This window comes from Methylobacterium sp. Leaf117 (assembly GCF_001422985.1).
Taxonomy (GTDB): domain Bacteria; phylum Pseudomonadota; class Alphaproteobacteria; order Rhizobiales; family Beijerinckiaceae; genus Methylobacterium.
On sequence record NZ_LMNL01000034.1, the window covers coordinates 1 to 113,773 of the forward strand.

Here is a 113,773-nt window from a genome sequence, read left to right on the forward strand (position 1 = left end):
GGCGTTGCCGGCGACGGTCAGGGTGCCGATGGAATTGCCCGGCGCCACCACGGCGCCGGCCTGAACCGCGAGGCCGCCGATCGTGCCGGTGCCGCCGATAAGGCCGCCCGTGCCCACCGTGACGGTCCCCGCGATGGTGCCGTTGGCGTAGAGGGCCCCGGTCTGGCCGATGGTGACGTCGGTGGCGACGCGGTCGCTCGCGGCCATGGACAGCATGCCGACGACGTTCTGGAAGTAGCCGGCGGCGCTGTAGAGGTCGATGCGCGCCCAGTAGCTCAGTGGCATTCCGTAGAAGGCGCTGAGCGCGTTGGTCTCGGTATTGACGATGATCTGATTGATCGTGCTGTCCTGGAGCGAGCCATAGAGGCCGCCTTTGGGCGCGATCTGCGCAGCCGCGCTGCTGCTACCGCCATACAAAGGCGCAAGCAGAATGGCGGCATCCGGCCCGCCGGCAGGCGCGGCTTCGCGCGGCGCCTCGGCGAAGGTGAGTGTCGGCAAACCATAGGTCAGGCGCGACTGGTACAAGGCCTGATTGGCGGCGGACGGGAGATAGGGGTTGGCCCCCATGTTAGCCGCGCTCGTGGCGCAGGTCGCGACGGCGGCGCCGCAGCCGGCCGACAGGTAGCTCTGGAGTTCACCCTGGGCCTGGGTGAAGAGCGATGTCAGGTTGATTGCCGTGCCGGTGGTGGCGGCATTGTCGATATAGGCTGGATTGGTGAAGGCCTGCGCGAGATTGTAGGCCGAGAAGGCGCGGCTCCCGATGATGTCGAGCGGATAATGGACGCCGAGTACGATGCGGCTGTCACCGAATTCCGAGCCGCGCATGAGCATGCTCTGGTAGAGCGACGGCGTCAGCATGCCGAGCAAAATCGAATCGGTGATGCCGTAGTTGGTGTGGCCGCTCGGGAACGAAGGGTTGGTGGTCAGGCCGTTGATCGAGGTCGGATCGAACTGGTCGATACCTTTCGGACGGACCTGAACCGGGCGCGAACTTCCGTACACGTCCTGTCCGGCCTGCGTGTTGGTCACGCCGGCGGCGATATCGAGGACGCTCGTCGTCGTGTTGGGCAACCCGTTGAAGCGGGGCAGCGTGTAGCCGGCGGGCGCCACCGCCGGGATCGCAACATAGCCGGCTGGCGTCACGCTCGGGTTGGTGGCCGCACCGTTGGCAAAGTAGTTCTTCGCAACGCCAAGATCGGAGCTGGTGAACTTGTAGGCTCGGTTCAAGAAATCAAATGTCCGGGCCAGCGGTCCCGTCGTATCCGTGCTGGCGCGGATGCCCTGCTGATAGAGCGGACCCAGCACCGGGCCGTACCCGCCCACCGGCTGTATCGGGTGAATCGTGCCCGGCATTCCCGGATTACTCTGGATGGCTTGGAGCGGGAGGCCACCGGCCAGATTGTCGGCCGGTCCGAGCTTCACCACGGATCCGTCGACCAGGGTGATCGAGCCGAGGAAGGGGGCGGCGCCCGGCAGGGCCTTGCCGCTGATGGCCAGGGCGCGCTGGTCAGGCGTCGACCGGTTGTTGACGGCGATGGCTTGCGAGAGGTTGTCCTGCAATGTCGCCTGGCCGATCGCACTGGCATTCAGGGACAGGAACGGTGCGAGCAGGTTCACCACATTGGCATTGGACGGCGTGATATTGGCTGTCTGTGCCTGCGCCGAGGCTAGCCCCGTGGCCGCAAGCATGATGGCCGCACGCGAAACACTGTTTTGAAGTCGCATTATTCGCCCCCGCGAATCCGTTCATCGGATCGATGGCTTGAATAGCGAAAACTACATCTCCAACTTATTCATAATGATGTCATATTTTAAGCTGAGATCCGCCGTGCTGAATCAGCAACAACTTTGATATATCAACTACATGATGCGCGAGCAGATAATAAGCCGCCTCTTTGTCTTGAAAAAACCCGGGCCACGAGATTCAGGCGGCATCCTGTGCCCTGTCCCTGTCCGGAATGGCCAGATCGAGGGACCGACTGTCGCGGGAGACCTGCTCGACCGCGTCCCGGAGGGTCGCGAGCCCGGCTTCGGGCTGGAGGGCGAAGGTCGAGAGGTGCCGGCGATAGGCGCGCGCGCCCGGGCGGCCGTTGAACAGGCCGAGCATGTGCCGCGTCACCGCATGCAGGCGCGTGCCGTCCTGCAGGAATCCGGCGAGGATGGGCTCGAAGGCCGTGATCGCGGCGAACGGGTCGGCGGCCGGCGCGGCCTCGTCGAACAGGACCGGATCGACGTCGAGGAGGATCGCCGGATCGCTGTAGGCGGCCCGCCCGATCATCACGCCGTCCACCTCCGCGAGATGGGACCGCGCGTCGGCGATGGTGGCGATGCCGCCATTGATGGCGATGGGCAGGGTGGGGTGGGCCCGCTTCAGCCGCGCCACCCGCGGATAGTCGAGGGGCGGCACGTCGCGATTTTCCTTGGGTGACAGGCCCTGGAGCCAGGCCTTGCGGGCATGCACCACGAGGCCGTCGACGCCGGCCGCGATCACCGCTTCCGCCAGGGCATCGAGGGCCTGCTCGGTGTCCTGGTCGTCGACGCCGATGCGGCACTTCACCGTAACCGGCACCGACACCGCCGCCTTCATGGCGGCGACGCACGCGGCCACCACGGCGGGCTCGCGCATCAGGCAGGCGCCGAAGCGCCCGTCCTGAACCCGGTCGGACGGGCAGCCGACATTGAGGTTGACCTCGTCGTAGCCGAAGTCCTCGGCGATGCGAGCGGCATGCGCGAGGTCGGCCGGGTTCGATCCGCCGAGTTGCACCGCCACCGGATGCTCCATCGCGTCGAAACCGAGCAGCCGGTCGCGCGGGCCATGGATGACCGCCCCGGTGGTGACCATCTCGGTATAGAGGCGCGCCCGCCGCGACAGCGTGCGGTGAAAGGCCCGACAGTAACGGTCGGTCCAGTCCATCATAGGCGCAGTGCATAAGCGCCACGGTGAAAAGTCAGATTTCATGTTTTTTAACAACTACTTAGCAAAATTATTCCACCTGCTGACCGGCGCGAAAATGAATCATTCGATCGCGTTTTGTCACCTTACAGCAGGTGCTGTAGCTGTAGGCTCCATGCTGTAGTTCGAGCAAGCGGCGACTGGACCGACTGAGGTGGTCGTTTCCAAGCCTGAGCGAGCATCCTCCCATCCTCACTATAGGGCCGACCCAAAGCCTTCCTGCCTGTAAATAACTGAATAAACTGGGTGCAATTTCGTTTGATCGAATCCTGAAAAGCTTCTAAAACACTCTCCGTAAGACGTCGGTATTATATTGGAACCGCCAATAGTCTCTATGGAGGTGATGAGCGAACGCATCACTTTAAGCATTAGCATAGCAAATGCGAAACTCGAATCTTTTTCTTCAAAAAAACGATCTGTAGCAGCTAGAATAAAGGGATCATCATTAATCACATCAGGTATTGTTGGAGTAATGTAGTCTTCTTTGTATAGCCAAGCAATATTTTGGTATAAAACGTCATTTCGGGCGGACGAAAAACCTGCTCCCAGCTCTATTATAAGATCAATAGAAGGCTGTATTGCAGCATCGAAAGTAGTAACTCTAAGTATCCTGACCAGGATAACCCAAATATCTCGCTGTGCTATTGTATCCGACCGCTTGCGATATATAAGCCTTGCTGGATCTGTATAGTTGCGGTATTGACGCGAGAATTCGGTCTGAGCTCGCTGTGTTTCACCTTCTGGAAAAACATCAAGCGCCGCAAAGGTGTCATGTACATGAACTAGGTGCACGCCTAATAGACCTAATAGCGCTCGTGCAGCAACAAACGAGAAATGATAAGCATCAATTGCTGCCCAAGTTGGCTGTCCTCCTAAAAGGCAATTACCTGCGCCTCGTAGAACATACGCAGCTTTAACCGATGCAGAAACGGCATCACCGAAAGCCGCTATTCTTCCACCGGGAAAGCTAAAGACGGATACTTTTTCGCGATCATCAAAGTTCGGGCGTAAAATTGGGTCTAGAGCCAAAGAAAGATCTTGGATTTCGTCTAAGTCGAATCCTAGTGCGGCCGTACCCCAGGTCTGTCTTATTGAAGACCAGGAACGACCGCCGAGGTGGTTCTTAGCTAAGAGCTGCCAATTAGGGGGCGGTGGTGGCTTTCGTTCAGCAGGCATAACGGATGAAGGAGCCGGCAATTTTTTTGGCTTCGGCGGCATTAGCGGAGCCTAATTTGCTTCTTTGCGCCGTCTGCACGCCGCTTTTCAGTCTCGCGCAAAAAGTCTACCTGAAAATCTTTCGCGGATTCTATCTCAGCCTTATTCCCTGATCCTTTACTTGACCATTGAGCAAAATCAAAATTTCTTAATGGCTTCAAAACATCAACAATATCAGTCACACGAAAAGCGCCGACCTGCATCGTGCATACTTTGAAGATGTCTTCGAAGACATTCATCAGTGCGCCGAACCCGACGGTCTTAAAGAAAATAGAATCGGCTTTCTTCCACTCGTCCGGGAAAACCTGCCTTATTGCATCGAAATAGTTTTCTATGATTTCTTCTTGTTGCGCGAGAGTGAATATGTTGAGCAAGCCCTTATCCACATTTACGTAAGGAGTAAGCTTCCGTACGAAATTTACAATGGAAACCTGTCCAGGGCGCGGGGATGTCGTAACTACTATCCGACCAAAAAAAGTTGATTCTGGGTTTTTACGTAACGCATTGGCAATATCAGTTGCACGCTCAGCAGCAACCTCGCCTGTGGTCTTAAATTTCGGGAGATGCTTGAGAAGATCCAAATATAACGATGTTGGAACATTCTTACCTTCACGATTGATCGTGACAAATTGCTCAATTTGTGCCTCTGGAGATAATCCAATCATGGCAATGACATTCAATTCGATGTCAGTACCTTCCAAGGCGGCCATGTGGGCACCTGCTAGTCTATGCTGACCGTCGATGACCCAAGCTATATCTTTGCCCGCATCCATTGAGAGCTCAGACGTCGCAGGATCATAGCTACCTTTATCCAATGCGATGATAACACTCCCCGGTATAATGTTTCCGGATTTAATATAATCAGCTACCGCTCTAACCCTGCTATTGGCTAGAACTCGCTGGTATCCATCGTCCTTATCTTCTTCTCGACGATTAATAGATACATAAGACCATAAATCACTAGCTTTTTCTGAAAATGAGTAAAGACTTGTTGCGCCCTGATGAATTGGAACTACAGAAAAGGTTTTTTGAGCAAGCAAGTTGCCGACCTTTTTTCCGCTCTGAACTTTAGGCTTCGGTGCCATTTATTGCCCTCCAAAAATGTGCAGGAGCTTTCGCGACCGCCAGCCCTGGGGTCGGCACATAGATTGGCTCATCGATTGATCGGAATTTCAGTTCCTTACGCGACGCAGCCTCAAGACGCTCGGACCCAATTAAGACATACAAGGGATTGATATCACAACCGGAAAAGCGACGACCTTCAATCAATGCCGCTACGCCAGCGCTGGCAGAGCCAGCGAAGCAATCCACTACAAGGCCGTTTTGCGGAGTAAGCGCTCGAACAAGTCGCTGGATCAGCGCCACCGGGAATTGGCAGGGATGATCCGTCTTCTCAACATGATTTGATTTTACATTAGGAATTTCCCACACATCACCGGGGTTTTTGCCAAGCGGATTTCCGCTCAACTCACCCTTTTTCAAGCCCTTATAGTGACGCTTACCAGGATATTTTTGGGGAACTCTGACGGAGTTCAAATCAAAGAAGTAATCCTTACCTTTAGAGTACCAGAGGATCGTTTCATGGCGTCCGCTGAACTTTTTAACAGCATGCGTGCCATGCCCAAACGTCCATACAATACGATTACGAAGTTTTAGTTCGTTTTCTTTGCTAAAAGCGTCGTAGGTTAGATAATCTAGTGGAATAACTGTTCCATCTTTCTGATGATTTCCCACTTGCCAGCAGAGATTTCCTCCCGGCTTCAGTGCTTTCACGAGCAGCGGAGCCAATTTTCTATGTATAGACGTGAAATCTTCAGGCTTAAGGGATGTGTCGTACTCCTTACCCATAAAATATGGCGGAGAGGAAACGATTAAGTCTACAGATGATGGCTCAATATTACGCAAAAACGTTATCGCGTCTTCGACAACAATTTTTGCTCGTTCATCAGGCGACATATCGAGATCCAACACGCATGGGACTTTGAGATAGGTTAGCAGAAATGCAGGCGAGATCCATGACCTCAGCGTTACACTCACAAAGAAAGAATCCCTTTGCGATCTGCCTGTCTCGCCTAGGGTTTGAAAAGCTTGGCTCTTGAGCTCTGAAGCTGGAAAGACTCGGCCAACCGCGCTGGTCATTCAGACGGCGCATTCCTCACCTCGACAATCATAACGAGCGAGGGATCGTACTGTCCCTTCTCCGGCACCGGGCCCCTGATGGGCGATGGAAATGTAGAATGAGGAGGCTGAGACGCTGCTGTGAGTTCGCTCAGGTGTCCTGAGGTAGCTGTCAGGCACCCTGCGAATTCTACAGCATCATCTACAGCACGCACCTAGCCTATTCGCCTAAGTGCTTACATTAAAGAGGTTTTCGACACTGTCCGTCCCATCCATCATGGGCGCGATGGAAAAGCGGAGGTCGCGGGCGATCATGAGCCGGACATAACCGTCCGCGCCCGGAGCTTCAACGCGGGGCCGGCCCGCTCAGTGGTCGTGCTTGCAGTCCGGCCCGTGCACATGGCCGGGGGCGCCGTGGTCGTGCGCATGGTCATGCACCGCATGGGAGTGGTCGTGCGCATGGTCATGCCCTGCATGGGAATGGTCGTGCGCATGGTCATGCCCCGTATGGGAATGGCCGTGATCGTGATCGTGATGGGCATGATCGTGGTGTTCGTGCGCGTGGTGATCATGCGCATGATGATCATGGCCGCACTGGCTGTGGTCGTGGGCAGCGCGCTCGGGCTTGAAGGCGCGGGTCACCGGGGTGGCGGCGCAGCCTTGGCCGCGCACCAGTTCGGCAGCGCTGCGGGGCACGTAGAGCACGTCGGCCGCGATCTCGGCCGGGACATGGCTTCCGCCGAGCTGCCAGGCGAGGCGCAGGAGCCGGGCCGGGTTCTCGGCGCGGACTTCGAGGAGCGGCTCCCCCGCGGCCCGGATGGCGACGAGACGGCCGTCCTCCAGGCGCAGGGCATCGCCGTCCTCGAAGGCGGCCGCCTTGGCCAGCGCGAGGGTGAGGCTCAGGCCACCCTCCGCCGTCAGGCTCTCCGGCGGGGCCTGCCGGGCGGCGTGATCGAGCACGATCGTGTCGACGATCGCATCGGCGCGGACGGCGACCTTGCGGACGATGGCGGTGGCGCGCTGCATGATTTCCTCGCGTCGGAAGGGGTGGCCGGCACCACCCCGATGGGTCCTGAAGGCCGCATCACTAGAGGGTTTTTTCACCAAACGGAAAGGCGGGCCGGAACCTTAGCCGTACGGGGTGCATTTCCGAGGTGGAATGCTTAAGCTCGGGCGGCACGAACATCACGGCCGAAGGCCGGGTCACGACGCACAAGGGAGTCTCGGAACCATGAAGAAGCTCATCGCCGCCACCTTCGCGGGCGCCCTCGCCCTCTCGCTCGGCGCCTGCAACACGCCGCAGGATCGCGCCCTCGGCGGCGCCGGCCTCGGCGCCCTCGCGGGTGCCGCCATCGGCGGAGCCGCCACCGGCCGCGCCGGCGGTGCGCTCGCGGGTGCGGCCATCGGCGGCGCCGGCGGCGCCATCGTGGGCGCCTCCACGGCTCCCCGCTGCCCCTACGGCACCTACCGCGACGCCTACGGCGACGTGTACTGCCGCTGAGACCCCAAAACCCGTACGGCCCTCAGGCCTGCGCCGGACCGCGAGGCTCCCTCTCCCCCGAGAGGGAGCTTTTTTCATGCGTCTGTCTCATGCCTCTGTCCGGGCCGCCATCCAGGCCAGCATGCCCTCGGCCGCCGCGCGGCCGGAGGCGAAGGCACCCTGGAGCAGGTATCCGCCCGTGGGCGCCTCCCAATCCAGCATCTCGCCGGCCACGAAGGTGCCGGGCCGCCGCGCCAGCATGAAGCGTGCGTCGAGTTCTCGACCATCCACACCGCCTGCCGTCGAGATCGCCCGGTCGAGCCCGCGCGGAGCCAGGAGGCGGATCGGCACCGCCTTGATCAGCGCCGCCAGCGCCTCGGCGGTGACGGGTAGCGGATGGGCGGCCTCGCGCAGGAGGCCGATGCCCACCGGCGGCAGGGCCGCATCCTTCCGCAGGCGGTTGGCGAGCGACAGCCCGGGCTTCGGATCGCGCAGGGATTTCGCCAGGGGGGCCGCGGCGAGATCGGGGCGCAGATCCAGGTGCATTACGGCGTCGCCCCGTTCCGTCGCCGCCCGGAGGATGCGCGAGAGGGCATAGATCGCCCCGCCCTCGATCCCGTCGGCGCTGATCACGGCCTCGCCGCGAACCGAAGTGCCGTCGATCGCGAGGGCGATGCGCTTGAGAGGCGTCCCGGCGAAGCGCTCGGCGAAGACCGGCGTCCAGGGCACGGTGAAGCCGACATTGGCGGGCTTCAGCGGCGCCACCGCGACGCCCTCGCCTTCGAGGAGCGGCACCCAGGTCCCATCCGAGCCGAGGCGGGGCCAACTCGCGCCTCCGAGCGCCAGGAGCACCGGGCGGTGGGCGGTCTCGATCCGGCCCTCCGGCGTCTCGAAGACCGGGCCGCCCGAGGCTGCCCAGCCGGTGAACCGGTGGCGGGTTCGAATGCGGACACCCAGGCCCTCGAGGCGTTGCAGCCAGGCGCGCAGCAGGGGCGAAGCCTTGAAGCGCTCCGGAAAGACGCGGCCGCTCGATCCGACGAAGGTCGGCTGCCCGAGGTCGTCGCACCAGCCGCGCAGGGCGTCCGGCGGGAATGCCGTGATGGCCCCGGCCAGGGTGCCGCCCTCCGGGTGGTAGCGCGCCAGGAAGGCCGGCAGCGCTTCGGAATGGGTCAGGTTGAGCCCGCCGCGCCCGGCGATGAGGAACTTGCGGCCGACGCTCGGCATGCGGTCGTACAGGGTGACGGCATGCCCGGCCTGCGCCAGCACCTCCGCTGCCGCAAGACCGGCCGGGCCGCCGCCGATCACGGCAGGGCCACGGGCCTTCGGATCGCAGGGCTGCGGTTCACACGTGTTCGGGCCGCTCCGTTCAATCTCAGTCATGCGTTCTGGGAAGCCGTCGCGCGGCACGCCTGTCAAGCGTAGCCGGTCTTCTCAAACGTAGCCGGTCTTCGCCCTTGATTCGCCATCGGGCGAGTCCCAACTGCGCCTCATCGGCTGCGGGCCCCTCTGGCGGGATGCTGCATGATGCATTCCGTGATGTCGGAGCCGATGCTTTCTCTCCTCAAGAAGCATCGACGGTCCTGCGTCATGGTTGATTTTCTGTATTACGACTGGCTCGGCAAGCCCGTATGGATGTGGCTTGGGTTCCACGCCCTCGTGGCCGGGCTGCTGGCCTTTGATCTCGGGCTCCTGCACCGCGACAAGAACCACGAAATCGGCGTGAAGGAGAGCCTGCTCCTGACGCTGTTCTACTTCACCCTCGGGATGATCTTCGGCGGGTGGGTCTGGTGGTTTCTCGGTCCGCAGGCCGGGCAGGAATACGTGGCCGGCCTCGTGGTCGAGAAGTCGCTGTCGATGGACAACGTCTTCGTGATCGCCGTCATCCTGACCGCGCTCGGCATCCCGCGCGCCGCCCAGCACCGGGTCCTGGTCTGGGGCATCCTGGCGGCCGTGCTGCTGCGCGGGTTGATGATCGGCCTCGGCGCGGCCCTCGTGCACCAGGCTGCCTGGGTGCTGTCGATCTTCGCCGCCTTCCTGATCTTCGCCGGCCTCAAGATGCTGTTCTCGAAGGACGAGGAGCCGGGCGACATCCGCGAGAACCGGGCCGTCCGGTTCCTGCAGCGGGTCTTGCGGATCACGCCCGAGCTGCACGGGCAGCACTTCTTCGTGCGCAAACCCGACCCGAAGACCGGCAAGACAGCCCTCTGGCTGACCCCGCTGGCCCTGGCGCTGATCCTGGTGAACGGTGCCGACGTGATCTTCGCCGTCGATAGCGTACCGGCGATCTTCGCCATCACCACCGACACCTTCGTGGTCTACACCTCCAACATCTTCGCGATCCTGGGCCTGCGCGCGCTCTACTTCGCGCTTGCCGCGATGGTGGATCGCTTCGCCTATCTCAAGACGGCTTTGGCCTTCATCTTGATCTTCATCGGCGGAAAGATCGTGGTGGCCGATACCTTCGACCTCGTCCACGTGCCGCCGTGGGTCTCGCTCGCGGTGACCATCGTGTTCCTGGTGGCCGGCGTCAGCTACAGCCTCTGGCGCACCCGCGGCACCGTTGCGGAGGATATGCAGGCGCAGGGCGGCGAGGCGGCGCAGCACCGCGCGTGAGCGGCGACCTGTGCCTGGAGTTTCACGCCGGCTCTTCCCTCTCCCCGCAGAGGGGGAGGGTTGCGCATCCGGGTGCGCTACCGCCCCGGTAGGGCCGCGATCAGGTCCCGCAGCGTCGTGATCGTGGAGGCATCCGCCACGCCGTCGACGCGGGCCGGGCGGAAGTGGCGCTGGAACGCCGTCACCACCGCACCCATGCGCGCGTCGAAGGTGGCGCTCACCGGCAGGTCGTAGCCGTAGAGGGCGAACATCGCCTGCAGCGCCTCGATCGGCGGCCCCGCATCCCCCTGCGCGAAGAAGCGTCCGTCGCGGATCGGGGCCGGCGCCACCCAGTGGCCGATGCCGGCGCGGGCCAGGGTCTCCCACGGGAAATGCTCGCCCGGATCTTCCTTGCGCTCGGGCGCGACGTCGGAATGGGCGAGGATCCGGTGCGGGGCGAGGTTCCATCGCTGGATGAGATCGCGGCAGAGGGCGATCACCGCCTCGATCTGCGCCGGGGGATAAGCGGGCAGCCCGCCCGCATGGCCTCCGTTGACGATCTCGATGCCGAGCGAGCGCGAATTGATATCCGTGATTCCCGCCCAGGAGCCCTGGCCCGCATGCCAGGCCCGTCGCCCCTCGGGCACCATCTGCACCACGCGGCCGTCCTCCAGCACCACGTAATGGGCCGAGACCTCCGCCACCGGGTTGGCGAGGCGTTGCAGGGCGGCGGCCGCGCTGTCCATGCCGGTGTAGTGCAGGATCAGCAGGTCGACCGGGCCGACCCGGCGCTCACCGTGGTTCGGCGAAGGGTGGACGCTGGTGGCGATGGAGCTCTCGGGGGTGGGTTTCATGGCAGGCCCCGCTCGGCGGTGATCCGGTCATAGGCGGCATTGATGGCCGCGAGCCGGCGGGTGGCGATGGCCACCGCCTCCGGCGGCAGGCCGCGGGCGATGGCGCGGTCCGGGTGGTTCTCCACCACCAGGGCGCGGTGCGCCGCCTTCAGGGCGGCATCGTCGACGTCGTGATCGAGACCCAGCACCAGGTAGGGGTCGTCGGACAGGCGCACATGCCGGGCGGCGATGCGCCGGAACGCGGCCTCGTCGTAGCCGAAGGTCTCCGCCACCGCGCGCAGGTAGCGCTCCTCCGCCTCGTGGATGGCGCCGTCCGCCTTGGCGATGTGAAACAGGCCGTCGAGCACGTCCTCCAGCAGGGCCGGCTCGTCACGGAAGGTGGTGGCCAGCTGGCGGGCATAGGCCTCGAAGCCGTTCGAAGTCCCCTTGGCGAGATCGAACAGGCGCTGCACGCCGGGCCGGGCCCGCTCGTCCACCTGCACCACCTTGGCGAAGGCCTCGACCTCGGCCGGCGTCACCACGCCGTCGGACTTCGCCATCTTGGCGGCGAGCGCCACCAGGCCCGTGGTGAACACCACGTCGCGGGGCGTGGTGCCGAACAGCGCGCCCTCGCGGTCGACCAGGAAGTGCCCGGCGACCCCGCCGACGAGGCCGCCGAGGGGGCCGCCGATGGCGAGGCCGATTCCGGTGCCGCCGAGCTTGCCCCAGATCCCAAGGCTCATCGAATGGCCTCGCGGGGGCTGGGATGGATGCTGGAACGGGCAAGCGGCATGAGGGGGATCGACAAGGGCAGAATCGATATCGGCGCGAAACGAAGCGCGTCCTTACACCGGACGGCTTCGGTTCGGCGATAGGCGAGAGGCGCCTCAGCGTCGGGCGCAGAGGCCGACGAGACCCTGGCTCTCGCTGGGGCAGGCGGCACTCAAGGTTCCGTCAGCGCCCGCCGTCACGATGGCGCTGCCGCCCTTCAGGCAGAGCGCCGAAGCCAGGATCTCGGTGCCCTCGCAGGTGATCGCGCAGCCCGTCGCCGGGCAGGTGTCCTGGCGCACGACCCGGAACGGGGAAGCGGGTGCGGCGGCCGCGAGGGCGGCCTGACCGGCTTCGCCCTTCGGACCCGCCGGGCCGCGCTCGCCAGCCGATCCCTTCTGGCCCGGTTCGCCCTTCGCGCCCGGATCACCCTTCGCGCCCGCCTCTCCCTTAAGGCCGGCCTCGCCCTTGGGTCCCGTCTCGCCCTTGGGTCCCGCCTCACCCTTGGGTCCCGCCTCACCCTTGGGACCGGTCTCGCCCTTCGCACCGGTCTCGCCCTTGGCGCCCGGTTCGCCCTTCGGCCCCTGGGGACCGGGCAGGCCGGCGACGCCCTGCGGTCCGGCGGGGCCGGTCTCGCCCTTGTCGCCCGTGTCACCCTTCTGCCCCGTCTCGCCCTTCGGGCCGGGCTGGCCGGCCGGGCCGCAATTGGCGATCACCGCCTCGCGCTCGTCCTCGCCCGCCTTCAGGGTAGCGATGCAGTTGGTGGGCACGTAGGGCAGGCGGAACACGAACCGGCCCCGGCTGTCGGCGATGATCGAGATGTCTTCGTCGAGCACCACCACGGTGCCCGGCTTGCGCACGCTGCCGGAGATGCGCAGGTCCCCGTTCTCGAAACGGGCATCGTAGACCTGGATCGGCTGCGACACGGCCTGGGGCCGGCGCGTTCTGGCCGCCTCGCTCCTGGGCTGGGCCGCCGTCTGCGCGGCAGCGGGCAGGCCGCCCGCGACGGTGATCAGGCCCGACAGGATCACGAGGGCACGAGCGAGACGCATGGAGTTCTCCCGGCTGATCCGCGTCTTCTGCGCGGCAGGTGAGGAGTGCTGCCCTGCCCTCGCCACAGGGTCAAGCGTGGCGGATCGGCCGGCCCGGAGACCGCCATCCACAGGCATCCACAGCCGTCCACAGGCCAAGTCCCTGAGCACGAGCGAAATTCTGAATCCCCCCGGAAACCGATTGAGTGTGTTCCTGTTTTGTTCTTAGCGTAGCGGGATGGAACGGAGCCGATGAGACAGAGCCCTGAAGACACTCCCGACGCGGAGACCGAGACGTCATCGGCGAATGCGCCAGATTCGGACGCCTCGAGCCCGGATGCTTCGGGTCCGGATGCTTCGGGTCCGGATGTTTTGAGTTCGAGTGTACCCCTGGATCTGGCGCCCCTGGATCTGGCCGCCCTGCGCGCCCTCGTGGCCGATCGCGGGGGTACGTCCGTCCTCCGGGGGGCCTTGCCCCTCGGCATCCACGACGTCGATACACGCCTCGCCCAGGGCGGCCTCGCCCTTGGGCAGTTGCACGAGATCGCCCCGGCGCAGGCGGGCGACGAACCGGCGGCGCTGGGCTTCGCCCTCGCGCTGGTGGCGCGCCACCTCGCCCGGGTGCGCGGCGAGGCCCTGCTGGTGGTGGGCCGGGGGCACCCCCTTCCCTACGGGCATGGGCTGGCCGGGCTCGGCCTCGATCCCGGGCGCCTGCTGCTGTTCGACGTGGCGAGCGACGGCGACGCCTACCGGGCGCTCGAGGAATCCCTGCGCGCGCAGGGGTTGGCGGCGGTGGCGGGCCTCATCGATGCCGCCTTGCCTCTCGCCCAGAGCCGCCGGCTCCATCTCGCGGCGGCCCGCACCGACCTGCTGCTCCTCGTGCTGAGGCCACCGGAGGCGGACAGCCCCAACGTGGCGGCGACGCGCTGGCGGGTCGCCGCCGGCAAGGCCCTGCGCGACCGCTTCGGCTGCATCGAGCGGCCGTGCTGGCAGGTGACGCTCGACCGGAGCCGCAACGGACGGACCGGACATTGGCTTCTGGAGTGGGATCATGCCGCGCATCGTTTCGGTCTGGCTGGAGCATTGGCCGATCACGCGGCTGAGGCGGGCCCAGGCGGCATCCTCGGCGAACGACGCGCCCAGCGCTCGGGCTGATGGCGGCCCAAATGAAGGTGGCCCTGGCGAAGGCGGGACCGGCGAAGGCGGCCCGATGGTCGTGGCCGCCATGGAGGCCAACGGCTTGCGCTTGGTGGCGGTGGACGCGGCCGCCCGCGCGCTCGGCCTCGCGCCCGGCGAAACCCTGGCCCGGGCCCGCGCCCGGATCGGGACGCCGGTCGCCGTCCATCCGGCCGATCCGGAGGCCGATGCCGCCGCGCTGCACCGCCTGTGCCTCTGGGCCAAGCGCTACACGCCCGTCGTCGCCCCCTACGGCCCGGCGGAGGGCGGCGACGGGTTCTTCCTCGACATCGCGGGGGCGAGCCACCTGTTCGGCGGCGAAGCCGCGCTGATGGACGACCTCGCCCGGCGTTTGTCGACGCGCGACATCGCGGCCCGCATCGCGCTCGCCGATACGCCGGCCTGCGCCTTCGCCCTGGCGCGCCATGGCGGAGGCGGATTCGTGGCTCCGGGCTGCAACGCGGAGGCCCTGCACGCCCTGCCCGTCTCGGCCCTGCGCCTCGATGCGGCCATGGCGCAGGCGTTGGCCCGCCTCGGCCTGCGCCGGATCGGCGACCTCGCCACGGCGCCCCGGGCACCGCTGGCCCGACGCTTCGGCGAAACCCTGCTGCTGCGCCTCGATCAGGCCCTCGGACACCGGCCCGACCCCCTGGTCACCGCCGAGGACCCCCGGGAATTCCAGGCGGTGCGCGGCTTCCTCGAACCGATCGGGCAGCCGGAGACCATCGTGGCCACCGCCATGGGTCTGATGGAGCGCATCGGGGCCCGGCTGGAGGCGGCCGGCCTCGGTGCCCGGGCCGTGCGCCTGACCCTGACCCGCGTCGATGGAATCCTGCGCACCCTCGATCTCGGCCTGAGCCTGCCGACACGCTGCCCGAGCCAGATCGGACGCCTGCTCGCCCTGCGCCTCGACCGCCTCGGCCCGGCCCTCGATGCCGGGTTCGGCTTCGAGACCGTCAGTCTCGACGTCACCGCCACGGGCACGATCACGGCACGCCAGGCGACGCTGATGGAGGCCTCCGGCGGGTGTGAAGGCGCCGAGCATCTGGGCGATGCCCTGCGCCAGCGCCTCGGCCGGCGGATGATGCGGCTCGGGTTTCGCCAGACCCATCTGCCCGAGCAGGCCGAGGCCGCGGAGCCGTGGCGCGCCAGCCTCCCCGCGCAGGCGGACCGGCCCGATCCGGGAGCCCGCGCGCGCCTGCCGCCGCGCCCGCTGGTGCTGCTCAGCCGGGGCGAGGCGGCCGAGGACGTCATCGCGCTGGCTCCCGACGGGCCGCCGCACCGCTTCCGCTGGCGCCGCCGGGTCCATCGCATCGCCCATGCGGACGGCCCGGAGCGCATTGCCGACGAGTGGTGGCATGCCCCCGGCCCGACGCGCGATTACTACGTGGTGGAGGACGAGGCCGGCCGCCGCCTCTGGGTCTATCGCGAAGAAGTTCCGGCGATACCGGCGCCGGCGCGCTGGTTCGTGCACGGGCTGTTCGCCTGAGATGACAGATGGCGGAGAAGCCCCGTGATGCAATTACAGACTGCATGACGGGCGCGGGCGATGATTCTCCCGACGATCGGAATCGGGAGCCGCTGGAATGACCCTCACCACCTTGGGGCGAATCGGAACCCGCTGCATCGCTTACGCGATGCTGATGGCCGCCTCCGGTCCGCCCTCCGACGCGGCTCCAGCCGATCGCGACCGGGCAGCCTTCATCAAAGCCCGTCGCTGCGCCGTCATCGAGCGGGTGCGCAGTATCCACCGGCTTGGCCCGCGCTCAACCTCTCGGGATCGGTTCCTCGTCGTCAGCGATGCCCGAGTGGACCAGAGCTACGTGCAATGCATGTTCTTCAATGCATGTTCTTCGATGAGGACACGAAGATGTTCTGCGAAGCTTCGTCCGGTGCTTATGGCCCTCAATCAGCGACACTGCGCTTCGAGCTCTCGCACGCTTCGGACGCGGCTCTGCGGCAGTTGGGATTTACCCAAACCGATCAGACGAAAAACCACACCCGGGAGATCACGCTCGGGACACCACCGGACTATGACATCGCAGCCAAGCTCATGCTCGGTGCGCTTTACGATGCCTACGGCGTAGGGATGGAGACCCAGCTCGCGTTCAAGGCACCGATGGCGATCCTTCCTTTTCGTGCCTGCCCCGGACCCGTCAGACGCCCCTGACCGATCCGGGGAGGAAGGGACTACTCCGCCGCGTCGACGTAGAGCTTGCCGCCCTCGGCCTGGAACTCGGCCGACTTCGCCGCCATGCCCGCCTCGCGCTCGGCCTGGCTCATGGCCGTCGCCTCGCCCAGAACCTGGCCGGCCGCCTCCATCGCCAGCACCTCGGCGCGCAGGTCCTGCGTGATCTTCATCGAGCAGAACTTCGGACCGCACATCGAGCAGAAATGCGCGACCTTGTGGGCGTCCTTCGGCAGGGTCTCGTCGTGATAGGCGCGGGCGGTGTCGGGATCGAGGGAGAGGTTGAACTGGTCCTCCCAGCGGAAGTCGAACCGGGCGCGCGAGAGAGCGTCGTCGCGCAGCTGCGCCGCCGGGTGGCCCTTGGCGAGGTCTGCCGCATGGGCCGCGATCTTGTAGGTGATCACGCCTTCCTTGACGTCGTCGCGGTTGGGCAGGCCGAGATGCTCCTTCGGGGTGACGTAGCAGAGCATGGCGCAGCCGAACCAGCCGATCATGGCGGCGCCGATGCCCGACGTGATGTGGTCGTAGCCGGGGGCGATGTCGGTGGTCAGCGGGCCGAGGGTGTAGAACGGCGCCTCGCCGCACTCCACCAGCTGCTTTTCCATGTTCACCTTGATCTTGTGCATCGGCACGTGGCCGGGGCCCTCGATCATGGTCTGGCAGCCCTTGTCCCAGGCGATCTTGGTGAGTTCGCCCAGAGTCTCGAGTTCGGCGAACTGCGCCGCGTCGTTGGCATCCGCGATGGAGCCGGGGCGCAGGCCGTCGCCCAGCGAGAACGAGACGTCGTAGGCCCGCATGATGTCGCAGATCTCGTCGAAGCGCTCGTAGAGGAACGATTCGCGGTGCCCGGCAAGGCACCAGCGCGCCATGATCGAGCCGCCGCGGCTGACAATGCCGGTGACCCGGCGCGCGGTGAGGGGCACGTGCGCGAGGCGGACGCCCGCATGGATGGTGAAGTAGTCGATGCCCTGCTCGGCCTGCTCGATGAGGGTGTCCTTGAAGACTTCCCAGTCGAGCTTCAGCGGATCGCCGCCGACCTTCTCCAGGGCCTGGTAGATCGGCACCGTGCCGATCGGAACCGGCGAGTTGCGCACGATCCACGAACGGATGTTGTGGATGTTGCGCCCGGTGGAGAGGTCCATCACCGTGTCGGCGCCCCAGCGGGTCGCCCAGACCAGCTTCTCGACCTCCTCGGCCGCAGACGAGGTCACGGCCGAATTGCCGATGTTGGCGTTGATCTTGACCAGGAAGTTGCGGCCGATCGCCATCGGCTCCACCTCGGGGTGGTTGATGTTGGCCGGGATGATGGCGCGGCCGCGAGCCACCTCGTCGCGCACGAATTCGGGCGTGATGAAGGCCGGCAGGGCGGCGCCGAAGCTGTTGCCGTCGCTGAGCGCCGCCTGGGCGCCCTCCAGCATCGTCTCGCGCGCCAGGTTCTCGCGGTGCGCGACGTAGATCATCTCCTCGGTGATGATCCCGGCGCGGGCGAACTCGTACTGCGTCACCATCTGGCCCGGTGCGGCCTTGCGGATCTCGCGGGTGGCCGGACACGGGGCCACGAGCTTGTCCTCGGGCACGAAGCCGTTGTCCTCGGGCTTGACCGCGCGCGGGGTCACGGTGGCGTAGCCACGCCGAGCGATCCAGGGCTCGCGCACCAGTGGCAGGCCGGCGCTGAGGTCGATCCCCGCATCGGTCTCCGTGTAGGGGCCCGACGGGTCGTAGACCCGCACCGGCGCTTCCTTCGGATCGCTCAGGGTGATCTCGCGGAACGGCACCCGGATGTCGTCATGCCCGGCCACCGCCGCATAGACCTTGCGCGAGCCCATGATCGGGCCGGTGGTCACCGCGGGCGCCTGGCCCTGCGGCAGATCTTTCGGGAGAACGGGTGCATTCATCGGGGTCGCTCCTGGCGTGGGAGACGATCCGGACTCGCGAACGGCGGTTTGGATGGGACGACGCCTGAACCCACGCGCCGCTTCTGATAATTCCCGTCCCTCCGCCGGTACGAACCGGATCAGGTTCAAGGGTCAGGGCGACGCGCCCAATCTCAGCCCCCGCACTCGGGGCCCCCCTCGGAATGGTTCCAGATTCAAGGTCGGCGTCGCGTTTGTCAATCGTTGCCCTGACAAACCGACGCGGAATGTCGTCCAAGACGAACTTCGTCGCTCAGTCCCGCGTTTACTGATCAGACGTCCGGTCTCTACGATCGGCATGCCACCATAGGATTTCTCCCATGAAGCGCATTCTTCTGGCCTCGGCCGCCCTGGTCGGTGCCCTCTCGATGATTCCCGTGACCGCCGACGCGCGTCCGGGCGGCGGCGGGTTCCGGGGTGGCGGCGGCGGCTTCCACGGCGGCGGAATCGGTGGCGGCGGCTTCGGCGGTCGCGGCGGATTCGCGGGCGGCGGCTTCCGCGGTGGCAACTTCGGTGGCGGCGGCTTCCGCGGCGGCTTGGCCCAGGGTGGCTTCAACCGCGGCGGCTTCAACCGGGGTGGTGTGATCGGTGCGGGGGCGGGTCTCGGCGCCGGAGCGGGTTTCGCGGCCAATAACGGCTTCCGGGGCGGCTTCAATCGCGCGGGCTTCGCGGTACACCGGGGCGGCTTCGCTGGACACCGGGGCGGCTTCGCTGGACACCGGGGTGGATTCGATCGGGGCCACTTCGCCGGCCGCGGCTACGGCCACGGGTATCGTCGCGGCTACGGCGGAATCGGCCTCGGGCTCGGCCTGGGTCTTGCCGGCGCAGGCATCGGCTACGGCCTCGGCAGCGCCTATGGCGGCTATTACGGCGACGATTACTACGCGGGCGGCTACGCGCCGGCCTATTACGGCGGTGGCTATGCGCCCTACGGCGGCGCCTACGCCCCGGCCGGCTACGCGGAAACCACGGAAGTCGCGCCTGCCGGCAACGATGTCGCCTACTGCGTCCAGCGCTTCCGCTCCTACGATCGCCGGAGTGGGACCTATCTGGGCAATGACGGCCAGCGCCACGCCTGCCCGTAAGGTCCGAGCCAAGCGCGAATCCCCCGATACCCGCGAAGGCCCGGCCGAAAGGCGGGGCCTTCGTGCGTCGAGGAACCCGGGATCCGACTCTGGTCTGTCCTTAGCCGCCCTGCAGGCTCTCGGCGAAATCGTCTGGGATCTCGCCGAAGCTGCCCAGGATGGTGGCGCTTTCCAGTTCGCCCGTCTCGTCGTCGGCCACGACCTTGATCGCCGCCGTGCCGGGGAAGCGGCCGGCCATCGCCTCGGCCTTCTTCAGGGCGCCGCTCTCCGTCACGGCCACCTCCCGGTCGCCCGGCGAGAGCCGCTTGCGCTTGATCACGAAGGTCTGGACCAGGAACGTCGTCTTGAGGGCCATCATGGGTCTCCACCGGCTCCGCGGCGGAGCGAGCCGGGTCCGGGTGCGGAGCGCACCTAGCACGAAAGCCGCGCGATCCTCACGCGCCACGGACGCACGCCCCGACCGATCGCCGCCCGCGATCACCAGAGGCGTACGAGCCTGTAGCCGGTAATGACGTCGGCAAGATCGATGCCGAGGCCGGCGGTCAGCCGCAGGCTCGCGCGAAAAAGCGGGCGGGTGAAGGCGCCGGAGACCAGGAAGATGCCGAGCAGCACGAGGCTCGAATGCCGGGCCATCCGATCCGCCCAGGTCCATATGCCGGACGGGCGTGATGGGGCGGTCCCGGCCCGGGCCGTTGCAGGGCCTGAGATCCAGGGGCGGACGATGTCGTAACCGTCGAGGCCCGGCACGGGCATCAGGCCGAGGATCAGGGCAGTGCCCTGGAACAGCACCGAGACGGCCAGGGCCGCCCGCAGGGTTTCCGCCGCAGGACTGGCCAGGGCATACAGGACCACGAGCGCGACCAGGAAGGCGAGGCTCATCGCCGGGCCGGCCGCGGCGATCATCGACCGGCGCGCCGGACTCGAAACGCCCTCGGGGGGCACGCCGACCCCGCCCGGAAAGCCGAGCCCGCCCAGGATCGTGAACACGGTCGGCAACAGCATCGTCGCCAGCGGATTCGGCGCGCGCAGCGGATCGAGGCTGAGGCTCCCGGCCGCGGGCAGGCCGCAGAGGCGGGCGGCCTCGGCATGGCCGAATTCGTGCAGGCAGAGCCCCAGCACCCACCCGGCCATCAGGAAGACGAAGGCGGCGCCCGAGCCTTCCATCAGGTCGGCTCCGATCCCGAAGCCCAACCCGCTGAAGATCAGTCCGACCAGCAGCACGTTCGTGCTCAGGCCGATCCACCCCTGTTCCCGCACGCGCCCTGCCATGCCCATCAGTCCGCGCGGCACTCGACCCCGACCGCCGATGCGGATCGCGGGCGGGCCGCACCGCGATGAGCGCGCAGGACCATGCGGGAGGTGGGGGACGGATCGGGGGCTTTCACGCGACGCAACATCGCTGGTGACACGCCAAAGTCCAGTCCCTACCTGCCTGGAAGCTTCGGATTTCCCGGCCCCGCCGCCGGAACACTGCCGATCGTCGGCACCAGGACCTTGTCCGCACCAAGACCTTGTTCGCACCAACACCTCGTCGGCACCAACACCTCGTCGAGCCCAATCCCCCGGCGGGTCTGATCAGGAGGACACCGTGGGACGACGCGCCCGGCTCTGGCGAGAGGACGACCCGACCACGCACGGCTCTCAGGCGAAGCCGGCGGTCATCTGCCCGCTTTGCGAGCGCGCGATCCCGCCGCACGCCAAGTCGAGCCTGCACCATCTCACCCCGAAGCTGAAGGGCGGCGCGCGAGCCGGCACGGTGCGGCTGCACCAGATCTGCCACTCGGCGATCCATGCCCGCTTCAGCGAGGCCGAGATCGCCCGCCGCCTCGCCGACGTCGACGCCTTGCGGGCCGCCCCCGAGATGGCGGAGTTCCTGGCCTGGGTCCGCACCAAGCCCGACGATTTCCACGCCGCGACGCGGATGACCCGCGGGCGCCGGAGCGCCAAGCGCGACCCGCACTGACCGGGACAATCGCCACCGGCTCCTTAACCCCACATTCGGCATGATCCCGGCGCGTTCGGCCGCGTATCCGCCTCCTTAAGGGTCTGCGCCGAAACTGCCCCCCCGGTGGGCAGGGGCGGGATCATGACGGTGGTCGGAGCGGAGCGGCATGCGGGGGTGTCCGCGAAGGAGAGCCACCGGCTCGCCTGGGTGGATGTCGCCAAGGGCCTCTGCATCATCCTCGTGGTGATGATGCATTCGACCCTCGGCACCGGCATCGCGATGGAGGGCGAGGGTTTCCTCCACATTGTGGTGGCCTTCGCGCGCCCGTTCCGAATCCCGGATTTCTTCCTGCTGTCGGGCCTGTTTCTCGGTCGGGTCATCGACCGTGACTGGCGCCTCTTCCTCGACCGGCGCCTCGTGCACTTCGTCTATTTCTACCTCCTCTGGGTGCTGATCCAGTCGGCGGTGAAGTACGGCCAGATCGTCGACGGGGCCGGCCCGGGCGCCTTCGTCGCCCATCTCGCCCAAGCCCTGATCGAGCCCTATTCCACCCTGTGGTTCATCTACCTGCTGGCAGTGTTCTCGGTGCTGACCAAGGCTCTTCGGCGGGTGCCCCTGCCGTGGCTCCTCGGCGGCGCGGCCCTGCTGCAGGTGCTGCCGATCCACACCGGGGCGGAGCTCGTCGATGAATTCTGCGACCGCTACGTCTGGTTCCTGGTGGGCTACCTCTTCGCCGAGCGCATCTTCACCTTCGCCGGTCTGGTGCAGCGCCACGCCCGCACCGCCCTGATCGGGCTGGCCCTGTGGGCCGTGGTCAACGCCGCCCTGGTCTTCGTCCCGACCGGGTTCCGGGCGGTTCCGGTCCTGGCGGCCCTGCCGGGCCTCGCCCTGATCCTCAGCGGCGCGGGCGCCCTCGCGGTCGTCGCCATCGGCGCCCTGCTGTCCCGCACGGGCGGACCGGTGACGGCGGCCCTGCGGGCCTGCGGCCAGCGTTCGATCGTGATCTACCTGGCGTTCTTCCTGCCGATGGCGTTGACCCGAACGCTGATCGTGAAATCCGGGGCGATCACCGACATCGGGCTCGCGAGCCTCGTCGTCACCGTGGTGGCGATCCTGGTCCCGCTGGCCTTCGAGCGGCTCGTGCGCCACACGCGCCTGTCGTTCCTGTTCGTGCGGCCCCGGGCGTTCCACATCGTCGGCGAACGGACGCGGACGGAGGTGGCATCGCTCCGGGCAGTCTGATCCGTCGCGTCGGTAAGGCGCCTGCCACGCCCCTGGGCAAGCCCCCAGCAAGGCCCCGGCAAGCCCCCGGGCAAGCCGGTCGCGGAACGATCCGGACTCCGCCTCGTTCCCGTCACTGCAGCCGCGGCGGAGAACCGAGGCCGCACCGATCAAGGATAGACGACCGGAGGCCCGGATGGCGACGCGACGTCCTGCACCGCCGACGCCCGGCAAGCCGCCGAGACAGGCGTTCGCCGTCCTGTCGCGGCGACGGGCGCTGGCCGTCCTTTCCCTCGCGGGCCTGATCTCCAGGCTCGCACTCCCGGCACCTGCGGCGGCGCAGTACATGGCCCTGACGGCTCCCGCCCCGACACCATCTCAACTCCCGGTACCGCAACCTGCGAGACCAGTCCCGCCGGTGGCCCGCGCGGCCGAGCACGCCTTCAACGGAAGCCTGCCGAACCAGCGCACCGGCCCAAGCCGCCAGCGCGTGGTGCGCGACATCTGCATCGGTTGCGACCGCTGACCGGCCAAGCCGGCAGGCTACAGGCCAAGCTGTCAGGACGGGTCCGACATCTCACGCGCGCTCCGGGTGATGGCCTCGACCATCCCCTGCGACAGGCGCACGAACTGCCCGGTGCCGTGTCCGCGGGTGTCGAGCAGTTCGGCGAAGACCGGCTGAGCCGGCTCGTAGGCGAGGGCGGCGCGCGGGCGCGCCTTGCGGCGCTTCTCCCGCAGGCGGTCGGCAAGGGCGGCAGGTACGAACGGATCGCGCAAGCCCGGCAAACTCCTGATGCGACGGCCCGCGGGATCGGCTCGGGCGAGACGAGCGGGGCTTAGAACCGGGGCGGTTGCCGAGAGCTTAAGAGACCGGCATCGACGCGTCCCCGCGGAACCACCTTCGCGCGGCCGAAGTTTGGTCTGCCAAATAAGGAGAAAACTGAATGTCTGACAGCGTCTTGGCCTCCGTGACGGTTCCGTCCCTCCGGGCCGCCCGTGCAGCGCGGGACCGCCTGTCCCGGGCCGGATTCGCTCGCAACAGCGTCGAGATCGACCGCATCGACGACGAGGCCTTCGCCGTCTCGATCGCGATCCGCCCGGAGAACCAGGCCCGCGCCGAGCGCATCCTGAACGGCTCGCCCCTCGGCAACGACCTGCGCGACGCGGGCCAGGCGGCCATGGGCCGGCTCCAGGATAATCGCGGGCTGGCCCTCGGCTTGGCGGCCCTGGCGGGATTCGCCCTGTACGGCCTGATGCGGCGGGACTGACGCCCGGGCAACACTCGCCCGCCACCATTCCCTCGAAACACCTTGGCTCCGCCGGCGCATCGCCTGCGGGGCAACCCGGAGTCGGACGTGGCGAGCCGTTACGGACTGGAGATCCGGGCGGCGACCGGCGCCGACGCATCGGGCCTGTCCGAACTCCTGCGCGCCGCCGGTCAACGCCTCGACCCCGATCGCCTGTCGCAACGGATCGAAGCCTTCCGGCATGGAACAGGGTCGGCCCTCCTGGCCCTGGAATGGGGTCCCCCCAGCGGTCTCATCGTCTGGCACGCCTACCGATCACTCAACGCGGACCTGCCGACGGCCCTGATCACCACCCTGCTGGTCGGACCGGACGAGCGCCGGCGCGGCATCGGCCGCCTCCTGCTCAAGGCGGCCTCCCAGGCCGCTCGCGCCTCCGGATGCGGCACCATCCAGTTGCTGATCGGCCCGGAGCAGCCAGAACTGACGGCCTTCGGTGCGGCCACCGGCTTCTCCGACATCGGATCGCTCTGGGTCAGGCCGCTCCGCAAGAAAACCTGACGAGAAAGCCTGACGACGAAGCCTGCAGATTCCAAAATTTCCCTGATTTCTCAAAGCGTTGAAAATTCCCCCGGTTAACACCCCTTAAACCCGCCGCAATTACCGTGCGCAAGCAGGGTCGCTCGGATCACGAACGAACCTTGGGGCAGACGGGACGAATGGCGAAGGGACGCGCAGGCGGAGGCAGGGGGGAGCCGAATTTCGACGTGCCCGAGGGGCGCGCCGGAGATCCGGCCGATCTCGACCTGCGCCTCTCGCGGGCCGATCGCCCGGGAGGCGGCGTGGCGCGAGGCGAGTCAGGTTCACGGGGCGGACGGGTTGCGTCGGCCGGCAAGCCCGCGCCCTCCCGCGGGCGCAGCCCCCGCAAGGGGCCGCGCCGGGCGCACCGCTCGATCCTCGGACGGCTCACCTACGTCACGGTGGTCGTGGGACTCTGGGGCGTGATCGGCATCGCCGGCCTCGTGGCCTATCACGCCTCGCAACTGCCGCCGATCGATCAGCTCGCAGTGCCCAAGCGCCCACCCAACATCGCCATCCTGGCCAGCGACGGCTCGCTGCTGGCCAATCGCGGCGAGACCGGCGGCCGGGTCGTGAGCATCAAGGAATTGCCGCCCTACCTGCCGCGCGCCTTCGTGGCGATCGAGGACCGGCGCTTCTACAGCCATTTCGGGGTCGATCCCGTCGGCATCGCCCGCGCGGTCGCCCAGAACATCACCCGGCGCGGGGTGTCGCAGGGTGGCTCGACCCTGACGCAGCAGCTCGCCAAGAACCTGTTCCTCACCCCGGAACGCTCGGCCTCGCGCAAGATCCAGGAGGCGATCCTGGCCCTGTGGCTGGAGCACAAGTACAGCAAGGACGAGATCCTCGAACTCTACCTGAACCGGGTCTATTTCGGCGCCGGCGCTTACGGCGTCGAGGCGGCGGCCCAGCGCTATTTCGGCAAGCCGGCCAAGGCCGTGACGCTGGCGGAGGCGGCCATGCTCGGCGGCCTCGTGCAGGCACCGTCGCGCCTCGCGCCGAACCGCAACCTCCCCGCCGCGCAGGCCCGCGCCGCCCAGGTGCTCGCCGCCATGGAGGAGCTGGGCTTCGCCAAGCCCGCCGACGTCAAGCTGGCGCTCGCGACCCCGGCCCGACCGGCCGGCATCCGCGGCGGCGGCTCGGCCAATTACGTCGCCGACCTCGTGATGGACGTGCTCGACGACTTCGTGCCGAAGTTCGAGAGCGACATCGTGATTTCCACCACCGTCGAGACCGGCCTGCAGGCGGCCGGCGAGAAGGCGCTGGTGGACGAATTGAACCAGAAGGGGGGCCGCTACAACGTCGGCCAGGGCGCCCTCGTGTCGATGAAGCCGGACGGAGCCATCCGCGCCCTGGTGGGCGGGCGCGATTACGCCCAGAGCCAGTTCAACCGTGCCACCACGGCCAAGCGCCAGCCGGGTTCCTCGTTCAAGCCCTTCGTCTACCTGGCGGCGGTGGAGCGCGGCCTGACCCCCGACACGGTGCGGGAGGATGCGCCGATCAGCATCAAGGGCTGGAGCCCGGAGAATTACTCGCGCGACTATCGCGGGGCCGTGACCCTGCGCGACGCGCTGGCGCTCTCCCTCAACACGGTGGCGGTCCGCCTCGGCCAGGAGGTCGGCCCCAAGGCCGTGGTGCAGACCGCGCAGCGGCTCGGCATCTCCTCTCCGCTCCAGGCCAACGGCTCGATCGCGCTGGGCACCTCGGAGGTGACGCCGCTCGAGATGGTCGGCGCCTACGCGGCCTTCGCCAACGGGGGCACCGGCGTGATCCCCTACATCATCGCCAGCGTGAAGAGCGCCGACGGCAAGGTGCTCTACAAGCGCAAGGACGGCGGCCTCGGCCGGGTCATGGACGCCAACGCCGACGCGATGATGAACGCGATGATGCACGAGACCTTCGTCTCCGGCACCGCTCGGAAGGCCGAGATCCCGGGTTGGGATCTCGCGGGCAAGACCGGCACCAGTCAGGATTTTCGCGATGCCTGGTTCATCGGCTACTCGGCCACCCTGGTGACCGGCGTCTGGCTCGGCAACGACGATGGCGAGCCGACCAAGAAGGTCTCGGGCGGCAACCTGCCGGGCGAGATCTGGAAAGCCTACATGACGGTGGCGCTCAAGGGCCAGACCCCCGTGATGCTCCCCGGCGCCAGGAACTGGCGCAATCGGGCTCCCTCCGAGCCGGCCGTGACCAACAGCACGCCCGGCGGCCTGATCGGCGCCCTCCTGGGCGAGCCGCAGGCGGCCGCCCCTTCGCGCCCGACCGCACGCCACGCCGATGCCGGCCACGGCCCGAGCCGCGACGACCGCAACTTCCTGGAGAAGCTGTTCGGCGTCGGCGAGTAGCGCCCGGGCGCCGCTTGCCGCGCCCTGGCCCTGCGCTTCACCAGTAGAGCTGGAACCGGCCGATGAAGGTGTCCGCGTCGAGGGTGCGACCGCCCTGGACGGCGGAGGGGCTGGTATGGGAGCGGACGTAATCCGCCACGATCCGGATGTTGCGGTCGGGATACCAGTTCAGCCCTACCGTGACGTCCCGCTCGATGCCGCCGCGGATTCCGGCATCGTCGAGGTCGATGGCGCTGAAGCGGGTGCCGAGTTCGAACACCCCGATCCCGCCCCGCGAGACCCGGTCGGCTTCCGGCACCTGCACCCCTGAGAAGATCGCATAGGTGGTGCCGTAATCGGGGGCGAGCTTGTAGGCCCGGCCCTTGCCGTTGAGAACGACGCTGGCCTGGATGTAGCCGCCCTGGAAGCCGGCCGACGGCGCCCCGCCGAAGCGGTCGACATCCGTGCGGATGTACTCGGCCTGGACCAGGAACGGCCCGTCGCGATAGGCCGCCTCCAGCCCGATCCGGCGCACCCCCGACGCATCGCGGATGTCACCGGTATCGACGAAGGTGCGCTGGAACAGGAAGGCTTCGGAGCGGCTCGACAGGGCCAGCCCGGACCCGTCGCGGGGCAGGTCGCGCACGCTGCCGGCGAGGCCGAGATGCAGCACGCGGTTCTCCTCGTGGATGACCGCATAGGTGGCGCGTGCCGTGGCGGCGACGCCCTCGCGAGTGACGCCCGTGTTGGCGTTACCGCCGAAGACGCTGGCGACCACCGTCCAGTCCTCGCCGTGCCGGCCGACGGCGAAGCCGAAGTTGCGGGCGGGCGCGAAGGCATCGGCCAGCGAGCGCTCGGTGAAGAGGGTATTGTTGTCGCTGGTGAGCTGATCGAGGCTGAAGGGCTCCTTCATGTTGCCGACGGTCAGCAGGGTGTTCTCGAAGCCCGTATAGGCGGCGGCCGCATCATTGATCGGCCGCATCGGGTCGGCGAAATCGTACTGGAAGGCGAGTTCCAGGCTCTTGCCGAGGGTCAGGTAGCTCTCGATCCACGAGCGCCGCACGGCGAAGTTCTCGGGGAACGGCTCGGGAAACCCGGCTTGGCGGATTCCCGCGACGCCGAAATCGAGCTGCAGCTTGCCGCCGATGCGCAGCTTGGCGACATCGTCCGGGAAGGTCAGGGTGATGCCCTTCTCGTCGATCGTCAGGGTCTCGCCGTTGGGCTGGTACGCATTGCGCGTCTGCGCTCGGGCCTCCTCGGCCGCAGCGGGCGCACCGGCAAGGCAGCACAGCCCAAGACCGAACAATCCAAGATTGTACGGCCCAAGACCGGTCGGACCCAGCCAACGCGCCATCGCTCGCACTCCCTGCATCGACCGGCGGCGCCCTCGGCGCGGACGGTCCGCCCGTGTTAACCTTGGCCATAGGCCATGGGTTCATCCGATGGATTACAGCATCGGCAGGCTACGCGGACGCGGGCCACGCGGAAAAGCCGCGTCCAGCGCCGCGAGATCCTTCGGCGACAGGGTGATCGCCCCGGCCGCCGCGTTCTCCCGCGCCCGCTCCGGCCGCGCCGTCTTCGGAATGGTGAAACTGCCCTCGGCCCGTGTGAGGAACGCGACCGCGACCGCGCGCGAGGTGATCCCGTGCGCCTCGGCGATGCGGGCAAGCACGCGGCCGCCGGGACTGCGCGGGTCCGGAAAATCGCCGCTGCCGAAGGGCGAGTAGCCCACGAGCGCGACCCCGTTGCGCTGGCACCAGGGCAGGACCGCGTGCTCGATGGCGCGCTCCTGCAGGTGATAGAGCACCTGGTTGCAGGCGATCTGCCCCGGCCCGGCGATGGCCAGGGCGGCGTCGAGATCGGCGACATCGAAGTTGCTCACGCCCCAGGCCAGGATCTTGCCGGCTTGCCGCAGGGCGTCGAAGCCCGCGATGGTCTCCGCCAGCGGGTGCCGGCCCGGCCAGTGCAGCAGGTAGGCGTCGAGGCGGTCGGTGCCGAGGCGCTTCAGCGAGCGCTCGCAGGCGGCGACCACGCCCGCGCGGCTGGCATTGCCCGGCACCACCTTGGAGACGAGGAACACCGCGTCGCGCCGGCCAGCGATCGCCGCACCCACCAGGGGCTCGGCCTCGCCGTACATCTCGGCGGTGTCGATGTGGGTCATGCCGGCCTCAAGCCCGGCCCGCAGGGTGGCGATGGCGGCGGCGGGATCGGCCTGGTCGAGGTGCCACGTGCCCTGCCCGACCACCGGGACCGCGCGTGCCGTTCCGCCGAAGGTTCTGCTGCGCATGCCCGTCCACTCCCGTCCTGTTGGGTCCCCCCTACCAACGCGCGGAGGCCACACCGGTCCCCGTTCCGACGGGGGGCGCCACCTTGGCCTTACTCGCGCCATCATGCGACGGTGATCAGAACGCGGTTCGAAGCTCGGCGCGCCAAGGGGCTGCGCCGCCGGCGGACCCATCCCCGAAGGGGTACATCCGTTGCGCAGCGCTGCTCCCTCCCCCATTCCCGCCGGATCGCCGCCGCCGGACCGTGCCGGGGCGCCGCACGGGGGACGCCGCTGATGCTGCCGCAGCACCGCTGGTTCTGGCTCCTCATCCTCATCGCCTGCGGCGGGGCCGGCCTCCTCTACAACGTGCTCTTCGCCGGCGGCGCCACGCCGCTCGCCGGCATGATCTACGGTCTGGCGGTCGGCGGCACGACCCTGGCCTTCGACCGGGGCATGATTCTCGGCGGGCTCCAAGCGCGGATGCGCCGGATGCCGGCCAAGCTCTACGTTCCGGCGGCCGAACTTGCCTACGTGCTGATGATCGCCGCTGGCATGGCCCTGGGCGGACTTCTGGTCTGGGCTCTCGGGCTGACCGACGACGACCTCAGCCACGCGGTGCGGATCACCCCGCGGGTGCTGGCCTACTGCCTCGCGGTCTCGGCGATGCTGGTCTTCGTCATCCGCATGCGCGACCTCATCGGCGGCGAGGTGTTCGTGAACTTCCTCGTCGGGCGCTATCACCAGCCGGTGCGCGAGGAGCGGATCTTCCTGTTCCTCGACGTCGTCGGGTCGACGGCCTTCGCCGAGACCCATGGCGACCTGAAGGCCCAGGCCTATCTGGGCGCGGTCTTCGCCGCGCTCGCGGAACCGGTGCGGCGCAATTCGGGCTCCATCGACGATTATATCGGCGACATGGCGATGATCACCTGGCCCATGGCCCGTGGCCTGAAGGACGCGCGCTGCGTCGCCTGCGTGTTCGACGTGATGGATCGCCTCGAAGCCGAATCCGAGGCCTGGATGGCGCGGTTCGGCACCGTGCCGCGCCTGCGCGCGGCCCTGCACGGCGGATCGATCGTCACGGCGGAAGTCGGGGTCGACCGACACAAGATCGCGTATTTCGGCGACGCCGTGAACGTGACCGCGCGGATCGAATCCCTGTGTCGCCCCCTCGCCACCGAGATCCTCGTCTCCGACGACCTTCTGGCCCGGATCACCCGCCTGCCCGAGGGCATCCGCGCCCGGTCCCTCGGGGCCCATGCCCTGCGCGGGCGTGGACAACCGCTCAGCGTCTCAACCCTGGAGCGGGTGCCGGCAGCGGTCGCGATGTTGGACGAAACGCCCCTCGCCCAGAGCGTCGCCGCCCAATGACCGACGCCGCCCCGCCCAACCCGATCGTGGTCTACATCGATGCGGATGCCTGCCCGGTGAAGGACGAGACCTATCGGGTCGCCGGCCGCTACGGGCTCCACGTGTTCGTGGTGGCCAACAGCTTCATGGCCCTGCCGCGGGAACCCTGGATCGAGCGGGTGGTGGTCAGCGACGGCTTCGATGCCGCCGACGATTGGATCGCCGAGCGGGCGCGGCCGGGAGCTATCGTGATCACCGCGGACGTCCCGCTGGCCAGCCGCTGCGTGAAGGCGGGGGCGGAGGTGATCGGCCCCAACGGCAAGCCGTTCAGCGAGAGCGGAATCGGCATGGCGCTGGCCACCCGCAACCTGATGCAGGACCTGCGCGAGGCCGGGGCGATCACCGGCGGCCCGAAGCCGTTCTCGGCCCGTGACCGCTCCGCATTCCTCGGCGTCCTCGACCGCACGGTGATGCGGCTCAAGCGGGGCGGGTTCGGCTGAGCCGGCTTGGCGTCGGCTACAGGCCGGCGGCGCTCTTCAGGGCCGCGTTGATCCGATCCTGCCAGCCCGGGCCGTCCTTCTGGAAATGCTCCAGCACCGCCCGATCGAGGCGCAGGCTCACCATCTCGCGGGCACCCGGCACCGCAGCGCTCGCGACGCCGGCGACGGGCGCCACGGCGGCCGGCTTGGCGACCTCGGGTGGCTTGGTGGTCGCGGCCTTGAAGGCCGCCTCCGCGGCCTGTCGCGGGTCGCTCGGGCGACGAGAGCGATCGAATGCCATGGCTTCTTCTCCGCCGGATCGTGTCAGGAGCGCTTGCGCTTGGGGGCGGCCGGCGGAGCCGCGGCCTTCGCCTCGGCCTCGGCCGCTTCCTTGGCGAGACGCAGGGCACGCAGCTTCACCGTCCGCTCGTCCACGGCCTTCACCGAAGCGATGTGCTCGGCCATGGCCTGGGCGCCTTCCTTGGCCATCCGCTCGGCACGCTCGGCACGCTCCTCGGATCGGGTCCGGGCGTCGGTCTCGTCGCTCATTGCATTCCTATCCTTGAACCCTCCCGCACGCGCGCAGCGCAGCGTCCTGACTGTCGGACGGCGCGGCCGCGTGGGCGGCTCGACGCGCCGAGGTCCGGCGACCGATGGGGTCGTGACGCGCGCCGGATGACGCCGGAAACGGCGATCGGGCGGCACGAGAGGCAGTCCACACACCCTTGACGCGGATCGGCTCCGGGCGGGATCGTCGAAGCTTTAGCACGCCGGGGGCCGAAAAGGCCAACGTTACCCGGTGGGTGCAACCGTTTGTCCTCAAGCTTCGCGCTTGGGAATACGCAGGCGGGCCTCAGAACACAGAGATGAGGACGATGCCCGCAACCATGAGGGCGGCGCCGCCGAGGCGAGCCGGGCCAGCCTTGACTTGCTTCATGCCGACCCAGCCGAAATGGTCGAGGGCCACCGAGGTCAGCAGGTTGGCGGTGATCAGCAGCCCGTTGAAGGCGCCGGCCCCGACCTTGTCGACGAACAGCAGACCGCCGAACACCGCCACGGCACCGGTGATGCCGGCGAGCGGCATCCACCAGCGCACGCCCGCGACGTCCGTCTTCGTGGGCAGGGGCGTCGGGCGCAGGAGGAACACCAGCACGAACACGAACACGACCGGCAGGAACGAGACGGTGGCGGCCAGCCAGGGGTTCACGAGGGCGCCGCGCAGCTGCGCATTCCACACCACGCCGACGGCCTGCAGGATGCCCGCAACCACGATGAACGGGTAGAGCAGCTTCGGATTGAGGCCATGGCCTTCGCCCTTCGCGCCGCCCTTGTCGGCGGTGGTGCGGGCGATGAAGAACACCCCGATGGCCATCAGCAGCCCGCCGAGCCAGGGCATCGGCTTGAAGCCGCCGCCCTGGAGCCCGAACAGGCCGAACGCATCCATCGCCAGCGAGGCCAGGATGTTGGCGGTCAGCGTCAACCCGTTGAAGGGCCCGGCCCCGACCTTGTCGATGAAGGCGAGGCCGCCGAACACCGCCACCGCGCCGGCGACACCCCCGAGCGGCGCATACCAGGGCATCCTGCCCAAGCTCTCCAGGGTGGGGAGCGGCGTCGGCATTACCAGGAACAGGGTGGCGAACACGAAGACGATGGGCAGGAACGAGACCGAGGCGGCGAGCCAGGGGTTCACGAGCCGGCCGCGCAGCTGCGCGTTCATCGAATTGCCGAGCGCCTGCAGGATGCCGGCGACGAGAATGAAGGGATAGAGCAGGGCGGCGTTCACGGGGAGCCTTGGGCTGGATAGCGCGGGTCGGACGAGGGTGGATCGGACGGCAGGGAGTCAGACGAGGAGCAGCCCGGCGAGCGCCAGCAGCAGGGCCGGCGGCATCACCAGCAGGCCGAGCTTGAAAAAGCGCCAGAAGCCGACATCCTGGCCCTCGCGGCGGATCGCGGTCAGCCACAGGATGGTGGCGAGCGAGCCGGTCACCGACAGGTTCGGGCCGATATCGACGCCGATCAGCACCGCGCCCGCCACCGTGTCGGGCACGTGGGCGGTCTGCACCGCGGCACCGGCGATCAGGCCGGCGGGCAGGTTGTTGACGAGGTTGCACAGCACCGCGATCAGGGTGCCGGCGCCCCAGGCGGTCTCGGTGGGCGCGGCCGAGGCGGCCTGCTTCAGCGCATCGGCGATCATCCTCAGGACGCCGGTGGTCTCGAGCGCCTCGACCAGCACGAACAGGCCGGCCACCAGGGGCAGCACGCTCCAGGACACGTCCTTGGCGACCTCCACGAAGCCGCCGCGCTTCATCAGCAGCACCGCCGCGGTGGTCAGGCCGCCGGCCACGAAGGTCGGCAGGCCGAGGTCGAGCCCGAGGGCGGAGGCGCCGATGAGCACGCCGCCGGTCGCCACGATGCCGAGGCCGGCGACGAGGCCGGTCCGCGACAGGGGCACGGCCGCGACATCCGTCGCGACCTGCTGGGTGCGCAGGGCGGCGTTCTGGGTCAGCCGAAGGGTCACGTAGGTGGCGACGATGGCCAGCGCCGAGGGCAGCGCGAACATCGCCAGCCACTGCGTCAGCGGCGGCATGTGCTCGGCGAAGACCACCAGGTTGGCGGGGTTCGAGATGGGCAGAACGAAGCTCGCCGCATTGGCGATGAAGGCGCAGATCAGCAGGTAGGGCAGCGGGTTTTCGACCTTGGCGGCCTTGGTGGCGGCGTAGACCGCCGGGGTCAGCACCACCGCGCAGGCATCGTTCGAGAGGAACACCGTCACGACCGTGCCGACGATGTAGATCAGGGTGAACAGCCGGGTGGCCGAGCCCTTGGCCGCCCGCACCGCGATGCCGGCGAGCCAGTCGAACAGCCCCTCCTTCCGGGCCACCTCCGACATCAGCATCATGCCGACGAGGAAGAGGTAGACGTCGGTGCCCTTGAGGACGCCCTCCCAGGCGGTCCCGGCGGGCATCAGGCCGAACAGCACCAGGGCGGCCGCCCCGAGAACGGCCCAGACCGCCTCCGGCCAGGAGAACGGCCGGGTGATCACCCCGAGGGTGGCCAAGCCGGCGATGGCCCAGGTGGCAAGGTTCGGGGTCAGCGTCAGCGCACCCATCGGAATTCGACGTCCTTGAGAGAGAAGCGTTCAGGCGCGGCGGGTGCGCGTCACCAGTGGCGCCCATTGCGGTTCGGGCCGAGCTGGGTCCCGAGAATTCCCCGGTCGGGCCAGGCGCCGACGGAATCGGCGTCGCTGCCGAGCCCCTTCGAGCGGACCAGGGCGGCGGCATCGCCCGCCGGCTCGATGCGGTCCTCGCCGACGCCGCCCTCGGCATCCTGGGCGCGGACGGTCAGGCGGCTTCCGCCGGCGGGCCAATCGACGGTCGCGCGGAAGCGGCGCTCGCCGTCGCCGCGCTTCATCGGACGCCAGGGGCCACCGTCGAGGCTGAATTCGCAGACCGCGATCCGGTTGGCGCCGAGCACCAGGGCGCGGATCTCGGTCGGTCCCGCGACGATGTGGTCCTCGGCATGGGCGAGGCGCCGGTCGGCCGGCGCAGTGATCACCACGAAGGGCCAACCTGCGGCGAGTTCCTTAAAGCGCCAGCTCACCACGCCCCGGTCGATCGCCGAGATCGTATAGCCGACCGGTCCCTCTTCAATCTGTCCCGTCGAGCGGGTGGCCGCGTAGATGGTGCGGCCGTCATTGGCGAGCTCGTTGTAGTGGGTGTGGCCCATCTCCACGAGGCGGATGCGCGAGGCGTGAACCAATTCGGCCACCGCCTTGGCTTCCCCCTCATCGGTCAGGTCGGCCGGATAGCTGTGCATGAACAGGGCGCAATCCCGGCCCTCCGCCTCGGCGGCGGCGACGGCCCGCCGGAGCCAGGCCAGCTGATCCGGCCCGAGGCGAAAGTCGGGGCCGCCCGTCCCGGGTCCGCACATGTCGAGGAACAGGCAGCGGGTTCCCGAGACCGTGACGCCATAGGGCAGGCGCGGGGTGCCGAGCCCGGCATAGAAGGCCTCGAGGCTGCCGCCCTCGCGGTCGTGATCACCGGTGATCACGTGGACCGGCCTGCGCAGCCGATCGAGCTGGGTCCGCACCAGGGCGTATTGCTCGAGCGTGCCGTTGTCGGCGTTGTCGCCGGGCAGGTAGACGAAATCGAGCCCCTCGACGGCATTGAGCTGGTCGACGATGGCGGCGAAGTCCCGGGCATTGTCCGCCTCCGCGCCGGTGAGGTGCAGGTCGCCGATATGGGCGAAGGCGAGGATGTCGTCGGAGGCGGACACGGGTCAGGCCGCCGGGGACGGGATCGGCGACGGACCGCCGCCGCCGGTGCGCGCGGCGCCGGGTTCGTAGCCGTAGGTCTCCGGCATCGCGAAGAGGTAGAGGGCGAACCCCGCCGCCGCGATGGCCGCGAGGGCCAGGAAGGCGGTGGAATAGCCGGCCGAGACGATGATCAGGCCGGCGAGCGTGGCGCTCAGCGCCGCGCCGAGGCTCTGGGCGGTGGCGACCGCCCCTTGCGAGACGTTGAACCGGCCCGTACCGCGGGTCAGGTCGGCGACGATGACGGGGAAGAGCGCGCCGTAGATGCCCGCGCCGATGCCGTCGAGAAGCTGGACGCCGACGAGATAGAACGGATTGTCCGACAGGGTGTAGAGTACGCCCCGCACCGCCAGGACGCCGAAGGCCGCGAGGAAGATCGGCTTGCGCCCGATCGCGTCGGCCTTGGCCCCGACGAACACCGCCACGGGCACCATCACCAGCTGCGCGGCCACGATGCAGATGGCGATCAGCGAGGTGGCGTTGTCCTTGCCGGACAGCTTGGTCAGCAATTGCCCCACCGAGGTCAGCATGGCGGCGTTCGACAGGTGGAACAGGGCGGCGAGCACCGCGAAGAGCAGCAGATACCGGTTCTTCAGAAGGGCCGTGAGGCCCGAGGGCTCCTCCTGCCCGTCCGTGCGCGCCTGCGTCTCGGTCTGGTCGAGGCCCCGGGCGAGATCGTCGTCGATGGCCTTGGCCGGCACCATCAGCATGGCGCCGATGCTGCAGACGGCGAGCAGGGCCATCAGCCAGAACACCACGATCGGGCCGAAGAAATAGGCGGTGCCGCCCGCGATCGCCGCCGAGGCAGCGTTGCCCGCATGGTTGAAACCCTCGTTGCGGCCGATGCGCTTGGCAAACAGTTTCGGGCCGACGACCCCAAGGGTGATGGCGGCCAGCGCCGGCGGGAAGATCGCCCCGGCGATGCCGGCGACCGACTGCGTGGCGGCCACCACGTAGAAATTCGAGATGAAGGGCAGCACCAGACAGCTTAGCGTGACCGCGACGGCCGCCGCGATGACGATGGCGCGCTTGTGATTGGTGCGGTCGATGAGGGCGCCGGCCGGCGTCTGCGCGATCAGGCCGGCGATGCCCGCGATGGTCATCACGAGGCCGGTGGTGGCCTCGTTCCAGCCCTGGTCCGGCCCCCGCACGGCGATCAGGTAGATCGCGAGGTAGGGTCCGAGCCCGTCACGCACGTCGGCGAGGAAAAAATTGAGGGCATCGAGCCCACGCAGAACCCCGGTCGAGGGCGCCCGCAAGGAGCCCCCGGGCGTGGTCGAGATGTGCGAAGACGGCGTCTCGGCCATGGAGGGGCCCTTCCGGACGTTCGAGCAGGACGAAACACGGACGGGGGAACCCGGTCCGCGACGACGCTGCCCAAAGCGCAGCTTCGAACCATTGTTCCTGGCCGACGGATTAAACTCTCCGTGATGACGTGCCGCAGATCGGCGAAGCGATCCTTGCGGACCCTCAGGGGCTCGCCCGGACGCGTCGACGGACGCGGCCGGCGCCATCGATGAATTCGAAGGCCGGGCTGCGGTTGAGCGTATGCAGTCCGGTGCCTGGAAAGCGCGGGCCGGGGCGCAGGATCATCTCGACGCTCTGGGCGTAGCCGCCGTCATCGAGGCGCTGGATGCGCGCGAGGCCGAGGGCCTCCCCATAGCTCGACCGGCAATCCTGCACCGGCCGGAACAGGGTTCCGTTCCGTTCGACGATGCGCCCGGCCGACCGGGCCGCCGCGATGTCGATGAGCACGGGGTTCTTCGGATGCGGCGTCCAGGGCCCGCGAAAGTCCGGCGCCGACCACAGGTGCAGGCTGTCCGAATACGAACCCCAGGCGGCGAAGGGGCCATCCTGCTCGCCGTCGTCGCGCACGGTGGCGAACAGCCACCAGCGCCCGCCGTGGCACAGGAGCGTCGGGTCGCTGGCGTTGAGGCCCGCGATCAGGGTCGCCTCCCGGACCCAGCCGCCCGGAAACGCGGTGGCCCGATAGAGGTCGAGGGTGCCGGTGGCGCCGCTCTCCGGCACCATCCAGTGGGCGCCGGCCGCGGCGAACACGAAGGGGTAGGACAGGTGATGGCGCGCCTCCAGCACCGGCACCGGCGTTCCGAGCGGCCCCGCTGGGCCGAAACGCACCGCCGAGATCACGCCCTTCTGCAAGGCGTGGCTGTAATCCTCGACGAACAGCACCGTGCCCTCGGCATCGGCGATCGGAAACGGATCGGCGTAGAAGCGCAAGCCGTCATCCGGCAGGGTGTGCCAGCCGGTTTCGGGATGCGCCCGCAGGTCGATCAGGTCCGGCCCCGACAGGGCGCGCCAGCCGACGCGCCAATGCGGCGCCCGGGTCACCAGCGACTGGAGCCGGCGGCCCGCCATCCGGGTACAGGTGCGCACGGCGCGGGCGGCGAGATCGAGCGCCGTGAAGGATGCCGGCGGCGGGGCGCGGGCGGGGCCTCCCTCGGGGGACAGGCACGGACCCGATCCCGCGAGGGCGGCCAGGATGAGGCTCGTGGTGCGCACGAGGGCATCCTCGAAGGCGGTGAGCATGACGCCGCGCGCCTCGGTGCCGACCCGGCCGGAAGCCACCACGCGTACGCCATCGGTCAGGCTCACCACCGGCGCCGTGCCGGCCAGGAGGGCGGCGAGAAGGGCGGCCTCGCCGCAGACGCCGTCATAGGCGAGGCGCCAGACCGGCACCCCGGCGGGCGCCTCGACGTCGCCGCACAGGTCGAGGATCAGGTCGGGCGCCCCAGTGGCCGGGCCGGCGACGGCGTCGAGATCCGCCCGTGGGATGGGCTGGGACGGCCCGGTCCCCGGCAGGCGCCGCAGCAGGGATTCGAGGCGGAACAGCAGTACGGCGTTGGCCGGAAGGGCGCCCGGCCCCGGCGACGCATCGAGCAACACCGACAGGCCCGGACGGCGCAAGATGCGTTCGATCAGCCGGAGGTGCCAACGGCGGCACAGGCCCCCGTCGAGGCGAACGCTCAGGCGCATGGAGACCGGTGTCCTCGGACGAGGAAGGGACGCGTCGGCTCGGAATGGGGCCTCCCGCGAGGGCCGTCAATCCACGCGGGGGCCGAGCGAGGTCCGGAAGCGAGCGGCCGGACGGTCGAGGCGCCCTACGGCCGGGCCATGGCACCGTCCGGCTGCGGCGGCCGCCGGCGCGGCCAGCCGAGCAGGCGCTGCGGTGCGAAGGGCGCGACCGGGATAGCGGGTTCGCACCCGGTGGCGAGGTCGGCCACCAGCCGGCCGGTGATCGGCCCGGTGGAGAGGCCGATATGGCCATGGCCGAAGGCGAAGATCAGGCCGCGATGGCGGGGGGCGGGGCCGATCACCGGCAGGCCGTCGGGGGTCGAGGGGCGCGCGCCCATCCAGGGCCGGTTGTCGAGATTCGCGCCAAGGCGCAGCGTCCCGGCCGCCTCCCGCGCGGCGGCCTCGATCTGGACGTAGTCGGGCGGCGCCGCGCGGGCATTGAGTTCCACCCCGGAGAGCACCCGCACCCGCCCCTCCCCCATCGGGGCGATGATCGAGCCGGCGCCGGTGTCGAGCACCGGCCGGGTCAGCGCCGGGCTGTCCGGATGGAGTGCGTAATGGGTGTGGTAGCCGCGCTCCGCCGCGAAGGCGAAGCGATAGCCGAGGCCGCGGGCGATCTCGCCGGAGGCGGCTCCGGCCGCGAGCACCACCTGACGCGCCCGCACCGCGCCCTCGGCGTGCCGCACCTGCCACCCGTCTTCGGTCGGCTGCAGGCCGGTGGTCACCATCCGCAGGCTTCGTCCGCCGAGGTCGGCATAGAGCTGTTGATAGGCCTCCATCAGGGCGCCCGGATCGCTGACGGCGCCGGTCTCCGGCAGGAGCATCCCGTGCGCGTAGGCGCGGATCAGCGCCGGCTCCGCCTCCCGGACCGCCTCGGCATCGAGCAGGTCCACCGCGACCCCGTGCCGGGCCAGGATCGCACGCTCCAGGGCGGCGCCGGCGAAGGCCTCGGGGGTGCGATAGAGCTTGATCCAGCCGCAGCGGCGGATGAGGTGGCCGGCCCCGGCCCGCTCTGCCAGGCCGAGATGCTCGGGCAGGGCCGCGCTGGTCAGGGGGACCAGGGCTGCGGCGGCCCGCTCCCAGGCGGAGGTCCGGGCGGAGGCCAGGAAATGCGCCGTCCAGGGCAGCACGCGGGCGACATGAGTATGGCGCAGGCGCAGGCCCCGGTCGGCGTTGCGCAGGTAGGTCGGCAGCTTGGCCCAGAGCGCCGGGCTCGACATCGGGAAGATCGAGCCCCGGCTGACCACGCCGGCATTGCCGTAGGAGGTTCTGGCCCGCGCCTCGCCGGGGTCGCACAGCAGGACGTCGAGGCCCCGGTCGCGCAGGGCGATCGCCGAGGCGAGCCCGACCATGCCGCCTCCGATGACGATGATGTCCGCCTTCGTCGTCTGCTCGACCGCCATCGAAAGGTCCCGGAAATTCCTGCCTGTCCGGGCCGGCGGCCCGATCGCCGGACCGCGTTAGCAGGCGCCGGGCCGGTGATCGAGACGGCCTCGGCGCAGGACGCCCCGCCGCCCGGCGCATCCCGGGCCGATCAGCCGCGTCGGGACGAACCCGGATCGCCCGCCTGCTCCTGCTGGCGGTCGACCTCGTCCCGGATGCCGCGCCCGGCCATCAGGATCTCGACCAGGAAGGCACAGACCGCCGCCACGGTGCAGACCAGGGCGATGCCGAAACAGGCGAAGAGGATCGAGGCCGTCGCGGCGTCGCGCAGCGCCCCGACATACAGGGTCAGCACGGCGATGCCGGTCATCGCCGCACCGGTCGATGCCAGCACGACGGCCGCGTCCAGGACGAAGGAGCGCCGCCGCAGGTACGACATCTGGCGGGTCAACCGGACGGTCTCGCGCGCATCCGCGTCCCTCAGGCCGGCGGCGGCGGCATCGACCTTGTCGGCGACGCGCCCGAGTCGGGTCGAGAAGACGTTCAGCAGGGTGGCCAGCGCCGTCAGCAGGAAGGCCGGCGCGAGGGCGATCTGGATGACGTGGGCGATGTCGTCGGGAGCAACGGGAACGGCGGACATGGACGCCTGATAGGCCAAAGCGGCGGGCGCCGGAATACGGGCGCCCCGGCGGAGGTATTCACGCGCGCGGCCCCATGCTCCGCTGCTTACGCTGCTCCTCGGGCCGCACTTCGTGCAGCTCCGCGACCGGCCTCCCGGAAGACGGGCTGCCCGGAGCGGGACATCTTCGCCTGTCTCATACTTAACCAAGCCGCTCAACTCGCGGCCGGCTTATGACAACCTCTCGATGCACCGAGGTATTGGGAGGCTGACGTGTCGTCGGGCGGATGACGCGTTCAAGGTCCCGGAGGCGATCATGGGGCCAGCCGGAGAGGCTTAGTCCGGCACTCCGGTCGGCATCATCCAGGGCCTGGCGTCACGTACGTCACCGGCGTCCCATTCCGACGACGTCGCCGGGGCCGTCAACGATTCTCAACGAACCGGGATCGAGCCCTGGAGCCATCCCTGCATGATGGCGAACTGGACGATCTGGGCGCGGCTGTTGATGCCCAGCCGGCCGCATGCCCGGGCCTTTTGGGTTTCGACGGTCTTCGGCGTGGAACCGAGGTGGCTGGCGATCTCCTTGCTGGTGAAGCCGAATGCCACGAAGCGGAGGATTTCCCTCTCGCGGTCGGCCAGCGAAGCCTGCATGTCGTCGTGGCTCTGACACGCCATCGGCGCCTTGTGGCCGGCAGCGCGCGACGGCAATGCGGCATCCACGTAGATGCCGCCGGCAACCACCGCTCGGACGGCCTGGACGATGTTGAGGAAGGCCGAGCGCTTCAGGACGTATCCCCCCGCGCCGGCCTCGAACGCCTGGTCGACATAGACCCGGCTCTCGTAGGCGCTGAGGATGATCGACCGGGTCTGGCATTGCCGTTCGACCAGCTTGCGGATCACCGCGACCCCGTTCATGTCCGGCATCGCGAAGTCCAGGATGGCGATGTCCGGCGACAAGCTGGATATCGCCTGCACCGCGTCGAGGCCGGTATCCACGGACGCGACGATCTCGATCCCGCCGGTGTTCGCCAGAAGGTCGGCGACGCCGTGCCGGAACACGGGATGGTCGTCCGCGAGCGCGATCCGGATGGGGCGTTGGTCATTCATGGCCCGAGGCATCCTTTCCGAGCCGCACCCGTGCGACGACCGACGCCCCCTGGCCAGGGGAGGACTCGATCTCCAGGCCGCCCCCGATGAGGGCCATGCGTTCACGCATCCCGATCAATCCGAGCTTGCCCTGGGTCACCAGGACATTCACCGAGGCGGCATCGGCCTCGAATCCCAGGCCGTCATCGTCGACCGTGAGGGTCAGCCGCCCCGCGCCGAACAGGAGCACGATGGAAACGTAGCTCGGCAGGCCCGCATGCTTGGCGACGTTGTTGAGCGCCTCTTGCGTGATGCGATACAGCGTGATGGCGTGCTCGGCAGGCAGGGGGATCTCCGCCCCGCTGACCTGCAGCTCCGTCGGGACCGACGTGGTGCGGCTCCACTCCTCCACGAGGTAGCGCAGGGCGGTGACGAAACCGAACTCGTCGAGGGCCGCCGGTCGCAGTTCGAGGGTGACGCGACGCAGCGCCTGTCCCACCTCCTGGGCCTGATCGAGGAGGCGGTTGAGTTCGCAGCGTCCATCCTCACCCGAGAGGTAGGGCAGGAGGCGTCGAAGACCGAAGTTCAGGGCAACCAGATGCTGGCCGGCATGGTCATGGAGGTCGCGCGCAAGCCGGCGCCGCTCGTCCTGTCCGGCGCGGTACAGCCGGGTCAGCACCTCGTCGCGTTCCCGTTCGGCCGCCAGGCGTGCGGCGGCATCGGCCTCCAGGCGGACGAGCAGATCCTCGCGTTCCCGAAGGAGCGCCTGCATCTCGCGCGTGCGCCGCCGCCGCTCCAGCATGACGCGGCGGGCATCGTGGAGCTTCGAGGCGAGAATCCCGAACCGACGGCCGAGTCCCACTCCGTCGAGGTGCAGGATGACGAGCGGACGACCCGGGAAGCCGCCCAGCCGGGCACGCGCCCCGTGGCAGGCATGCCGCTCAAGGTTTCCATCGTCGTCCTGGAGGAACAGGGTGCCCGGCAACGTGGCAGCACAGGAAGCGCAGCGTTCGAGATAACGGCGCAACTCCGGCTCGGCGGCTTGCTGGACGGGCAGGACGTCACCGAGCCGGAGACCGTCCAACACATCGCGCGCGGAGGCGTTGGCGGCTTCGAGTTCCCCGCTCGGCCGCACGATGAGCATCGGCGCGGGGACGAACTCGAACAGGACTTCGAAATCCGACCTAGGCGGCATCCTGTCCGAAATAGTCCCGTCCGAAGTAGTCCTGTCCTCCCTCGTCGGGGGCATCGGGGTCGAGGTCGATGACGATCCTGCAGCCGGCGCCGCCGCGGGCGATGGTGTCACCAAGCGTAATTCGACCATAGCCTTGGCTCTCCGCAACCATGTGACCGAAGACGTTCGAGGTCACCATGCACATCGAGGGGGACTTCTTCACCAACTCGCCGAACGGGCAGCGCCTGTTGCCGAGCACGATGCGCCGGGGTGTCGCCTCGATGACATAGAAGTCTCCCCCCAAGCGCCGCTTGAGATCGATCATGGCGTCGACGGTGGCGGCGAGATCCAGCCGAGGCGTTCCCAACGCGCGAAGGTATCGCGCCTTGATTTCCTCCGACACGGCCATGCTCACCAGGGCGATGAAGCCGCTCGCCTCCGACCTTCCGACGGCATCGTCCAGGGCGTCCGTGAAGGCACCAAACACCATGCCGAGGAAATCCTCTCGGTCGATGGCGATCGATGCTCGCGCGACGTCCGCTACGCCAACGACTTCTGGGCCCATCGGCCGCGCTCCCTCCTTGACCTGATCGTCATGAGAGTAGCACAAAAAACCACTGAAATCACTAATTCGGAATAAGTAGAAATACCGATTCCTGAGATCATTCCCGCCACGCCAGTCATCGACTGCATATCGGGCGACAAGATGGAATGATTTACGTCATTTCCCGCAATCATCTCTCCCGAAAGCTGCGCGTGAATTGATCCTGAATCGGCTTCATCAGATAGGAAAGCGCCGTGCGTTCCTCGGTTGCGACGTGCACCTCCACCGGCATGCCGGGAACCAGGTGAGATCTCTCGCCGAGACGGTTCATCTCCCCCTCGTTGAGTTCGACGTACCCCACGTAGAACGCCTCATCCTTGCCTCCCTTGGTGGTCGACGGCGAGACGTATGTCAGCGTCCCCTTCAGTTCGGGGGTCGTGCGCTGGTTGAAGGCGGTGAACCGGAGCTTGGCCGGGCGTCCGATGCCGATCTGGTCGATGCTTGCCGGAGAGATGCGGACCTCGATCCGCAGCGCGGCGTCCGCGGGCACGACGGTCGCGAGCACGTCGGCCGGCGTGACGACGCCGCCGACCGTGAAGGTCTTCAGCTCGTGCAGGACGCCCGTGGCGGGGGCGCGGATCTCGGTCCGGGTGAGCCGATCCTCCAGGGCGACGCGTCGGTTGCCCAGCTCAGCGAGCTTGGCATCGACGACGCTGAGCTCCTTCTGGGCCTCGGTGCGCGCGGTCTCCGTGATGGCGAGAAGCTGGACCCGAATTTCGCTGGTGCGGACCTTGGCCCTGGCAATGGAGGCTTCCAGCGAGCCTTGCTCACCGGTCAGGCGGTGCCGGTCGCGGCTGATGGGCAGAAACTTCGAACTCTCGAACAGGTGCTTGTCGACGAGGCCCTGCAGCTTGCCGTGTTCGCTCGTGAGGATCGCGAGTTCGTCGCGCTTGGCCTCCTTCTGCTTGACCAGGCCGGCGATCTCCTCGGCCACCTGACCGATCTGCAGCTCCAGCTGCTGGCGTTGGCTGTCACGGCTGGCGAGATTGCCGCGGAACAGACGGCTCTCGCCATCGAGGATGGCCCGCATCTCCGCATCACCGTCCGACAGGCTCGCCGGGATGGCGATCTCGCGCAGCCCGTCGCGCTCCGCCAACAGGCGGGCCTTTTTGGCCGACAACTCCCCCAACTGTCCCCTGACGATCGCGAGTTCGGCGCGTGTCTGGGCATCGTCGATGCGGATGAGGACCTGACCGGCGGTCACGGCCTGCCCGTCCCGCACAAGGATCGCGCCGACGACGCCGCCGTCCCGGTGCTGGACCGCTTTGGCATTCTGATCGACGGTGACCGCTCCCGATGCCAGGATGGCGCCGTTGAGATCGGTCGTCGCCGCCCACCCGCCGACCCCGACCAGGAGGCTGACGCCCATCGCGAATCCGAGAGCGATGCGAGGGAAGACGGAGAAGGAAGTCTCCGTGCCAAGGTCGATCCCGTCCAAGGGCTTGGGACGATGGACACCGATGGTGCGCGTACGCATGGTCCGCTCCTTCGAAGGCTGCATCAATGGATAGGCGTCGTCGGCTGGGTCGCCGCGGCCGGCTTCTCGACGAACAGCAGGGTGTGGTGCCCGTCGAGGACGAGGGTCGTCTCGAAGGAATCATCGCCGTCGAGGTCGGCCGAGATGACGGTCGCGTCGCCCTCGTCGAAAAGCGCGGCCCGGTAGCGAATGCCCGAAACGGTGCCATCGTCGCGGTCCATCGCTTCGGACAGCGAGTGACCGGTGGCACTCGCCCCTTTTTCGAAGAGGGACCATTTCAGGAGATCGACGTAATCTCCGACCGAGAAGTCGGTGATCTGCACGGAGCGGGTGGTCTCCTGCATTCCGGTACGGGCAAGGAACACGTAGCCGTCCGTCCCGCCGCCGCCCGTGAGCACGACGTCGTCCTCCCCGACGACGAAGCGGTCGTCGCCCGATCCGGAAACGATCCGCTCGATGGACTCCACCTTGTCGTGCCCGAGTTCGGTGCCTGACACGACATGGTTGACGAGGTCGACGAGCAGATCTCCGGTCGCACTGCTCAGGTCGAGCGTATCCGAGCCCGCGCCACCGTCGACAAGATCGTCGTCGCCATCCAGCGCGAGGACGATACGGTCGTCGCCCGCACCAGCGTGCAGGGTATCGCGCCCGGCTCCGTCGAGGAGCGTATCGCACCCTGCACCGCCCTCCAGGACATCGTCGCCCCCTCGTCCGGCGATGAGGTCGTGCCCCTCCCCGCCGGTCAAGCGGTTGCTCCCGTCACTGCCGGACAGGGTATCGTCGCCGGATCCACCGATCAGCGCCTCAAGCCCGTTGAGGTGGCCCCGCCCGGTCTCGGCGCCCGTCGCGATGCCGATGAGCAGGTCGGCGGCGATGCCCGTCCGCGTCCCGGACAGGTCGAGCGTATCCGTGCCGGCGCCGCCGTCGAAGATGTCGGCTTCCCCATCGAGGGCGACCCTGACGAGGTCGTCGCCTGCACCTCCGAGGACCGTGTCCGATCCGGCACCGTCCGCGAGGGTATCGTCACCCGACCCGCCGTCGACGAGATCGTCGCCGGCGCCGCCCGACACCGTGTCCCGCCCCGCTCCTCCCATGAGGGTATCGCCCTGCGAGCTTCCGATGAGGACGTCGTTCCCGACACCGGCTTGCACAACTTCGATGGATGCGACCGTGTCACGTCCGATCTCCTGGCCGACAGCCGTGCCGGCGGCCAAGTCGACCACGACATCGGTTGCCACCCCCGCCAGGTCGAGCGTATCCGTTCCGGCGCCGCCCTCGAACAGGTCGGCCTCGCCGTCCGGGGCTGCCACGAGGACGTCGTTCCCGTCCTGCCCCGAGACCACGTCCCGACCCCGACCGTCCGAGAGAACGTCGGCGTCATCGCCGCCTTCCAAACGGTCGTCCCCGAGGCCGCCCAGAATCACGTCGCGCCCGGCGCCGCCGAACGCGACGTCGGCTCCCTCCGACCCGTCGAGGCGATCATCGCCCCTGTCGCCGAGGAGCAGGTCGTTTCCCATCCCCCCCACGAGGATGTCGCTGCCTTCCCCGCCGTCGAGCAGGTCGTCACCGGCGTCGCCGAAAAGGATGTCGTCGCCCTCCTCGCCGAAGATGCGGTCGTTGCCGTTGCCTCCCGAAACCCGATCCGCCCCCATCCCCGCAAACACGACGTCGTTCCCGTCGCCCCCCAGGATCACGTCGTCCCCGGCGCCACCGAGGATGTGGTCGTCTCCGGCGCCCCCGTCGATAATGTCGGCCGCGGCACGGGCGTCGATGATGTCGTTGCCCCCCCTGCCGTCGATCTCGTCCGCGCAAAGCGTTCCGAGCAAGAGGTCGTCGCCGTCCGTGCCCACCATCGGCTCGTGTTCGACGACGTTGAAGACCGCCGTCTGGGTGACGGAGAGCTCGCCGTCCGTGACCTCGTACGTGACGGTGACCGGACCGAGATCATCGGCGTCGTACACCCAGCCGTCGCCGTCTCGGGTCAGCGCTCCAGACGAGACCGTGACGTTGCGGACCGAAAGGCTGTCGCCGTCCGGATCTTCGGCGTTCCTGAGAAGGTCCGCCAGCGCGATGGGCAGCAGCGCACAGGCGGCCATATCGGCGAGCTGGACCGTGCCGCTGGTGGTCGGCGCGCGATTGCGCCGGCCCGTCGAGCCGTCCCCATCATCGTTTGACACGGGACGGGGCGCGACGGCGCCGGAGCCATCTCCGGTATCCTTAGCCCCCCCGGAAGGGTCGCCAGGCCCGACGCCCCTATCTCCGTCGATCCCGGTCGACTTGCCGGGGCCTGCGGAATCCTGTCCCGAGGGACGGTCCTCGGCCGGAGGCTTGTCTTTGCCGCCGGGAAGGTCTTCGCCGCCGCCGGGAAGGTCTTCGCCGCCGCCCAGCCCGCCGGGCGGTCGGGTCGCGGGATTGTCGGCGTTGTCGGAACCCGTTCCCTCGTCGCCGTGGCCCTTGTCCCGGCCTCCCCCGCCGCCGCCCCGGACGCCGGGTCTCTGGTCGGCATTGTCGTTGATGGGGCGTGGGATGATCGGTGACGACTTGAAGTCGCCGAGGTTCGGTTGGGGGTCGTGCCTGGCGAAGTGGAGCGTATGCGCGGGGAAGTGGGTGGCATCGTACTCTGGCGCTGGCGTCTCGGCCTGGGGGACGATCCCGGATGATCCCAGCAGCCGATGCTCGGCGGGGGGCTCGTCCGAATCCACGTCCGACGCGGCGATGACGATCAGCTTGGGCGCGGCCTTCGTCTCGTGTCCGGCGGCGCTAGGCTCGACCTCGGCCTGAACCGAGGTGTGGAACAGGGACTTCAGGTACCCGGCCACGGCCGCGACTGCGAGGGCCAGGTAGTAGGGCGTCGGCGACGACTTGGCGGCTACCTTCGGCGCGTATGTCTGCGCTCCGGTCGGGGCGGCGTCGCCGGTCTTGATTCCCTTCGTCTCGATGATCATGCCGGCACCCGCTCCAGAACGGAGCGCTCCCTTGCGATCTTTGCGGGATCGGTTCCCACCGATGCGTCGCGCACGGCCTTGCCGAGGATCGCATCCTTGGGTCCGAAGGCGGTCAGCTTGCCGTCCTGGATCACCGCGATGGTGTCGACGGCGGCCAGCACGCTCGGGCGGTGCGCGATCACGACCGCGATCCCTCCGCGGGCGCGGACGCCCTGGATGGCGGCGGCCAGCGCCGCCTCTCCCTCGCCGTCGAGGTTGGAATTCGGCTCGTCGAGCACCAGCAGGAAGGGGTTGCCGTACAGCGCCCGCGCGAGGGCGATGCGCTGGCGCTGGCCGCCGGAGAGCGCGGTCCCGAACGGGCCGAGCTCGGTACGGTAGCCGTCGGGCAGGCGCAGGATCATCTCGTGGACACCGGCGGCGCGGGCGGCGGCGACCACCAGGGCCGGGTCGGCATCCTGGGCGAGGCGGGAGATGTTCTCCTCGACCGTCGCGTCCATCAGGCAGACCTCCTGGGGCAGGTACCCGATGATGCGACCGAGGCTGTCCTCGTCCCACTGCGACAGGTCGGCCCCGTCGAGGCGGATACCGCCGCGCAGGATGGGCCAGATGCCCGTCAGCGCCCGGCTGAGCGTGGTCTTGCCTCCGCCGCTGGGGCCGATGACGCCGAGGGCTTGGCCCGCCGTCAACTCAAACGCGACGTCCGACAGCAGCACCCGACCGGAGCCGGGCGTCGCAACCGTGATCGACCCGACGCGGAGGGACGATTGCGGCATCGGCAGCGGCATCGGCCGCTCGACGCCCGAGAGCGCGACAAGGGTTTCCGTCAGCCGCCCGAAGGCCTTGCGGGCCACGGCGATGCCTTTCCAGTTGCCCACGGTCTGGTCGATGGGGGCCAGTGCTCGGGCCGAAGTGATGGAGGCCGCGATGATGGAGCCGGCCGAGAGCTCGCCGCCGATGACGAGGTAGGCCCCGAGCCCCAGCACCGCCGATTGCAGGATCATGCGCAGGACGCGGGAGATGGCCGCGAAGGTCCCGGTGATGTCCGTCGTCCGGGTCTGCAGTTCCAGGTGCTCGTTGTTGGCGAGGCGATACCGGTCGACGGCCCGCTCGGCGAACCCCATCGCCTTCAGGACGTCGGCGTTGCGGGCGTTCGAGTCCGCGATGGCGTTGCGGGCCACCACCGCCTGCTGGGTCGCCCCGGTCCAGCGCCGGGTCAGCAGTTCGGTGAGAATGGTGATCAGGGTGAGGAGGACGGCGCCCGCAACGGTCAGCGCGCCGAGCCAGGGATGGAGCATGTAGACGAAGACGAGGAAGACGGGCGTCCAGGGCAGGTCGAAGAGCGCCACGAGCCCGGGGCTCCCCAGGAAGCCGCGGACGGTGTCGACGTCCCGGCTGCGTTCCATCGCCTCTGCGGTGGAGAAGCCGAAGCGCGGCATATCGATGGAGACACGCTGCGCCAGAGGGGCGATCCGGCGGTCGAGCTGCGCCCCGATCCGAACGAGGATCTGCTGGCGCAGCACGTCGAACATGCCCTGAAAGACGTAGAGGCCGATGGCGAGCGTCGAGAGCCCAACCAGAGTGGGCAGGCTGCCGCTCGGCAGCGCCCGGTCGTAGACCTGGAGCATGTAGAACGATCCGGTCAGGGCCAGGATGTTGATGATGCCCGACATCGCGACGAGAAAGACGAACGGCATCCCGAAATGCCGGGTCAGCGCCTCGGTGCTTCTCTTCTTGGCGAGCTGTTTCTGATCCCTGGAGCGCATGTCTCTATCCCCCATGAGCGCGGCGGAACCGGAGGGGGCCTGGCGCGGCCCCCTCCGGCGTCAGAGGGCGAAGTCCGCGGCCGTCGCGGCCGGGGCTCCCTTGATGCTGAACTTGAACTCGGGGGCTGCGTCGCCGCCGGTGTTGCCCGTCACGACGGTGTAGTCCCCGTCCCCCCGGTGTTCCTGGGTGACCAGCAACTCGCCGACCCCGGTGAAGGCCGCCCCGGTCGCGAGCGTGAACGCCTGGTTGCCGGCCACGCCCTGGTTCGCGTCGATGCCGCTGAGGTCGACCTTGTCGCCGGGCTGGAAGCTCGCGATGGTGTCGCCGTTCGCCGCCGCCGCCGAGAGGAAGCGGTAGACGTCGGCACCGAGGCCGCCATCCATCACGTTCACGGCGTCGCTGGCCGTGATGGTGTCGTCGCCCGAGCCGGCCACGATGTTCTCGATGCCCCAGAGGGTATCGGAACCGGATTGGCTGCTCGTGACGCTGCCTCGTCCGGCAAGACCGGTGCCGAGGTCGGCCATGATGGTGGCCGTGATAGCCGACATGTCGAGCGTGTCGATGCCGATGCCGCCCCCGACCTCGTCGCCCCAGTAGCTGTCGCTGCCATCCCCGACCTCGGCCACGAACAGGTCGTTGCCGTCGCCGCCGATCACCGAGTCGTTGCCGGCCCCCGCCGTCACGAGGTCGTTGCCGGCTCCAGCCAGGATGCGATCCGCACCACCATCGCCGTAGACCATGTCGTCTTCGCCGCCGGCGAGGATGTCGTCGTCGCCGGCCCCGCCGAAGACCACGTCGCGGCCACCGCCGGCATCGACGAAGTCGTTCCCGTCGCCGCCACGGACCACGTCGGCCCCCTCGCCGGCAAGGATGTTGTCGTCGCCGGACAGGCCGAGGATCGTGTCGGCGCCCGCAGTCCCGGGCAGGACATCGTCGCCGGCGGTACCGGCCACCAGGCTTGCCGGAAGGTCGGCCGGAGGCGTGGTTGTCCCGCCGCCGGTGGTGCCTCCGGTCGAACCTCCGGTCGTCGCGCCCCCGCCCGTCCCGGGCGCGGTATCGCCGTCATCGTCGCAACCGCCACCACCCGGGGTGTCGCCGTCCCCGTCATCGGAGTCGCCGCCGCCCGCGGTATCATCGTCCCCGTCATCGGGGTTGCCACCGCCCGGGGTGTCGCCGTCCTCATCGTCGTCGTCGTCCGTGCCCCCGCCGACCGTTCCGCCCCCTCCGTCGATGGGTTCGTCCTCGTCGCTGACGGCGAAGATGTCTTCCTGGAGGCCGGTCAGGCCGGTGTTGCGCGCGACGATGTCGGAGAAGTTCTGGCCATCGACGATGTTTTGGTAAAAGTCGAAATTGTCGAACCGGTCGGTGTAGTAGAACCGGTCCCCTTCCTGCAGGCGGTCGAACTGCTCGTGTAGCACGACCCAGAAGGTCTGGCCCACGACGCCGCCGTTGATGTGCTGCTCGGCCAGGCCGCCGACCCAGAGGTCGACCCGGTCGATGCCGCTCACGTATGGGGTGCCGTCCGCCCGCTGGTGAATCGCGATGTCGGGATTGGCCGCCACGAAGGCCGCCTGCTGCTCGGCCGTCGTTAGGGTGAGGTCCGGGTAGGCGGCCTTGAACTGCGCGATAACGGTGTCGCTCAATCCGTTCCGGGCCTGGAAGTCTTCCCAGGAGGCATAGGGCGTCAGGTTGCCCGCATACTCCAATGCCTCCCGAATGTAGGGGTCCGCGGACGCCATGAGGTCGGAGCGGACCTGGTTCAAGGAGCCGAGGCCGACGTCGCGGCCGCGAGCGACATTGAAGGCGAACAGGTCGGCGTTGATCCGCACCAGATCGTTGCGCACCGCATCGACGATGTTGAAGTCGACCTCTTCGGCGGGCTGCGTCGCGACGCCGGCCAGGATGGCGTTGGCCCCGAGCTGGGCGTAACCCGGCTGCGGCACGTAGCCGGGCGGCAGGGGTGCCGTGAAGACGTCCGGGGCGTTCGAGGGGTTCAGGAAGGCATCGAAGAGGGCGACCTGCCGAGGCGCTCCGTCGGAACCGATGACCGTCAGCGTCTCGCCGATCAGCGAGTGCCCGACGCGGTACACCGCCGAGGCGAACTCGTGGGAGATCCGGGCATCGACGTCGGGGTTGTAGCCGCCGTGACCGTGCGTGCCATTGCCCTTCATGCCGCCGATGAGCTGATCCGCGAACTCGTCGAAGACCACGCGCTGGTACTCCGCCTCGTTGATCGTCTTGGCGGCCTGGAACACCTCTTCCGGCGTACCCTGGAAACCGGCCTCCACGAGGTTCTCCACGTGGAAGTTGTGGTTGCGCGCCCAGATCGTGTGCATGGCGGTGAGCGACACGTTCTCGTTCGCGCGCCCGTCACCGGCCACGTAATGGTCGAGCAGGCTGACGAAGGGGTTCGTGTCGAGGAGCAGCGCGTTGCCGCTTCCCATGAAGTTCGAGGCGAAGGCGCTTACCGCCTCCGGGTCGAACGCTCCGGCCGCATTGAACAAAGAGCCGGTCCTGGTCTCGGAGAGGGGGAAGTTCGAGACGTAGCTTCGGAAGCTGACCGCTCCACCCGGGAGCGAGGAATCGTGGAAGATCGTGTCCGCATCCCAATGATGTTGGATGAGCTCCCGCAGAGTGGGCAGCAGATTGAAGGCGGGATTGGACGGGTCCGGAACACCCGCGAGGAGGCGCGCACCGACGCCCTGGTTGCCGTCGCTCTCCCGCAGGAACTGGCCGACGAGTTCGTGCGAGCCGTAGGCCTGGTTCTGGTCGACGAAGGGGGAGGTCTTGTTGAGGTGCTGGAGCACGCCGTCGACGATGGACGAGACCTCGCCCCGGGTCAGATCGGCCGGATTGTTGGTTCCGGGCGCGCGCCCGGAGCCGGGCAGGTCGATCTGAACAATGCCGTTGGATGCACTCTTCGGCAGGAAGTCGAGGCCATGGTCGAAATACTGGCCGAACGCCATGAAGAAGATGTTCGAACCGTTGGCCTGGTGCGGCAGGTCGGCCTCCTGCGTGCCCAGCACGTTGCTGATGGCGCGGGGATCGAGGCCGGCGTAGAGCGGATTGAGGGCGTTGTTGTTCGTCGCCGGGTCGAAGGCGCCGTAATGGGCGTCGGTGAGCCGGATGAACGGCTGGTCGGCCGCTCCGAACTCGGGATGATCGAGGTTGTTGCCGGCACCCGAGAGGTGGCGCACGCCGGCGGCCCCGCTGGCGTCGTCGTCGCCTCCGGCGACGGGCTGCCCGGTGACGAGGGCCTTGATCCCGGCAAGGTCCGCTGCGGTGAGCGCGAAGCCGCCGCCTCCACCGTTCCCGACGCCGCCACCATTCCCGACACCCCCGTCCGGCGGATTTCCGCCGGTGGCCGGCACGGTCCCGAAGGTGGGGGTCCCCGAGCTTGCGAAAGTGATGCTGTGGGAGCCGTTCGTCAGGGTTGTGACCCCGTTCGCCTGCGTCTCCGTGTAGTTCGCGCGGGTCGTGCCCGGCGCCAGTTCGATGACGTCCTGGGGCCGCAGCGTTCCCACGATGGTGTCGGTACCGCCACTGGAGCGGAATACGATCCGGTGGGCCGAGGTCAGGCCCGAGATGTCGACGGTATCGTTCCCCTCGGTTCCGTCGATGGTGACGGTGTTGAGGTTCAGGCTGGTCGTCGAGAAGTTGCCGATCAGGAAGACGCTGTCGCCTGCCCCCGCGTTGGTCGGCGGGTTCGGCACCGAGACCGCGGCGGTCCCGATCCGGATCTCCTCGATCTCCTGCAATTCGGCGATGACGGTGGTGACGGCGCCGATGCCAGCCCCCGTGGTACGGGTGATGACGATCTCGGTGCCGGGGCTCAGGGTGGCGACATTGTTGCCGGCGACCTGCCCCCAGGCGGCGACCGTGTAGACCCGGAAGGTCTCGGCGAGACCGAGGGTGCCGTTGACCACGAGGGTGTCTCCCACGGGTCCCTCGGTGCCGCCCCTCACCACGTCGCGTCCATCGGTGGGGACGAGGGCGACCGGCCCAAGCGCAGCTCCACCGTTCCAGGTCACCCCATCGTCGCCGGCGCCGGCATCGATGGTGTCGTTGCCGGTGCCGCCCTGGATGGTGTCGTTGCCGGCCGCGCCGTTGATGGTGTCTGCGCCGGCCCCGCCGTCGACGACGTCGTCACCGGCCCCGGCGTTCACCGTGTCGTTGCCGCCGTTGGCGAGGATCCGATCGGCGCCTGCCGTGCCGTTGATACTGTTGCCCAGGCCGTTGTCGACGATGTTGTCGCCGACCACGTCGGTCGGCGCTGAGACGACGCGCTCGGCATAGCCTCCCTGGTCGGTGAAGCTCACCGCGACACGGACCTGGAGCCCGACCTGGGCCTGCTGCGGCGTGAAGGTCTGGCCGGTCGCCCCGACGATGTCCGTCCAGGCTCCGGTGGCTGACTGGGCTTGCCATTGGAAGGCGAAGGTCGTGGGCAGGCCGTTCAGATCGGCGATTCCGGCCACGTTGGCCCTGATCGTCGCCAGTTCGGTGGGGGTCGTGTCGTTGACGGTCGGCGCCCCCGTCGCGGGCACGTTGGTGAGGAACACGGCACCGTCCGAGAACTGCGCCCGCTCGATGTTGTGCAACGTATCGATGCCGTCCGAGAACCTCAGGGTCGGGCTCACGGCGAAACCGGTGTGGTCGACCCGGAAGCTGCCGTCGCCGAGGTTGGTGAGGGTGTAGTTGGCCCGCACGTCGGAGAAGACCGCCGTGTCGACGTCGGCTCCTTGTCCGGCGTCGAGGATCTCACGCACGATGTTGAGCTGGCCCGGATTCACCGCCCGCGACATCAGTGCGGCCTGCAGGGTCATTCCGCCGAGGTAGAGCGGTCCGGTGCCGCTCGCGAGCCCGGCCGGCGTCGTGAACATCTGGCCCGCGAGGCTGTCGGCGGTCGCCACCTCGGTGCCGCCAGCGTCACGGATGCTGATCCTGACGTTGAGCCAGCGGTCGCCATCGATGATGTCGTTGCCGGCCTTACCGGTGATGGTGTCGCTGCCGGCGCCGCCGAGCAGGATATCGCCACCGTTCTGGGGGTCGAATACGGTCGTGTCCGGAGCGAGGCTCGCAAAGGACGTGGCGTCGCTGCCGACGGTCTGACCGCGGATCGCCCCCGGGGTCAGCTTGAGCAATGCCTCAAAGCCGTCGATCAGGGCGACGTTCTGGGACAGCAGCATGCTGTCGGTCGCCGGTCCGCCGACGATGCCGCCGGCGGGGTCTCCGACCGCTCCGGTCGGCCGCTCGGTGCCAATCAGGGTATCGTTATGCTTCCAGCCCGAAGCGCCCTCCACGGAGTCGTTGCGGTCGCGAAGGGTCAGGGCCTGCTGGTTGACGAAGCGGGAGATGCCGAGGTCGATGGTCCCGTCGTTGGGGTCGCCCTTCTGGATCGACCAATCGAACCCGAGCATGCCGTTGTTGCGCTGGATGCCGGCGCCCTGGACCATGATGTCGTCGCCGGACTCGCCGTCGTAGTCGGTGTCGTTGCCCTGTCCGTTGAGGACGTCGTGGCCGATGATGATGCTGTTGAAGAACAGCTGGGAGTTCTCGCCCGAGAGGCTGTCGAAGCCCTCGCCGCCCTCGATCCAGTCGTCGCCCTCGTTGCCCATCAGGCCGTCGGCGGCGCTGCCGCCCAGGACGAAATCGTCGCCGCGCCCGGCAAAGACCTCGACCGTATCGGTCGAATGCGTGATGAAATCCTTGCCCCCGCCGCCGAACAGGATGTCGAGGCCTGGACCGCCCGAGATGGCGTCGTTGCCCTCGCCGCCCCGGATGAACTCGTCGCCGAAGGGGTCCTCGATGACGTCGTCGCCGTCGCCACCGTAGATCTGGTCGGATTCCATCCCGCCATTGAGGTAATCGTCACCGCCGTCGCCCCAGAGGGTGTCGATGCCCTTATCGCCGATGAGGGTGTCGTTGCCCTCGGTGCCGCCGAGGACGACGTGCTCGCCGCCGCTGAACTTCAGCATCCCGCCATCGGCGCGCCCGTCTCCGTCGATATCGGCGCCCGGGGCCACGCGAACCACCTTCGGGTCCAGGATCTGCAGCAGCAGGTCGTCCTGGGTCGGGTCGTCACCGACCTGGTTGACCGGATTGAGTTCGAGGATGTGGTCGGCCCGCCCGAACAGCGATCCGTTGAGATGCGAGGAGCCCTCGTCGCCGAGATCGGTGTTGCGCTGGACCAGGGCCGAGAAGGTGTTGGCCTCCAGCTCGTTGAGCAGGTTCATGCCCTGCGTGCGGCTGAGATAGTAGAAGCGGTCGCCGTTCTGCAGGTTCTCCATCTGCGTCTCGAAGACGAAGTTGAAGGTGTTGCCCAGCATCCCGCCGAATTCCATCTTCTCCTCGGCCAGGCCGCCGATCCAGAAGTCGACGTCGTTCAGACCGGAATTCGCGGCATTCCAAGCGCCGGTGCCGGTGAGGAAATCGAGCCGATCCGCGGGCGGCGCGATGGTGTGCGCGTCGTTCACCGGGGTCGACGGATCGTCCGGCACGTCGACCGAGATATCGAAGACCAGGGCGGTCGCCGCGGCGCGCTTGCCGGCGAGCGTGCTTTCCTGCGTGATGAGCGCGTGGTCGCCGTAGGCCGCGATGAAGTTGATCACCGAGGCCGGGTTCTTGATGTTCTGGGCGAAGTCGACCCAGCTCGTGTAAGGCTTGAGCTTGGCGTCGGCGGTCATCGCGTAGAACTCGGCGCGGGCCTCATTCAGGGTCGGGACGCCCTGTTCCCGTGAGCGCGCGATGTTGAGCGTCGCCAAGTCGAGCGGGAGCCCGAGCAGGTTGTTGCGCAGGGCATCGACCACGAATTCGTCGATCTCGTTGCCGATCTGGCGGGTCATGCCCCGGATGATGGCGCCGGCGGCCGCTTCCGTGTCGACGCCGCTCGCGGTGAAGGCCAGCGGGTTGAGGAACGCCTCGATGAGGCCGAGCTCCTGGGTGCCCGCGACGGTCACGTCGCCATCGATGGGCTGCATATCGAAGCCGATGCGGTCGATGGTGTCCGTCAGCATCGAATGCCCGAAGCGGTAGACGACGTGCGCGAACTCGGCCGTGATGGCCGGGTTGAGATCGGCGCTGTTCGTGAACACGAACGGGTCGACGTTGGGCTGGACCGTTCGCGCGAACTCCTCGAACACGAGGTGCTGGTACTGCATCTCGGTCACGAACTTGGCGCCCTGGAACAGGCGCTCGCCGTCCCATTGCAGCGCGGAGACCTGGTCCGATGTGGTCGGCAGGGAGGTCAGGTCGACCCTCAGCCATTCGTTGATGAAGGCGAGGTCGCCCGAGGCCAGGATGGTCTGCTTGTTGGCCTCGACGAGCCGGTTGTGCTCCGAGTGGAAGATGGTGTGGACCGCGGTGAGGCCGATGTTCTCGTTCCCGCGCCCATCGCCCGTGATGAAGTGACGGTCGAGAAGCTCGTTGTCGTAGGCGAGGTTCGCTCCGGTCTGGGGATTGATCCCGACCGCGTTGCCGGTGAGCGTATCCGTGTCGGCGGCCACGGCCTGCCCCTGGACGATGGGGTTGGCGGAATGGGCAATGTCGTCGAGGAAGGCGTGACCGGTCTTGACCGCACCGACCGTGCGGATGCCCTCCGCCGTTCCCTCCTGGAACCACGTGGTGGCGTGGGTCGCGTCGGGCTGCATGAGCATCTGCGCGTAGCCGTTGGGCCCCGGAATGAAGCGGCCGTAGGGGTCGGTCATCAGCACGGGCACGTTGTGGATGTCCGTGTCCACGAGTTCGATGCCCAGCATCATCTTGGCCTGGGCCTTGACCTCGGCCCAGTTCGCGATGGCCTTGCCGTCCGCGCCGCCGTTGAGAAGGTTTCCGGTCGCGAAGGTGACCGGATTGGCGACGCCGTCGCCCGGGGTCACGTCGACCCGGACGTACTCGCGCAGGAAGACCTGGTGCGAGGGATGGGAGGTGTAGGTCTGGTTCTGGTCGATCCAGGGCGTCGTGGTGTTGACCGCGGTGCGGATGTCGTCCGCCGTGCCGAGCACGCCGTCGGCGCCCGGCCCCGCGACGGGGGTCGCCCGGGTCAGGACCATGAAGCGTTGCGCCTCCGGCAGGTCGTCGACGGTGCCGAACACCCCGTCGCCGCCCGCGATCAACGGATCGTCGGGCATCAGCGGAACGATCACCGAGCCGTTGTTCCCCTTGGTGATGAGGTCGAGCCCGTGGTCGAAGAACTGCCCGAACAGGGTCATCCAGCCGTTGAAGGGCGGCGACAGGCCAATGTCGGGCGACTGGTTCGGGATGAAGGCGATCTCGGTCGCGGTGGGGACGTAGTCCGCGGGGGGCGTCTCGCCGTTGTGAGCCGCCGCATAGGCGGCCTGGGCGATGGGATTGGCGAACCAGGCCGCGACCGCGGACGGGTTGTGCGGGCTCATGTCCACGATGAGATTGCTGACCGTCCGAATGCTGGTGTCGATGACCGTGCCGGGAGCGCTGTAAGCGTTGTTGGTGACAACGCCGCCGGGGGCCGGCCCGTTGACGTCGAACTGGCCCGCGCCAGTCGTGTACTGGGTCGACAGGAGGCGTGGCATGGGCTGGTCCGCCGCCCCGAGAAGGCTCTGACCCGGCAGGAGGTTGTTGTTGCTCCCGTCGACGGCGCGCAGGCCGTAGGGAAGCAGGGCCGCGTCCGGTCCGATGATCTCCTGCAGGGTCCGCGTGTTGCCGGGAGCTGCGAACTCTTCGGCGATGCGGATCTGCGTCAGGATGTGGCGGAGGTCGTTGGTGTCGACGGTGAACGTGACGGACATGGCGGTATCCTCGGCTCATGGGTCAGCGATGGGACGCGCGTCGGACGCCGCCCCGGAGTTCGAATGGGAAGGAGGCACGGCGGCGCGCGCCGGCACGGATGCCGTCGAATCGGACGGGTCGAGTCAGTGTGCGTGGGGCTCGGCGACCTGGGTCGCGACCGTGGCCGTCAGGCGCGCGTGATGCACGTCCATGACGACGGGCGCATTCGATGATCCTGCCGAGCGGTCTTCGGCCCTGATTTGGCGCACATGAAACGTTCCCCGCGAAGTTGATGAGGGTAACGGTTGCCGTCGTTCGGGGCTGCGATTGCCCTTGCGCCGAACCTCGCACAGATTCGGAAAATAGCGATGGTAAAAAAACCCTTAACCCCAAAGGAAAAACCCAACGGTGAAGGTTTTTTCCTCGTCCCCTTTCGCGACTGCTGATATCGGCCAGGGTTATTCAATTGGCAGGCCGACCGAAAAGAAGACGTGGGAACTACGTACTTCCCGAAATGGACAATCCACGCTTTCGGGCGAAGCCTCGGTCTTTCGCGCCCGAACCGGATTTTACCGGGACAGCATCCACGAAACCGCTTTCCCATTGGTTCGGAGTCTGCCCACGCTCTTTGCCGCGAGCCGGTCCACGCGGACATCGACTTTGCGCATCTGCCGGCGCGCAAGGCGAACCTCGCCGACCGCGACAGCGTCAGCGCCAATGCACCGGGGCAGCACTCGGCAATCCCGCTTTCGCGATGCGCTGGCGGGGCGGTCAACGTGTCATCGGATGGGGCCGACCGACCTGTCCGGCGTCATCCCCCCTTGCGCGAGCCTGATCGCGGAAAGCCTGGGTCTCGGCCCCGCCGAATGCAGTCCGACGGGCTGGCGCCATGCGAAGAGCGGCCCCGGGGCCGCTGCACCGCCAATCCGAGCGTCTTTCGTTTGTCTGGGTGGGATCACCGGTTTCCACTTAATCCCTGACAAACGCCAGGGATGCGGGTCGCTGTCCCGGCCTAAGAGAAGGGGATCGATTCCGGATCGGCTTCGAAGCCGCCTTTCGCTTCCCTGAATGCCAACCGTCGCGGCGCCGACGCCGAATTCGGTCTCCATGGCACCCAGGACGGAACCAACCCGCGAAAAGCCGATTGACTGCTACATTGGATCTGTTCTAATTCGTAACTGCGAGCGGCGTCCGAGCCGCACAGGATGGAGATCTCCGACATGGCCCACGCCAAGTGTGAAAGCTGCAAGTTCTTCGACGAGCACAAGGTCAATGGCGCCGCCGCAGCGGCCGACGAGGGCCTGTGCCGCTTCAACCCGCCGGTGAGCCAGCCCGGCCCGCAGGATCACGGCCTGTGGCCGGTCGTCGGCGCCGCTGATTGGTGCGGCCACTTTGCGCCCGAGATGACCGCAGCCGAGTAGGCGCGTCACCACAGCGACGACCGACGATCCGAAGGCCAGCCGCGAGGCTGGCCTTCTGCGTTCCGGCGACCCTCGCTCAGTTCAGGACGCCGGATCGCGATCCGGCTCTGGAGGCTCGACCTCGGACACGTCGTCGGGGAAGGCGAGCACCTCCAGCGGGTCGCCGACCCCGCGTAGGGGAAAGGTGCCGAGGCGGGTCAGGCGGTGCCCGTCGGCCGAGCGCGCCGCGACGGCGCCGGAGAACAGCACCCGCCGGTCGAGCACCTTGGTCAGGCTCTCGAGGCGTGCCGCGACGTTGACGGCGGGGCCGATGATGGTGAAGTCCAGACGCGAGCGGGAGCCGATATTGCCGTACATGACGGCGCCCACGTTCACGCCGATGCCGTAGCCCAGGCGCTGGAATCCCCTGGCCGACCGGGCCGCGTTCAAGGCCCGCATGGCGACGTGCGCCTCCCAGGCGGCGGATTGCGCGGCGGTGCAGGCAACCGGTGTGTCGAGGTGGAAGATCGCCAGCAGGCCGTCCCCCATGAACTTCAGGATCTCGCCGCCGTGGCGCTCGATCGGCAGCGAGATCGCATCGAAATAGTCGTTCAGCAGCGCGATCACGTCGTCGCGCGGCCACAGCTCCGAGATCTCGGTGAAACCGCGCAGGTCGATGACCATGATGGCCGCCTCGACGGTGACGCCGCTGCCGCGCCGCGTCGCTCCGTTGAGGATCATCTCGCTGGCATGCGGCCCCACATAGGTGTCGAGCAGCAGGCGGGTCAGGCGGTTCTTGTGCCGGACCTCGGTCACCACCGACAGGGCCGGCAGCAGCGCGGACAGGAGATCGAGATCCTGGGGCGCGAAGCCGCCGGGCCGGTCGGCCGAGAAGGTCACCACGTGGCGCTTGCCCAGGGTGTAGTGCAGCGGCCAGGCGACGTAATCGGTCAGCCCCTCGGCGCGCAGGTCGCGATAGATCGAATAGTCGGTCTCGGGCCGCTCCGGCTCCTCCAGGCGTTTGTGCACCTGCTCGGCACCGTTGTGGATGTCCGCCGCGGGGCTGCGCTTGAAGCTGTCGGTATCGACGATGCCGTACTCGTAATTCGTCAGTTCGGCCGCCTCGGCCCCAGTGCGCCAGAGGATGCGGGTTCCAAGCCAGAGCGGGTGATGCGTCCGCAGGTGGATGGTGGCGCGCGCCACCGGCACGCCGGCCGCGCGCAGGCGGCCGCAGAAGGCGACGAAGATGTCGTCGAGGTAGCGTTCGCCGCGCGTTCCGGCGAGAAGCCAGTCGAGCATCTCCGCGCGCAGGGGCGCCTGCGCGAAACGGCGGATCTCCTCGGGATGCGAGGGACTGTTCATGTCGGCGCCTCGTGGCCTCTCATAGTTCGAGCCGAGTCTCGGCCRGGGAGTCTCGGCCRGSGAGTCTCGGCCAGGGAGTCTCGGCCAGGGAGTCTCGGCCAGGGAGTCTCGGCCAGGGAGTCTCGGCCGGCGTCAGTCGGCCGGGACCCGGCGCGAGCCGGTCGTCCCGCCACGATGCGCCCGGATGGACGCTCACGCCAGGGCACCGGCGCAGCGTTCGACACCGGCCTCGGGCTCGACCATCCGGCGCCAGCGCCCCGGGCTCATGCGCTCCTCGCGGGCGAACACCCGGGTGAAGTGGCTCTGGTCCGCGAAGCCGCAGGCCAGGGCGATCTCCGCCAGCGACGGGCCGCGCGTCCGCATCAGGGTCTTGGCGCGGGCGATGCGCTGGCGGACCAGCCAGGCATGCGGGGAGGCTCCGACCGACTGGCGGAAGGCGCGGGCGAAGTGGCTGACGGAGAGGCCGCACTCGGCCGCGATCTCCTGAAGGCGGGGGGCGTCGCCGAGTTCGGCGCGGATGCGCTCCTGCGCGCGCCGCAATTGCCAGGGCGCCAGGCCGCCGCGAACCGGGTCCACCACCGCCGATTCGACGGGCAGGCCGAGGAGATGCGCCGCGAGCGCCCGTGCGATCTGGTCCCGGAAGACGAGGGCGCCGCGATCCGGCCGGTCGAGGGTCGCGACCGCGCTCGCTACGAGATCGTGGATCGTGGCATCGACCAGGACGCGGCCGTGGATGGGCCGCAGGGGCTCGATCGGGTCGGCGAGGCCCATGCTCGCGCCGACCTCGTCGAGAAGTCTGCGCGACAGCCAGACCTGCACGGCGGCGCCGTGGTTCGAGGCCAGCGACCGGACCCGGTTGTCGAGAAGGATCACCGTGCTGGCGCAGAGGCCTTCGGGCGCCCCTCGCGGGCCTGCCCCCGGCAATCCGGCGCCGAGTTGGGCCTGGATCACCAGGCCGTCGCGATAAGCGCCGAGGCGGGGCGCACCGGAGGTGCCCGCCCCGGCCCGGAACTCCGAGGGGGCGATGCCGTCGCTCGGCATCGCCATCCGGTGCGCGGGCCGGGTCCCGCCCCCCTGCGGCGAACCCCTCTCCGCCGGTCGCATCTCGCAGCCTCCGAGCCGTTGCATCCCCGTCTCCTCACGCCGGCCTGTCTCGGCGGCGAGGATGGGCGCCGCCGACCCGCACGGTCTTTCGCCACATTGCTCGGCCGTTGCGCGATCCTGCTCTTTGCCGGGCCGGATCAGGGGGCGCGCTGGCGGTACTCCCCCGGCGTGCAGCCCGTCACCCGCTTGAAGGCGGTGCCGAACGCGGCCTGGCTCGAGAACCCGGACGACAGCGCCACGTCCACCAGCGGCAGCTTGCGCTCGGCCAGCAGCCGGCGCGCCCGTTCCAGGCGCTCGGCACTGACAAAGCCGTAGGGGGTCTGGCCGGTGACCCGCTTGAACAGGCGGGCGAAGTGGAACGGGCTGAGGCAGGCGGCGGCGGCGAGTTCGGTCACGGTCAGGTCGCGGTCGAGGTTGTCGCGGATGAAGGCGATCGCCCGCTGGATGCGCTCGGGGCAGTCGTGGTCGCCGCACAGGGGGTCGGCTCCGTCCGGCCGGTCGTGCCCGTAGGCCTGGGCCACCCGCGCCGTGAGGGCAAGGGCCGCAGCCTCGACCATCATGCGGCCGGCCGAGGTTTCCTGCATCAGTTCGCCGAGGATCGACAGCCCAATCTGCCGGATCAGCGGGTCGGGCACATCGGCGAGGTAGCGCACCGTGTCGGCCCGGATGCGGGCATCGCCGTAGAGGCTCGCCAGGGCGCTGAAGCGCTCCGCCGGCAGGTAGATGTGCAGGATCTCCGTCAGGGGCGCCGAGATGTTGATGTCGTCCTCGCCGACGCCGACCGGGCAGAGCCAGATCGTGCCGGCCTCCACGGCGGTGCGCTGCCGGAGGCCGGCCCCCTTGCGGGTGACGCGGGCACCCGGGTTGCGCCGCGTCGCCAGGGTGATCTCCATCTGGGTCGGGACGATCGCCGGCAGGTCGCCGGCCGGGTGGGAGCGCAGCTCCGCCGCAACGCCCTGCCAGTGCCGTCCGCGGGAGGAGGCGAGCAGCCCGGCCTTGGGAAACTTGTGGGCGCCATGCCGGTGGAGATCCATGCGCGCACCGTGCAATCCATGCGTCGAACGCGCCATTATACAGGTGTATCGGAGACCCGTGGGCAGGGCCCCGCTACCCTGGCGAGCCCAGGTGGATGATGCGGATGCGGCAGGTATTTTCGCGGTGGCCGAGCCGGGCCACGCCATCGGCCCGGGTGGAGCGCGCCGTCGGCCGCGATTCCGGCGCCCAGGGCATCGACGATGACCGCCTGCCCGCCTGGATGCTGGCCGAGCCGGACTCCCGGGCCGGGGCGTGGCTCCGGGCCTTCGGCCGCGCGGTCCCGCTGGTGCTGGTGCCCGCCGCCCTGGCCTATGTGGCGGGTGCGAACCGGGACGATGCCGACGCGCGCCTCACCGGCGCTGTCGCGGCGCTCGCGATCGTTGGAGCCACGATCCTGGCGGCGCGGCTGGCGCAGGCGCGGGCCGCCAGCGCAGCCAGCCTCGAGGCCATCTTCGAGCGGGCCGGCATCTCGATGTGGCGCGAGGATTGGAGCGCCGTCGGCGACGCCGTGGCGGCGTTGCGCCGGGCCGGCGTGGTCGATCTCGAATCCCATTTCGCCGCGCGGCCCGAGGCGCTGCGTGCCCTGCGGGCGCGGGTGATCATCCGGGACGTGAACCGGTTCACCGTGGAGGAGACCGGCGCCGCCGGCAAGGACGCCTATCTCGGCCCCCTCGACCGGCTCCTGCCCGACACCGACCAGACCTTCGTGCAGTGGTTGGTGGCGTTCGGCCGGGGCGACCGCTTCTTCCGGTCGGAGGCGCATGTGGTGCGGGCCGACGGCCGCGGGGCCGACATGCTGTTCACCGCCATGCTGCCGCGGGACCGGGCCGGTTTCGCCGACATCCTGGTCACGGCCCTCGACGTGACGGGCTTCAAGCAGGCGCAGCAGCGCTTCGCCGTCGCCGACACCGAACTGGCGCGGGCCTCGCGCATCACCACCGTCGGGGCGCTCAGCGCCTCGATTGCCCACGAGGTCAATTCCCCGCTGGCCGCCATCCTGGCCAACGCCCAGGCGGGCCTGCGCTGGCTCCGGCGCCCGCAGCCCGATCTGGCCGAGGCCACGGCGGCGCTCGACGACGTGGTCGCCGAGGCGAGCCGCGCCCGCGACGTGATCGCCCGGACCCGCTCGTATCTCGGCAATGCCCCCCGCGCCTCCGCGCCGGTCGACCTCCTGCGGGTGGCCCGCGAGGCCAACCTGCTGGTGGAGGGCGAATTGCGGCTGCACCGCGCCGCCGTCCACATCGCCGCCGAGGGCGAGATCCCGTCGATCGCGGCCGACGCGATCGGGCTGCAGCAGGTCTTCGTCAACCTGCTCCTCAACGCCGCGCAGGCGATGGCGGAGGCGGACGGCCCGCGCGACATCACGGTGACGATCCGGGCCGCCGGCAGCCAGGTGGCGGTCGACGTGATCGATACCGGCCCGGGCATCGCCCCCGAGCGGCGCGCCCGCATCTTCGAGCCGTTCCACTCGACCAAGGCGGGCGGCATGGGCATGGGCCTCGCCATCTGCCGCAACCTCGTCGACGCCCATGGCGGCGACCTGTGGGTCGATGCCGGGCCGGGCGGCGGGGCCGCCTTCCACTTCTGTCTGCCGGTCGCCGCGTGACCGAGATCGCCCGCGAATTCCCCGCCCAAACGCCCATCGTCGCCATCGTCGACGACGATCCGGCCATCCGCGCGGCCCTGGCCCGCCTGACGCGGGCACTCGGCTACGCGCCGGCCCCGTTCGCCGGGGCCGAACCGCTGCTCCGTGCCGGCCCCTTCTCGCCCGAGGCGGACGGATCGACCATCGCGGTGGTGATCACCGACGTGCAGATGCCGGGCCTCAGCGGCCTCGATCTCCTGCGCATCCTGCACACCCGCCATCCGGCGCTGCCGGTCATCGTCATGACGGCCTATCCCAGCGAGGCCAACCGGGCCCGCGCCCTCGCCTCCGGCGCCTTCGCCTATCTAGCCAAGCCGTTCGACGCCGAGCAGTTCGAGGGTTGTCTCCGCTCCGTCCTCGGTGGCGCCCCGATGTCCTGACGGTTCCGCTGCAAACGCCCAGGTTTCGCGCGACGGTGGTCCGTATCTTGTGTACGTGAGAGACTGTATTCGCGCTCTCATGCAAGATGACCGAAGCAACCGTTCATATCGTCGACGATGATCCAGCGTTGCGCGGCGCGCTCATCCGGTTGTGCCGCTCGGCCGGTCTCGCCGCGGTGGGCTACGGCGATGCGGCCGCCCTCGTGGCGGCTCCGGCCCGGAGCGGCCCCGCCTGCATCCTTCTCGATGTGCGCCTCGCCGACGAGAACGGCCTGAGCGTGCAGGAAGCTTTGCGCGCGGCGGGCAGCACCGTGCCGGTCATCTTCCTGACCGGCTACGGCACCATCCCGATGACGGTGCGGGCCATGCGCGGCGGTGCCGTCGAGTTCCTGACCAAGCCCGTGATGGCCGACGTGCTGCTCGACGCGGTCCAGCGGGCGCTGGCGGCCGACGCGGCCGCCCTCGACGCGCGCCGGACCCGGGACGCGCTGTCGGAGCGCTTCTCATCCCTCACGCCGCGCGAGCAGGCGGTGATGGGTTGCGCCATCGGCGGCCTGATGAACAAGCAGATCGCCGCCGAACTGGGGATCACCGAGATCACCGCGAAGGTCCACAAGCGGCGGGTAATGGAGAAGATGCAGGCCCGCTCGCTGGCGGACCTCGTGCGCATGGCCGATCAGATCGGCTTCGCGGCGACGCGCCAGCGCTGAGGCGGCCGTGCTGAGGCGACTGTCCGGCTTGCGGCGCAGAAGCAAACCACGCCGGTATTCTTCAATCGTGGCCCTTGCGACGGCCGTCACATGCCGATGATCCGTCGCCACGCGGGGATCGCCCCGCAGGAGGATGTCGAATGAGCTGGCACAGTGCAGACGATCCGATTCCGGGCGACCGCTTCACCTGCGACGCGATCAAGACCCTGATCGTGCCGCGCTCGCGGGATCTCGGCTCCTTCGCGGTGCGGCGCGCCCTGCCGTCGACCGAGTGCCGGATGGTCGGCCCGTTCATCTTCTTCGACCAGATGGGCCCGTCCGAGTTCCTGCTCGGCCAGGGCATGGACGTGCGGCCCCACCCGCATATCGGCCTCTCGACGGTGACCTACCTGTTCGAGGGCGAGATCATGCATCGGGACAGCCTCGGCACCGAATTGCCGATCCGCCCGGGCGAGCTGAACTGGATGACGGCCGGTCGCGGCATCACCCATTCGGAGCGCACCGGCGCGGACCTGCGCCGGACCGGCTCGACCCTGTTCGGCCTCCAGAGCTGGGTGGCACTGAGCGGCAGGGACGAGGAGACCGCGCCCGCCTTCGCGCATTACGAGGCCGAGGCGCTGCCGATCCTCAGCGGCGAGGGCAAGACCGTCCGGTTGATCGCCGGCGAGGCCTTCGGCGCGAAATCCCCGGTGCGGACCTCGAGCCCGATGGTCTATGCCGACGTGATGCTGGAGGCCGGCGCGGTGCTGCCCCTCGACCCGACCTACGACGAGCGCGCGATCTACACGGTCTCGGGCGCCATCGCGATCGCCGGGGACGGGTTCGGCCCGGGCCAGCTCCTGGTGTTCCGGCCGGGCGACCGGATCAGCGTACGGGCGACGGAAGCCTCCCGTTTCATGGTGCTGGGCGGCGAGCCGATGGACGGCCCGCGCCACCTCTGGTGGAACTTCGTCTCTTCGCGACCCGAACGGATCGAGCAGGCCAAGGAGGATTGGCGCCAGGCCCGCTTCGACACCGTCCCGGGCGAGTCCGAGTTCATCCCCCTGCCCGAGCAGCCGGCCCCGGTGCGCTACCCGTGAGCCGGCCTCCCGCGCCTCAGTAGCCGAGGGCGCAGCCGTCCTTGCGCGGGTCGGAGCCGGCGGCGCGGATGCCCGTCTGCGGGTCGATCCAGATGATCTGGCCGCCGCCGATGGGGACCGGGGCCGGCACGGTGACATGGCCGCGGGCCGCCAGCGCCTCGGCGAGCCCGGCCTCGAAGCCGCCCTCCAGCTCGATGCCGCCGCCATAGGCGAAGCTGCGGGGCGCATCGAGGGCTTCCTGCACGTCGAGGCCCCGGTCGATGATGCCGGTGAGCAGCTCGACATGACCCATGGCCTGGTAGTGCCCGCCCATCACGCCGAAGGGCGCCACCACGGCGCCGTCGCGCATCAGCATGCCGGGGATGATGGTGTGCATCGGGCGCTTGCGCGGCGCGATGGTGTTGGGGTGTCCGGGCTCGACCCGGAACGAGAAGCCGCGATTGTGCAGCAGCACGCCGCTCTCCGGCGCGGTGATGCCGCTGCCGAAGCCCTGGAAGATCGAGTTGATCAGCGAGATCGCGTTGCCGTCGCGGTCGACCACGCAGAGATAGACCGTGTCGGTGTGCCGGATCTCCGGCCACAGCACCGGCTCCTGCGCCCGGGTCATGTCGATGGCGCCATGCGCCCGCGCCTGCCAGGCCTGGGACAGCAGGTGCTCCACCGGCACGGCGTTGACCACGGGATCGGCGAAGAGCGCGTCGCGGTGGTGGTAGGCCTGCTTGCAGGCCTCGGCGAAGAGATGGACCCGGTCGACCTCGGACAGGGCGCCGACGTCGTATTGCGACAGCACGTTCAGCATCATCAGGGCGGCCAACCCCTGGCCGCTCGGAGGACACTCGTAGACGTCGTAGCCGCGGTAGCGGGTCGCGATCGGCGTCACGTATTCGGGCGCGGCGCCGGCGAGATCCTCGAGCGTGTGCAGGCCGCCGAGGGCGCGCAGACGCGCCACCATGTCCTCCGCCACCGGTCCCTCATAGAAGCCGGACGCGCCGTGCTCGGCGATGCGCCGCAGGGTGGCGGCGAGCTTGGGGTGGCGCATGGTGGTGCCGACCGTCGGCGCCTCGCCGTCGATCAGGTAGGCGGCGGCCGAGCCGGGATCGGCCCGCAGCTTGTCGCGGTTGCGGGCCCAGTCATAGGCGACGCGCGGCTGGACCGCGTAGCCCTCCTCGGCGTAGCGGATCGCCGGCTGCAACAGTTCGCTCAAGCTGCGGGTGCCGTGGTCGGCGAGCAGCCGCGCCCAGGCCGCGACAGCGCCCGGCACGGTGACGGCGTGCGGCGAGGTCGCCGTGATGGCGACCTCGTTCGCCACGTACCAGGCATCGTGCGCGGCGGCCGGGCTGCGGCCGGAGCCGTTCAGCGTGATCGGGACGGCCGTCCCCTTCGGGGCGTAGAGCGCGAAGCAATCGCCGCCGATGCCCGTCATGGCCGGCTCGACCACGCCCTGCACCGCCACCGCCGCGATGGCGGCGTCGACGGCGTTGCCGCCGGCCTTCAGGATCTCGATGGCGGCCAGCGAGGCGAGCGGGTGCGAGGTCGCGACTGCGGCCTCCTGGGCATAGACGGGCGAGCGCCCCGGCTTCGAGAAGTCTCTCACGGCGATCGATCCTTGAAGGGTCAGGAATAGCGGGTGTCGGCGACCCAGTGGCCGGGCGCGACCTCGACCAGGCCGCCCGTGGCGTTCGGGTCGGCAGGCGGCAGGAGCGAGGCCGCGCGCAGGCGAGCGCGCTCCTCCACCGGGTTCGGCACCGGCACCGCGCTGAGCAGGCGCCGGGTATAGGGGTGGCGCGGGTCCTCGTAGAGGGCGTCGGCCTCGGCCATCTCGACGATGCGGCCGTGCCACAGCACGGCGACGCGCTGGCACAGGTAGCGCACCATGCGCAGGTCGTGGGAGATGAACAGGTACGAGATGCCGAGCTCGTCCTGGAGGTCCTGCAGCAGGTTGACGACCTGGGCCTGGATCGAGACGTCGAGGGCGGCGATCGGCTCGTCGGCGACGATGAAGCTGGGTTTCAGCGCGATGGCGCGGGCGATGCAGATGCGCTGGCGCTGCCCGCCGGAGAACTGGTGCGGGTAGCGCCGGGCGAAGCGCGGATCGAGCCCGACCCGGGCGAGCAGGCCCTCGACCTCGTCGCGGCGCTCGGCCCGTGCCATGGCCGGACGGTGGAGCTTGAACGGCTCGGCCACGTAGTCGCCGATGCTCATGCGCGGGTTGAGCGCGGCGTAAGGGTCCTGGAACACCATCTGGATGCGGGCGCGCATCCGGCGCATCTCGCCGGCGGAGAGCTTGGCCAGATCCGTACCCTCGAAGGCGACGGTGCCGGCGCTCGGCGGATTGAGCATGGTGACGGCGCGGCCGATGGTGGATTTGCCCGAGCCGGATTCGCCGACCAGCCCCAGGGTCTCGCCGGGCCGGATGTCGAAGCTGACATTCTCCACCGCCCGGAACACCGAGCCCTTGCCGCCCCACCAGCTGCGGAGCGGGTAATGCTTGCTGAGATTCCGCACCGAGAGCAGCGGATAGCGATCGACCGGTTCGGGCGTCATCGGGCGGAGCCCTCGGCGGCGAGTAGCGCCGGCAGGTCGTACCAGGCGGCGACGAGGTGGCCGGGCGCGGCCCCCGGCGCCTGGGCGAGCGGGGGCGCCTCGTGCAGACAGCGCGGGGTGGCGTAGGCGTTGCGGGCCGCGAAGGGATCGCCCGTCGGCGGATGGCGCATGTCGGGGGGCGCACCCTCGATCTGGTGCAGGCGCCGGCGTCCGGCCCGGCCGCGCGTGAGGTCCGGCAGCGAGCGCAGGAGTCCCAGCGTATAGGCGCTGCGCGGATCGCGAAACATGGCGTCCACGGGGCCGCGCTCGAGGATGCGGCCGGCATACATCACCTGAACGGTGTCGGCGATGCCCGCCACCACGCCGAGATCGTGGGTGATCCAGATGATCGCCATGCCGATCTCACGCTTCAGTTCCTGCACCAGGGCGATGATCTCGGCCTGTACGGTGACGTCGAGGGCGGTCGTCGCCTCGTCGGCGATGAGGAGCTTCGGGCGGCACGACAACCCAATGGCGATCATCACCCGCTGGCGCTGGCCGCCGGAGAATTCATGCGGGTACTGGTCGAGGCGCGCGCCGGCATTCGGGATGCGCACGAGGTCGAGGAGGTCCCGGGCGCGTGCGCGGGCCGCCCGCCCGTCGAGCCCGAGATGGATGCGCAGGGGCTCGATGATCTGCGCCGCCACGGTCATGCCCGGGTTGAGCGAACTCATCGGGTCCTGGAACACGAAGCCGATCTGGCCGCCCCGGACCTTTCGCAGGGCCTTCTCCGGAAGACTGAGCAGGTCGCGGCCCTCGAACAGCACCTGCCCGCCGGTGATCCGGCCGGGCGGGCGCGGGATCAGCCCGAGCATGGCCAGCACGTGGACGCTCTTGCCGGACCCGGATTCGCCCACGATGCCGAGGGTCTCGCCCTCCTTAAGCGCGTAGGACACGCCGTTGACCGCGTGGACCGCGCCGCCCTCGCTGTCGAAGGCGACGCCGAGGTCACGCACGTCCAGCAAGGTCTTCGGGCTGTCTTGAACCATCGCCTGCGCCATCGTCAGGTCCTCTGCCTTGGGTCGAGGGCATCGCGCAGGCCGTCGCCCAGGAGGTTGAAGGCCAGCACCGCGAGGAAGATCGAGGCCCCGGGCCAGATCGCCATCCAGGGCGCCTGCTCGAGGAAGTTCTTGGCGACGTTGAGCATCGAGCCCCAGGACGGCTCGGGCGGCTGCTGGCCGAGGCCCAGGAACGACAGGCTGGCCTCGGCGATGATCGCCGCCGCGATGGTCAGGGTCGCCTGGACCAGGATCGCCGGCACGATGTTGGGCACGATGTGGCGGAGCGCGATGCGCCAGGGCGGGTTGCCGACGGCGCGGGCCGCCTCCACGAACTCCTCCGCCGCCACGGCCTGCACCTGCGCCCGGGTCAGGCGCACGAAGGTCGAGGTCGCCGACAGGCCGATCGCCACCATGGCGTTGGTCAGGCTCGGGCCGAGGAAGGCCGCGAGCGCGATGGCGAGGATCAGGAACGGGATCGCCAGGAGCGCGTCGGTCAGGCGCATGATCAGCATGTCGACCACGCCGCCGGCATAGCCCGCGATCAACCCGAACGGCAGGCCCAGAGCCACCGCGAGCGCCACCGAGGTCAGGCCCGCCCCGAGCGAGGCGCGTGCCCCGAAAACGATGCGCGACAGCACGTCGTGCCCGACCTCGTCGGTGCCGAACGGATGCGCCCAGCTCGGCGCCGAGCGGATCGCGCCCCAGTCGGTGGCGATGGGATCGTAGGGCGCGACCCAATCGGCGAAGATCGCCATCAGGATCAGCGCCACCACGATGACGAGGCCCACCATGGCGGTGCGACGCGCGGCGAGGCGCGCCCAGAATTCACGGACCGGGCCGGGTTCGGCGCGGAGCACCGGCGCGGATGCCGGCAGGGCGACGCCGGTGAGAGCGAGGGCGGCTTTGGTCATGGGGCCTCCCTGTGGACGCGGTTCCACCGGCCCCCTTTCCGCGATGGCATCGCGATCGCAGATGCCGCGACGCTGTCATTCCGCGGCGCCGCAGGCGACCCCGGACCCGAAGGGGCGCGCCAGCGGCGTGCAATCCAGAGCCGGCACCCGTGTAACGTCCGGCAGAACCTGTGTTTCTGGATCCCGGGCTCGGCTGCGCGGCCCCGGGATGACGCCGTGCTGCATGAGGTCTCCCCGGACGACCCCGCACAGAGGCGATCACGCTGCCCGAATCGGAAGTCACCCGCGTGTGAATGCGAGACATGCCGATGCAGTGGAAAAGCCGCCATGCTCACGCGCGCCTCAGCTTCGGATTGACGAAGGCGGCCAGAAGGTCCGCCGCGAGGTTGAGCAGGACGTAGGTGGTGGCGGTGCAGATCACGACGCCCTGCACGGTGGCGTAGTCGCGGTTGAACACCGCATCGACCATCAGCTTGCCGAAGCCCGGCACCGAGAACACCTGCTCGGTGAGCACCGCACCGGAGAGGAGCTGCCCGAATTCGAGGGCGCCCAGGGTGATGATCGGGATCGCCGCGTTGGGCAGGGCGTGGCGCAGGATCAGGCGCAGCGGCGAGACGCCCTTGGCCCGGGCGGTGCGGACGTAGTCCGATCCCAGCACGCCGAGCATCGCCGCGCGGGTGTGGCGCATCATCACCGCCGCGATGGCGTTGCCGAGCACGAAGGCCGGCATCGCCATGGCGCGCAGGTTCTCGGACAGGCTCTCGAAGGGCGAGACGTAGCCCGAGGCGGGAAGCCAGCCGAGCTGCACCGAGAACAGCAGGATCATCAGGATGCCGAGCCAGAAATTCGGCACCGACAGACCCCAGAGGGCGATGCCGTTGGCGAGGGTGTCGGCGGCCTGCCCCCGCTTCACCGCCGACAGGATGCCCATCGGCACGCCGATCGCGAGCGCCACCAGCATGGCGAGGCAGGCGAGTTCGAGGGTGACGGGCAGCTTCTCCACGACGAGATCGAGCACCGGCTTCTGCAGGCGGATCGACTCGCCGAGATCACCCTGCAGCACGCCGCCGGCCCAGAGGGCGTAGCGCACCGGCAGGGGCTGATCGAGGTGGTACTTCTGCCGGATGAAGGCGATGACCTCGGGGTCGCGCTCTTCACCGGACAGGGCCGTCGCGGTGTCGCCCGGCAGCAATTGCTGCAGGGTGAAGATGATCATCGAGGCGATCACCAGGGTGGGGATCGCGAGCGCCAGGCGCTGGACGAGGAAGCGCAGCATCGGCCGGGCCCCCGCCTCAGTTCAGCGTGAGGCCGGTGAAGCGCACGAGGCCGTCGGGATAGGGCGTGAAGCCGGTGAGCTTGGTGCTGTAGGCCCAGAACAGCTTGCGGTGGAACAGGTAGATCAGCGGCCGGTCGGCCATCACCCGGTCGGCGAGGTGCTTCCAGGCCTCGGCGCGCTGGCCGGGATCGACCGTGGCACGCTCGGCCGCGAGCGCGGCGTCCGCTTCCGGGTTGCAGTAGCGGGCGTAGTTCAGCGGCGTCTTGCAGGCGAGGAAGCTGAAGGTGTTGCCGTCCGGATCGGGCCGGCCGCTCCACGAATAGAGGTAGGCGTCGAAATTGCCCTTGTCGGCGGCGTCCAGCGCCGTGGTGAAATCGGTGGCCTGGAGCTTCACGTCGAAGCCGGCCTCGCGGGTCATCGCCTGGATGACCTGGCCCACCTGGGGCGCCTCGTTGTTGGCGTAGACCGTCAGGGTCACGCTCGGCTTCGGCACGCCGGCCTCCGCCAGCAGGGCTTTCGCCTTGGCCACATCCCGCTTGGGTATCGGATAGGCCGGAACGTAGGCCGGGTGCTTGGGCGAGACCCACTGGTTGCCGGGCAGGAACTCGCCGCTGAACACCACCTGGTTGAGGGCGTTGCGGTCGATGGCGAGGTCGAAGGCGGCGCGCACGCGCGGGTCGGCGATGGCCGAGCCGGCCCTGTTCGGGTTGAACACGATGGACTGGAAGCCGAGCTCGATGGTCGAGCCGACCTTGAGCTTCGGGTCGCGGCTCACCTGCGGCAGGTCGGTGGGCGTCAGGCGCTCCAGCAGGTCGAGCTGGCCGGCGCGAAGGTTGGTCAGCCGCACGGTGCCGTCGGGAATCGGCCGGAACTCGATGCGCTGCAGGTGGATCTGGTCCTTGTTCCAGTAATCGGCAAAGCGCTCGACCACGATCCGGTCCTGCGGCACCCGCTCGACGAACTTGAACGGCCCGGCGCAGACCGGCGCCGTCGAGAACTTGTCGCCCAGGCGTTCGGCGGCCTTGGGCGAGACCATCATGCCGGCCCGGTCGGTGAACTGCGCCATCAGGGGCGCGAACGGCGTCTTGAGGAAGATCTTGAAGGTCAGGTCGTCCACGACCTCGACCCGGTCGATCGGCGCGATCTCGCCGCGCCGCTGCGAGCCGGGCAGCTTCATGTGCCGCTCGAGGCTGTACTTCGCCGCGGCCGCGTCGAGCTTCTCGCCGTCATGGAACAGCACCCCCGGCCGCAGGGTCATGGTGAGGGTCTTCTGGTCGTCCGACAGGCTCCAGCCGGTGGCGAGCTGCGGCACCGGCTTCAGGTCGGGGCCGATATCCACGAGCTTGTCGCACAACGCCGCGAAGACCATGCGGCCGGCGAAGGTGCGGGCCAGCGTCGGGTCGAGGGCGTCCGGGTCCTCCATCAGGCCGAAGCGCAGGGTCTGGGCCTGCGACGTCCCGACGAGACCAGGAGACAGCGTGGCAATGCCCGCAACGAGACCGGCAGCGAACAGACGCAGCATCAAGCTTCCTTCAGAACAGGGATCGGTCCGGATCGCAGAGCCGCCGCACGGGAGGGCCGATCGGCGCGAGCCGGGAAGACGTTCGAAAGTGCATACATTATCCGTGCCAGAGGAGCGCTTGGCAACGGCTGGGACGCCGGGAGGCGGCGTTCGGATGTGGGAGGCGCAAGCAATCAGGGTCGCCTGCCTGAAGCAGCCAAGGCTATTCGTAGCTGTGACGCACCGTCATTCCGAGTCGCCGGAGGCGAGCCCGGAATCCAGAGCCGCCGGACAGCGCCCAACCGTGCGATCCCGATGGATCCGGATCCTGGGCTCCGCTTCGCGGCCCCAGGATGACATTCCGGGTGATGACATTCCGGGTGATGACATTCCGGGTCTTGCCGGAGACTCAAGCGTTCTTCACGCTTCACCACACCGCCACCTGTCCGTCGCGGCGGGGATCGCTGGCGCCGACATAGCCCTCGGTGCCGGGGTCGCCCATGCGCCAGATGAACTGGCCGGCGCCAAAATCCTGGTAGCTGTCCTGGATCACGTCGACCCGGTGGCCGCGCGCCTGCAGGCCCTGCAGGGTCGCGGCCGGCATGGTCGATTCCGCGTTGATCTCCAGGCCGGCGTTGAAGCGCCAGCGCGGGGCGTCGCAGGCGGCCTGCGGGTTCTGGTGGTGGTCGATCATCCGCACCAGGGTCTGCAGGTGGCCCTGAGGCTGCATGTTGCCGCCCATCACGCCGAAGCTCATCACCGGGGCGCCGGCTTTCGTGAGGAAGCCCGGGATGATGGTGTGGAAGGGGCGCTTGCCGGGCGCCACCCCGTTCGGGCTGCGCGGGTCGAGCACGAAGCCGTAGCCGCGGTTCTGCAGCGACAGGCCCCATTCGGGCACCACCACGCCGGAGCCGAAGCCCATGAAGTTCGACTGGATGAAGCTCACCATCATGCCGGATTCATCGGCCGCGGTGAGGTAGATGGTGCCGCCACGGACCGGATTGCCGGCGCCGAAATACTGGGCCCGGCGCGGATCGATCAGCTTGGCGCGCGACGCCAGATAGGCGGGGTCGAGCATCGCCTCCGGGGTCACCTCCATGGTGCGCGCGTCGGCGACGTAGCGGTAGGTATCGGCGAAAGCGAGCTTCATCGCCTCGATCTGGAGGTGCTGCGCCTCGGGTCCGTCCACCGCGAGGCCGGCGAGGTCGAAGGATTCGAGAATGCCGAGGGCGATCTGGGCGGCGATGCCCTGCCCGTTCGGCGGGATCTCGTGCAGGGTGTAGCCGTGATAGTCCTTGGCCGTCGGCGTCACCCATTCGGGCCGGAAGGCAGCGAGATCCGCCACCGTCATGGCGCCGCCATGAGCCGCGGCGTGGCGCGCCATGGCCTCGGCGATCTCGCCCTCGTAGAAGGCGCGCCCCTTCGTCTCGGCGACGGCCCGCAGCGTCCGGGCGATGCCCGGCAGAGTGACGCGCTCGCCCACATGCGGGGCGCGGCCGTGGGGCAGGAAGGTCTCGGCGAAGCCGGGCTGGCTCACGAGATCGGCGACCTTCGCGGCGGCCGCCCATTTCTGCTGCACCACCACCGGGGCCAGATAGCCGCGCTCGGCGATCTCGATGGCGGGCTGGAGCAGGTCCCCGAAGGGCAGCTTTCCGAAGCGCTCGCTCAAGGCGACCCAGGCGGCGACGGCGCCCGGCACCGTGACGGAATCCCAGCCCCGCATCGGCGGCCGCTCGGCCGCCCCGTATTTCCGGGTGAAGTAGTCGGCGGTCCAGGCGGCGGGCGCCCCGCCCGAGGCGTTGAGTCCGTGCAGCGCCTTGCCGTCCCACAGGATGCAGAAGGCATCCGAGCCGAGACCGTTGCTGCACGGCTCGGTGATGGTCTTGGCCGCCGCCGTGGCGATGGCGGCATCGACGGCGTTGCCGCCCTGCCACAGCATGCGGATGCCGGCCTGGGCCGCCAGCGCGTGCGAGGTCGAAACCATGTTGCGGCCGAAGATCGGCATCCGCACGGTGGGATAGCCGGTGGTCCAGTCGAACGGCGTCATCGGGTCGGGGTCTCGCGCATCGGAGGGTGTCCGCTGAGTGTGGAGACAAACGCCGGGGCCGCCAAGTCGCCAAATCGGCGTGCAAGTCGAAGAATGGGCGAAGGGACGGAGCAGCAAGGTGAGGGAGCCGCCCCGGCCGGTCGCCCTCAGCGTTCCGTCGCCCGTTCCGGCATCAGGCGGTTGATGACGCTGTAGTTGATCGCCGTCCAGAACTCGGACGTCTCCGGATCGGCGATCGCGTTCTCCGCCGCCTCGATCACGGCATGGTCGGCCGTCACCAGGAAGTCTTCGACGTCGTTCAGCGAATCGAAGGACAGGACCGAGATGCCGTCGATCTTCGAGCCCTCGGGATCGGCCTGGGTCGCGCCGAACGGATGGAGCTGGGCGTAGCGGCGGACATACTGCGCGGTCGCGCCCTGCGCGCGGACGAGGTCGGCCTGCGCGTGCAGCCACGCCTCCTGGAACGCGGCGCGCGACAGGTGCGGCCGGCGCCGGTGGATCTTCACGAGGCTGACGGGATCGCGGTGACGCGCGCTCGGGATCAGGATGTATTCCCGCGCCACTTCGCGGGTCACCATGCGGAAGGCGGTCCGCTCGTCGGCGACGATGCGCTCGGCATATTGCTCCTGGCCGAGCACGGCCGCGATGTCGTCCTCGTCCGCGTAGGCGATGTAGGCGAAGCCGTCGAAGCTCGGGCGCCGGTAGGCCGGGACCCGCGCCGCCGGATCGGGCACCAGCTTGCCCACTCCGTCCACCATCGCCCGGTAGGGTGGCCGGAAGCCGGAGGACGGCCCCGAGGCGACGCGGTGGACCTGATCGTAGCGCACCACCCGGTCGTTCCGCGTGCCGGGCTCCGCATAGGCGAATTTCGGCCCGTGCACCTTGCGCCAGTATTCGTCCCAATGCTCGAAGGCGAGGTTGGGGTCGGGCTCCAGCGCCACCGCCTCGGGATGGCGCGCGGGCCGCATCACGGGCCGGCCGTCGCGGCCGACATTCGCGCCGTCGTCGCGCGGGCGCCGGGATGGCGAGGTGTCGTCGCTGCGCGAGACGAAGGTCGGCGTCACGATCAGCGGCTTGGTGGTGGAGCGGACCGCCTCCCCGTGGGGCGGCCGCTGCAGCATGTCCGAGCGGGCGAGGTCGGGGGTTCCGGCGGGATCGGTCATCGGGGCTCCTGGGTGCGGACGGGACGGCGTCGGGATCACGGGATCACCCGCTCCGCCCGCAGGCGCGCGAACAGGTCGAAGAAGGCCTCGTCGGTGGCCTGATAATCGAGGAAGCCGAGGCGCCGGCTCTTGCTCATGTCGGTGACGACTTCGATCGGCCGCCCGAGATCGGCGTCGGTGTGCCAAGCCGAGGCGAGGCGGCCGAGATCGGCCTCCTTGAGGCCGTGGCGGGCGGCAAGCTCGGCCCAGAGCGGGGCGGCCCCGTCCATCTGCTGCTCCAGGGGCAGGACTTCGCCGTCGAAGGGCGCCGGCGCCACGCCGAACCACTCAGCGATCCGGCCCCACATCCAGCTCCAGCGGAAGACGTCGCCGTCGACGATGTTGAAGGCTTCGTTGCGCGCCGCCGGCGTGGTCGCGGCCCAGGCGAGCTGGCGCGCCAGGATGCGGGCGTCGGTCATGTCGGTCAGCCCGTTCCACTGCGCCGCCGAGCCTGGGAAGCGGAACGGCCGCCCGGTCTCGCGGCACAGGGTGGCGTAGACGGCCAGCGTCACGCCCATGTTCATGGCGTTGCCCAGCGCATAGCCGATGATGGTGTGCGGCCGGTGCACGCTCCAGCCGAAGCCGTCCCGCTCGGCGGCGGCGAAGACCTCGTCCTCCTGCGCGTAGTAGAAGTTCTCGACGTCGAGGCGGCCCTGATCCTCGCGAAACGGCGTCGCCGGCAGGGTACCCTTCCCGTAGGCCTCGAACGGCCCGAGATAGTGCTTGAGACCCGTGACCAGGGCAACGTGCTCGACGCCGCCATTCGGCCGGAGGGCGTCGAGGAGGTTGCGCACCATCGCGCCGTTGACGCGGATGTTCTCCGCCTCCGTCGCCTGGCGCAGCCACGTGGTGATGAAGACGTGGGTCGGACGGACCTGCGCCAGGGCGCCCTTCAGGCTGTCCGGTTCGAGAAGGTCGGCCTGGACCGGGGTGATACCCGGCAGGTCGGTGGGCGGCTTGCGGGCGAGGCCGGCGACGGACCAGCCCTCCGCAACGAGATGATGCGCGAGATTGTTGCCGACGATGCCGCTGACACCGGCGATGAGGGCCGTCCTGCTCATGATGGGTCTCCGTTTTGCGTCGAAAGGGACCTATGGAGCGGGTCCGGCCCCGACCAGACGGCACCGTTTGGGGTCATAGGCACGAGAAGGTAACCAGCATGGACCGGGGAAGTGCGGACGAGGCATGGCGCGAGGACTGCGCCCCGCGCCGGGTGCTCGACCTGTTCGCCACCAAATGGACCAGCATGGTGCTGCACACGCTCCAGGCCCGCCACGGCGGGGCGGCGCGCACCGGCGTGCTCCAGCGCAGCCTGCCGGGCATCTCGAAGAAGATGCTGACCCAGACCCTGCGCGACATGGAGGCGAGCGGCCTCCTCACGCGCCATGTGGCCGGCACGGTGCCGCCCGCCGTGGAGTATCGCCTGACGGCGCTCGGCCACCGCTTCGTCGAGCCGGTCGAACTCCTCTACGCCTGGGGCCGCACCAATGCCGACGCCCTCGACGCCCTCAAACCCCGGCCGACCTCCCGGCGCTGATTGCGTGCCAAACCCAATTCGGCAAACCTCCTGCATGCGCGGGCGTCATCGAGCGGGAACGGGTGGAGACGGACGATCATGGCGGCACGACCCAAGGTGGCCTTCATCGGAACGGGCGGGACGATCTCGTCGCTCGGGTGGGATTCCCTCGACGTCCTCGACTACACCGCCACCGGACAGCGCCTGGACGCCGAGGCGATCCTCGCGCGGGTGCCCGAGGCCCGGACCATCGCCGACATCGTGGCCGTGCCGTTCCGCGCAGTTCCGAGTCCGGCGATCGGGTTCGCCGAGTGGCGCGCCTTGGCCAATCTCTGCGCGGAGCTGGCCGGGGCGCATCCCGACCTCGCCGGGATCGTGATCGGGCACGGTACCGCCACCCTGGAGGAGACCGCCTATGCGCTCAGCCTCACCCTCGCGGTCGATTGCCCCGTGGTGATGGTGGGCGCCCAGCGCCCGATCAGCGCCCTGTCGAGCGATGCCGGCCTCAACCTCGTGGCGGCCCTGCGTACCGCCGCCGACCCGGCCTCGCGCGGACGCGGCGTTCTGGTGGTGCTCAACGACGAGATCCAGGCGGCCCGGGAGGTGACGAAAACCTCGGTCGGCCGGCTCCAGACCTTCCGGACACCGGATTTCGGCGTGCTCGGTCAGGTCGACGGCCCGGCGGTGCGCTACTACCGACGCGCGGAGCGTCGGCACGGTCCCGGCACGCCCTTCGACATTCGCGCCCTACCCACCCTGCCCCGGGTCGACGTGTCTTACGCCTATGCGGATGCGGACGGCACGGCCGTGCGCGCCTTCGTGGCGGCCGGCGCGCAGGGCCTCGTCTCGGCCGGCCTCGCGCCCGGCATGACCCCGCCGGGCGAGGCCGACGCGCTCGCGGCCGCCGTCGCGGCGGGCGTGATCGTCGTCCAGTCGACCCGGGCCGGCAGCGGCGTGGTGCCCGCCACCACGCGGTTGCGGGAGCGCGGAATCCTCAGCGCCGACAACCTGACGCCCCAGAAGGCGCGCATCCTGCTGGCCCTCGCGCTGACCGTCAGCCGCGACCCGGCGGACGTCACCGAGATGTTCGCGACCTACTGAGGAATGCGGCACCCGAAGGGTTCACCGGGACGTCTCCACGCGAATATTGCGACCTTTCCGGCTCTCGGCCGTTGATGGGACAGACCGGACCGGTCACCTAAAGCGCGATCGGCCCCCCACGCACCATCACGAGGAACCGCTTCATGAAGTCATTCGTCATTGCCACCGCCCTCCTTCTCAGCCCCGTCGCGCTGTCGGCCACGGCCCAGGCCCAGGGCACCATCCGCGGCGCCGAACGCGGCGTCGAGGACGGTAACCGCGCGGCCGGCCCGATCGGCGGTGTGGTGGGCGGCGCCGTCGGTGCAGCCACCGGCACGGTCGGGGGCGTCCTCGGCGTCGATCCGGATCGCCGCGAGGACCGGATGGAGCGCCGCGAGGAGCGCACCACGATCACCCGCGAGCGTCGCGACCGCTAGAAACCCACGGCCTCGGCCCCCGAGCGGGGCCGGGGCTCCGGCCTGTTCCTTGCTCGCCGCCCCGCATGATGCCTGAGGCCGATTCCCACGCGCACCTGCTGGCCGTGGCGCAGCGGTTGTCGATGCCGCTCTACGCGGCCCTCGCCGGCTTGGGTCCGGTCGCGATCACGCCCCCGACACACGCGCGGGTCGCCGATCGGCTCGCCCTCGAAGTGGTGAACCAGCAGCTCTCGACCAAGGCGGCGGCCGCGATCTGGTCCCGGGTCGAGGCCGCATCCGCCGCCCAGGGCCTCGCCCCGCGCGACCTCTTCGTTGCCGAGCACACCGAGACGCTGCGCAGTTGCGGCCTCTCCGCCGCCAAGGTCCGGGCCGTCCAGGCGATCAGGCTGGCAGACGAGGCGGGCCTGTTCGGCCCCTCGCTCGCCACCCTGCCCCACCCGGAACGGTCCGCGATCCTGCGCAGCATCAAGGGCGTCGGACAATGGACCGCCGACATGATCGGCATCTTCCACTACGGCGACCCGGACATCTGGCCGGCCGGCGACGTTGCCGCCGTGGGGTGCCTCCGGCGCCTGACCGACGGCACCGCTACCCAAGCCTTCGATACCCGGGCCTTCACGGCCCCCTTCGCCCCCTACCGGTCCCATCTCGCTGTGTCGCTGTGGCGGCTCCGGGATGGAGTGCCGGCCCCGACCGTCGCGGTCTGATCAGCGCCCATCCGACGCCGTCAGCGGCGGCGTGCTGGCCGGGGCCCGGCGCAGCTTCGTCGCCTGCTCGAAGGCGTAGGCAAGGCCGAGCAGCTTCGCCTCGCTCCAGGGCCGCCCGAGCAGATCCATGCCGATCGGAACGCCGTCCGGCGCCGTCGCGCTCGCGGCCGAGAACCCGGCCGGCACGTCGATGGCCGGGAAGCCCGTCAGCCCGGCGACGATGCCGTTGCGGTCGGCCTGATTCAGTTCGCCGATCGGCACCACCAGCCGCTTCTGCAGCGGATAGACCAGGGCGTCGAGGGTCTGGGCCTCGAACACCGCTGCCACATGCGCCTTGAAGGCGGCGATCCGTCCGAGCCGCGCCGCGTATTCGGGATCGGCCATTCCGTCCGCCCGCGCCTCCGCGCCGGTCAGGAACTTTTCGAGTGCGGCGCGATGGAATTGGCCCGAGGCGAGAATGCCGGCCAGATTCGTCTGCGGCGCATTCGGGATGGTGGCGAGGTAGGCGTTCATCAGAGCCTTGAACTCGTAGGTCTGGACGTCGTCGTCGCGGTTCAGCGCATCGGCCTCGAAGGCGGGATCGTCGACGGTCACCAGGGTGGCGCCGGCCGCCGCGAGGGCATCGAGCGCCTGGCGCATGACGCGATTGACCTCGGCGTGCTCGGGCTTCGTGCCGAACAGGGCGGTGACGACCCCGAGGCGCGCGCCCTTCAGGGCATCGGGCTTGAGCGCATCGGCATAGCGCTCCGGAACCCGGCCGGCCGCCGCCGCGGTGAGCGGATCGGCCGGATCGGCGCCCGCCATGGCCTGCAGCAGCGCCGCCGCGTCCGCGACCGTGCGGGTGATCGGCCCGATCGCATCCTGCGTCTTCGAGACCGGCATGATGCTCGCGAGGCTGATCAGCCCTTGCGTGACGCGCAGGCCCACCAAATTGTTGGCCGAGGCCGGCGAGCGGATCGAGTTGACCGTGTCGCTGCCGAGGCCCCCGAGGGCGAAATCGGCCGCGATGCCGGCGCCGACGCCCCCGCTCGAGCCGCCGGGGGTCCGGGTCAGGTCGTAGGGGTTTCGCACTTGGCCGCCCAGCGAACTGACCGAGACGCCCCCGAGGGCGAATTCCTGCATGTTCGCCTTGGCGAGCACGATGGCGCCGGCCGCGCGCAGCCGGGCGACGGCGGTCGCGTCCCGCGCCGGTTGCGCCCCCTCCAAGGACGCCGAGCCGCCGGTCGTCGGCACCTCCGCCGTGTTGTAATTGTCCTTGAGCAGCAGGGGCACGCAGCCGAGAGGCTTGGAGGCGCCGGCAGCCCCGACAGCGCGGTCGGCGTCGTAGGCCTGCGCCTGCGCCAGGGCGTTCGGGTTCACCGCCCGGATCGCGCGCAGAGCCGGCCCGGCCTGATCGTAGGCGGCGATGCGGTCGAGATAGGCCTGGACCAGGCCCACGCAGGTGATCCGCCCGGAGGCCAGCGCCTGCCGCACCTCGGCGATGGAGGCCTCTTCGACGGCGAACGCCCCAGGCGGTCCGCCCTGCGCCGCGGCCGGCGAGACCGGCAGCGCCAGGCAGATCGCGACGGCGATCGGCAGTCTCCGAGGGGACGAGAGCCTGAAGACCGAGGAGAATCGGGAGATGGGAGAAAATCCGGAGATGGAAGAAAATCCGGAGATGGAAGAAAATCGGGAGACGGACGAAGAAATGGACATGTATCCCTGACGGTCAGATTGCGACGCGTTCCATGAGGCATGCATCATACCAGCTTCCTCGCCGCGCCAAGCCGCCCGTAAAGATGCCGCCCGTGAAGATGCCGCCCGTGAAGATGCCGCCCGAGAGAAGCCCCCGGCCATGACGTCTCCCCTGGTCCTCGTCACCAGCCTGCCCCCGGACGAGAACGCAGCCTGGCGCGACTGCCTCGCCCGGGCCATGCCGGCGGAGCGCATCCTCGAGCCCGAAGCGATCTCCGATGCGGGCGCGGTGGAGATCGCCATCGTGGCGAACCCGGTGCCCGGATGGGCCTGCGCCTTCCCGCATCTGCGCTGGGTCCAGAGCCTGTGGGCCGGTGTCGACCGCCTGCTCCGCGATCCCGCCCTGCCCGACGTGCCGGTCCGGCGCCTCGTCGATCCGACCCTGGCACGCGCCATGGCGGAGGCGGTGGCGGCGGCCGTGCTGTCTTGGCACCGGGATTTTCCCCGCTACGCGGCCCAGCAGCGCGCCGGACTCTGGCGCCAGCACCCGGTTCGACCGGCCAGCGCCCGGCGGGTGACGATCCTGGGCCTGGGCGAGATGGGCCGGGCCTCGGCCGAATTGCTCCGGGCGATCGGCTTCCCGGTCCAGGGCTGGAGCCGGTCGGGCCGGCCCGCCGGTGCGATCCCGGTCTCGTCCGGCCCGGAGGGATGGGCCGCGTGCCTCGCGGAGGCCGATATCCTCGTCAACCTCCTGCCCCTGACGCCCGAGACCCACGGCATCCTCGATCGGTCCGCCTTCGCGTGCCTGCCCGAGGGGGCGGCCCTGGTGAATTTCGGGCGCGGCGCGCACGTGGTCGAGGACGACCTGATCACCGCCCTGGCGACGGGCCGCCTCGCGCATGCGATCCTCGACGTGTTCCCGGAGGAGCCGCTGGCCGAGACCCATCGCCTGTGGTCGCAGCCCGGCGTGACGATCCTGCCCCATGTCGCCGCGCCGACCAGCCTGGACTCCGCCGCCGCCATCGTCGCCGAAACGGTCGCCGCATTCCGCCGGACCGGACAGGTGCCGGTGGGAATCGACCGCGGGCGCGGATACTGAAACCGCGCCGTCGCAAACCTCGGGGCGGCGATCGGCGCGCCCAGACGTCTTCGTTTGTCTTGTCGGGATGACCGGTTTCCACCGATCCCCGACAAACTCTGGCGCTTCCTCTAACGCTTCTTGCCGAGTTCGGCCGCGATGTCCTTGGTCATCCGCCCGACCTTGCGGTGCGCCGCCGTGATCTGGTCCTGGGTGACGCCCCAGCGCTTCATCCAGAACTCCACGGCCTTCCGCTCGGAGAGGTCCAGGCGCTCCTTGTCGATGAAGCCGCGCTTGTCCTTGAGGCCAGCCATGATTGCTCCTGTGGGGCGGAGAATGCTCCTGTGAGATCGGACCCGTGTCGGCCCGCGAGGGCGCGCGGTCAAGCGGTCCCGAAGGCGCGCGGCGCGCCCGCCGGCCCGGCCGGCGGGACGATGCCCTGCGGGCGAAGACTCCGCGAATCCGAACGAAGCCGCCGGGTTCGTACCCGACGGCTTCGGGCTCGGTGCGCCCCGCCCGTCTCTCCGCCTACCAGCGGCCGTCGCCATGCGGTCGGTCGCAATCCCGGCCGAAGCCATATCCCTCGGAATGGTATCCATACCCCGCGCGGCGATAGCCGTACCCCTCGGGGCGGTCGTACCCCTCGAATCGATCGTGGTCGAAGCGCGCGCGACGCGGATACCGGTAGACCGGCGCGTCGGCGAAGTCGTCTTGCGGGACCACCCGGGCGGGGCGATAGCGGACCACCGGGGGTACGGCGTCGTCATATCCGTAGACCGGCGCGGGACGGGCATAGCCATAGCCGTCAACCGGGGCCGCCTGCGAGACGGCGGCCCCCAGGAGGGCGCCGGCGGCGAGCCCCCCGATGAGGCCGGCCGCGACGGCACCCCCACCGCCCCGGGCCTCAGCCTTCGGCGCTCCGAGGGCGCCGGCGGCAACGAGCGCCGCGGCCGTCAACGCTGCAAACCTGTTCATCGCCGAACCCCTGATGCTTCGCCCAAAGCCGCGCCGAGACCCGCGCCAAAACCGGCCTGCGGCCCAGCCGGGGATGTCCCGGCCGTGAGGAAGACATTGGCAGATCCACGCTGCATCGCGGCTGAAGCGCCCCGGCAGCATCCGTTCAGGTTCGGGCGGGCGGTGGCGATGGCGCGGAGCACCGCGCAGGCGGACGGGACTCCGCCCTGGCGCGGGGGACGAGACCGAATTCGGACGCCGTCAGTGGAGCGTGCCGCCCCCTCGCTCGGGTTCGGGGACCGGCTGCTCGATGAGCGCCTCGCTCAGGGGAAATTCAAGGATGATCTCCCGCGCTTCGTCCTCCACGAACAGGACGGCGGTGAGGAGCGCGGGGTCGCTGTCGGCGCCCTGAAGCAGTTGCCGGGCGAGAATCCGAGCGGCGTCCCAGGCTGCATCGGCGCTCGCCAGCTCTCGGCCGTCCGGGTCCACCACCACGTCGTCCCCGATATGCGTGTGGAAGAAGTAGCGTTGCATGCGAAGCCCGTCCCTTGCCCGTCGCGAGACCATCCGGGTGGCCCGCCTCCGCAACCGAGATGGGGATCGGCACGGCCGAACCCCAGCCTTCGGCCCAGCCGCGCCTGTCCGGTCCGCTGAATCGTCAGCGCGTGGGGGCGCTGGTCCCCTTGCCGGCCGCGCCCGGTGACGCTCCCGAGCCTGCATCGTTGGCCCCGGTGCTGTTGGCCGTGCCCGAGCGGCTCTTGTCGCCGGTCGAAGGGCCGCTTCCCGCCGCACCGGGCGAGGCGCCGGCGCCGGCGTCGTTCGGGCCGGTGCTGTTGAGGGTGCCCGACCTGGTGGTCCCGGAGCCCCCTTCGGCGGCGATGGCCCCCGAGGACAGGACAAGCGTGGTGGCGAGCGCAAGCGCGACGGCCTTCATGGTCTCTCTCCCTGATGTTTGGCGTGAAGCACGCCCAGGGTAACGCCGGGCCCAGCTGCGATGTTCTGGCACCGCCCCCCTGCGCCGAGGCCCCATGGCCGCGCATCACCCGGGTCGATGCCCCGGGATGCCGAGCGCGGCCCTGCCGCCACGCGGACGAGCCTCGCAAAAGAGGCCGCTCCCGGACAGGAGCGGCCCAAGTCGAAGGAGGAACACCCACGCGGGTGCCGCACGCGACGCAAAGGGGGGCGTGGGTCGCGTGCTGCGCGGCAACAGAGTTCGCCACGCCCCGTTCCACGTTCCGGGCACAAGGTTGCTTTTCGGGTGTTCGCGCGCCGTCGCCTCGAACGGGGCCGTTACGGCGCCGCGCCGTCCGCCTTCTCCTGGAGCGCCGCATCGTACCCGGCGGTCCACTGCCCATGCGCTTCGGTGCCCTCCGCATAGGGGCAATCCTCACGGCGCAGGCCCTTGCCGGGTGCGTAGAAGCCCAGGGCGTAATGGTCGAGATTGTCGTCTGGCGGCTCGGTCATGGGAAGCAAGGTAGGGCGCCGGGTGGCCGCTCCAAGCGGCTTTCCGCTGGATTGGGAACGCAATCGCGACAGACCGGTGTCGGACCTTCGCGGACCGAGCGCGCGCAAGGTCCATCGCCAAGACTATCCGCGAGCGTCCTGCCGGCCGCGTTTCAGTTATCTCGGCCAGATGCGCGCCAAGTGCGATAACGAGTTCTAAATCGGAATACTTGATCGAACCGGGTGTCGGACCGACCCCGTCTCACAGCGAGCCTGCGCTCAAACCTTATCGATCACATGTGTTTTGCGGATCAGCGGCTGAGCCAGCTGATGGTGCCCAGGAAAGGACTCGAACCTTCACCTCTTGCAAGACTGGTACCTGAAACCAGCGCGTCTACCAATTCCGCCACCTGGGCTCGTCGGGGCCGCTTGCGGCGCCGACGCGGATTTCGTTTAGGCGGGGTGGGGCCGGTCGTCAATCCGGATTGTGCGGGATTTTCGACCGGCCCTTCGATTGTGGCTCAGGCCTCGCTGCGCCACTCGCGGATGTCGACGAAGCGGCCGGCCACCGCCGCCGCCGCCGCCATGGCGGGGGAGACGAGGTGGGTGCGGCCGCGATGGCCCTGGCGGCCCTCGAAGTTGCGGTTCGAGGTCGAGGCGCAGCGCTCGTTGGGGCTCAGGCGATCGGCGTTCATGCCGAGGCACATCGAGCAGCCCGGCTCGCGCCAGTCGAACCCGGCCGCCTTGAGGATGCGGTCGAGGCCTTCGGCTTCCGCCTGTTGCTTCACGAGGCCGGACCCCGGCACCACCATGGCCGAGACGTTGGCGTGGACCTTGCGGCCCTCGACCATCTGGGCCACCGCCCGCAGGTCCTCGATCCGGCCGTTGGTGCAGGAGCCGATGAACACCCGGTCGAGGGTGATGTCGGTGATCTTCGTGCCGGGGGTCAGGCCCATATAGTCCAGGGCCTTCTCCTTCGACTGGCGCTTGTTCTCGTCGGCGATCTGGGCCGGGTCGGGCACGGCGCCCGAGATCGAGACCACGTCCTCGGGGCTGGTGCCCCAGCTGACGATGGGCGGCAGATTGGCGGCGTCCAGGCGCACCTCGCGGTCGAAATATGCGCCCTCGTCGGTGACCAGGCTCTCCCAGTAGGCCCTGGCGCGGGCGAAGGCCTCGCCCTTGGGCGCCTTCGGCCGGCCCTCGACATAGGCGTAGGTGGTCGCGTCCGGCGCCACCAAGCCGGCGCGGGCGCCGCCCTCGATCGACATGTTGCAGATCGTCATCCGGCCCTCCATCGAGAGGGCGCGGATGGCCGAGCCGGCATATTCGATGACGTAGCCGGTGCCGCCGGCCGTGCCGATCTCACCGATGATCGCCAGGATGATGTCCTTGGCCGTCACGCCGGGCGGCAGGGTGCCGTCGACGCTGACGCGCATGTTCCTGGCCTTCTTCTGCAGCAGCGTCTGGGTGGCGAGCACGTGCTCCACCTCCGAGGTGCCGATGCCGTGGGCGAGCGCCCCGAAGGCGCCGTGGGTCGAGGTGTGGCTGTCGCCGCACACGATGGTCTGGCCCGGCAGGGTGAAGCCCTGTTCCGGCCCGATCACGTGGACGATGCCCTGGCGGCGATCCAGCGCGTCGTAGAACTCGATGCCGAAGTCGCGCACGTTCTCGGCCAGGGCCTCGAGCTGGATGCGGCTTTCCGGGTCCTCGATGCCGAAGCGGCGATCGGAGGTCTGCACATTGTGGTCGACCACCGCGAGGGTCTTCTCGGGATGGCGCACCCGGCGCCCGGCCACCCGCAGACCCTCGAAGGCCTGGGGGCTGGTGACTTCGTGGACGAGGTGGCGGTCGATGTAGAGGAGCGTGGAGCCATCGGGCTCGACATCGACGACGTGGTCGTCCCAGATCTTGTCGTACAGGGTGCGCGGCGCGGTCATGGCGTGGCTGTTCTGGTTGTTCGTCAAAAACGGATCGGCGTGTTCCTTTAGTAGTGTTCCAAGGCGCGCAGCGAAAGGTGCCTCGCGCGAAACCGCGGCGTTGCTTGCATCGGGCGGATGGCAGCCCGGAGGCGGCCGCATGAAGCCCGCGCAGCGTGAAAAGAGCCCGCGCAGCGCGCGATGATCCCACCCGGTGCTGTTCGGGCAGGTCACTGGACCGGTCCGGACCGCGCGCCTAAAGCTGTCGCCAACGTCCCCGGTCCGGGGGCCGCGCCCTCACAAGACACCGTCGCCGAGATCCGCCGCATGCAGCCCGTCGACATCCTGATGCTGAAAGCGATGCATCCCGACGTCATGGACGCCGTCGCGCAGCGCTTCACCCTGCACCGCCTCGACACCGCCCCCGACCCGGATAGGTTCCTGGCCGAGATCGGCCCGCGCATCCGCGGCCTCGCAACGGGCGCGCAGGCGCCGGTCGACCGGGCCCTGCTGGCGCGCCTGCCCGGCCTCGCGATCGTGGCGAGCTTCGGGGTCGGCTACGACACCATCGACACGGCGGCGGCGGCCGAACGCGGCATCGTGGTGACCAACACCCCGGACGTGCTCACCGACGAGGTGGCCGACCTCGCCGTCGGTCTGCTGCTGGCGACCGTCCGTCAGATCCCCCAGGCCGACCGGCACCTGCGCGCCGGGCACTGGCCGAGCCGGACCTACCCGCTCACCCCGACCCTGCGCGGGCGCACCGTCGGCATCCTCGGTCTCGGGCGGATCGGGCGCGCCATCGCGCGCCGCCTCGAAGGCTTCGGCGTCGCCCTCGCCTATCACGGCCGCCGGCCGCAAGCCGACATGCCCTACGCCTACCACCCCACCCTCCTGGGTCTGGCCGAGGCCTCCGACGTGCTCCTGGTGGTGGCGCCCGGCGGCCCGGACACCCACGGGATCGTCGACGCGGCGGTGCTGGCGGCGCTCGGGCCGCAGGGCCTGCTCATCAACGTCGCCCGCGGCAGCCTCGTCGACGAACCGGCGCTGATCCGGGCGCTGCAGGCGGGCACGATCCTGGGCGCCGGCCTCGACGTCTTCGCGCGCGAGCCGCACGTGCCGCCGGACCTCGTGGCCATGGATCAGGTGGTGCTGCTGCCGCATGTGGGCTCGGCCTCCGTCGAGACCCGGGCCGCCATGGGCCGGCTCGTGGTCGACAACCTGACGGCGTTCTTCGACGGCCGGGGGCCGCTGACCCCCGTGCCCGAGACCCCCGTGCCCAAGCCCCCCGTACCCGAGACCTCCTGGACCGTGGGGACCCGCGCATGAGCCGCGCCGTCGTGGTCAGCCGCGCTCTGCGCCTCGCCGGCTTGAGCGCCACGCTCCTCGTCCCGGCCCTGCCCGCCGCGAGCCAGGAGACGGCGCCCGGACTGGCCGAGCCGGCGACGCCGGCAGAACAGGCGAGTTCCGCCGCCGGCACGCCCTTCGTCGAGAGCCTGCCGCGCGACATCGCCGGGGTGCCGGGGACCTGGGACCTGTCGCGCGACGGCAGCACCCGGCGCTGCGTCCTGACCCTGTCGGGCGCGAGCGGGCCGGCCGGGCGACGCCTGTCCTTCCCGGCGGGGTGCCGCCGCGCCCTGCCGATCCTCAACGGCGTCGCCGGCTGGCTGTTCGCGGACGGCAACCTCCGGCTCGTCGACAAGGATGTCCGGCCGGTGCTGCAATTCGCCGCCCGGGTCGATGCCCGCAGTCTGGTGGCGGCCGCGGGCGAGGAGCATTTCAGCCTCGTGCCGCTCCAGATCGTCGCGATGGTGCCGCCGACCGATGCGGTGCCCACCAGCCCCGGCGCCGGCAGCGCCGCCCCGGACGCCCGCAGCGCCGCGCCGGCCCAGCCCGAGCCGGCCGGCGACGCCCCGGCGCCCGGCATCTATGCCCTCGACCGCTACCGCGAGCAGGACGTCTGCCGCATCGCCCTGACGCCCGGCACCGCGCCGGCCCCGGTCCGCATCCTCGATTCCTGCCGCGACGGCGGCCTCACGGTGTTCGATCCGGTCTCCTGGCGCTTCGCCAACGGACACTTGACCCTCAACGCCCGCCGCGGCCACGCCGTGAACCTGATCGCCGCCGGCGACGGGCGCTGGCGCCGCGACCCGGAGGTCGGCACCACCTTCGTGCTGCGCCGGGTCGAGGGCGCGGCCCCGTAGGTCCTCGTCTCTGATACTTCCGCCCCGAGTTCTTCCACCCCGAGTTCTTCCACCCCGAGTTCTTCCGCCCCGAACGCCTCCCGAAGTCCCGCGATTGCCCGACCCGATGCCCCTCACCGTCGCCGCCCTGTACAAGTTCGTCGCCCTGCCGGACGTCGCCGCGCTGCAGGCCCCGCTCCAGGCCCTGTGCGAAGGGTTCGGGATCACCGGCACCCTGCTGCTGGCGCCGGAGGGCCTGAACGGCACGGTGGCGGGCTCGGCCGAGGCGATCGCGGGCTTTCTCGCCGCGCTCCAGGCCGGACCGCCGTTCGGCGACCGCCTGCACGGCCTCGAATGCAAGCTGTCCCGGGCCGAGGCGCCGCCGTTCCGGCAGCTCAAGGTCCGGGTCAAGCGCGAGATCGTCACCTTCGACGACGGCGCCACCGATGCGGCCGCCGGCGCCGGCACCCCCGTGGCGCCGGAGGCCTGGAACGCGCTTCTCGACACGCCCGGCCTGCTGCTGATCGACACCCGCAACGCCTTCGAAGTCGCCCTCGGCAGCTTCCCCGGCGCGGTCGATCCGGGCATCACCCGGTTCAGCGCCTTTCGCGATTACGTCGACGGCCTCGATCCGGCGGCGCATCCTCGGGTCGCCATGTTCTGCACCGGCGGCATCCGCTGCGAAAAGGCCGGCGCCTACATGCGCGCGAAGGGGTTTGCCGATGTGCGCCATCTGGCCGGCGGCATCCTGCGCTACCTCGAGACGGTGCCGGAGGCCGAGAACCGCTGGACCGGCGACTGCTTCGTCTTCGACGGCCGCATCGCCCTGGGGCCTGCCCTGGTGGAGCGGCCCGACCACGCCCCGGAAACCCTGCGATGACCGACCTCTCCGCCCGCATCGACGCCCTGGAGATGCGCCTGACCGAACAGGACGTGGTGATCGACGACCTCAACACCACGATCACCGCCCAGTGGCGCCAGATCGACGCCCTCACCCGGCAGATCGCCAAGCTCGTCGAGGAAGTGGAGCAAGCCTCCCACCGCCCCGGCTCGGGCGCACCGGAACCCCCGCCGCCGCATTATTGAGCGGTCGGGCATCCGGCGACCTCATCCGCCCGCACGGGATGGGCGCAATCCGCGGGTCGATGTCGCGCAAAGCCGGCGCGCGCAGGCCACGGCAGCCAAGGAACAATCGGCAGCACCCCGTCATCCCGGGGCCGCGGAGCGGAGCCCGGGATCCAGACACGCAGGTGATACACGACTTTGCACGGTCAGCGGCTCTGGATTGCGCGCCGCTGGCGCGCCCCTTCGGGTCCGGGCTCGCCTGCGGCGCCCCGGAATGACGGTGCGGTGCCCTCTGCCGCTGCGTTGCCTGTGAAAAGCGCGCCCCCAGTCGGGCGGCACCCGACCGTTCCCTCCTCCGTCGCCCCTATTGTCGCCTCATCAGCGGCCGGCCACGTCCGCTTCGGGAGGCCGAAGGCTGCGCGGGGCCCCTCTGCTTCCCGGAGAGGGGGCAAGTCGGGGCGCGCATCGATCGTCTCCCTGCCACAGAGGGGGCAGGGACGACCCGCGACTTCGCCCCCTACCCCCCGACGCTCGCCTGGCTGACGAACTTCGTCGTCAGGTAGGCCTCCAGCGCCTCCGAGCCGCCCTCGCTGCCGTAGCCGGATTCCTTGACGCCGCCGAACGGTGTCTCGGGGAAGGCGAGGCCGTGGTGATTGATGCCGACCATGCCGCTCTCGATCCGGGCGGCGGCTTCGACGGCCCGGGCCGCCGAGCGGGTATAGGCGTAGGCGGCCAAGCCATAGGGCAGCCGGTTGGCCTCGGCATAAGCGGCCGCGTCGTCGGAGAAGCGCTGGATCAGCGCCACCGGGCCGAAAGGCTCCTCGTTCATGATGCGGGCGCTCACCGGCACGTCGCACAGCACGGTCGGTGCGAAGAAGGTGCCGCGATTGCCGATGCGCTGGCCGCCGGTGCGCAGCGTGGCACCCTGCGCCACGGCATCGGCGCAGAGCGTTTCCATGGCCTCCAGGCGGCGGGCATGGATGAGCGGCCCCATGGTGGTCTCGGGGTCGAGCCCGTCGCCGACCTTGCGGCCCTCGGCGAAGGCCACGAAGCCATCGCGAAACCGGTCGTAGACGGAGTCGTGCACCAGCATCCGGGTCGGCGCGACGCAGACCTGGCCGGCATTGCGGAACTTGTTGGCGCCGAGCACGGCCACGGCTTTGTCCACGTCGGCATCCGCGAACACGATCGCGGGCGCGTGGCCGCCAAGCTCCATCGTCGCCCGCTTCATGTGGCGCCCGGCCAAAGCGGCGAGTTCCTTGCCCACCGGAGTCGAGCCGGTGAACGACATCTTGGCGATGACCGGATGCGGGATGAGGTAGCCGGAGATCGCGGCCGGATCGCCGAACACGAGGGAGAGCACGTCGCCGGGCACCCCGGCATCGAGGAAGGCCCGGATCATCGCGGCGCAGCTCGCCGGCGTGTCCTCCGGTCCCTTCAGCACCACCGAGCAGCCGGCGCAGAGGGCAGCCGCCACCTTGCGCACCGCCTGGTTGATCGGGAAGTTCCAGGGCGTGAAGGCGGCCACCGGCCCGACCGGCTCGCGCAGCACCATCTGGACGACGCCGTCCGCCCGCGCCGGGATGATGCGGCCATAGGCCCGGCGCCCTTCCTCGGCGAACCAGTCGGTGACGTCGGCCCCGGCCAGGATCTCGACCCGCGCCTCGGCCAGCGGCTTGCCCTGTTCCAGGGTCATGATGCGGGCGATGGCCTCGACCCGCTCGCGCAGAAGATCGGCGGCGCGGCGCAGCACCTTCGCGCGCTCGAAGGCCGAGACCCTGCGCCAGAGGGCAAAGCCGCGCGCGGCGGCCGCCAGCGCCCGGTCGAGATCGTCGCGGGTCGCGACCGCCAGCGTGCCCAGGCTCTCGCCGGTGGCCGGGTTCAACACCGGCAGGGTCTCGGCGCCGGACCCGTCGGTCCAGCTCCCGGCGATGTGCAGCGTCACGTTCGGATACGTCATCGGCGGCTCCCGCATGGCGATGGAGCCGGTTTGTCCGCCCATCCCGCGCCGCCCGCAACCCTTATCCCGCGATGGCTGGGGCGCCTGACGCGGGAAGCCGCGGGACGCATCACGCTGCACCGACGACTCACCCTGCCGTGGATCGCGCCGCCGCGGATCGCGCGGCCGAGTCCCTTCAGGCGGCGATGCGCTCGGCGGCGCTGGCGCCGGTGACGACGACGGAGCCGCCGATTCGCGCCTGCAGGGTGGCGCCCTTCGGCACCACGGTCCAGCCGTCGCGGCAGCCGTCGATCGGCTCCGAAACGACGACGAGGCCGGTGTCGGTCTGGCGGTAATACAGGCTGGGCGGGCTGCTGTCGCAGGCCCAGCGGAAGGCCGTGAGGGTGTCGCCATCGGTGACGACGGCGGTGAAGCGCAGGGGCTCGGTCGCCTCGGCGGCCCGCATCAGCTCGCGCACCGTGGCCAAGGTCTTGTGCATGGCGCCGACCGGGTCCTCCGCGAGGCCGTTGGCCAGGGCCAGCAGGAAGATCGCCTCGGAATCGGTGCTGCCGCGTCGCTGGTCGTAGAGCGCGTCGGGGATCAGCGCCTCGATCCGGCGCTTGATGCGCCCGTAGCCGCCGATCTGGCCATTGTGCATGAACAGATGCCGACCGTGGGCGAAGGGATGGCAGTTCGCCCGGGTGGTGGCGGTGCCGGTCGAAGCCCGCACATGGGCGAAGAACATCCGCGCCCGCACCTGCTGGCAGAGGTTGACCAGATTCTCGTCCGACCAGGCCGGGCAGACGTCGCGGTAGAGGCCGGGATCGACCCGCTCGCCGTACCAGCCGATGCCGAACCCGTCGCCGTTGGTTTCCGTCTTCGCCTCGGCCGCGTGGAGCGACTGGTGGACCAGCGAGTGCGTCGGTGCGCAGACGAGGTCGGTCAGGAAGACCGGCTCACCGGAATAGGCGAGAAAGCGGCACATGACGGACAAACACCCCCTGATCCCAATGACCCGCCGAACCGCCCGCCGCCCCTAGGGCAGCGTCCGTCTCATGCAACCACGTCCACAGGCTCGCTGGTCAGGTTCGAGCGAACAGGGTGAATGCATCGTTAACGTGAGCACCGGTCTCGACCTCCTGCGAGGCGAGCCATGCAAGAGACGCACCGCTCTCGCGCCGGGAGGGGCGAGCCGCCCCCATCCACTCCCCCCATCCTCATCACGGGAGCCCGGCGGGAATGCGGCGAAGACCGATTTTTCGACCGCGGGAACCACAGAGCCGACTCAGCGATTCGGATTCTGATCGGTCAGACTGTGCCGATCAGCCTCTCGCCGTTCAAACGCTCGCCATTGGGACTCTTGCCGATCACACCGTGGCGGCGCAGCATCACTGCGAAAGAATCAGCGCCGCGACAGGGTCGCGACGGACAGGATCACCGCGAATTCCGTCGGCACGGGCCGCAGACAGCCGTCCGCCGACCGTGTGCTGCGTCACGTTCATCCCGGCTCATTGCCCGGCGCCCGTTCCCGCGCCCCTTTCGTTCAGAAACCCAGATGCCCGACGAGGAGACTCCATGGATCGCTCACACACCCCCTGCCCGATCGCCCTCGTGGTCGAGGACGACGCCGACGTCCGCAATCTCGCCACCGCGGTTCTGGAGGAGAGCGACCTCGACGTGATCGCCTGCGACACGGCCGAGGCCGCGATCTCGGTGCTGGAGCGCTCCGGCGGCAACGTCGCCCTACTCTTCGCCGACGTGCGCCTCGGCTCCGGCATGGACGGCATCGCCCTCGCGAGCACCGTCGAGCGGCGCTGGCCGGACGTCCGGGTGGTGCTCACCTCGGGTGGCGATGCGCGCGGCGGCGGCAGCCTGCCGGCCCAGGCGGTCTACATGCAGAAGCCGTGGCGCGCCCTCGATGTGCTGGTCCAGGCCGAGCACGCCGCCGAGGCAGCCCGGGCCGCCTGAGACGAGTCCTCCCGGACGGGTCAACCCACGCGAAAAAGCCCGGCCACGCGAAAAAGCCCGGCCGCCGAGCGGCCGGGCTTTTTGCAGATCGATGGGACACGCAAGGCGACGGCGCGGGGCGGGCGATACGTCCCGCCGCGCCGCGCTGCGGCGTCAGGCGTTGCCGGCGGGCGGCAGCACGGTCGGGGCCGTCGGGGCGAACGGCGAACCACCCGGACGACGCGGCGCACCGGCACCGAAACGGGGCTTCGGCTTCGGCGCGGCGATCAGGCCCTCGCGGATCGCGGTCTTGCGAGCCTGCTTGCGGGCGCGGCGCACGGCCTCGGCCTTCTCACGTGCCTTGCGGACGGAGGGCTTCTCGTAAGCCTTGCGCTGCTTCATCTCGCGGAAGATGCCCTCGCGCTGCATCTTCTTCTTCAGGACGCGGAGGGCTTGGTCGACGTTGTTGTCGCGAACGAGTACCTGCAACGGTTTCAATCCTCTGAAACGGTGTTTGTTGGGCGGCGCCGACCCTTGAGACCCGAACGGAGCCCCGCGATGCGAACTGCAAAACGTCCCGGACCCAGGATTACCCCGGGCGGGACGTCCGTCAGACGGCCTCGAATCGGCGCAGAAACTGCACTTGGGGCAGGCTCATACACCAACCGCCCGCGAGTTCCAACACGCCTTGCGACGGGTCGACGGCATTGTGGCGCTCGGAGTGCGCCGCCGGTCGGCGCCGGGTCGCGCCCGGCACGGCACGGGGATGCTGAGAACAGACGCCGGACATCCTGAAGGATCGCAGTTCTCAAGCGACAGGACAGTGCTGAATCGCTGCGCCGGAGCCTTTATCGTCCGGATGAAGATTTGGATTGATCGCCCACAGCTTTCCCGCAGTGAACGTTGAGGTTCGGAACCGACCTTTGGTTGCTGCATCGTCACGAAACCCGGCCCAATTTTCCAATAATTAATTTTTGTATGCAACATTCCTTGAGCAACACGGCCGCTCTTCGGACGGGACGGCGCGCAGTTGCGGCATGAATCCTTCAGGGTTCTCACGTTGGGGCGACGGATGTTGGGTCTGCGGAACAAGGCGTCGGTTGAGACGGACGCGAAGCTGGCGGCCCTGGACAAGTCTCATGGCATCATCGAATTCAATCTCGACGGAACCGTCATCACCGCCAACGAGAACTTCCTGGCGGTGATCGGTTACCCGCTGGCCGAGATCCGGGGCCGGCACCACAGCCTGTTCGTCGCGCCGGGCGAGCGCGACGGCGCCGCCTACGCCGCGTTCTGGGCGAGTTTGCGCGCGGGCACCTATCAGGCCGCGCAGTACCGCCGCATCGCCAAGGGCGGGCGCGAGGTCTGGATCGAGGCGTCGTACAACCCGATCCTCGACCGCGCCGGCAAGCCCTACAAGGTCGTCAAGTTCGCCACCGACATCACCCGGCAGAAGATGCAGGACGCCGACCGCGAGGGTCAGATCGCCGCCCTGCACAAGGCCCAGGCGGTGATCTCGTTCTCCCTCGACGGGGTGGTGCTCGAGGCCAACCCGAACTTCCTGGCGGCGGTGGGCTACAGCCTGCCGGAAATCGTCGGCCAGCATCACCGCATGTTCGTGCGGCCGGAGGAGCGCGACAGCCCCGCCTATGCGGCGTTCTGGGCGAGCCTGCGCGCCGGCACGTATCAGGCCGCGCAGTACCGCCGCATCGCCAAGGGCGGCCGGGAGATCTGGATCGAGGCCTCCTACAACCCGATCCTGGACGCGGCCGGGCGCCCCTACAAGGTCGTCAAGTTCGCCACCGACATCACCGCCCAGGTCACCCTCCTCGACGACCTGAGACGGCTGATCGCCCAGAACTTCGGCGAGATCGACAGCGCCGTGCTGTTGTCCAACACCCAGACGCGGGACGCCGAGACGGCGGCCGGCACGACCGCGGACAACGTCCAGACCATGGCGGCGGCCTCCGAGGAACTCGCCGCCTCGGTCGCCGAGATCTCGCAGAGCATGACGCATTCGCGCGCCGCCACCGAGGCCGCCCAGGGCCAGGTCGCGGCGGCCGCCGCCGAGACCCGGCGGCTCACCGACGCCGCCAGCGCGATGACCGGCATCGTCGGCCTGATCCAGAGCATCGCCGGCCAGATCAACCTGCTGGCGCTCAACGCGACGATCGAATCGGCCCGGGCCGGCGAGGCGGGCCGGGGCTTCGCGGTGGTGGCGCAGGAGGTGAAGAATCTCGCCAACCAGGCGGCCCGCGCCACCGAACAGATCGCGGCCGAGATCGACAACGTCCAGGCCGTCTCGAAGGAGGTCGGCGACGCCCTCCAGACCATCCAGGGCTCGGTGGCCCAGATCGGCGACTATGTCGTCAGCACCGCGGCGGCGGTGGAGGAGCAGAGCGTCGTCACCCAGGACATGTCGGGCAACATGCAGCACGCCGCGAGCGCGGTGGCGGCGATCTCCCAGAACATCCAGGCGATCGCGCAGTCCATCGGCGACGTCTCCCGCGCGGTCGGGACCACGAAAGACGCGGCGCGCGTCCTCGCGCGTTAGAGATCCTCGCACGTTAGAATTTGTCAGGGATCAGGGGAAACCGGTGATCCCGACCAGACAAACGAAAACGAAAGACTCGCGAAAACGAAAGACTCTAGCCGGCCATCGCCCCGCCCTTCGGCCGCGCCAGATCCGCGAGCAGGCTCGCCGCCACCGTCGCCTTGGAGACCGTGAGGCCGGAGGCGGTCACCGCCTCCAGGGTGGCGCGGGCCTGGTCGAGGGCGGCGCCCCGGCTCCGGCTCCAGGCCTCCACCGCGTCCGCGCCGGCCCCCACGGCGCCGACGATCTCGGCGGTGAGTTGCCGGTGCGCGGTGGCGATGGTGGCGATGGCGCGTTCCAGGGCGATGCGGTCGTAGGTGTCGCCGGTGGCGACCGCCCGGGCCGCGCCGGTGAGGTCCGAGAGCTGGAGCGCCCGGTCGAGGGCGAAGTGGGTCGCGGCGATCTCGGGCATGGCCCCGCCGCCGGTCTCGGCGATGCGTACGATGTCGGGGGCCGAGGTCAGGGTGGTCAGGGCCGCCAGACGCCGGGCCGGCGCCTCCGCCATCCCGAGCCCGACGAGTTCGGCTTCGCGGGCGGCGAGTTGCCGGTTCACCGCCTCGCCCATCACCGCCGGCAGAGCCGCCTGTAGGGCGCTGATGCCCTCGCGGTAGCGGGCGACGATCGGGGCGACGCTGCCCGAGAGGTCGAGGTTGCGCAGGAACCAGACGATGCGGCCGACGAGGAGGTCCTGCACCTCGGCGTAGAGGGCGATCTGCGCCTGTCCGCCGATGGCGCCGGCGAGCCCGTCGATGGCGAGATTCAGCTCCATCAGCCCGTAGGCGTCGCGGGTGATGGCGTAGGCCTTGGCGATGGCGCTCGCATCCGCCCCCGTCTCCTCGACGAGGCGGGTGACCAGCGAGGGGCCGCCGCGATTGACGATGATGTTGGAGAGCGCGGTGCTGATGATCTCGCGCCGCAGGCGGTGGCCGTTGACCGCGTCGGGGAAGCGCTGGCGCAGGGCGGCGGGGAAGTAGCGCTGCAGCTCGCGGTCGAAATAGGGGTCGTTCGGGGCGGTGCTCGCCAACAGGGCGTCGTAGAGCGCGAGCTTGGCGTAGGCGAGAAGCACCGCGTATTCCGGCCGGGTCAGCCCCTCGCCCTTGCGCATGCGTTCGGTGATCGCCGCATCGTCCGGCAGCAATTCGACAGTGCGGTCGAGGCGCCCGTCCGCCTCCAGCGCCTGCATGGTCCGCATGGCGAAGCCCGTCTCGGACAGGCCGCGATGCTGGGCCAGCGACAGGGCCAGCGTCTGGAGCTGGTTGTTGCGCAGCACCAGGGCGGCGACCTCGTCGGTCATCGCCACCAGGAGGGCGTTGCGGTCTTGCCCGCCGAGGCGGCCGTCACGCTCCGGACTCATCAGAGCGATCTTGATGTTCACCTCGACGTCGGAGGTGTTGACCCCGGCCGAATTGTCGATGGCGTCGGTGTTGAGGCGGATGCCGTGGCGGGCCGCCTCGATGCGCCCGCGCTGGGTCGCCCCGAGATTGGCGCCCTCCCCGATCACCTTCGCGCGCAGCATGGCCCCGGTGATGCGCACCGCGTCGTTGGCCCGGTCTCCGGCCTCCTCGTCGGATTCGGTGGTGGCGCGAATATACGTGCCGATGCCGCCGAACCAGAGCAGGTCGACCGGCGCCGTCAGGATCGCCTGCATCAGGTCGGCCGGCGTCGCCTCGGCGTCCGCGATTCCCAGCACGTCCCGGATCTCGGGCGAGAGCGGAATGGTCTTCAGGCTGCGGGCGAAGACCCCGCCGCCGGGCGAGATCAGGCCGGCATCGTAGTCGCGCCAGGACGAGCGCCCGAGGTCGAACAGGCGTCGGCGCTCGGCGAAGCTCGCGGCCGCGTCGGGGTTGGGGTCGAGGAAGATGTCGCGGTGGTCGAAGGCGGCCACGAGGCGCAGGGTGCGCGACAGCAGCATGCCGTTGCCGAACACGTCGCCGGACATGTCGCCGACGCCCGCCACCGTGATCGGGTCGCTCTGGGTGTCGATGTCCATCTCCAGGAAGTGGCGCTTCACCGCCTCCCAGGCGCCGCGCGCGGTGATGCCCATGCCCTTGTGGTCGTAGCCCTGGCTGCCGCCCGACGCGAAGGCGTCGCCGAGCCAGTGGCCGCGCTCCGCCGAGAGGGCGTTGGCGATGTCCGAGAAGGTGGCGGTGCCCTTGTCGGCCGCCACCACCAGGTAGGCGTCGTCGGGATCGTGCCGCACCGTGTCGGCCGGCGGCGCGATGGCGTCACCCACGATGTTGTCGGTGAGTTCGAGCAGCGTGCGGATGAAGATCCGGTAGCTCGCGGTGCCCTCCTCCATCCAGGCCTGACGGTCGGAGGCCGGCGGCAGGCGCTTGGGAAAGAAGCCGCCCTTGGCGCCCACCGGCACGATCACGGCGTTCTTCACCTGCTGGGCCTTCACCAGCCCGAGCACCTCGGTGCGGAAATCCTCCGGCCGGTCGGACCAGCGCAGGCCGCCGCGCGCCACGTAGCCGAAGCGCAGGTGCACGCCCTCGACGCGGGGCGCATAGACGAAGATCTCGAAGAGCGGCCGCGGCAACGGCATGCCGCTGACCCGGGCGCAGGCGAACTTGAAGGCCAGGGCCTCGCGGCGTCCGCCCCCCGGCGCGACCTGGAAGAAGTTGGTGCGCAGGGTCGCCTCGATCAGGTTGACGAAGCGGCGCAGGATGCGGTCCTCGTCGAGGCTGGTGACGGCGGCGAGCGCCGTCTCGATTTCGGCGCGGATCTCCGCCTGCCGGGCCTCCCGATCGCCCACCAGCGTCGGATCGAACCGGGCCTCGAACAGGGCGACGAGGGACCGGGCGACGTCCGGATGCGCGCCGAGGGTGGCGGCGAGGTAGTCCTGGCCGTAGCGGATGCGGAGCTGGCGCAGGTAGCGGCCATAGGCCCGCAGCACCGACACCGCGCGCCAGGGCAGCTCCGCCTCCAGCACGAGGCGGTTGTAGCCGTCGGATTCGGCCGATCCCGTGCCCAGCGCCAGCAGGGCGTCCTCGAGCAGAGTCTCGAGGCGGCCGAGATCGATGGCGGCGCCGGTGGCGCGCTCGAGCAGCATGTCGTGCAGCCAGACCCGGGAGCCTTCGTCGGTCCCGGGGGGCAGGATGCGATAGGTCCGCTCGTTGATGACGCGGAAGCCGAGATTCTCCAGCACAGGCACCCGCTCGGAGAGCGACAGCGACGCCCCGCGCGAAAACACCTTGAGGCGGATCTGCGCATCCGGGTCGGAGGCGCGCCGGCCGATATCGGCGGCGCGCGGGCGCTCGGGGCTCAGGCGCTCCAGGGTCATGATGTCGGCGATGGCGACGCGCGGAGCGAAGCTCTCGCGATAGGCCGCCGAGAAGGCCTCGCCGTAGCGGGCCGCCAGGGCGCGGGCCTCCGGCCCGTCGAGGGTTTCGGCGAGCGCGACCCGCAACGCGTCGCCCCAGGTGCGCACCAGGGCGGCGATGCCGGCCTCCAGGGCGGCCGGATCGCGCTCGGGCGCGCCGGATTCGGGCAGGCCGATGATGAAGTGGGTGCGCGCCAGCGGCCCGTCCGGGAAGTAGGGATAGGCCGCCGAGAGCCGGCCGCCATACTCGGCGGCGAGGTAGGCGCCGATCCGCGCCCGCACGGTGGAATCGTAGCGGTCCTTCGGCACGTAGACCAGGAGCGAGACGAAGCGGCCGAAGCGGTCGGGCCGCGACAGCACCCGCAGGCGCGGCCGGTCGGCGAGATGCGCGATGGCGAGGCTGAAGCGGTAGAGCCGGTCGGCATCGATCTGGAACAGGTCGTCGCGCGGATAGGTCTCCAGCACGTCGAGGAGGCCGCGCCCCGCATGGCTCATCGGGTCGAGGCCGGCGCGGGCCGCCACCCGCGCCACCTTTTCGCGAAGATAGGGAATCTCGCGGGTCGGCAGGGTGTAGGCGCTGGCGTTGAACAGGCCGACGATGCCGACCTCGCCGGTGAGCCGGCCGTCGGGGCTGAACAGCTTGCAGGCGACGTAGTCGAGATGGGCCGCGCGGTGGACCCGCGACTTCACGCTGGCCTTGGTGATGATGAGCGCCTGCGGGCCTTCGAGGAAGGCGCGGATCTCGGGGGTCATGTCCACGAGGGCGCCGCCGCGCCGCAGCACCGCCACGGCCGGATCGCGCAGCAACCCGAGGCCCGAGCCCTCGACCAGGGAATGCTCGTCGCCGGCCAAGCCGTGCTCGCGCAGGCCGAGCAGGGTGAAGTGCCCCTCGCCGAGCCAGGCCAGGAAGGCGCGGGCCTCCGCCACCTCGCTCTCGGGCAGGGGCGGCGGAGCGGCGGCATAGGATGCCGCCATGGCCGCGAGGCGGGCCGCCATGGCGGCGTGATCGTCGGTGGCCAGCGCCACATCGCGAAACACCCGCGTCAGGCCGTCGACGAGGCGGGTGCGGGCCGCGTCGTCGTCGAGCCGGTCGAGATGGATATGGATGAAGCTTTCGCGGGCGAACCCGGCCTGAGTGTCGGCGGTGGTCTCGCCGACCACCCGGATCAGGGCGCCGGCCGCGTCGCGCTCGACGCCGAGGATCGGGTGGGCGACGAGGTGGGGGGCGAGCCCCTGTTCGGTCAGCTCAGCCAGGGCCGAATCGAGCAGGAAGGGGCGGTTGTCGTTGACGATCTCCACGATGGTGAGATCGCGGGCACGGCCCTCGCGGACGACGACCCGGTCGCTGACGGACAGGTTGGCCGGCGCGCCGGGATGGCGGCCTCGCGCCAGATGCGCGCGCGCCGCCAGGGCGAGGTCGGCGAGATCCTGCGCCGGATAGGGCGACAGGTCCTCGGGCGGCACCCGTCCGAACAGGTCGGTGACGAAGCCGCCGGGGCCGCCCTGCGCGGCGACCCGCTCGGCGGCGGCCCCGAGGAGATCGGTGCGGGCGCCCCGGGCCTGGGGGCTGGAGAGCGCGGCATTCCGTTCCAGAGCCATGGTGTTCCGTGTCCTTGCGTCGGTGCGGCCGGCCCGCGTCGAGACGAAGAAGCCCGACCCGGCCGTCGCGGCCCGTCGAATCCGGACGCACTTGAGCATCGGTGCCGATGGGTGGCCAGAGCGCGCCCCCCGTTCCATCCCCTGCAAACCGCGCAGGAGGCTACGACCCATGATCGATGTCAGGCTTTCCGGTCACGCCGCCGCATCGACCCACAATAATGCAAAGCTGGGTTGCATAATATGCATGTCGATCGCAAGAGGCGAGCAGGGTGCCGCGCCGGAGCCTGTCCTGACGGGTGGCGGAGCGTGACAATCAGCTCAGTCGTCGGAATCACACGAAGATCAATGAGTCTGCCGACTCGGTATCGCCGATTGAAAGTTGCGATCTCGATCCAATACCCCCGACAGGTGGTAGGTCGTTGTGAGATTAAGCAGCTAAAAATACGAATAATCACTTTTTTTTGAAAACAACCACCGGTTATTATGCTCACAAAACGGCACGAATTCTCGTCCTTGGAGCTCCTAGTCACATGCCGTAACTCAGTCATACAACGTCGCATTCAAAATTTGCTAAATGTTAGTTGGCGGCTGAGTTGGCGGGAGAGGCCCCTGCGAAGGAATCGCAGGATGTTCTCAGATTAGAATTGCGGCGCCGAGCAATCCTGACGTCATTTGGTCGACCGGTCGCGTGTTGAGAGGCTGGTGCTGGCAAAGGAGGCAGATCAAACCCTGCTAGCGACCCGCGTGGGGCGTGGGTACGACCATGCGCACGACTCTGGGCGGTCCGGCGCGGTGAGAAACATCTGCGTTCATAGCCCGCAATCAATGCAGAAACCTATGCTGATCATGCGTTGATCTGAACAAGACTGCGAAGATGGACTGATCGATCCACACCGAGCGTCTTCACGGAAAAATACCTATTCCCGGTGTACGTTATTGGTCGACCCGAAGAGCGATATGGACCTCCCTCAGAATTTCGCTCATAAAACCGCGCGGTACGGTCATGTCGTACCGATCCCGAAGCTATCGTGAGAGATGATCACGTGTTCGCCGCGAGCATGACTCGTCTAGAATCGCATCTTTTAACAGGTCAGCAGCGCCGGCCCTTTCCCGCTGCACCCGGACGCATGCTCCAGTTGGCCGAGGATCTGACGCAGATCGGGCTCTGGTCTGTCGATCTGCGATCGAGTGAACTGGCCTTCTCGGATGGATTCGCGCGCCTGACCGGGTTGTCGCAGCTGAACGGCAAGCTGGATACGCTGGGCGACCTGTTCCATCCGGACGACCGGCACATTTTCGAAGAGATCTCCGCCGCCTTGCGAACCGGAATTCCGGTCGATCGCGGGTTCCGGGTTGTGCGGTCCGACCGCTCGGTGCGCTGGGTCGAGCTCAAGGGGCACGTGATCCTCGGACACGACGCCTATCCGATCCGGGCCGATGGGATCCTGCTCGACGTCACCTGCCGGCACGAGGCGACCCAGTCGGTCCTGCGCAACCAGGCCCGGTACGAGGGACTGGTCGAGGCCGTCGCCTCCGTGGTGTGGGAGATGACGGCCGACGGTCATTACCTCCCCTCGACGAGCTGGTGCGCGCTGACGGGCCAGACCCCGCAGGAATGGCAGGCCGGTGGCTGGTCCGCCGCGATCCATCCCGACGACCGCGCCCAGGCCGCCGCCGCCTGGGCCAATGCCGTCCGGCGCGTCGAATCCTACGAGGCCAATTACCGGCTGCGCTGCGCCGACGGGCTGTTCCGCTGGGTCAGCGCCCGGGCGGTGCCGATCCTCAACCCGGACCACTCGGTCCGGGAGTGGATCGGTCTCGTCATCGACATGACGAGCTCGGCCAGCGTGATGAGCCAGCCCAACGGCATCCCGTTGGAGGAGATCTCGGGCCCGCTGATCCGCAGCGCCCGGGCGATGCTGAACTGGTCGATCCCGGATCTCGCCGCGGCGGCCGAAGTCTCGGGATCCAGCATCAAGCGATTCGAGGAAAGCGACGGCGGTGCCCTGCGGCCGCGAACCCGGACCGCCATCCGGCTGGCCCTTGAGGCGGCCGGGATCACGTTCGTGTCGCGCCAGCCCGGCGAGGTCGGGCTGGTATACCGTCCGGTCTCGAACGCCTGAGACGGACCGAAGATCGCGTGACCTCCACGCGACCCTCGTGAATACGCGTCGGTCGGAAACCCGCCTCAGCGGGCGCCGAGCAGCTCCACGTCGAAGATCAGGGTGGCGTTGGGCGGGATCACGCCGCCGGCGCCGCGCGGGCCGTAACCCTGGTCCGGCGGGATGATCAGCGTGCGCTTGCCGCCGACCTTCATCGTGGCGACGCCCGTATCCCAGCCGGCGATGACCTGTCCGGCCCCGAGGGTGAAGCTGAACGGGGTGCCGCGATCCCGAGAGGAATCGAACTTCTTGCCGGGCTTGCCGCCCTCGTCGAGCCAGCCGGTGTAGTGGACGCTGACCTTCTGGCCGGCCTTCGGCTCGGGGCCGGTGCCCACGACCTCGTCACGGTACTGGAGGCCCGAAGGGGTGGTGACGGTCTCGGCGGAAGCGGATGCAGTCATGGCGAGGATCAAGGCTCCGGTGAGGGCGTAGAGGGGACGGCGCATGGATAGTCCTGTCTGGCATGCCGAGGCGGCGCAGTAGCACGGACTCGGGATGCCGGTACATTCCCGGCGCGAAAACCCTCGGCGCCTCAACGCCTCAGCAGGCGCCGCGCCTCGTGACGCGCCTCGCCCTCGAAGCGGGCCAGGCGGAGGCGCCGCTCCAGCGAGATCAGGCCGCGCCCCGCATCCGGCACGGCGATGATCTCCGCGACCGCGTCGCGCTCCCGGTAGAGGCTCTCCAGGGCGGAACCGGCCAGGGTCGCCGAATCAAGCCGGTCGGCAAAGGCCTCCGCGTGCAGGGCCCGCACGATCTCGGCCTCCAGCACGAGACCCGGCGCGTAGGCGCGGGCGGTCTCGTCGTAGGCGGTCTTCAGGAGGTAGGCGGTTCCCCCCGAGACCAGGGCGAGGCTGACGGCCAGCGGCGTTCCATCCTGACGCAGGGTGTCGGCCCGGATGCCGACCGGACCTTCGCCCGCTCCGAAAACGGCGCGGGCGAAGGTCGCGTGGGCGGCCCGGCACGCCATGGCGCTCCCGGCGGCGCCCTTCCACCCGGCGGCTTCCACGGTCAGGAAGACCTCGACAGCCCGCGCGAGCCCCGGACCGCGGGTCTCGGTCTCGAGGCTCACGGCCCCTCCCTCGGCGATGCGCCGCTGGCGGCGGCGTAAGTCCTTCAGCCGGGACGGATGCGGATGCCCGGCCAGGAACGCCGCATGATCGGGGCGCCGCTGCAGGACGGGGCGCCAGAACCGCGCCACCTCTCCGACATCCCAGCCCGCAAGCCCCATCGCAGTTAGCAGATCGCGACCGAGGCTGGTCTCGACCGAGAGCAGCGGCCAGCGCCACGGGCGTCCAGCGGATGCGGCCGCCAGACCCGCGACCAGGGTCGCCAGGATGGCGGGTCGCTCCGGCCCATTGGCGACCAGGGGCGCCGTGGCGGTGATGAACGGCGAGAGGTAGGGCAGCGACACGCAGCGCCCGAGGCCGCAGATGTCGTAGGATCGGCGAAACGGAAGCACGGCCTCCAGCCGATCGCCGAATCGCACGACGACCACCCGGAGATCCGGTGCGGCGAGGCCGCTCGCCCGATGGGCCAGCATCACGTGGCGACTGTAGAACGGATGGGCATCCCCCGACCGGGACGAGAGATCGTCCCAGGCCGCGGCGTCCTGCCCGAGGGCGTCCAGGGTGGTGACGGCGCAGGAATAGGCCTGACAGGGAAAGGCCGACGCTGCAGGCGGGCGCGCAAAAGCGGCGGTCATTGGGCGAGCCTTCCAAAGCGAGCGATCCGGACCGGCGTGAACAGCCCGTGCACGGCATAGGCGGCCCGGGCCATCGCGACGGCTCGCACCACGGTGGCAATCGCCATCGCGAACGCCGCCCCCGCGACACCGAGCACCGGGACCAGCGCGAGGCAGAGGCCGCCGGCCAGGATCAGCATTGCCAGGGCGATGCCGGCGGCGAGGCGCTCGCCACCGAGCATGTTGAGCAGATCCTCGCCCGGACCGAAAGCGCTGGCGGCGACGCTGCCGGCGACCAGAACCGCCAGGATGGGCAGGCTATCCCGAAACTCGGGTCCGAACAGTCCGAGCAGCACGGGCGCGGCCGCCACGACGGCGATGCCGATCAGGGCGGTGGCCGCCAGGGTCAGCCGCACCTGCAACGACACCAGGGCGGAGAGCCGCTCCCGATCACCGGCGGCATGCGCTGCCGTGAAGCGCTGTGCCGTGGCGGCAGTAGCGGCGAAATGCACGAAGACGACGAATTGCTGGATGCGGGTCGCCGCGAAGTACAGTCCGACCGTAGCCGGCGGCACGAGCAGGCTCAGCACCACCACGTCGATGAAGCTGGAGGCGGCGCTGGCGAGATCGCTCGCGGCGATCGGCAGGCAGGCGCGGAACCAGTTTCGCCAGGCGTAGCGGCGTGGCCCCGGAGGCAGGATCGCCCGCAGGCGCAGCAGCAGCAGACCGGCCTGGATCGACACGGCGACGCCCGTCGCCACCAGGGTGCACACAACGGCGATGCGGGCTTCCGCCGGGGCGCCGAGCGCCACCGCCGCGAGCATCGCGGCCATGATCAGGCCCTGGCGCAGCAGGTAGGGCGGTGCGATGGCCAGCACCGCCCAGTTCTGGCCGCGAGCGACACCCTCGCAGTAATCCTGGAGGGCGAAGAGCGGCAGAACGAGAGCGGCGACCAGAAGCGGCGCGGCGTAGGGACCGTCGAGCAGCGATCCCTCCAGCCAGACCAGGGCGAGTCCGCCGATCGCTGCGGCGATGGCGCTGGCAAGGGTGACCATCGCGCCGCCGAAGAGATAGGCCCGGACCGCCGCGAGATCGCCGCGCGCCTGGTCGCCCGGGATGAAGCGGCAAGCGCCCTGCGACAGCCCGAGGGTGGCCGAATGGCCGAGGATCGCGATCCAGACCCAGATCGCCGCAAAGATCCCGTACTCCGTACCGCCCATCAGGCGGGCCATCAGAACCTGTCCGATATAAGCGAAGCCGGCCGCCCCGATGCGGATCGCGAAGACTTGGATCGCCGCACCGCCTGCGCCGGTTCGCAGGCGCGTCAGGGTGCTCCACAGGCTTGCGGCTCCGATCCTGTCCGTCGCTATGCTCACCGAATGGCCCCCGCCCGATGCGTTCGGGTCTAGGGCATCCGGCCTTGCGGCGCGGTTAAGCCGGGCGGTTAAAGCATTGCGTTCAGGGGCCGGCGGGCGGGGTCGGCTTGGCGCCAACCGCGTCGTTCGGAGGCGCCAGGGTCAGAGCCGGGCGCCCGGCCGTGCCGGTGGAGACGGGGTCCGGCTGAAGCAGCGAGAGCGTGATGGCGCGGGTGACGTGCTCGGCCATGCAGCGCAAACCCAGTTCGTTGAGGCGAAACTGGGTGCCGAGCAGGTGCCCCTCTCCCTTGTCGTTGCTGCGGGCGAGGTAGCGCATGGCCTCGTAGCGCTGAACCAGCGGCACGCCCTCCCGCTGAGCCACCTCCTGCACCTTGCGCACGAGGCTTGTGTAGTAATCGTCCTTCGCGAGGCTGGCGGTGTAGACCGGACTGACCAGCACGACATCGATCGCGTGGCCCTTGATCCACTGGACGGTCTCATCAAGAGCGCTGCCGAAGGCCTCCAGATCCACCCGCGCAAGGGCATCGTGCGATCCGACCTGCCAGATCACGAGATCGGGCTCCACCTCGGCCACCATGCTGCGCAGGCGCTCGCCGGCTCCGGAGGCGATCTCGCCCTGCAGGCCCCGGCTCTCCACCACCACGTCGACATTCGTCAGGGAGCGCTCGAGCGCCGTCTCCAGCTTGACCGGGTACGTAGCGGAGGCTCCGAGTCCCATCGTCGAGGCCCCGATGGCGAGCACCCGCACCGGACGATTCTCTTTGAGCGCGTCCTTGACCGCGCCGAGCCGGGCCAGGGTGTAGAGCTTGGAGCCCGGCACCCGGCATTCCGGCGAAAGCGCCACGTCGACGGCTTCCACATCCGCGCCCTGACCGGCCACGACGACGCTCGGCGGCGAAACGACGGTGGGCGCAGGCGGCACCGCCTTGACCACGGGATCCTGCTTGACCACGGGGTCCTGATGGGCTGCCGGCTCCTGCGCGTAGGCGCTCTCTCCGCTCCTGTACCATAGAAGCGAGAGGCTCAGGGCGAGGAGAGCCGCGGTTTGCGGGAGCGCCATTCGACGAACCATGCGGTGAAACCTAGTGCGAACAGGCCGGACCCTACGACGAAAACGTCAACGACGACACCGCCTCCGGTCCAGAACCTGACAAGTTGCGCGGCCAGACTCAGCAGCGAGCCGATGGAGAAGACCGCGAGGGAGTTGCGTCCAAGGCTCGCAAGGAAGTTCGTGACCCAGCCGAGCCGGGGCGCCAGGACGGCGTAGACTGCCTGGAACGCGAGGAGCACGCCGAGGAAGTGCACGACACGGGCCGGCGACAGGTAGGTTTTGTCGAAGGTGAAGACGAGGCGCGGGTCAGGCACGAGAAGCGGATCCGGCCGCAGTTCCAGCACCGACAGGACGATCCCCGTCACGACGATCACCAAGCCGAGCGGAAGCAGTCGCCGCGACCAGCGCTTCAGCCAGGGGGATGTCCGACTCCAATCCTGCATGGTGAACCCGAGCACCAGGAGGAGCTGCCAGCACAGGGGATCGAAGAACCAGTCTCCCTCCCCCGGCCAGGAGGGCAGGTTCCACTCGAAGACAAGGCTCGCGGCATAGAGGGCAAAGGACAGGACTAGAGCGGCGACGCGGCTCACCCGGCCGATCAGCACGAAGATCGGGGCGATGCCGAGAAGCACCACGTAGAGCGGCAGGATGTTGAAGAAGCCGAGCTGGTGGGTGAGCAGCACGAAACCGACCATGGTCTGGATCGGGTCGGCGAAGAAGCCTCCGGCATTGTGCCATTCGAGCAGCAGCGGGTTGTCAAGAAACAGGGCGGCACCGGCGATCATGCCCAGCGCCAGGGCCATGGTGGTGATCTGGGCGCGATACACCTCGATGGTGCGGGACAGGAGTCGCAGCACGCTCTTCAGGCGCGGCTCGGGGCTGCCGTCACGGTTGCGCGTGGCGATCCCGATCGACCAGCCGGCCAGGAAGACGAACAGCTCCGCGGCATCCGAGATGCCGTATTGCGAATAGGTGTAGCGCTCGAAGGTATTACCGGGGATGTGGTTCACGAAGATCGTGATGAGGGCGAGGCCCCGCCAGAAATCCACCGCGTTCGGTTCGCGCATCGGGGCTCGGCACTCCGGCAGCTCGAAGGGACAGGTGCTAGGCGGACTGGAGGTCGCGGCCGCGCGGCAAGGGCCGGCCCTGATAAGGTGCCCTCGACGTTCTGCAAAGTGCAACCTTCGCGGGCTGCCGGTCGGCCCGGATCGGCTCGGTCACCGCGCTCGGTCCGGCCGCAGCCTATGAGGAGATGCGTGTCTTCGCTGGATCGGGTCCAGGGCCGGGCGCTCAGGCCTTATCGCTCGGCCGGTGTGGTATAAATACCGGGGACGTCGGGCGGTCCCGCACCTATGGTGAACCTCGTTTCTCACGCACCGGAATCATCCATGCAGACCCCCGTCGTCGGCGATGCCGCGCCGATCCCGACCGGAGTGCCCGGCCTCGACGAGATCCTCCATGGCGGCTACGCGGCCCAGCGCGCGCACCTCATCGAGGGACGTCCGGGCAGCGGCAAGACCACGCTGGGGCTTCAGTTTCTCCTCGACGGCCTGAAGCGGGGCGAACGCGGGTTGTACATCACGCTGTCGGAAAGCCGGCGCGAACTCCTGTCGGTGGCCGAGCGGCATGGCTGGTCCCTGGAAGGCGTCGAGATCTACGAGCTCGTGCCACCCGAACTCAGCCTGGATTCCGAGCAGCAGCAGAGCCTCATCCACTCGTCCGACCTGGAGCTTGGCGAGACGGTTCGGATGGCGCTGGCGGAGATCGAGCGTGTGAACCCGGTGCGGGTGGTGTTCGACAGCCTGTCGGAGATCCGCCTGCTGTCGCAGGGCTCCCTGCGCTATCGCCGCCAAGTCCTGGCGCTGAAGAGCTACTTCCTGCTCAACAATGCCACCGTGCTGATGCTCGACGACCTCAGCTCGGAGGACGACGACCTCAATCTGCACTCGATCAGCCATGCGGTTCTACGCCTGGAACAGGTGACACCGACCTACGGAGCGGGCCGCCGTCGGCTCCATGTCATCAAGATGCGCGGCACGCCCTACGAGAGCGGCTATCACGACTTCGTGCTCCGGCGCGGCGGAGTCCGGATCTTTCCGCGTCTCGTCGCGGCCGACCACCACGCCGCCTTCGCGTTCGGAACCATCGCCTGCGGAGTCCCGGAACTCGACGCGGTTCTGGGCGGCGGCCTCGACAAGGGCACCACCAACCTGATCATCGGGCCCTCGGGAGCCGGCAAGTCCACACTGGCCCTCGGCTACCTCATGGCAGCCCTCGAGGCTGGCGAGCACGGATTGATCATCAGCTTCGACGAGACCACCGGCATTCTGCTGCGCCGGGCACTGGGCGTCGGGTTCGATATCGGCCCCCACGTCGAATCCGGATTGCTCCGGATCGAACAGATGGATCCCGCCGACGTATCGGCCGGTGATTTCGCCGGGCGCATCCGGGACGCCGTGGAGACGGATCAGGCCCGCGTCGTGGTGATCGACAGCCTGACCGGGTACATGAGCGCGATGAGCGGGCAGCCGCACCTCGTGCTGCAGATGCACGAAATGACCACCTACCTGAACCAGCAGGGCGTGGTGACGATCCTCGTGCTGGCGCAGCACGGCATGGTGGGCCGGATGGAGGCTCCGGTCGATCTCACCTATGTGAGCGACACGGTCGTGATGCTGCGCTTCTTCGAGGCGGGTGGGCGCGTCAGACGCGCCCTCTCCGTGCTCAAGAAGCGCACCGGCCCGCACGAGGATACGATCCGCGAGTTCCGGATCGACGCCCAGGGGCTGCGGGTCGGATCGGTGCTTAAGCAGTTTCGCGGCGTACTGACCGGCGTCCCGACTTTCGAAGGCGACCGGGCCGATCTCCTCGACGATCGGCCGGACCCGTCGCCCCGGATCATCGACCAGGAGTCCAGGCAACAGGCCGGAACCGGGCCTGATAACTTGACCGGGCCTCATGGTGTGACCGGGCCTCATGGCGCAGCCTGAACCCATCGCTCTGATCCTCGCACCGGGTGGACGGGACGCCCGGATCGCGACGGCGATCCTGGCCGAAGTCGGCGTCGCTTCGCGGATCAAGGACAGCTTGGCCGACTTGGTCGAGAACCTCGACACGGCCGCCTGCGCGGTCATCACCGAGGAAGCCCTGCTGCGGTCCGACCGACGGGCGATCGCGGACTGGTCCGAGCGCCAGCCCCCCTGGTCCGACTTTCCGTTCATCGTCCTGAACCATCGCGGCGCTTCGCCGGATGAGCGCCTGACCGGTCTCCTCGGCAACGTCACGCTCCTGGAGCGGCCGTTCCACCCCGCGGTGCTCGCAAACGCCGTGCGCTCCGCCCTGCGCGCCAGGCGTCGGCAATGGGAGGTCGCGGCGTATCTCGACGAGCGTCAGAAGACGCACGAGCGCCAGGCTCTGCTGATCCGCGAATTGCATCACCGGGTGAAGAACACCCTCGCGACGGTGCAGGGGCTGCTCGGCGCGACCGCGCGTTCGACAACCGATGTCGAGACCTTCTACCAGTCCTTCTCGAACCGCATCGTTTCGCTGGGTAAGACCCACACCCTGCTCACTGAGGATTACTGGCAGACGGCGCCCCTGCACGAATTGCTCGAGAACGAGCTCAGTCCCTACAACGATGCCGACGGGCAGCGAATCCGCCTCAAAGGGCCGGTGATCGAGCTTGCGGCCGATTTGGCCGTTCCCACCGGCATGGCCTTTCACGAGCTGACGACCAACGCGGCCAAGCACGGGGCCCTCTCGCAGCCCGGAGGTCGGATCTCCATCGTCTGGAACGTCACCGCTGCCGAGGCGGGCCGCCGCTTGCACCTCACATGGACGGAATCCGGCGGTCCCGCCGTCGAGCCCCCGAAACGGAAAGGCTTCGGCTCCACCCTGCTTCAGCGGGTGCTGGCTCAGCAGTGCAACGCCACAGTGACGATCGACTATGCGCCGACCGGCCTGCGGTTTCACATGGAAGCCCCGCTGCCCGAGGAGCGGCTGGTCCCAACCTACTGAGCGCGTGCGCAGGGCTCAATCGAGATAGTCGCCATATTTTTCGACATGGCGGGCCAGACCCAGGCCATGCTCGCGGACCAACCGCTCGGCCCGCTCGGCATCTCGCGCCTCAAGTGCCTGAATGATCTCGACATGCTCCTTGATCGAGTTAGCGGCCCGATCGCCCTGGCGGAGGGCGGTGTTCCGGATGCCGCGCACGTGCATCAGCAGGTTGCTGGTGATGTCCTGGATGACATGGCATCCGCCGAGCGAGATGATCTTCTGATGGAAGCGGATGTTGGCGTCCGAGTACTCGTCCATATGGTCGGTCGGACGTCCCTCGTAGAACTCGGGAAAGTGCTCCCGCAAGCAATGCAACTGCTCGTCGGTGGCATGCTCACAGGCGAGGCGGGCGGCCATGCTCTCCAGCGCCGACCAGGCCTGGATCATGGCGACGATCTCTTTCTTCGACTTCTTGATGACGAAGACGCCACGTCGGGCTTCGAACCGAACGAAGCCCTCCTGCTCCAGCACGGTCAAGGCTTCTCGGACGGGCGTGCGACTGACGCCCAGATCCTGGGAGAGCTTACGCTCATCCAGCCTGACCTCCTCGCGCTGGCTATAGATGTTCATGTTGGTGATGGCTTCTTTCAGCGCATCGTAGGCCAAGGCACGCAAGCTTGACGTTGCCGCCAGCGGCTTGATCTGGAATGTCGTCGACTCGACCATCTTTACACCTGGAACAATGACAAGGACGCAGACGCCACGTCAATTTGGCGCGAAACATGCCGAACCCGCTGCCGGAACACAAGGAAACCAAGGCGTTTCAGCAGGGACAAGATTTGAATATCCCCCCTGCGGCAACAACATAGCTTCAGCATCTCACCGAAGTGTGACGCCGCACGCTGGAGCTGCCCTTCGC

The 113,773-nt window shown here is 69.1% G+C and carries 95 protein-coding genes, 1 tRNA gene and 1 riboswitch; of the genes, 34 read left to right on the top strand and 62 right to left on the bottom strand.

From position 1 onward, the window contains the following. The 6 genes from ASF57_RS14580 to ASF57_RS14590 form a co-directional block, all read right to left on the bottom strand. Positions 1-1,689: phosphatase PAP2 family protein (locus tag ASF57_RS14580; protein WP_244476949.1), on the bottom strand; the 1,689-nt coding region annotated here is incomplete at its 3' end. Between the two features lie 235 nt (positions 1,690-1,924). Then, on the bottom strand, positions 1,925-2,959 hold the full coding sequence (dusA, locus tag ASF57_RS14585) for a tRNA dihydrouridine(20/20a) synthase DusA (protein WP_082503996.1): 1,035 nt from the start codon (positions 2,957-2,959) through the stop codon (positions 1,925-1,927). 189 nt (positions 2,960-3,148) lie between these two features. After that, complete coding sequence (locus tag ASF57_RS25825) at positions 3,149-4,171, bottom strand: hypothetical protein (RefSeq protein WP_156376159.1); 1,023 nt, start codon at positions 4,169-4,171, stop codon at positions 3,149-3,151. Then, positions 4,171-5,253, bottom strand: coding sequence for a DGQHR domain-containing protein (locus ASF57_RS24885; RefSeq protein WP_082503998.1), 1,083 nt, complete (start codon positions 5,251-5,253; stop codon positions 4,171-4,173). The genes ASF57_RS25825 and ASF57_RS24885 overlap by 1 nt, the downstream gene beginning before the upstream one ends. Beyond that, positions 5,237-6,307: a site-specific DNA-methyltransferase gene (locus ASF57_RS24890; protein ID WP_200935876.1), complete on the bottom strand. Its 1,071-nt coding sequence runs from the start codon at positions 6,305-6,307 to the stop codon at positions 5,237-5,239. Before ASF57_RS24890 ends, ASF57_RS24885 begins: the two co-directional genes overlap by 17 nt. Positions 6,308-6,652: 345 nt before the next feature. Next, the gene (locus tag ASF57_RS14590; protein WP_056484690.1) at positions 6,653-7,312 is read right to left on the bottom strand and encodes an urease accessory protein UreE; all 660 of its coding nucleotides are present in this window, start codon (positions 7,310-7,312) and stop codon (positions 6,653-6,655) included. Between the two features lie 205 nt (positions 7,313-7,517). Here ASF57_RS14590 and ASF57_RS14595 point away from each other — a divergent pair, with 205 nt between their 5' ends. After that, positions 7,518-7,787, top strand: coding sequence for a hypothetical protein (locus tag ASF57_RS14595; protein ID WP_056182251.1), 270 nt, complete (start codon positions 7,518-7,520; stop codon positions 7,785-7,787). 87 nt (positions 7,788-7,874) lie between these two features. Here the strand turns inward: ASF57_RS14595 and ASF57_RS14600 are convergent, their stop codons facing one another. Beyond that, the gene (locus tag ASF57_RS14600) at positions 7,875-9,146 is read right to left on the bottom strand and encodes a TIGR03862 family flavoprotein (protein WP_056484692.1); all 1,272 of its coding nucleotides are present in this window, start codon (positions 9,144-9,146) and stop codon (positions 7,875-7,877) included. Positions 9,147-9,353: 207 nt separating this feature from the next. Here ASF57_RS14600 and ASF57_RS14605 point away from each other — a divergent pair, with 207 nt between their 5' ends. Then, positions 9,354-10,379, top strand: coding sequence for a TerC family protein (locus ASF57_RS14605; RefSeq protein WP_056182322.1), 1,026 nt, complete (start codon positions 9,354-9,356; stop codon positions 10,377-10,379). A 77-nt stretch (positions 10,380-10,456) separates the two neighbouring features. Here ASF57_RS14605 and ASF57_RS14610 read toward each other — a convergent pair whose 3' ends face one another. From ASF57_RS14610 to ASF57_RS14620, 3 genes are all read right to left on the bottom strand, one after another. Further along, positions 10,457-11,212: an N-acetylmuramoyl-L-alanine amidase gene (locus ASF57_RS14610; RefSeq protein WP_056484694.1), complete on the bottom strand. Its 756-nt coding sequence runs from the start codon at positions 11,210-11,212 to the stop codon at positions 10,457-10,459. Beyond that, positions 11,209-11,934 carry a TerB family tellurite resistance protein gene (locus ASF57_RS14615; RefSeq protein ID WP_056182243.1) on the bottom strand — a complete coding sequence of 242 codons (726 nt, stop codon included), beginning with the start codon at positions 11,932-11,934 and terminating at the stop codon, positions 11,209-11,211. Before ASF57_RS14615 ends, ASF57_RS14610 begins: the two co-directional genes overlap by 4 nt. A gap of 144 nt (positions 11,935-12,078) precedes the next feature. Beyond that, positions 12,079-13,011 (bottom strand): collagen-like protein, encoded by a 933-nt coding sequence (locus ASF57_RS14620; protein WP_056484696.1) that lies wholly within the window; start codon positions 13,009-13,011, stop codon positions 12,079-12,081. A gap of 351 nt (positions 13,012-13,362) precedes the next feature. Between ASF57_RS14620 and ASF57_RS14625 the strand changes: the two genes are divergently transcribed. From ASF57_RS14625 to ASF57_RS14635, 3 genes are all read left to right on the top strand, one after another. Further along, the gene (locus ASF57_RS14625; RefSeq protein WP_244476950.1) at positions 13,363-14,145 is read left to right on the top strand and encodes an ImuA protein; all 783 of its coding nucleotides are present in this window, start codon (positions 13,363-13,365) and stop codon (positions 14,143-14,145) included. Positions 14,146-14,200: 55 nt separating this feature from the next. Next, complete coding sequence (locus ASF57_RS14630) at positions 14,201-15,655, top strand: DNA polymerase Y family protein (RefSeq protein WP_056182236.1); 1,455 nt, start codon at positions 14,201-14,203, stop codon at positions 15,653-15,655. 357 nt (positions 15,656-16,012) lie between these two features. Continuing rightward, on the top strand, positions 16,013-16,336 hold the full coding sequence (locus ASF57_RS14635) for a hypothetical protein (RefSeq protein WP_056182234.1): 324 nt from the start codon (positions 16,013-16,015) through the stop codon (positions 16,334-16,336). Between the two features lie 20 nt (positions 16,337-16,356). Here the strand turns inward: ASF57_RS14635 and thiC are convergent, their stop codons facing one another. Then, positions 16,357-18,249: a phosphomethylpyrimidine synthase ThiC gene (gene thiC, locus ASF57_RS14640; protein ID WP_056484701.1), complete on the bottom strand. Its 1,893-nt coding sequence runs from the start codon at positions 18,247-18,249 to the stop codon at positions 16,357-16,359. A 79-nt stretch (positions 18,250-18,328) separates the two neighbouring features. Beyond that, a riboswitch (TPP riboswitch) is annotated at positions 18,329-18,437 on the bottom strand. Positions 18,438-18,587: 150 nt separating this feature from the next. Here thiC and ASF57_RS14645 point away from each other — a divergent pair. After that, positions 18,588-19,352, top strand: coding sequence for a BA14K family protein (locus ASF57_RS14645; RefSeq protein WP_056484703.1), 765 nt, complete (start codon positions 18,588-18,590; stop codon positions 19,350-19,352). A gap of 100 nt (positions 19,353-19,452) precedes the next feature. Here the strand turns inward: ASF57_RS14645 and ASF57_RS14650 are convergent, their stop codons facing one another. Beyond that, positions 19,453-19,707, bottom strand: coding sequence for a hypothetical protein (locus tag ASF57_RS14650; RefSeq protein WP_056485910.1), 255 nt, complete (start codon positions 19,705-19,707; stop codon positions 19,453-19,455). Between the two features lie 122 nt (positions 19,708-19,829). Next, positions 19,830-20,621, bottom strand: coding sequence for a hypothetical protein (locus tag ASF57_RS14655; protein ID WP_082504134.1), 792 nt, complete (start codon positions 20,619-20,621; stop codon positions 19,830-19,832). A gap of 319 nt (positions 20,622-20,940) precedes the next feature. Between ASF57_RS14655 and ASF57_RS14660 the strand changes: the two genes are divergently transcribed. From ASF57_RS14660 to ASF57_RS25830, 3 genes are all read left to right on the top strand, one after another. Further along, positions 20,941-21,315 (top strand): hypothetical protein, encoded by a 375-nt coding sequence (locus tag ASF57_RS14660; protein WP_056182222.1) that lies wholly within the window; start codon positions 20,941-20,943, stop codon positions 21,313-21,315. Positions 21,316-21,438: 123 nt separating this feature from the next. After that, the gene (locus ASF57_RS14665) at positions 21,439-22,539 is read left to right on the top strand and encodes an acyltransferase family protein (RefSeq protein ID WP_056484708.1); all 1,101 of its coding nucleotides are present in this window, start codon (positions 21,439-21,441) and stop codon (positions 22,537-22,539) included. 175 nt (positions 22,540-22,714) lie between these two features. Then, the gene (locus tag ASF57_RS25830) at positions 22,715-23,044 is read left to right on the top strand and encodes a hypothetical protein (protein ID WP_156376160.1); all 330 of its coding nucleotides are present in this window, start codon (positions 22,715-22,717) and stop codon (positions 23,042-23,044) included. Between the two features lie 32 nt (positions 23,045-23,076). On the opposite strand, the gene ASF57_RS14670 is transcribed toward ASF57_RS25830, so the two are convergent. After that, positions 23,077-23,295, bottom strand: a complete 219-nt coding sequence (locus tag ASF57_RS14670; RefSeq protein ID WP_056182216.1) for a hypothetical protein — start codon at positions 23,293-23,295, stop codon at positions 23,077-23,079. A 167-nt stretch (positions 23,296-23,462) separates the two neighbouring features. Between ASF57_RS14670 and ASF57_RS14675 the strand changes: the two genes are divergently transcribed. The 3 genes from ASF57_RS14675 to ASF57_RS14685 all read left to right on the top strand — a co-directional run bounded on the left by ASF57_RS14675 (position 23,463) and on the right by ASF57_RS14685 (position 26,686). Next, positions 23,463-23,786, top strand: a complete 324-nt coding sequence (locus ASF57_RS14675; RefSeq protein ID WP_056484710.1) for a hypothetical protein — start codon at positions 23,463-23,465, stop codon at positions 23,784-23,786. Positions 23,787-23,873: 87 nt separating this feature from the next. Next, the gene (locus ASF57_RS14680) at positions 23,874-24,323 is read left to right on the top strand and encodes a GNAT family N-acetyltransferase (protein WP_056485911.1); all 450 of its coding nucleotides are present in this window, start codon (positions 23,874-23,876) and stop codon (positions 24,321-24,323) included. 158 nt (positions 24,324-24,481) lie between these two features. Further along, positions 24,482-26,686 (top strand): PBP1A family penicillin-binding protein, encoded by a 2,205-nt coding sequence (locus ASF57_RS14685; protein ID WP_056484712.1) that lies wholly within the window; start codon positions 24,482-24,484, stop codon positions 26,684-26,686. A 37-nt stretch (positions 26,687-26,723) separates the two neighbouring features. On the opposite strand, the gene ASF57_RS14690 is transcribed toward ASF57_RS14685, so the two are convergent. Then, positions 26,724-28,019, bottom strand: a complete 1,296-nt coding sequence (locus ASF57_RS14690) for a porin (RefSeq protein ID WP_156376161.1) — start codon at positions 28,017-28,019, stop codon at positions 26,724-26,726. Between the two features lie 93 nt (positions 28,020-28,112). Next, entirely contained in the window at positions 28,113-28,952 is an 840-nt protein-coding gene (locus ASF57_RS14695) for an aldo/keto reductase (RefSeq protein WP_056484716.1), read from the bottom strand. A gap of 273 nt (positions 28,953-29,225) precedes the next feature. Between ASF57_RS14695 and ASF57_RS14700 the strand changes: the two genes are divergently transcribed. Together ASF57_RS14700 and ASF57_RS14705 are read left to right on the top strand one after the other, a co-directional pair. Then, entirely contained in the window at positions 29,226-30,299 is a 1,074-nt protein-coding gene (locus ASF57_RS14700) for an adenylate/guanylate cyclase domain-containing protein (RefSeq protein ID WP_056182203.1), read from the top strand. Continuing rightward, complete coding sequence (locus ASF57_RS14705; protein WP_056182200.1) at positions 30,296-30,778, top strand: YaiI/YqxD family protein; 483 nt, start codon at positions 30,296-30,298, stop codon at positions 30,776-30,778. The genes ASF57_RS14700 and ASF57_RS14705 overlap by 4 nt, the downstream gene beginning before the upstream one ends. Positions 30,779-30,794: 16 nt before the next feature. On the opposite strand, the gene ASF57_RS14710 is transcribed toward ASF57_RS14705, so the two are convergent. The 16 genes from ASF57_RS14710 to ASF57_RS14785 all read right to left on the bottom strand — a co-directional run bounded on the left by ASF57_RS14710 (position 30,795) and on the right by ASF57_RS14785 (position 57,916). After that, positions 30,795-31,058, bottom strand: coding sequence for a BrnA antitoxin family protein (locus ASF57_RS14710; RefSeq protein ID WP_056182197.1), 264 nt, complete (start codon positions 31,056-31,058; stop codon positions 30,795-30,797). Between the two features lie 23 nt (positions 31,059-31,081). After that, positions 31,082-31,306, bottom strand: a complete 225-nt coding sequence (locus ASF57_RS14715; protein ID WP_056182194.1) for a hypothetical protein — start codon at positions 31,304-31,306, stop codon at positions 31,082-31,084. Positions 31,307-31,610: 304 nt separating this feature from the next. Beyond that, positions 31,611-32,540, bottom strand: coding sequence for a DMT family transporter (locus ASF57_RS14720; RefSeq protein WP_056484718.1), 930 nt, complete (start codon positions 32,538-32,540; stop codon positions 31,611-31,613). 57 nt (positions 32,541-32,597) lie between these two features. Further along, positions 32,598-33,866 carry an arsenic transporter gene (locus tag ASF57_RS14725; protein WP_056484720.1) on the bottom strand — a complete coding sequence of 423 codons (1,269 nt, stop codon included), beginning with the start codon at positions 33,864-33,866 and terminating at the stop codon, positions 32,598-32,600. 50 nt (positions 33,867-33,916) lie between these two features. Beyond that, positions 33,917-35,032, bottom strand: coding sequence for a metallophosphoesterase (locus tag ASF57_RS14730; protein ID WP_056484722.1), 1,116 nt, complete (start codon positions 35,030-35,032; stop codon positions 33,917-33,919). Positions 35,033-35,035: 3 nt separating this feature from the next. After that, positions 35,036-36,376, bottom strand: a complete 1,341-nt coding sequence (locus ASF57_RS14735; protein ID WP_056182181.1) for an MFS transporter — start codon at positions 36,374-36,376, stop codon at positions 35,036-35,038. A gap of 163 nt (positions 36,377-36,539) precedes the next feature. Further along, a complete protein-coding gene (locus ASF57_RS14740; protein ID WP_056484724.1) occupies positions 36,540-38,063 on the bottom strand; it encodes a hypothetical protein in 1,524 nt (507 codons plus the stop codon). 125 nt (positions 38,064-38,188) lie between these two features. Further along, complete coding sequence (locus tag ASF57_RS14745; RefSeq protein WP_056484728.1) at positions 38,189-39,505, bottom strand: FAD-binding oxidoreductase; 1,317 nt, start codon at positions 39,503-39,505, stop codon at positions 38,189-38,191. A gap of 131 nt (positions 39,506-39,636) precedes the next feature. Further along, on the bottom strand, positions 39,637-40,125 hold the full coding sequence (locus ASF57_RS14750) for a DUF2721 domain-containing protein (RefSeq protein WP_056182172.1): 489 nt from the start codon (positions 40,123-40,125) through the stop codon (positions 39,637-39,639). 411 nt (positions 40,126-40,536) lie between these two features. Beyond that, positions 40,537-41,211, bottom strand: a complete 675-nt coding sequence (locus ASF57_RS14755) for a response regulator transcription factor (RefSeq protein ID WP_244476951.1) — start codon at positions 41,209-41,211, stop codon at positions 40,537-40,539. Beyond that, positions 41,204-42,385 (bottom strand): sensor histidine kinase, encoded by a 1,182-nt coding sequence (locus tag ASF57_RS14760; protein ID WP_244476952.1) that lies wholly within the window; start codon positions 42,383-42,385, stop codon positions 41,204-41,206. Before ASF57_RS14760 ends, ASF57_RS14755 begins: the two co-directional genes overlap by 8 nt. After that, a complete protein-coding gene (locus tag ASF57_RS25835) occupies positions 42,375-42,929 on the bottom strand; it encodes a methanogen output domain 1-containing protein (protein ID WP_156376162.1) in 555 nt (184 codons plus the stop codon). The genes ASF57_RS14760 and ASF57_RS25835 overlap by 11 nt, the downstream gene beginning before the upstream one ends. Before the next feature lie 169 nt (positions 42,930-43,098). Further along, positions 43,099-44,445 (bottom strand): HlyD family type I secretion periplasmic adaptor subunit, encoded by a 1,347-nt coding sequence (locus tag ASF57_RS14770; protein WP_156376163.1) that lies wholly within the window; start codon positions 44,443-44,445, stop codon positions 43,099-43,101. 23 nt (positions 44,446-44,468) lie between these two features. Continuing rightward, positions 44,469-47,390, bottom strand: a complete 2,922-nt coding sequence (locus tag ASF57_RS14775) for a cadherin-like domain-containing protein (protein ID WP_056484732.1) — start codon at positions 47,388-47,390, stop codon at positions 44,469-44,471. Then, positions 47,387-49,153, bottom strand: a complete 1,767-nt coding sequence (locus ASF57_RS14780; protein WP_056484734.1) for a type I secretion system permease/ATPase — start codon at positions 49,151-49,153, stop codon at positions 47,387-47,389. Before ASF57_RS14780 ends, ASF57_RS14775 begins: the two co-directional genes overlap by 4 nt. A gap of 60 nt (positions 49,154-49,213) precedes the next feature. Then, on the bottom strand, positions 49,214-57,916 hold the full coding sequence (locus ASF57_RS14785; RefSeq protein ID WP_056484736.1) for a peroxidase family protein: 8,703 nt from the start codon (positions 57,914-57,916) through the stop codon (positions 49,214-49,216). Positions 57,917-59,116: 1,200 nt separating this feature from the next. Between ASF57_RS14785 and ASF57_RS14790 the strand changes: the two genes are divergently transcribed. After that, positions 59,117-59,317, top strand: coding sequence for a hypothetical protein (locus ASF57_RS14790; protein ID WP_056182303.1), 201 nt, complete (start codon positions 59,117-59,119; stop codon positions 59,315-59,317). 81 nt (positions 59,318-59,398) lie between these two features. Here the strand turns inward: ASF57_RS14790 and ASF57_RS14795 are convergent, their stop codons facing one another. The 3 genes from ASF57_RS14795 to ASF57_RS14805 all read right to left on the bottom strand — a co-directional run bounded on the left by ASF57_RS14795 (position 59,399) and on the right by ASF57_RS14805 (position 62,832). Further along, a complete protein-coding gene (locus tag ASF57_RS14795; RefSeq protein WP_244477010.1) occupies positions 59,399-60,595 on the bottom strand; it encodes an adenylate/guanylate cyclase domain-containing protein in 1,197 nt (398 codons plus the stop codon). A gap of 255 nt (positions 60,596-60,850) precedes the next feature. Continuing rightward, positions 60,851-61,786 (bottom strand): AraC family transcriptional regulator, encoded by a 936-nt coding sequence (locus tag ASF57_RS14800; protein WP_082504008.1) that lies wholly within the window; start codon positions 61,784-61,786, stop codon positions 60,851-60,853. Between the two features lie 113 nt (positions 61,787-61,899). Then, positions 61,900-62,832, bottom strand: coding sequence for an AraC family transcriptional regulator (locus ASF57_RS14805; RefSeq protein ID WP_200935877.1), 933 nt, complete (start codon positions 62,830-62,832; stop codon positions 61,900-61,902). Between the two features lie 68 nt (positions 62,833-62,900). Between ASF57_RS14805 and ASF57_RS14810 the strand changes: the two genes are divergently transcribed. From ASF57_RS14810 to ASF57_RS14825, 4 genes are all read left to right on the top strand, one after another. Next, on the top strand, positions 62,901-64,403 hold the full coding sequence (locus ASF57_RS14810; protein ID WP_162241568.1) for an ATP-binding protein: 1,503 nt from the start codon (positions 62,901-62,903) through the stop codon (positions 64,401-64,403). Then, complete coding sequence (locus ASF57_RS14815) at positions 64,400-64,822, top strand: response regulator (RefSeq protein WP_200935878.1); 423 nt, start codon at positions 64,400-64,402, stop codon at positions 64,820-64,822. Before ASF57_RS14810 ends, ASF57_RS14815 begins: the two co-directional genes overlap by 4 nt. 86 nt (positions 64,823-64,908) lie before the next feature. Beyond that, the gene (locus ASF57_RS14820) at positions 64,909-65,532 is read left to right on the top strand and encodes a response regulator (RefSeq protein WP_056484747.1); all 624 of its coding nucleotides are present in this window, start codon (positions 64,909-64,911) and stop codon (positions 65,530-65,532) included. Positions 65,533-65,672: 140 nt separating this feature from the next. Beyond that, the gene (locus ASF57_RS14825) at positions 65,673-66,611 is read left to right on the top strand and encodes a pirin family protein (RefSeq protein WP_056182149.1); all 939 of its coding nucleotides are present in this window, start codon (positions 65,673-65,675) and stop codon (positions 66,609-66,611) included. A gap of 16 nt (positions 66,612-66,627) precedes the next feature. Here ASF57_RS14825 and ggt read toward each other — a convergent pair whose 3' ends face one another. From ggt to ASF57_RS14870, 9 genes are all read right to left on the bottom strand, one after another. After that, the gene (gene ggt / locus ASF57_RS14830) at positions 66,628-68,205 is read right to left on the bottom strand and encodes a gamma-glutamyltransferase (RefSeq protein ID WP_056484749.1); all 1,578 of its coding nucleotides are present in this window, start codon (positions 68,203-68,205) and stop codon (positions 66,628-66,630) included. Positions 68,206-68,225: 20 nt separating this feature from the next. After that, positions 68,226-69,155 carry an ATP-binding cassette domain-containing protein gene (locus ASF57_RS14835; protein WP_056484751.1) on the bottom strand — a complete coding sequence of 310 codons (930 nt, stop codon included), beginning with the start codon at positions 69,153-69,155 and terminating at the stop codon, positions 68,226-68,228. Next, on the bottom strand, positions 69,152-70,195 hold the full coding sequence (locus ASF57_RS14840) for an ABC transporter ATP-binding protein (protein WP_244476953.1): 1,044 nt from the start codon (positions 70,193-70,195) through the stop codon (positions 69,152-69,154). Before ASF57_RS14840 ends, ASF57_RS14835 begins: the two co-directional genes overlap by 4 nt. A gap of 2 nt (positions 70,196-70,197) precedes the next feature. Then, the gene (locus ASF57_RS14845; protein WP_056484753.1) at positions 70,198-71,106 is read right to left on the bottom strand and encodes an ABC transporter permease; all 909 of its coding nucleotides are present in this window, start codon (positions 71,104-71,106) and stop codon (positions 70,198-70,200) included. 331 nt (positions 71,107-71,437) lie between these two features. Then, positions 71,438-72,382 carry an ABC transporter permease gene (locus ASF57_RS14850; RefSeq protein ID WP_056484755.1) on the bottom strand — a complete coding sequence of 315 codons (945 nt, stop codon included), beginning with the start codon at positions 72,380-72,382 and terminating at the stop codon, positions 71,438-71,440. Between the two features lie 16 nt (positions 72,383-72,398). After that, the gene (locus tag ASF57_RS14855; protein WP_056484757.1) at positions 72,399-73,904 is read right to left on the bottom strand and encodes an ABC transporter substrate-binding protein; all 1,506 of its coding nucleotides are present in this window, start codon (positions 73,902-73,904) and stop codon (positions 72,399-72,401) included. A 406-nt stretch (positions 73,905-74,310) separates the two neighbouring features. Beyond that, positions 74,311-75,930 carry a gamma-glutamyltransferase family protein gene (locus tag ASF57_RS14860; RefSeq protein ID WP_056484759.1) on the bottom strand — a complete coding sequence of 540 codons (1,620 nt, stop codon included), beginning with the start codon at positions 75,928-75,930 and terminating at the stop codon, positions 74,311-74,313. Between the two features lie 146 nt (positions 75,931-76,076). Continuing rightward, on the bottom strand, positions 76,077-77,093 hold the full coding sequence (locus ASF57_RS14865; RefSeq protein WP_056484760.1) for an EthD domain-containing protein: 1,017 nt from the start codon (positions 77,091-77,093) through the stop codon (positions 76,077-76,079). A 35-nt stretch (positions 77,094-77,128) separates the two neighbouring features. Further along, complete coding sequence (locus tag ASF57_RS14870) at positions 77,129-78,193, bottom strand: SDR family oxidoreductase (RefSeq protein ID WP_056484762.1); 1,065 nt, start codon at positions 78,191-78,193, stop codon at positions 77,129-77,131. 98 nt (positions 78,194-78,291) lie between these two features. Between ASF57_RS14870 and ASF57_RS14875 the strand changes: the two genes are divergently transcribed. The 4 genes from ASF57_RS14875 to ASF57_RS14890 all read left to right on the top strand — a co-directional run bounded on the left by ASF57_RS14875 (position 78,292) and on the right by ASF57_RS14890 (position 80,872). Further along, complete coding sequence (locus ASF57_RS14875) at positions 78,292-78,669, top strand: helix-turn-helix domain-containing protein (protein ID WP_056484764.1); 378 nt, start codon at positions 78,292-78,294, stop codon at positions 78,667-78,669. 78 nt (positions 78,670-78,747) lie between these two features. Next, positions 78,748-79,749, top strand: a complete 1,002-nt coding sequence (locus ASF57_RS14880) for an asparaginase (protein ID WP_056484767.1) — start codon at positions 78,748-78,750, stop codon at positions 79,747-79,749. A 143-nt stretch (positions 79,750-79,892) separates the two neighbouring features. Next, positions 79,893-80,165: a hypothetical protein gene (locus tag ASF57_RS14885; RefSeq protein WP_056182116.1), complete on the top strand. Its 273-nt coding sequence runs from the start codon at positions 79,893-79,895 to the stop codon at positions 80,163-80,165. Between the two features lie 65 nt (positions 80,166-80,230). After that, positions 80,231-80,872: a DNA-3-methyladenine glycosylase 2 family protein gene (locus tag ASF57_RS14890; protein WP_244476954.1), complete on the top strand. Its 642-nt coding sequence runs from the start codon at positions 80,231-80,233 to the stop codon at positions 80,870-80,872. Here ASF57_RS14890 and ASF57_RS14895 read toward each other — a convergent pair whose 3' ends face one another. Next, complete coding sequence (locus ASF57_RS14895) at positions 80,873-82,309, bottom strand: amidase family protein (protein ID WP_200935879.1); 1,437 nt, start codon at positions 82,307-82,309, stop codon at positions 80,873-80,875. 4 nt (positions 82,310-82,313) lie between these two features. Between ASF57_RS14895 and ASF57_RS26465 the strand changes: the two genes are divergently transcribed. Together ASF57_RS26465 and ASF57_RS14900 are read left to right on the top strand one after the other, a co-directional pair. Next, positions 82,314-82,577, top strand: coding sequence for a hypothetical protein (locus ASF57_RS26465; protein ID WP_200935880.1), 264 nt, complete (start codon positions 82,314-82,316; stop codon positions 82,575-82,577). Positions 82,578-82,706: 129 nt separating this feature from the next. Beyond that, positions 82,707-83,645, top strand: coding sequence for a glyoxylate/hydroxypyruvate reductase A (locus tag ASF57_RS14900; RefSeq protein ID WP_056484769.1), 939 nt, complete (start codon positions 82,707-82,709; stop codon positions 83,643-83,645). 110 nt (positions 83,646-83,755) lie between these two features. On the opposite strand, the gene ASF57_RS14905 is transcribed toward ASF57_RS14900, so the two are convergent. The 7 genes from ASF57_RS14905 to leuC form a co-directional block, all read right to left on the bottom strand. Then, positions 83,756-83,938, bottom strand: coding sequence for a DUF3606 domain-containing protein (locus ASF57_RS14905; RefSeq protein ID WP_056182112.1), 183 nt, complete (start codon positions 83,936-83,938; stop codon positions 83,756-83,758). 214 nt (positions 83,939-84,152) lie between these two features. After that, positions 84,153-84,599, bottom strand: coding sequence for a hypothetical protein (locus ASF57_RS14910; protein WP_082504011.1), 447 nt, complete (start codon positions 84,597-84,599; stop codon positions 84,153-84,155). Positions 84,600-84,839: 240 nt separating this feature from the next. After that, positions 84,840-85,112 carry a hypothetical protein gene (locus tag ASF57_RS14915; protein WP_056182106.1) on the bottom strand — a complete coding sequence of 91 codons (273 nt, stop codon included), beginning with the start codon at positions 85,110-85,112 and terminating at the stop codon, positions 84,840-84,842. Positions 85,113-85,236: 124 nt separating this feature from the next. Continuing rightward, a complete protein-coding gene (locus ASF57_RS14920) occupies positions 85,237-85,512 on the bottom strand; it encodes a hypothetical protein (protein WP_056182102.1) in 276 nt (91 codons plus the stop codon). Between the two features lie 356 nt (positions 85,513-85,868). Next, positions 85,869-86,042 (bottom strand): hypothetical protein, encoded by a 174-nt coding sequence (locus tag ASF57_RS14925; RefSeq protein ID WP_056182098.1) that lies wholly within the window; start codon positions 86,040-86,042, stop codon positions 85,869-85,871. Between the two features lie 310 nt (positions 86,043-86,352). Next, positions 86,353-86,437: transfer RNA gene (locus tag ASF57_RS14930), tRNA-Leu, on the bottom strand. Between the two features lie 105 nt (positions 86,438-86,542). Further along, positions 86,543-87,958: a 3-isopropylmalate dehydratase large subunit gene (gene leuC, locus ASF57_RS14935; protein WP_056485934.1), complete on the bottom strand. Its 1,416-nt coding sequence runs from the start codon at positions 87,956-87,958 to the stop codon at positions 86,543-86,545. 306 nt (positions 87,959-88,264) lie between these two features. Between leuC and ASF57_RS14940 the strand changes: the two genes are divergently transcribed. The 4 genes from ASF57_RS14940 to ASF57_RS14955 all read left to right on the top strand — a co-directional run bounded on the left by ASF57_RS14940 (position 88,265) and on the right by ASF57_RS14955 (position 91,206). Further along, positions 88,265-89,266 (top strand): 2-hydroxyacid dehydrogenase, encoded by a 1,002-nt coding sequence (locus ASF57_RS14940; protein ID WP_056484773.1) that lies wholly within the window; start codon positions 88,265-88,267, stop codon positions 89,264-89,266. Next, positions 89,263-90,141, top strand: a complete 879-nt coding sequence (locus tag ASF57_RS14945; RefSeq protein ID WP_056182089.1) for an AprI/Inh family metalloprotease inhibitor — start codon at positions 89,263-89,265, stop codon at positions 90,139-90,141. The genes ASF57_RS14940 and ASF57_RS14945 overlap by 4 nt, the downstream gene beginning before the upstream one ends. 106 nt (positions 90,142-90,247) lie before the next feature. After that, positions 90,248-91,000: a rhodanese-like domain-containing protein gene (locus tag ASF57_RS14950; protein ID WP_056484775.1), complete on the top strand. Its 753-nt coding sequence runs from the start codon at positions 90,248-90,250 to the stop codon at positions 90,998-91,000. Then, positions 90,997-91,206, top strand: coding sequence for a SlyX family protein (locus ASF57_RS14955; RefSeq protein ID WP_056182084.1), 210 nt, complete (start codon positions 90,997-90,999; stop codon positions 91,204-91,206). The genes ASF57_RS14950 and ASF57_RS14955 overlap by 4 nt, the downstream gene beginning before the upstream one ends. 496 nt (positions 91,207-91,702) lie before the next feature. Here ASF57_RS14955 and ASF57_RS14960 read toward each other — a convergent pair whose 3' ends face one another. Together ASF57_RS14960 and ASF57_RS14965 are read right to left on the bottom strand one after the other, a co-directional pair. Next, positions 91,703-93,145 carry an NAD-dependent succinate-semialdehyde dehydrogenase gene (locus tag ASF57_RS14960; protein WP_056485939.1) on the bottom strand — a complete coding sequence of 481 codons (1,443 nt, stop codon included), beginning with the start codon at positions 93,143-93,145 and terminating at the stop codon, positions 91,703-91,705. A gap of 175 nt (positions 93,146-93,320) precedes the next feature. Then, positions 93,321-94,109 (bottom strand): class II glutamine amidotransferase, encoded by a 789-nt coding sequence (locus ASF57_RS14965; RefSeq protein ID WP_056484777.1) that lies wholly within the window; start codon positions 94,107-94,109, stop codon positions 93,321-93,323. 590 nt (positions 94,110-94,699) lie between these two features. On the opposite strand from ASF57_RS14965, the gene ASF57_RS14970 reads away from it, so the two are divergent. Beyond that, the gene (locus ASF57_RS14970) at positions 94,700-95,092 is read left to right on the top strand and encodes a response regulator (RefSeq protein ID WP_056182079.1); all 393 of its coding nucleotides are present in this window, start codon (positions 94,700-94,702) and stop codon (positions 95,090-95,092) included. Positions 95,093-95,245: 153 nt separating this feature from the next. On the opposite strand, the gene rpsU is transcribed toward ASF57_RS14970, so the two are convergent. Continuing rightward, complete coding sequence (gene rpsU / locus ASF57_RS14975) at positions 95,246-95,560, bottom strand: 30S ribosomal protein S21 (protein ID WP_055957071.1); 315 nt, start codon at positions 95,558-95,560, stop codon at positions 95,246-95,248. 583 nt (positions 95,561-96,143) lie between these two features. On the opposite strand from rpsU, the gene ASF57_RS14980 reads away from it, so the two are divergent. Further along, positions 96,144-97,625 (top strand): PAS domain-containing methyl-accepting chemotaxis protein, encoded by a 1,482-nt coding sequence (locus tag ASF57_RS14980; RefSeq protein WP_056182077.1) that lies wholly within the window; start codon positions 96,144-96,146, stop codon positions 97,623-97,625. A gap of 94 nt (positions 97,626-97,719) precedes the next feature. Here the strand turns inward: ASF57_RS14980 and ASF57_RS14985 are convergent, their stop codons facing one another. Then, positions 97,720-102,585, bottom strand: a complete 4,866-nt coding sequence (locus tag ASF57_RS14985; protein ID WP_056485941.1) for an NAD-glutamate dehydrogenase — start codon at positions 102,583-102,585, stop codon at positions 97,720-97,722. A gap of 1,127 nt (positions 102,586-103,712) precedes the next feature. Between ASF57_RS14985 and ASF57_RS14990 the strand changes: the two genes are divergently transcribed. Continuing rightward, positions 103,713-104,708 (top strand): PAS domain-containing protein, encoded by a 996-nt coding sequence (locus tag ASF57_RS14990; protein WP_056182071.1) that lies wholly within the window; start codon positions 103,713-103,715, stop codon positions 104,706-104,708. 65 nt (positions 104,709-104,773) lie between these two features. Here ASF57_RS14990 and ASF57_RS14995 read toward each other — a convergent pair whose 3' ends face one another. The 5 genes from ASF57_RS14995 to ASF57_RS15015 all read right to left on the bottom strand — a co-directional run bounded on the left by ASF57_RS14995 (position 104,774) and on the right by ASF57_RS15015 (position 109,922). Beyond that, positions 104,774-105,193, bottom strand: coding sequence for an FKBP-type peptidyl-prolyl cis-trans isomerase (locus tag ASF57_RS14995; protein WP_056182064.1), 420 nt, complete (start codon positions 105,191-105,193; stop codon positions 104,774-104,776). 86 nt (positions 105,194-105,279) lie between these two features. Next, a complete protein-coding gene (locus tag ASF57_RS15000) occupies positions 105,280-106,449 on the bottom strand; it encodes a GNAT family N-acetyltransferase (RefSeq protein ID WP_082504015.1) in 1,170 nt (389 codons plus the stop codon). After that, entirely contained in the window at positions 106,446-107,768 is a 1,323-nt protein-coding gene (locus ASF57_RS15005) for a lipopolysaccharide biosynthesis protein (protein ID WP_244477011.1), read from the bottom strand. The genes ASF57_RS15000 and ASF57_RS15005 overlap by 4 nt, the downstream gene beginning before the upstream one ends. 118 nt (positions 107,769-107,886) lie before the next feature. After that, positions 107,887-108,864, bottom strand: a complete 978-nt coding sequence (locus tag ASF57_RS15010; RefSeq protein WP_056484779.1) for a GDSL-type esterase/lipase family protein — start codon at positions 108,862-108,864, stop codon at positions 107,887-107,889. Next, positions 108,828-109,922: an OpgC domain-containing protein gene (locus ASF57_RS15015; protein ID WP_056484781.1), complete on the bottom strand. Its 1,095-nt coding sequence runs from the start codon at positions 109,920-109,922 to the stop codon at positions 108,828-108,830. Before ASF57_RS15015 ends, ASF57_RS15010 begins: the two co-directional genes overlap by 37 nt. 321 nt (positions 109,923-110,243) lie before the next feature. Between ASF57_RS15015 and ASF57_RS15020 the strand changes: the two genes are divergently transcribed. Then, positions 110,244-111,845: an ATPase domain-containing protein gene (locus tag ASF57_RS15020; RefSeq protein WP_082504016.1), complete on the top strand. Its 1,602-nt coding sequence runs from the start codon at positions 110,244-110,246 to the stop codon at positions 111,843-111,845. Next, a complete protein-coding gene (locus tag ASF57_RS15025; protein ID WP_056484783.1) occupies positions 111,832-112,872 on the top strand; it encodes a sensor histidine kinase in 1,041 nt (346 codons plus the stop codon). The genes ASF57_RS15020 and ASF57_RS15025 overlap by 14 nt, the downstream gene beginning before the upstream one ends. A 15-nt stretch (positions 112,873-112,887) precedes the next feature. Here ASF57_RS15025 and ASF57_RS15030 read toward each other — a convergent pair whose 3' ends face one another. After that, positions 112,888-113,580 (bottom strand): GntR family transcriptional regulator, encoded by a 693-nt coding sequence (locus tag ASF57_RS15030; protein WP_056182051.1) that lies wholly within the window; start codon positions 113,578-113,580, stop codon positions 112,888-112,890. Positions 113,581-113,773 lie beyond the last annotated feature (193 nt).

Excerpts from the sequence above, each read along its gene's own strand:
- dusA (WP_082503996.1), bottom strand. The coding sequence starts at position 2,959 with ATGAAATCTGACTTTTCACCGTGGCGCTTATGCACTGCGCCTATGATG.
- ASF57_RS25825 (WP_156376159.1), bottom strand. The coding sequence starts at position 4,171 with ATGCCGCCGAAGCCAAAAAAATTGCCGGCTCCTTCATCCGTTATGCCT.
- ASF57_RS24885 (WP_082503998.1), bottom strand. The coding sequence starts at position 5,253 with ATGGCACCGAAGCCTAAAGTTCAGAGCGGAAAAAAGGTCGGCAACTTG.
- ASF57_RS24890 (WP_200935876.1), bottom strand. The coding sequence starts at position 6,307 with ATGACCAGCGCGGTTGGCCGAGTCTTTCCAGCTTCAGAGCTCAAGAGC.
- ASF57_RS14590 (WP_056484690.1), bottom strand. The coding sequence starts at position 7,312 with ATGCAGCGCGCCACCGCCATCGTCCGCAAGGTCGCCGTCCGCGCCGAT.
- ASF57_RS14595 (WP_056182251.1), top strand. The coding sequence starts at position 7,518 with ATGAAGAAGCTCATCGCCGCCACCTTCGCGGGCGCCCTCGCCCTCTCG.
- ASF57_RS14600 (WP_056484692.1), bottom strand. The coding sequence starts at position 9,146 with ATGACTGAGATTGAACGGAGCGGCCCGAACACGTGTGAACCGCAGCCC.
- ASF57_RS14605 (WP_056182322.1), top strand. The coding sequence starts at position 9,354 with ATGGTTGATTTTCTGTATTACGACTGGCTCGGCAAGCCCGTATGGATG.
- ASF57_RS14610 (WP_056484694.1), bottom strand. The coding sequence starts at position 11,212 with ATGAAACCCACCCCCGAGAGCTCCATCGCCACCAGCGTCCACCCTTCG.
- ASF57_RS14615 (WP_056182243.1), bottom strand. The coding sequence starts at position 11,934 with ATGAGCCTTGGGATCTGGGGCAAGCTCGGCGGCACCGGAATCGGCCTC.
- ASF57_RS14620 (WP_056484696.1), bottom strand. The coding sequence starts at position 13,011 with ATGCGTCTCGCTCGTGCCCTCGTGATCCTGTCGGGCCTGATCACCGTC.
- ASF57_RS14630 (WP_056182236.1), top strand. The coding sequence starts at position 14,201 with ATGGTCGTGGCCGCCATGGAGGCCAACGGCTTGCGCTTGGTGGCGGTG.
- ASF57_RS14635 (WP_056182234.1), top strand. The coding sequence starts at position 16,013 with ATGTTCTTCGATGAGGACACGAAGATGTTCTGCGAAGCTTCGTCCGGT.
- thiC (WP_056484701.1), bottom strand. The coding sequence starts at position 18,249 with ATGAATGCACCCGTTCTCCCGAAAGATCTGCCGCAGGGCCAGGCGCCC.
- ASF57_RS14645 (WP_056484703.1), top strand. The coding sequence starts at position 18,588 with ATGAAGCGCATTCTTCTGGCCTCGGCCGCCCTGGTCGGTGCCCTCTCG.
- ASF57_RS14650 (WP_056485910.1), bottom strand. The coding sequence starts at position 19,707 with ATGGCCCTCAAGACGACGTTCCTGGTCCAGACCTTCGTGATCAAGCGC.
- ASF57_RS14655 (WP_082504134.1), bottom strand. The coding sequence starts at position 20,621 with ATGGCAGGGCGCGTGCGGGAACAGGGGTGGATCGGCCTGAGCACGAAC.
- ASF57_RS14665 (WP_056484708.1), top strand. The coding sequence starts at position 21,439 with ATGACGGTGGTCGGAGCGGAGCGGCATGCGGGGGTGTCCGCGAAGGAG.
- ASF57_RS25830 (WP_156376160.1), top strand. The coding sequence starts at position 22,715 with ATGGCGACGCGACGTCCTGCACCGCCGACGCCCGGCAAGCCGCCGAGA.
- ASF57_RS14675 (WP_056484710.1), top strand. The coding sequence starts at position 23,463 with ATGTCTGACAGCGTCTTGGCCTCCGTGACGGTTCCGTCCCTCCGGGCC.
- ASF57_RS14685 (WP_056484712.1), top strand. The coding sequence starts at position 24,482 with ATGGCGAAGGGACGCGCAGGCGGAGGCAGGGGGGAGCCGAATTTCGAC.
- ASF57_RS14690 (WP_156376161.1), bottom strand. The coding sequence starts at position 28,019 with ATGGCGCGTTGGCTGGGTCCGACCGGTCTTGGGCCGTACAATCTTGGA.
- ASF57_RS14695 (WP_056484716.1), bottom strand. The coding sequence starts at position 28,952 with ATGCGCAGCAGAACCTTCGGCGGAACGGCACGCGCGGTCCCGGTGGTC.
- ASF57_RS14700 (WP_056182203.1), top strand. The coding sequence starts at position 29,226 with ATGCTGCCGCAGCACCGCTGGTTCTGGCTCCTCATCCTCATCGCCTGC.
- ASF57_RS14705 (WP_056182200.1), top strand. The coding sequence starts at position 30,296 with ATGACCGACGCCGCCCCGCCCAACCCGATCGTGGTCTACATCGATGCG.
- ASF57_RS14710 (WP_056182197.1), bottom strand. The coding sequence starts at position 31,058 with ATGGCATTCGATCGCTCTCGTCGCCCGAGCGACCCGCGACAGGCCGCG.
- ASF57_RS14715 (WP_056182194.1), bottom strand. The coding sequence starts at position 31,306 with ATGAGCGACGAGACCGACGCCCGGACCCGATCCGAGGAGCGTGCCGAG.
- ASF57_RS14725 (WP_056484720.1), bottom strand. The coding sequence starts at position 33,866 with ATGGGTGCGCTGACGCTGACCCCGAACCTTGCCACCTGGGCCATCGCC.
- ASF57_RS14735 (WP_056182181.1), bottom strand. The coding sequence starts at position 36,376 with ATGGCCGAGACGCCGTCTTCGCACATCTCGACCACGCCCGGGGGCTCC.
- ASF57_RS14740 (WP_056484724.1), bottom strand. The coding sequence starts at position 38,063 with ATGCGCCTGAGCGTTCGCCTCGACGGGGGCCTGTGCCGCCGTTGGCAC.
- ASF57_RS14745 (WP_056484728.1), bottom strand. The coding sequence starts at position 39,505 with ATGGCGGTCGAGCAGACGACGAAGGCGGACATCATCGTCATCGGAGGC.
- ASF57_RS14750 (WP_056182172.1), bottom strand. The coding sequence starts at position 40,125 with ATGTCCGCCGTTCCCGTTGCTCCCGACGACATCGCCCACGTCATCCAG.
- ASF57_RS14755 (WP_244476951.1), bottom strand. The coding sequence starts at position 41,211 with ATGAATGACCAACGCCCCATCCGGATCGCGCTCGCGGACGACCATCCC.
- ASF57_RS14760 (WP_244476952.1), bottom strand. The coding sequence starts at position 42,385 with ATGCCGCCTAGGTCGGATTTCGAAGTCCTGTTCGAGTTCGTCCCCGCG.
- ASF57_RS25835 (WP_156376162.1), bottom strand. The coding sequence starts at position 42,929 with ATGGGCCCAGAAGTCGTTGGCGTAGCGGACGTCGCGCGAGCATCGATC.
- ASF57_RS14770 (WP_156376163.1), bottom strand. The coding sequence starts at position 44,445 with ATGCGTACGCGCACCATCGGTGTCCATCGTCCCAAGCCCTTGGACGGG.
- ASF57_RS14775 (WP_056484732.1), bottom strand. The coding sequence starts at position 47,390 with ATGATCATCGAGACGAAGGGAATCAAGACCGGCGACGCCGCCCCGACC.
- ASF57_RS14780 (WP_056484734.1), bottom strand. The coding sequence starts at position 49,153 with ATGCGCTCCAGGGATCAGAAACAGCTCGCCAAGAAGAGAAGCACCGAG.
- ASF57_RS14785 (WP_056484736.1), bottom strand. The coding sequence starts at position 57,916 with ATGTCCGTCACGTTCACCGTCGACACCAACGACCTCCGCCACATCCTG.
- ASF57_RS14790 (WP_056182303.1), top strand. The coding sequence starts at position 59,117 with ATGGCCCACGCCAAGTGTGAAAGCTGCAAGTTCTTCGACGAGCACAAG.
- ASF57_RS14795 (WP_244477010.1), bottom strand. The coding sequence starts at position 60,595 with ATGCTCGACTGGCTTCTCGCCGGAACGCGCGGCGAACGCTACCTCGAC.
- ASF57_RS14800 (WP_082504008.1), bottom strand. The coding sequence starts at position 61,786 with ATGCAACGGCTCGGAGGCTGCGAGATGCGACCGGCGGAGAGGGGTTCG.
- ASF57_RS14805 (WP_200935877.1), bottom strand. The coding sequence starts at position 62,832 with ATGGCGCGTTCGACGCATGGATTGCACGGTGCGCGCATGGATCTCCAC.
- ASF57_RS14810 (WP_162241568.1), top strand. The coding sequence starts at position 62,901 with ATGCGGCAGGTATTTTCGCGGTGGCCGAGCCGGGCCACGCCATCGGCC.
- ASF57_RS14820 (WP_056484747.1), top strand. The coding sequence starts at position 64,909 with ATGACCGAAGCAACCGTTCATATCGTCGACGATGATCCAGCGTTGCGC.
- ASF57_RS14825 (WP_056182149.1), top strand. The coding sequence starts at position 65,673 with ATGAGCTGGCACAGTGCAGACGATCCGATTCCGGGCGACCGCTTCACC.
- ASF57_RS14835 (WP_056484751.1), bottom strand. The coding sequence starts at position 69,155 with ATGACGCCCGAACCGGTCGATCGCTATCCGCTGCTCTCGGTGCGGAAT.
- ASF57_RS14840 (WP_244476953.1), bottom strand. The coding sequence starts at position 70,195 with ATGGCGCAGGCGATGGTTCAAGACAGCCCGAAGACCTTGCTGGACGTG.
- ASF57_RS14845 (WP_056484753.1), bottom strand. The coding sequence starts at position 71,106 with ATGACCAAAGCCGCCCTCGCTCTCACCGGCGTCGCCCTGCCGGCATCC.
- ASF57_RS14850 (WP_056484755.1), bottom strand. The coding sequence starts at position 72,382 with ATGCTGCGCTTCCTCGTCCAGCGCCTGGCGCTCGCGATCCCCACCCTG.
- ASF57_RS14855 (WP_056484757.1), bottom strand. The coding sequence starts at position 73,904 with ATGCTGCGTCTGTTCGCTGCCGGTCTCGTTGCGGGCATTGCCACGCTG.
- ASF57_RS14860 (WP_056484759.1), bottom strand. The coding sequence starts at position 75,930 with ATGACGCCGTTCGACTGGACCACCGGCTATCCCACCGTGCGGATGCCG.
- ASF57_RS14865 (WP_056484760.1), bottom strand. The coding sequence starts at position 77,093 with ATGACCGATCCCGCCGGAACCCCCGACCTCGCCCGCTCGGACATGCTG.
- ASF57_RS14870 (WP_056484762.1), bottom strand. The coding sequence starts at position 78,193 with ATGAGCAGGACGGCCCTCATCGCCGGTGTCAGCGGCATCGTCGGCAAC.
- ASF57_RS14875 (WP_056484764.1), top strand. The coding sequence starts at position 78,292 with ATGGACCGGGGAAGTGCGGACGAGGCATGGCGCGAGGACTGCGCCCCG.
- ASF57_RS14880 (WP_056484767.1), top strand. The coding sequence starts at position 78,748 with ATGGCGGCACGACCCAAGGTGGCCTTCATCGGAACGGGCGGGACGATC.
- ASF57_RS14885 (WP_056182116.1), top strand. The coding sequence starts at position 79,893 with ATGAAGTCATTCGTCATTGCCACCGCCCTCCTTCTCAGCCCCGTCGCG.
- ASF57_RS14890 (WP_244476954.1), top strand. The coding sequence starts at position 80,231 with ATGATGCCTGAGGCCGATTCCCACGCGCACCTGCTGGCCGTGGCGCAG.
- ASF57_RS14900 (WP_056484769.1), top strand. The coding sequence starts at position 82,707 with ATGACGTCTCCCCTGGTCCTCGTCACCAGCCTGCCCCCGGACGAGAAC.
- ASF57_RS14905 (WP_056182112.1), bottom strand. The coding sequence starts at position 83,938 with ATGGCTGGCCTCAAGGACAAGCGCGGCTTCATCGACAAGGAGCGCCTG.
- ASF57_RS14910 (WP_082504011.1), bottom strand. The coding sequence starts at position 84,599 with ATGAACAGGTTTGCAGCGTTGACGGCCGCGGCGCTCGTTGCCGCCGGC.
- ASF57_RS14915 (WP_056182106.1), bottom strand. The coding sequence starts at position 85,112 with ATGCAACGCTACTTCTTCCACACGCATATCGGGGACGACGTGGTGGTG.
- ASF57_RS14920 (WP_056182102.1), bottom strand. The coding sequence starts at position 85,512 with ATGAAGGCCGTCGCGCTTGCGCTCGCCACCACGCTTGTCCTGTCCTCG.
- ASF57_RS14925 (WP_056182098.1), bottom strand. The coding sequence starts at position 86,042 with ATGACCGAGCCGCCAGACGACAATCTCGACCATTACGCCCTGGGCTTC.
- leuC (WP_056485934.1), bottom strand. The coding sequence starts at position 87,958 with ATGACCGCGCCGCGCACCCTGTACGACAAGATCTGGGACGACCACGTC.
- ASF57_RS14940 (WP_056484773.1), top strand. The coding sequence starts at position 88,265 with ATGCAGCCCGTCGACATCCTGATGCTGAAAGCGATGCATCCCGACGTC.
- ASF57_RS14945 (WP_056182089.1), top strand. The coding sequence starts at position 89,263 with ATGAGCCGCGCCGTCGTGGTCAGCCGCGCTCTGCGCCTCGCCGGCTTG.
- ASF57_RS14950 (WP_056484775.1), top strand. The coding sequence starts at position 90,248 with ATGCCCCTCACCGTCGCCGCCCTGTACAAGTTCGTCGCCCTGCCGGAC.
- ASF57_RS14955 (WP_056182084.1), top strand. The coding sequence starts at position 90,997 with ATGACCGACCTCTCCGCCCGCATCGACGCCCTGGAGATGCGCCTGACC.
- ASF57_RS14960 (WP_056485939.1), bottom strand. The coding sequence starts at position 93,145 with ATGACGTATCCGAACGTGACGCTGCACATCGCCGGGAGCTGGACCGAC.
- ASF57_RS14965 (WP_056484777.1), bottom strand. The coding sequence starts at position 94,109 with ATGTGCCGCTTTCTCGCCTATTCCGGTGAGCCGGTCTTCCTGACCGAC.
- ASF57_RS14970 (WP_056182079.1), top strand. The coding sequence starts at position 94,700 with ATGGATCGCTCACACACCCCCTGCCCGATCGCCCTCGTGGTCGAGGAC.
- ASF57_RS14980 (WP_056182077.1), top strand. The coding sequence starts at position 96,144 with ATGTTGGGTCTGCGGAACAAGGCGTCGGTTGAGACGGACGCGAAGCTG.
- ASF57_RS14985 (WP_056485941.1), bottom strand. The coding sequence starts at position 102,585 with ATGGCTCTGGAACGGAATGCCGCGCTCTCCAGCCCCCAGGCCCGGGGC.
- ASF57_RS14990 (WP_056182071.1), top strand. The coding sequence starts at position 103,713 with ATGCTCCAGTTGGCCGAGGATCTGACGCAGATCGGGCTCTGGTCTGTC.
- ASF57_RS14995 (WP_056182064.1), bottom strand. The coding sequence starts at position 105,193 with ATGCGCCGTCCCCTCTACGCCCTCACCGGAGCCTTGATCCTCGCCATG.
- ASF57_RS15000 (WP_082504015.1), bottom strand. The coding sequence starts at position 106,449 with ATGACCGCCGCTTTTGCGCGCCCGCCTGCAGCGTCGGCCTTTCCCTGT.
- ASF57_RS15010 (WP_056484779.1), bottom strand. The coding sequence starts at position 108,864 with ATGGCGCTCCCGCAAACCGCGGCTCTCCTCGCCCTGAGCCTCTCGCTT.
- ASF57_RS15015 (WP_056484781.1), bottom strand. The coding sequence starts at position 109,922 with ATGCGCGAACCGAACGCGGTGGATTTCTGGCGGGGCCTCGCCCTCATC.
- ASF57_RS15020 (WP_082504016.1), top strand. The coding sequence starts at position 110,244 with ATGCAGACCCCCGTCGTCGGCGATGCCGCGCCGATCCCGACCGGAGTG.
- ASF57_RS15025 (WP_056484783.1), top strand. The coding sequence starts at position 111,832 with ATGGCGCAGCCTGAACCCATCGCTCTGATCCTCGCACCGGGTGGACGG.
- ASF57_RS15030 (WP_056182051.1), bottom strand. The coding sequence starts at position 113,580 with ATGGTCGAGTCGACGACATTCCAGATCAAGCCGCTGGCGGCAACGTCA.